The 113,797-nt window shown below is 65.1% G+C and carries 115 protein-coding genes and 4 pseudogenes (2 of these 119 cut by a window edge); 60 read left to right on the top strand and 59 right to left on the bottom strand.

Going from position 1 to position 113,797, the window contains the following annotated elements:
• Positions 1–353, bottom strand: partial view of a zinc-dependent metalloprotease family protein gene (locus LWC34_RS21835; protein WP_233727032.1) — the 5' portion only. 994 nt of this gene lie to the left of the window's left edge; the window shows 353 of its 1,347 coding nt (coding positions 1–353); the start codon lies at positions 351–353; the stop codon falls past the left edge of the window.
• Positions 354–468: 115 nt separating this feature from the next.
• Here LWC34_RS21835 and LWC34_RS21830 point away from each other — a divergent pair.
• From LWC34_RS21830 to LWC34_RS21820, 3 genes and pseudogenes are all read left to right on the top strand, one after another.
• Positions 469–1,706, top strand: a pseudogene (locus LWC34_RS21830) (endonuclease/exonuclease/phosphatase family protein).
• On the top strand, positions 1,703–2,173 hold the full coding sequence (locus LWC34_RS21825) for a SixA phosphatase family protein (protein ID WP_233727031.1): 471 nt from the start codon (positions 1,703–1,705) through the stop codon (positions 2,171–2,173). Before LWC34_RS21830 ends, LWC34_RS21825 begins: the two are co-directional and overlap by 4 nt.
• 99 nt (positions 2,174–2,272) lie before the next feature.
• The gene (locus tag LWC34_RS21820) at positions 2,273–4,561 is read left to right on the top strand and encodes an ATP-binding protein (protein WP_233727030.1); all 2,289 of its coding nucleotides are present in this window, start codon (positions 2,273–2,275) and stop codon (positions 4,559–4,561) included.
• Between the two features lie 65 nt (positions 4,562–4,626).
• Here LWC34_RS21820 and LWC34_RS21815 read toward each other — a convergent pair whose 3' ends face one another.
• The 3 genes from LWC34_RS21815 to LWC34_RS21805 form a co-directional block, all read right to left on the bottom strand.
• On the bottom strand, positions 4,627–5,580 hold the full coding sequence (locus LWC34_RS21815) for a nucleoside hydrolase (protein WP_233727029.1): 954 nt from the start codon (positions 5,578–5,580) through the stop codon (positions 4,627–4,629).
• Positions 5,581–5,590: 10 nt separating this feature from the next.
• Entirely contained in the window at positions 5,591–7,018 is a 1,428-nt protein-coding gene (locus LWC34_RS21810) for a purine-cytosine permease family protein (protein WP_233727028.1), read from the bottom strand.
• A 215-nt stretch (positions 7,019–7,233) separates the two neighbouring features.
• On the bottom strand, positions 7,234–7,458 hold the full coding sequence (locus tag LWC34_RS21805; protein WP_233727027.1) for a hypothetical protein: 225 nt from the start codon (positions 7,456–7,458) through the stop codon (positions 7,234–7,236).
• Between the two features lie 216 nt (positions 7,459–7,674).
• Between LWC34_RS21805 and LWC34_RS21800 the strand changes: the two genes are divergently transcribed.
• The gene (locus LWC34_RS21800) at positions 7,675–8,214 is read left to right on the top strand and encodes a TenA family protein (protein ID WP_308200123.1); all 540 of its coding nucleotides are present in this window, start codon (positions 7,675–7,677) and stop codon (positions 8,212–8,214) included.
• 3 nt (positions 8,215–8,217) lie between these two features.
• Here LWC34_RS21800 and LWC34_RS21795 read toward each other — a convergent pair whose 3' ends face one another.
• The 3 genes and pseudogenes from LWC34_RS21795 to LWC34_RS21790 form a co-directional block, all read right to left on the bottom strand.
• On the bottom strand, positions 8,218–8,778 hold the full coding sequence (locus tag LWC34_RS21795; RefSeq protein WP_233727025.1) for a TetR/AcrR family transcriptional regulator: 561 nt from the start codon (positions 8,776–8,778) through the stop codon (positions 8,218–8,220).
• Between the two features lie 1,112 nt (positions 8,779–9,890).
• A pseudogene (locus LWC34_RS59310) lies at positions 9,891–10,161 on the bottom strand (transposase); the annotation flags it as partial.
• 20 nt (positions 10,162–10,181) lie between these two features.
• Positions 10,182–11,945, bottom strand: coding sequence for a prolyl oligopeptidase family serine peptidase (locus LWC34_RS21790; protein ID WP_233727024.1), 1,764 nt, complete (start codon positions 11,943–11,945; stop codon positions 10,182–10,184).
• Between the two features lie 136 nt (positions 11,946–12,081).
• Here LWC34_RS21790 and LWC34_RS21785 point away from each other — a divergent pair, with 136 nt between their 5' ends.
• On the top strand, positions 12,082–13,179 hold the full coding sequence (locus tag LWC34_RS21785) for a sensor histidine kinase (protein ID WP_233727023.1): 1,098 nt from the start codon (positions 12,082–12,084) through the stop codon (positions 13,177–13,179).
• Positions 13,176–13,814 (top strand): response regulator, encoded by a 639-nt coding sequence (locus LWC34_RS21780; RefSeq protein WP_233727022.1) that lies wholly within the window; start codon positions 13,176–13,178, stop codon positions 13,812–13,814. The genes LWC34_RS21785 and LWC34_RS21780 overlap by 4 nt, the downstream gene beginning before the upstream one ends.
• Here LWC34_RS21780 and LWC34_RS21775 read toward each other — a convergent pair.
• Complete coding sequence (locus LWC34_RS21775; RefSeq protein ID WP_233727021.1) at positions 13,781–14,362, bottom strand: TetR/AcrR family transcriptional regulator; 582 nt, start codon at positions 14,360–14,362, stop codon at positions 13,781–13,783. The two genes, LWC34_RS21780 and LWC34_RS21775, sit on opposite strands and share 34 nt — an antisense overlap.
• 31 nt (positions 14,363–14,393) lie before the next feature.
• Between LWC34_RS21775 and LWC34_RS21770 the strand changes: the two genes are divergently transcribed.
• Together LWC34_RS21770 and lysA are read left to right on the top strand one after the other, a co-directional pair.
• A complete protein-coding gene (locus tag LWC34_RS21770) occupies positions 14,394–14,828 on the top strand; it encodes an SRPBCC family protein (protein WP_233727020.1) in 435 nt (144 codons plus the stop codon).
• A 113-nt stretch (positions 14,829–14,941) separates the two neighbouring features.
• Positions 14,942–16,258 (top strand): diaminopimelate decarboxylase, encoded by a 1,317-nt coding sequence (gene lysA / locus LWC34_RS21765; protein WP_233727019.1) that lies wholly within the window; start codon positions 14,942–14,944, stop codon positions 16,256–16,258.
• Here the strand turns inward: lysA and LWC34_RS21760 are convergent.
• On the bottom strand, positions 16,255–17,220 hold the full coding sequence (locus LWC34_RS21760; RefSeq protein ID WP_233727018.1) for a helix-turn-helix transcriptional regulator: 966 nt from the start codon (positions 17,218–17,220) through the stop codon (positions 16,255–16,257). The genes lysA and LWC34_RS21760 overlap by 4 nt on opposite strands.
• 31 nt (positions 17,221–17,251) lie before the next feature.
• Between LWC34_RS21760 and ligD the strand changes: the two genes are divergently transcribed.
• Both ligD and LWC34_RS21750 read left to right on the top strand, forming a co-directional pair.
• Positions 17,252–18,241, top strand: a complete 990-nt coding sequence (ligD, locus tag LWC34_RS21755; protein WP_233727017.1) for a non-homologous end-joining DNA ligase — start codon at positions 17,252–17,254, stop codon at positions 18,239–18,241.
• Positions 18,242–18,293: 52 nt separating this feature from the next.
• Positions 18,294–18,836, top strand: coding sequence for a macro domain-containing protein (locus tag LWC34_RS21750; RefSeq protein ID WP_233727016.1), 543 nt, complete (start codon positions 18,294–18,296; stop codon positions 18,834–18,836).
• On the opposite strand, the gene LWC34_RS21745 is transcribed toward LWC34_RS21750, so the two are convergent.
• Both LWC34_RS21745 and LWC34_RS21740 read right to left on the bottom strand, forming a co-directional pair.
• A complete protein-coding gene (locus LWC34_RS21745) occupies positions 18,773–19,162 on the bottom strand; it encodes a ferredoxin (RefSeq protein WP_233727015.1) in 390 nt (129 codons plus the stop codon). The two genes, LWC34_RS21750 and LWC34_RS21745, sit on opposite strands and share 64 nt — an antisense overlap.
• Positions 19,163–19,334: 172 nt before the next feature.
• Positions 19,335–19,760, bottom strand: coding sequence for a TIGR03618 family F420-dependent PPOX class oxidoreductase (locus LWC34_RS21740; protein ID WP_233727014.1), 426 nt, complete (start codon positions 19,758–19,760; stop codon positions 19,335–19,337).
• Positions 19,761–19,809: 49 nt separating this feature from the next.
• On the opposite strand from LWC34_RS21740, the gene LWC34_RS21735 reads away from it, so the two are divergent.
• The 3 genes from LWC34_RS21735 to LWC34_RS21730 all read left to right on the top strand — a co-directional run bounded on the left by LWC34_RS21735 (position 19,810) and on the right by LWC34_RS21730 (position 20,890).
• Positions 19,810–20,175, top strand: a complete 366-nt coding sequence (locus LWC34_RS21735; protein ID WP_233727013.1) for a winged helix-turn-helix transcriptional regulator — start codon at positions 19,810–19,812, stop codon at positions 20,173–20,175.
• Between the two features lie 131 nt (positions 20,176–20,306).
• Positions 20,307–20,519 (top strand): type II toxin-antitoxin system HicA family toxin, encoded by a 213-nt coding sequence (locus tag LWC34_RS58855; protein WP_372496564.1) that lies wholly within the window; start codon positions 20,307–20,309, stop codon positions 20,517–20,519.
• Positions 20,516–20,890, top strand: coding sequence for a hypothetical protein (locus tag LWC34_RS21730; RefSeq protein ID WP_233727012.1), 375 nt, complete (start codon positions 20,516–20,518; stop codon positions 20,888–20,890). The genes LWC34_RS58855 and LWC34_RS21730 overlap by 4 nt, the downstream gene beginning before the upstream one ends.
• A gap of 74 nt (positions 20,891–20,964) precedes the next feature.
• Here the strand turns inward: LWC34_RS21730 and LWC34_RS58850 are convergent, their stop codons facing one another.
• Complete coding sequence (locus tag LWC34_RS58850; protein WP_372496658.1) at positions 20,965–21,336, bottom strand: hypothetical protein; 372 nt, start codon at positions 21,334–21,336, stop codon at positions 20,965–20,967.
• A gap of 17 nt (positions 21,337–21,353) precedes the next feature.
• Positions 21,354–21,674 carry a hypothetical protein gene (locus LWC34_RS21725; protein ID WP_233727011.1) on the bottom strand — a complete coding sequence of 107 codons (321 nt, stop codon included), beginning with the start codon at positions 21,672–21,674 and terminating at the stop codon, positions 21,354–21,356.
• Between the two features lie 136 nt (positions 21,675–21,810).
• On the opposite strand from LWC34_RS21725, the pseudogene LWC34_RS21720 reads away from it, so the two are divergent.
• Positions 21,811–22,074, top strand: a pseudogene (locus LWC34_RS21720) (tRNA-dihydrouridine synthase); the annotation flags it as partial.
• Positions 22,075–22,093: 19 nt separating this feature from the next.
• On the opposite strand, the gene LWC34_RS21715 reads toward LWC34_RS21720, so the two are convergent.
• Positions 22,094–23,341 carry an ATP-binding protein gene (locus LWC34_RS21715; RefSeq protein WP_233727010.1) on the bottom strand — a complete coding sequence of 416 codons (1,248 nt, stop codon included), beginning with the start codon at positions 23,339–23,341 and terminating at the stop codon, positions 22,094–22,096.
• Between the two features lie 157 nt (positions 23,342–23,498).
• Between LWC34_RS21715 and dusB the strand changes: the two genes are divergently transcribed.
• The 6 genes from dusB (at position 23,499) to phoU (ending at position 30,730) form a co-directional block, all read left to right on the top strand.
• Complete coding sequence (gene dusB, locus LWC34_RS21710; protein ID WP_308200122.1) at positions 23,499–24,632, top strand: tRNA dihydrouridine synthase DusB; 1,134 nt, start codon at positions 23,499–23,501, stop codon at positions 24,630–24,632.
• A 48-nt stretch (positions 24,633–24,680) separates the two neighbouring features.
• Complete coding sequence (locus LWC34_RS21705) at positions 24,681–25,400, top strand: alpha/beta fold hydrolase (RefSeq protein WP_233727009.1); 720 nt, start codon at positions 24,681–24,683, stop codon at positions 25,398–25,400.
• A gap of 2 nt (positions 25,401–25,402) precedes the next feature.
• Entirely contained in the window at positions 25,403–25,837 is a 435-nt protein-coding gene (locus tag LWC34_RS21700) for a hypothetical protein (protein WP_233727008.1), read from the top strand.
• A gap of 147 nt (positions 25,838–25,984) precedes the next feature.
• On the top strand, positions 25,985–26,851 hold the full coding sequence (locus LWC34_RS21695; RefSeq protein ID WP_233727007.1) for a GGDEF domain-containing protein: 867 nt from the start codon (positions 25,985–25,987) through the stop codon (positions 26,849–26,851).
• 212 nt (positions 26,852–27,063) lie between these two features.
• Positions 27,064–29,994: an LCP family glycopolymer transferase gene (locus tag LWC34_RS58115; protein WP_233727006.1), complete on the top strand. Its 2,931-nt coding sequence runs from the start codon at positions 27,064–27,066 to the stop codon at positions 29,992–29,994.
• A 73-nt stretch (positions 29,995–30,067) separates the two neighbouring features.
• Positions 30,068–30,730, top strand: coding sequence for a phosphate signaling complex protein PhoU (gene phoU, locus LWC34_RS21685; RefSeq protein WP_233727005.1), 663 nt, complete (start codon positions 30,068–30,070; stop codon positions 30,728–30,730).
• Here the strand turns inward: phoU and LWC34_RS21680 are convergent.
• From LWC34_RS21680 to LWC34_RS21640, 9 genes are all read right to left on the bottom strand, one after another.
• On the bottom strand, positions 30,727–31,479 hold the full coding sequence (locus LWC34_RS21680) for an ESX secretion-associated protein EspG (protein WP_233727004.1): 753 nt from the start codon (positions 31,477–31,479) through the stop codon (positions 30,727–30,729). The two genes, phoU and LWC34_RS21680, sit on opposite strands and share 4 nt — an antisense overlap.
• A complete protein-coding gene (locus LWC34_RS21675; RefSeq protein ID WP_233727003.1) occupies positions 31,476–32,477 on the bottom strand; it encodes a WXG100 family type VII secretion target in 1,002 nt (333 codons plus the stop codon). Before LWC34_RS21675 ends, LWC34_RS21680 begins: the two co-directional genes overlap by 4 nt.
• 15 nt (positions 32,478–32,492) lie before the next feature.
• The gene (locus LWC34_RS21670; protein ID WP_233727002.1) at positions 32,493–32,903 is read right to left on the bottom strand and encodes a hypothetical protein; all 411 of its coding nucleotides are present in this window, start codon (positions 32,901–32,903) and stop codon (positions 32,493–32,495) included.
• A gap of 491 nt (positions 32,904–33,394) precedes the next feature.
• Positions 33,395–34,171: a phosphate ABC transporter ATP-binding protein PstB gene (gene pstB / locus LWC34_RS21665; protein WP_233727001.1), complete on the bottom strand. Its 777-nt coding sequence runs from the start codon at positions 34,169–34,171 to the stop codon at positions 33,395–33,397.
• Positions 34,172–34,178: 7 nt separating this feature from the next.
• Positions 34,179–35,087 carry a phosphate ABC transporter permease PstA gene (gene pstA, locus LWC34_RS21660; protein WP_233727000.1) on the bottom strand — a complete coding sequence of 303 codons (909 nt, stop codon included), beginning with the start codon at positions 35,085–35,087 and terminating at the stop codon, positions 34,179–34,181.
• The gene (pstC, locus tag LWC34_RS21655; RefSeq protein WP_233726999.1) at positions 35,084–36,172 is read right to left on the bottom strand and encodes a phosphate ABC transporter permease subunit PstC; all 1,089 of its coding nucleotides are present in this window, start codon (positions 36,170–36,172) and stop codon (positions 35,084–35,086) included. The genes pstA and pstC overlap by 4 nt, the downstream gene beginning before the upstream one ends.
• Positions 36,173–36,197: 25 nt before the next feature.
• Entirely contained in the window at positions 36,198–37,322 is a 1,125-nt protein-coding gene (pstS, locus tag LWC34_RS21650) for a phosphate ABC transporter substrate-binding protein PstS (RefSeq protein WP_233728808.1), read from the bottom strand.
• 206 nt (positions 37,323–37,528) lie between these two features.
• Positions 37,529–38,368 carry a mycothiol synthase gene (mshD, locus tag LWC34_RS21645; RefSeq protein ID WP_372496563.1) on the bottom strand — a complete coding sequence of 280 codons (840 nt, stop codon included), beginning with the start codon at positions 38,366–38,368 and terminating at the stop codon, positions 37,529–37,531.
• Between the two features lie 5 nt (positions 38,369–38,373).
• Complete coding sequence (locus tag LWC34_RS21640) at positions 38,374–39,093, bottom strand: winged helix-turn-helix transcriptional regulator (protein WP_233726998.1); 720 nt, start codon at positions 39,091–39,093, stop codon at positions 38,374–38,376.
• 433 nt (positions 39,094–39,526) lie between these two features.
• Here LWC34_RS21640 and LWC34_RS21635 point away from each other — a divergent pair, with 433 nt between their 5' ends.
• Both LWC34_RS21635 and LWC34_RS21630 read left to right on the top strand, forming a co-directional pair.
• Entirely contained in the window at positions 39,527–40,498 is a 972-nt protein-coding gene (locus LWC34_RS21635) for an LmeA family phospholipid-binding protein (protein ID WP_233726997.1), read from the top strand.
• Positions 40,495–40,914: a TlpA family protein disulfide reductase gene (locus LWC34_RS21630; protein ID WP_233726996.1), complete on the top strand. Its 420-nt coding sequence runs from the start codon at positions 40,495–40,497 to the stop codon at positions 40,912–40,914. Before LWC34_RS21635 ends, LWC34_RS21630 begins: the two co-directional genes overlap by 4 nt.
• Positions 40,915–41,135: 221 nt before the next feature.
• Here LWC34_RS21630 and LWC34_RS21625 read toward each other — a convergent pair whose 3' ends face one another.
• Positions 41,136–41,315, bottom strand: a complete 180-nt coding sequence (locus LWC34_RS21625) for a hypothetical protein (RefSeq protein ID WP_233726995.1) — start codon at positions 41,313–41,315, stop codon at positions 41,136–41,138.
• A gap of 464 nt (positions 41,316–41,779) precedes the next feature.
• On the opposite strand from LWC34_RS21625, the gene LWC34_RS21620 reads away from it, so the two are divergent.
• On the top strand, positions 41,780–46,987 hold the full coding sequence (locus LWC34_RS21620; RefSeq protein ID WP_233726994.1) for an SdrD B-like domain-containing protein: 5,208 nt from the start codon (positions 41,780–41,782) through the stop codon (positions 46,985–46,987).
• Between the two features lie 52 nt (positions 46,988–47,039).
• On the opposite strand, the gene LWC34_RS21615 is transcribed toward LWC34_RS21620, so the two are convergent.
• Entirely contained in the window at positions 47,040–47,597 is a 558-nt protein-coding gene (locus tag LWC34_RS21615; protein WP_233726993.1) for a hypothetical protein, read from the bottom strand.
• A gap of 266 nt (positions 47,598–47,863) precedes the next feature.
• Here LWC34_RS21615 and LWC34_RS21610 point away from each other — a divergent pair, with 266 nt between their 5' ends.
• The 3 genes from LWC34_RS21610 to LWC34_RS21600 are packed head-to-tail and all read left to right on the top strand — an operon-like array spanning position 47,864 to position 49,491.
• Complete coding sequence (locus LWC34_RS21610) at positions 47,864–48,307, top strand: DUF4395 domain-containing protein (protein ID WP_233726992.1); 444 nt, start codon at positions 47,864–47,866, stop codon at positions 48,305–48,307.
• A gap of 39 nt (positions 48,308–48,346) precedes the next feature.
• The gene (locus LWC34_RS21605) at positions 48,347–49,189 is read left to right on the top strand and encodes a sulfurtransferase (protein WP_233726991.1); all 843 of its coding nucleotides are present in this window, start codon (positions 48,347–48,349) and stop codon (positions 49,187–49,189) included.
• Complete coding sequence (locus tag LWC34_RS21600; protein WP_233726990.1) at positions 49,186–49,491, top strand: DUF1416 domain-containing protein; 306 nt, start codon at positions 49,186–49,188, stop codon at positions 49,489–49,491. The genes LWC34_RS21605 and LWC34_RS21600 overlap by 4 nt, the downstream gene beginning before the upstream one ends.
• A gap of 271 nt (positions 49,492–49,762) precedes the next feature.
• On the opposite strand, the gene LWC34_RS21595 is transcribed toward LWC34_RS21600, so the two are convergent.
• Complete coding sequence (locus LWC34_RS21595; RefSeq protein WP_233722717.1) at positions 49,763–50,947, bottom strand: ISAs1 family transposase; 1,185 nt, start codon at positions 50,945–50,947, stop codon at positions 49,763–49,765.
• A gap of 179 nt (positions 50,948–51,126) precedes the next feature.
• Between LWC34_RS21595 and LWC34_RS21590 the strand changes: the two genes are divergently transcribed.
• The 6 genes from LWC34_RS21590 to LWC34_RS21565 all read left to right on the top strand — a co-directional run bounded on the left by LWC34_RS21590 (position 51,127) and on the right by LWC34_RS21565 (position 56,269).
• Complete coding sequence (locus LWC34_RS21590; protein WP_233726989.1) at positions 51,127–51,699, top strand: peptidoglycan-binding domain-containing protein; 573 nt, start codon at positions 51,127–51,129, stop codon at positions 51,697–51,699.
• Between the two features lie 38 nt (positions 51,700–51,737).
• A complete protein-coding gene (locus LWC34_RS21585; RefSeq protein ID WP_233726988.1) occupies positions 51,738–51,890 on the top strand; it encodes a hypothetical protein in 153 nt (50 codons plus the stop codon).
• Positions 51,891–51,895: 5 nt separating this feature from the next.
• Entirely contained in the window at positions 51,896–52,531 is a 636-nt protein-coding gene (locus LWC34_RS21580; RefSeq protein WP_233728805.1) for a heme-binding beta-barrel domain-containing protein, read from the top strand.
• 2 nt (positions 52,532–52,533) lie between these two features.
• On the top strand, positions 52,534–53,145 hold the full coding sequence (locus LWC34_RS21575; RefSeq protein WP_233726987.1) for a 5-oxoprolinase subunit B family protein: 612 nt from the start codon (positions 52,534–52,536) through the stop codon (positions 53,143–53,145).
• Positions 53,142–54,002: a 5-oxoprolinase subunit C family protein gene (locus tag LWC34_RS21570; RefSeq protein WP_233726986.1), complete on the top strand. Its 861-nt coding sequence runs from the start codon at positions 53,142–53,144 to the stop codon at positions 54,000–54,002. Before LWC34_RS21575 ends, LWC34_RS21570 begins: the two co-directional genes overlap by 4 nt.
• Positions 54,003–54,235: 233 nt before the next feature.
• On the top strand, positions 54,236–56,269 hold the full coding sequence (locus LWC34_RS21565; protein ID WP_233726985.1) for a glycosyl hydrolase family 18 protein: 2,034 nt from the start codon (positions 54,236–54,238) through the stop codon (positions 56,267–56,269).
• A gap of 45 nt (positions 56,270–56,314) precedes the next feature.
• Here LWC34_RS21565 and LWC34_RS21560 read toward each other — a convergent pair whose 3' ends face one another.
• Positions 56,315–57,160, bottom strand: a complete 846-nt coding sequence (locus LWC34_RS21560; protein ID WP_233726984.1) for an aminodeoxychorismate lyase — start codon at positions 57,158–57,160, stop codon at positions 56,315–56,317.
• A 90-nt stretch (positions 57,161–57,250) separates the two neighbouring features.
• On the opposite strand from LWC34_RS21560, the gene LWC34_RS21555 reads away from it, so the two are divergent.
• Together LWC34_RS21555 and ygfZ are read left to right on the top strand one after the other, a co-directional pair.
• Positions 57,251–57,634 (top strand): Fur family transcriptional regulator, encoded by a 384-nt coding sequence (locus LWC34_RS21555; RefSeq protein WP_233728804.1) that lies wholly within the window; start codon positions 57,251–57,253, stop codon positions 57,632–57,634.
• Positions 57,610–58,698: a CAF17-like 4Fe-4S cluster assembly/insertion protein YgfZ gene (gene ygfZ, locus LWC34_RS21550; RefSeq protein WP_372496657.1), complete on the top strand. Its 1,089-nt coding sequence runs from the start codon at positions 57,610–57,612 to the stop codon at positions 58,696–58,698. The genes LWC34_RS21555 and ygfZ overlap by 25 nt, the downstream gene beginning before the upstream one ends.
• On the opposite strand, the gene LWC34_RS21545 is transcribed toward ygfZ, so the two are convergent.
• Positions 58,679–59,266 (bottom strand): class I SAM-dependent methyltransferase, encoded by a 588-nt coding sequence (locus LWC34_RS21545; RefSeq protein WP_308200121.1) that lies wholly within the window; start codon positions 59,264–59,266, stop codon positions 58,679–58,681. The two genes, ygfZ and LWC34_RS21545, sit on opposite strands and share 20 nt — an antisense overlap.
• A gap of 109 nt (positions 59,267–59,375) precedes the next feature.
• Here LWC34_RS21545 and LWC34_RS21540 point away from each other — a divergent pair, with 109 nt between their 5' ends.
• Both LWC34_RS21540 and LWC34_RS21535 read left to right on the top strand, forming a co-directional pair.
• On the top strand, positions 59,376–60,236 hold the full coding sequence (locus LWC34_RS21540; RefSeq protein WP_233726982.1) for a sensor histidine kinase: 861 nt from the start codon (positions 59,376–59,378) through the stop codon (positions 60,234–60,236).
• On the top strand, positions 60,233–60,631 hold the full coding sequence (locus LWC34_RS21535; protein WP_233726981.1) for a response regulator: 399 nt from the start codon (positions 60,233–60,235) through the stop codon (positions 60,629–60,631). Before LWC34_RS21540 ends, LWC34_RS21535 begins: the two co-directional genes overlap by 4 nt.
• On the opposite strand, the gene LWC34_RS59400 is transcribed toward LWC34_RS21535, so the two are convergent.
• Positions 60,606–60,743 (bottom strand): DUF8729 domain-containing protein, encoded by a 138-nt coding sequence (locus LWC34_RS59400; RefSeq protein WP_504925360.1) that lies wholly within the window; start codon positions 60,741–60,743, stop codon positions 60,606–60,608. The two genes, LWC34_RS21535 and LWC34_RS59400, sit on opposite strands and share 26 nt — an antisense overlap.
• A 512-nt stretch (positions 60,744–61,255) precedes the next feature.
• On the opposite strand from LWC34_RS59400, the gene LWC34_RS21530 reads away from it, so the two are divergent.
• Both LWC34_RS21530 and LWC34_RS21525 read left to right on the top strand, forming a co-directional pair.
• Positions 61,256–62,113 carry a beta-keto acid cleavage family enzyme gene (locus LWC34_RS21530; protein ID WP_233726980.1) on the top strand — a complete coding sequence of 286 codons (858 nt, stop codon included), beginning with the start codon at positions 61,256–61,258 and terminating at the stop codon, positions 62,111–62,113.
• Positions 62,114–62,137: 24 nt separating this feature from the next.
• Complete coding sequence (locus LWC34_RS21525; RefSeq protein WP_233726979.1) at positions 62,138–62,716, top strand: RsiG family protein; 579 nt, start codon at positions 62,138–62,140, stop codon at positions 62,714–62,716.
• Here the strand turns inward: LWC34_RS21525 and LWC34_RS21520 are convergent.
• Entirely contained in the window at positions 62,713–63,597 is an 885-nt protein-coding gene (locus tag LWC34_RS21520) for a DUF8083 family protein (RefSeq protein ID WP_233726978.1), read from the bottom strand. The genes LWC34_RS21525 and LWC34_RS21520 overlap by 4 nt on opposite strands.
• A 194-nt stretch (positions 63,598–63,791) precedes the next feature.
• On the opposite strand from LWC34_RS21520, the gene LWC34_RS21515 reads away from it, so the two are divergent.
• On the top strand, positions 63,792–63,968 hold the full coding sequence (locus LWC34_RS21515; RefSeq protein WP_233726977.1) for a DUF3073 domain-containing protein: 177 nt from the start codon (positions 63,792–63,794) through the stop codon (positions 63,966–63,968).
• Between the two features lie 68 nt (positions 63,969–64,036).
• On the opposite strand, the gene LWC34_RS21510 is transcribed toward LWC34_RS21515, so the two are convergent.
• On the bottom strand, positions 64,037–64,597 hold the full coding sequence (locus tag LWC34_RS21510; protein WP_233726976.1) for a flavodoxin family protein: 561 nt from the start codon (positions 64,595–64,597) through the stop codon (positions 64,037–64,039).
• A gap of 85 nt (positions 64,598–64,682) precedes the next feature.
• Between LWC34_RS21510 and LWC34_RS21505 the strand changes: the two genes are divergently transcribed.
• The gene (locus tag LWC34_RS21505) at positions 64,683–65,105 is read left to right on the top strand and encodes a MarR family winged helix-turn-helix transcriptional regulator (protein ID WP_233726975.1); all 423 of its coding nucleotides are present in this window, start codon (positions 64,683–64,685) and stop codon (positions 65,103–65,105) included.
• Here the strand turns inward: LWC34_RS21505 and iolD are convergent, their stop codons facing one another.
• The 9 genes from iolD to LWC34_RS21460 form a co-directional block, all read right to left on the bottom strand.
• On the bottom strand, positions 65,106–66,950 hold the full coding sequence (gene iolD, locus LWC34_RS21500; protein WP_233726974.1) for a 3D-(3,5/4)-trihydroxycyclohexane-1,2-dione acylhydrolase (decyclizing): 1,845 nt from the start codon (positions 66,948–66,950) through the stop codon (positions 65,106–65,108).
• Positions 66,947–67,837: a 5-deoxy-glucuronate isomerase gene (gene iolB, locus LWC34_RS21495; protein ID WP_233726973.1), complete on the bottom strand. Its 891-nt coding sequence runs from the start codon at positions 67,835–67,837 to the stop codon at positions 66,947–66,949. The genes iolD and iolB overlap by 4 nt, the downstream gene beginning before the upstream one ends.
• Positions 67,834–68,781: a Cgl0159 family (beta/alpha)8-fold protein gene (locus LWC34_RS21490; protein WP_372496562.1), complete on the bottom strand. Its 948-nt coding sequence runs from the start codon at positions 68,779–68,781 to the stop codon at positions 67,834–67,836. The genes iolB and LWC34_RS21490 overlap by 4 nt, the downstream gene beginning before the upstream one ends.
• Positions 68,733–69,662, bottom strand: coding sequence for a 5-dehydro-2-deoxygluconokinase (gene iolC, locus LWC34_RS21485; RefSeq protein WP_233726971.1), 930 nt, complete (start codon positions 69,660–69,662; stop codon positions 68,733–68,735). The genes LWC34_RS21490 and iolC overlap by 49 nt, the downstream gene beginning before the upstream one ends.
• The gene (locus tag LWC34_RS21480; RefSeq protein WP_233726970.1) at positions 69,659–70,438 is read right to left on the bottom strand and encodes an ATP-binding cassette domain-containing protein; all 780 of its coding nucleotides are present in this window, start codon (positions 70,436–70,438) and stop codon (positions 69,659–69,661) included. The genes iolC and LWC34_RS21480 overlap by 4 nt, the downstream gene beginning before the upstream one ends.
• Complete coding sequence (locus LWC34_RS21475) at positions 70,435–71,478, bottom strand: ABC transporter permease (protein ID WP_233726969.1); 1,044 nt, start codon at positions 71,476–71,478, stop codon at positions 70,435–70,437. Before LWC34_RS21475 ends, LWC34_RS21480 begins: the two co-directional genes overlap by 4 nt.
• A 202-nt stretch (positions 71,479–71,680) precedes the next feature.
• Complete coding sequence (locus LWC34_RS21470; protein ID WP_233726968.1) at positions 71,681–72,685, bottom strand: sugar ABC transporter substrate-binding protein; 1,005 nt, start codon at positions 72,683–72,685, stop codon at positions 71,681–71,683.
• A 26-nt stretch (positions 72,686–72,711) separates the two neighbouring features.
• Entirely contained in the window at positions 72,712–73,575 is an 864-nt protein-coding gene (locus LWC34_RS21465) for a TIM barrel protein (RefSeq protein ID WP_233726967.1), read from the bottom strand.
• Complete coding sequence (locus LWC34_RS21460) at positions 73,572–74,558, bottom strand: Gfo/Idh/MocA family protein (protein ID WP_233726966.1); 987 nt, start codon at positions 74,556–74,558, stop codon at positions 73,572–73,574. Before LWC34_RS21460 ends, LWC34_RS21465 begins: the two co-directional genes overlap by 4 nt.
• A 135-nt stretch (positions 74,559–74,693) precedes the next feature.
• Here LWC34_RS21460 and LWC34_RS21455 point away from each other — a divergent pair, with 135 nt between their 5' ends.
• The 5 genes from LWC34_RS21455 (at position 74,694) to LWC34_RS21435 (ending at position 80,958) form a co-directional block, all read left to right on the top strand.
• A complete protein-coding gene (locus LWC34_RS21455; RefSeq protein ID WP_233728802.1) occupies positions 74,694–75,686 on the top strand; it encodes a LacI family DNA-binding transcriptional regulator in 993 nt (330 codons plus the stop codon).
• A gap of 1 nt (position 75,687) precedes the next feature.
• Positions 75,688–77,178 (top strand): CoA-acylating methylmalonate-semialdehyde dehydrogenase, encoded by a 1,491-nt coding sequence (locus LWC34_RS21450; protein ID WP_233726965.1) that lies wholly within the window; start codon positions 75,688–75,690, stop codon positions 77,176–77,178.
• Between the two features lie 91 nt (positions 77,179–77,269).
• Positions 77,270–78,709: an alpha/beta fold hydrolase gene (locus tag LWC34_RS21445; protein WP_233726964.1), complete on the top strand. Its 1,440-nt coding sequence runs from the start codon at positions 77,270–77,272 to the stop codon at positions 78,707–78,709.
• Positions 78,706–80,094 (top strand): alpha/beta fold hydrolase, encoded by a 1,389-nt coding sequence (locus LWC34_RS21440; protein WP_233726963.1) that lies wholly within the window; start codon positions 78,706–78,708, stop codon positions 80,092–80,094. The genes LWC34_RS21445 and LWC34_RS21440 overlap by 4 nt, the downstream gene beginning before the upstream one ends.
• 99 nt (positions 80,095–80,193) lie before the next feature.
• Complete coding sequence (locus LWC34_RS21435; protein ID WP_233723023.1) at positions 80,194–80,958, top strand: transposase family protein; 765 nt, start codon at positions 80,194–80,196, stop codon at positions 80,956–80,958.
• A gap of 18 nt (positions 80,959–80,976) precedes the next feature.
• Here the strand turns inward: LWC34_RS21435 and LWC34_RS21430 are convergent, their stop codons facing one another.
• Genes LWC34_RS21430 through LWC34_RS21415 form a run of 4 tightly spaced genes read right to left on the bottom strand, consistent with a single transcriptional unit; the run spans position 80,977 to position 84,860 of the window.
• A complete protein-coding gene (locus LWC34_RS21430; RefSeq protein WP_233726962.1) occupies positions 80,977–81,846 on the bottom strand; it encodes a Vgb family protein in 870 nt (289 codons plus the stop codon).
• Positions 81,847–81,862: 16 nt separating this feature from the next.
• Entirely contained in the window at positions 81,863–83,380 is a 1,518-nt protein-coding gene (locus tag LWC34_RS21425) for a tripartite tricarboxylate transporter permease (RefSeq protein ID WP_233726961.1), read from the bottom strand.
• Positions 83,380–83,877, bottom strand: a complete 498-nt coding sequence (locus LWC34_RS21420) for a tripartite tricarboxylate transporter TctB family protein (RefSeq protein WP_233726960.1) — start codon at positions 83,875–83,877, stop codon at positions 83,380–83,382. Before LWC34_RS21420 ends, LWC34_RS21425 begins: the two co-directional genes overlap by 1 nt.
• On the bottom strand, positions 83,874–84,860 hold the full coding sequence (locus LWC34_RS21415) for a Bug family tripartite tricarboxylate transporter substrate binding protein (protein WP_233726959.1): 987 nt from the start codon (positions 84,858–84,860) through the stop codon (positions 83,874–83,876). The genes LWC34_RS21420 and LWC34_RS21415 overlap by 4 nt, the downstream gene beginning before the upstream one ends.
• Before the next feature lie 126 nt (positions 84,861–84,986).
• On the opposite strand from LWC34_RS21415, the gene LWC34_RS21410 reads away from it, so the two are divergent.
• The 3 genes from LWC34_RS21410 (at position 84,987) to LWC34_RS21400 (ending at position 88,144) form a co-directional block, all read left to right on the top strand.
• Positions 84,987–86,576, top strand: a complete 1,590-nt coding sequence (locus LWC34_RS21410) for a sensor histidine kinase (RefSeq protein WP_233726958.1) — start codon at positions 84,987–84,989, stop codon at positions 86,574–86,576.
• Entirely contained in the window at positions 86,573–87,244 is a 672-nt protein-coding gene (locus LWC34_RS21405) for a response regulator (protein ID WP_233726957.1), read from the top strand. The genes LWC34_RS21410 and LWC34_RS21405 overlap by 4 nt, the downstream gene beginning before the upstream one ends.
• A gap of 66 nt (positions 87,245–87,310) precedes the next feature.
• Positions 87,311–88,144 (top strand): sigma-70 family RNA polymerase sigma factor, encoded by an 834-nt coding sequence (locus tag LWC34_RS21400; protein WP_233726956.1) that lies wholly within the window; start codon positions 87,311–87,313, stop codon positions 88,142–88,144.
• On the opposite strand, the gene LWC34_RS21395 is transcribed toward LWC34_RS21400, so the two are convergent.
• From LWC34_RS21395 to LWC34_RS21385, 3 genes are all read right to left on the bottom strand, one after another.
• A complete protein-coding gene (locus LWC34_RS21395; RefSeq protein WP_233726955.1) occupies positions 88,119–88,472 on the bottom strand; it encodes a YciI family protein in 354 nt (117 codons plus the stop codon). The two genes, LWC34_RS21400 and LWC34_RS21395, sit on opposite strands and share 26 nt — an antisense overlap.
• 66 nt (positions 88,473–88,538) lie before the next feature.
• Positions 88,539–89,171, bottom strand: a complete 633-nt coding sequence (locus LWC34_RS21390; RefSeq protein WP_233726954.1) for a GntR family transcriptional regulator — start codon at positions 89,169–89,171, stop codon at positions 88,539–88,541.
• Positions 89,172–89,261: 90 nt separating this feature from the next.
• A complete protein-coding gene (locus LWC34_RS21385; RefSeq protein WP_233724674.1) occupies positions 89,262–90,026 on the bottom strand; it encodes a transposase family protein in 765 nt (254 codons plus the stop codon).
• 139 nt (positions 90,027–90,165) lie between these two features.
• Here LWC34_RS21385 and LWC34_RS21380 point away from each other — a divergent pair, with 139 nt between their 5' ends.
• Complete coding sequence (locus tag LWC34_RS21380; protein ID WP_233726953.1) at positions 90,166–91,413, top strand: pyridoxal-phosphate dependent enzyme; 1,248 nt, start codon at positions 90,166–90,168, stop codon at positions 91,411–91,413.
• Here LWC34_RS21380 and arfB read toward each other — a convergent pair.
• Complete coding sequence (arfB, locus tag LWC34_RS21375) at positions 91,403–91,831, bottom strand: alternative ribosome rescue aminoacyl-tRNA hydrolase ArfB (RefSeq protein ID WP_233726952.1); 429 nt, start codon at positions 91,829–91,831, stop codon at positions 91,403–91,405. The genes LWC34_RS21380 and arfB overlap by 11 nt on opposite strands.
• A gap of 294 nt (positions 91,832–92,125) precedes the next feature.
• On the opposite strand from arfB, the pseudogene LWC34_RS21370 reads away from it, so the two are divergent.
• The 4 genes and pseudogenes from LWC34_RS21370 to LWC34_RS21355 form a co-directional block, all read left to right on the top strand.
• Positions 92,126–92,518 (top strand): annotated as a pseudogene (locus tag LWC34_RS21370) (winged helix-turn-helix domain-containing protein); the annotation flags it as partial.
• Positions 92,431–93,108, top strand: a complete 678-nt coding sequence (locus tag LWC34_RS21365) for an IS630 family transposase (RefSeq protein ID WP_308200086.1) — start codon at positions 92,431–92,433, stop codon at positions 93,106–93,108. The pseudogene LWC34_RS21370 and the gene LWC34_RS21365, both read left to right, overlap by 88 nt.
• 43 nt (positions 93,109–93,151) lie before the next feature.
• Positions 93,152–93,694 carry a S1 family peptidase gene (locus LWC34_RS21360; protein ID WP_233726951.1) on the top strand — a complete coding sequence of 181 codons (543 nt, stop codon included), beginning with the start codon at positions 93,152–93,154 and terminating at the stop codon, positions 93,692–93,694.
• 20 nt (positions 93,695–93,714) lie between these two features.
• A complete protein-coding gene (locus LWC34_RS21355; RefSeq protein WP_233726950.1) occupies positions 93,715–94,617 on the top strand; it encodes a S1 family peptidase in 903 nt (300 codons plus the stop codon).
• 9 nt (positions 94,618–94,626) lie between these two features.
• Here LWC34_RS21355 and purM read toward each other — a convergent pair whose 3' ends face one another.
• The 6 genes from purM to LWC34_RS21325 form a co-directional block, all read right to left on the bottom strand.
• Positions 94,627–95,673: a phosphoribosylformylglycinamidine cyclo-ligase gene (gene purM, locus LWC34_RS21350; protein WP_233726949.1), complete on the bottom strand. Its 1,047-nt coding sequence runs from the start codon at positions 95,671–95,673 to the stop codon at positions 94,627–94,629.
• A 38-nt stretch (positions 95,674–95,711) separates the two neighbouring features.
• Entirely contained in the window at positions 95,712–97,235 is a 1,524-nt protein-coding gene (gene purF / locus LWC34_RS21345) for an amidophosphoribosyltransferase (RefSeq protein WP_233726948.1), read from the bottom strand.
• A gap of 121 nt (positions 97,236–97,356) precedes the next feature.
• On the bottom strand, positions 97,357–97,689 hold the full coding sequence (locus LWC34_RS21340; RefSeq protein ID WP_235729794.1) for a sterol carrier family protein: 333 nt from the start codon (positions 97,687–97,689) through the stop codon (positions 97,357–97,359).
• 54 nt (positions 97,690–97,743) lie between these two features.
• Positions 97,744–98,529 carry an ESX secretion-associated protein EspG gene (locus LWC34_RS21335; protein WP_233726946.1) on the bottom strand — a complete coding sequence of 262 codons (786 nt, stop codon included), beginning with the start codon at positions 98,527–98,529 and terminating at the stop codon, positions 97,744–97,746.
• A 17-nt stretch (positions 98,530–98,546) separates the two neighbouring features.
• Positions 98,547–99,836, bottom strand: coding sequence for a hypothetical protein (locus LWC34_RS21330; protein WP_233726945.1), 1,290 nt, complete (start codon positions 99,834–99,836; stop codon positions 98,547–98,549).
• 14 nt (positions 99,837–99,850) lie between these two features.
• Positions 99,851–100,231 (bottom strand): WXG100 family type VII secretion target, encoded by a 381-nt coding sequence (locus LWC34_RS21325; protein WP_233726944.1) that lies wholly within the window; start codon positions 100,229–100,231, stop codon positions 99,851–99,853.
• Positions 100,232–100,483: 252 nt separating this feature from the next.
• On the opposite strand from LWC34_RS21325, the gene LWC34_RS21320 reads away from it, so the two are divergent.
• A complete protein-coding gene (locus tag LWC34_RS21320; protein ID WP_233726943.1) occupies positions 100,484–101,023 on the top strand; it encodes a type VII secretion system-associated protein in 540 nt (179 codons plus the stop codon).
• On the opposite strand, the gene LWC34_RS21315 is transcribed toward LWC34_RS21320, so the two are convergent.
• The gene (locus LWC34_RS21315; RefSeq protein WP_372496561.1) at positions 101,020–103,173 is read right to left on the bottom strand and encodes a putative bifunctional diguanylate cyclase/phosphodiesterase; all 2,154 of its coding nucleotides are present in this window, start codon (positions 103,171–103,173) and stop codon (positions 101,020–101,022) included. The genes LWC34_RS21320 and LWC34_RS21315 overlap by 4 nt on opposite strands.
• 216 nt (positions 103,174–103,389) lie before the next feature.
• Here LWC34_RS21315 and LWC34_RS21310 point away from each other — a divergent pair, with 216 nt between their 5' ends.
• Positions 103,390–104,220, top strand: coding sequence for a lysozyme (locus LWC34_RS21310; RefSeq protein ID WP_233726941.1), 831 nt, complete (start codon positions 103,390–103,392; stop codon positions 104,218–104,220).
• Here LWC34_RS21310 and LWC34_RS57030 read toward each other — a convergent pair.
• A complete protein-coding gene (locus tag LWC34_RS57030) occupies positions 104,217–105,086 on the bottom strand; it encodes a LysR family transcriptional regulator (RefSeq protein ID WP_284051634.1) in 870 nt (289 codons plus the stop codon). The genes LWC34_RS21310 and LWC34_RS57030 overlap by 4 nt on opposite strands.
• Before the next feature lie 101 nt (positions 105,087–105,187).
• On the opposite strand from LWC34_RS57030, the gene LWC34_RS21295 reads away from it, so the two are divergent.
• Entirely contained in the window at positions 105,188–106,048 is an 861-nt protein-coding gene (locus LWC34_RS21295; RefSeq protein WP_233726940.1) for an aldo/keto reductase, read from the top strand.
• Between the two features lie 55 nt (positions 106,049–106,103).
• Positions 106,104–107,258 (top strand): hypothetical protein, encoded by a 1,155-nt coding sequence (locus LWC34_RS21290; RefSeq protein ID WP_233726939.1) that lies wholly within the window; start codon positions 106,104–106,106, stop codon positions 107,256–107,258.
• 56 nt (positions 107,259–107,314) lie between these two features.
• Here the strand turns inward: LWC34_RS21290 and LWC34_RS21285 are convergent, their stop codons facing one another.
• Positions 107,315–108,883 (bottom strand): GMC family oxidoreductase, encoded by a 1,569-nt coding sequence (locus LWC34_RS21285; protein WP_233726938.1) that lies wholly within the window; start codon positions 108,881–108,883, stop codon positions 107,315–107,317.
• Positions 108,884–108,900: 17 nt separating this feature from the next.
• Positions 108,901–109,866, bottom strand: coding sequence for an NAD-dependent epimerase/dehydratase family protein (locus tag LWC34_RS21280; RefSeq protein ID WP_233726937.1), 966 nt, complete (start codon positions 109,864–109,866; stop codon positions 108,901–108,903).
• 128 nt (positions 109,867–109,994) lie between these two features.
• Between LWC34_RS21280 and purS the strand changes: the two genes are divergently transcribed.
• The 3 genes from purS to purL are packed head-to-tail and all read left to right on the top strand — an operon-like array spanning position 109,995 to position 113,166.
• Positions 109,995–110,234: a phosphoribosylformylglycinamidine synthase subunit PurS gene (gene purS / locus LWC34_RS21275; RefSeq protein WP_233726936.1), complete on the top strand. Its 240-nt coding sequence runs from the start codon at positions 109,995–109,997 to the stop codon at positions 110,232–110,234.
• Complete coding sequence (gene purQ, locus LWC34_RS21270) at positions 110,231–110,902, top strand: phosphoribosylformylglycinamidine synthase subunit PurQ (RefSeq protein ID WP_233726935.1); 672 nt, start codon at positions 110,231–110,233, stop codon at positions 110,900–110,902. Before purS ends, purQ begins: the two co-directional genes overlap by 4 nt.
• Positions 110,899–113,166 (top strand): phosphoribosylformylglycinamidine synthase subunit PurL, encoded by a 2,268-nt coding sequence (purL, locus tag LWC34_RS21265; RefSeq protein ID WP_233726934.1) that lies wholly within the window; start codon positions 110,899–110,901, stop codon positions 113,164–113,166. Before purQ ends, purL begins: the two co-directional genes overlap by 4 nt.
• Before the next feature lie 110 nt (positions 113,167–113,276).
• Here the strand turns inward: purL and LWC34_RS21260 are convergent, their stop codons facing one another.
• A protein-coding gene (locus LWC34_RS21260; protein ID WP_372496514.1) for a transposase crosses the window boundary here: on the bottom strand, positions 113,277–113,797 show its 3' portion. It continues 817 nt past the right edge of the window; 521 of the gene's 1,338 nt are visible here — the last part of the coding sequence; its start codon lies off the right edge, out of view; the stop codon is at positions 113,277–113,279.

Raw genomic sequence — 113,797 nt, 5'->3', positions numbered from 1 at the left:
CCAGTGAAGTCGAGGTAGATCGTGCGGTTCGAGCCCTGACGGCTGTGCAGCTTGAACACGTCCACGCCGGGTGGCACGGCCAGCTTGGCCGCCGCGGCCGCCGGAGCCATCTTCTTCTCGACCGATCTGAACCGGCCGTCTTGGTCGGCCTGGAAGTGATCACTGCGAATAATCTTCTTCACCTGGGCGACCGGGATGTCGTTCACCACCGACAGGGCGATGGCGTTGACCGTCTCGAGCGGCTGCCCGGACGGCGCTTGCGGCGCAGACTGCGCCTGAGCGGGGATGAGCATGACCAATGCGACAGCCGCGGCGGCAGCAGTCACACCGGTCGCTCGTGCAGGGAGAGACAACCGGGACAACTCCTTTGGGTTAACCCAAATGGGTTCATCGGCGGCCGAGAATACAAACAATCGGTCGATCTGAACACCATCCAACGAACTAATTCCCCCTGTTCGGGCGAATTGAATGTTCACCCAACAGTGGGTGCGAGGTCGCTCGCGCGTGGCAGAGTCATCCGCTGTGCGAATTCGGGTGCTGCTCGCGTGTGTCCTGTTAGGTGCCGTCGTCGCCCAGCCGGCGCAGGCTGAGGGCCGCGGTTTCGGGCCGGAAAAGGTCCGGTTCTCGACGTTCAACGCCTCGCTGAACCGGTCAGCCGCGGGGCAGCTGGTCAACGACCTGTCCACACCGGACAACGCGCAGGCTCGCAAGGTCGCCGAGGTCACCCAGCGCGACCGGCCGGACGTGTTGTTGATCAACGAGTTCGACTACGCGCCCAAGGCCGCCGACCTGTTCCGCGCCAATTACCTGCGACGCGGCCAGAACGGCGCCAAGCCGATCGACTATCCGTACGCCTTCACCGCGCCCGTGAACACCGGCGTGCCGAGCGGCTTGGACTTCAACCGCGACGGCCGCACTGACGGACCGGACGACGCGTACGGCTTCGGCCTTTTCCCAGGTCAGTACGGCATGCTCGTGCTGTCCAAGTTTCCGATCAGGGACGTTCGCACGTTCCAGAACTTCCGCTGGAAGGACATGCCCGGCGCGCTGCTGCCGGACGACCCGGCCACCCCGGCGAAGGCGGACTGGTACTCGCCGCAGGTGCTCGACGTGTTCCGGCTTTCCTCGAAATCGCACTGGGACGTTCCGCTGCGGATAAACGGGCAAACCGTGCATTTCCTGGTTTCACATCCGACGCCGCCGGCATTCGACGGAGCCGAGGACCGGAATGGCACCCGTAACCACGACGAGATCCGGCTTTGGCCGACTACATCACTGGTAAGGCCGGTTACCTCTACGACGACACGGGGAAGCGCGGCGGGCTGCCGCGTGGCGCCAAGTTCGTGATCGCCGGGGACAACAACTCCGACCCGATCGACGGCGACAGTGTTCCCGACGCGATCCAGCAACTCCTGGACTCGCGGCGCCTGATCGACACCAAGCCCAGCAGCCGCGGCGCCGTCGAAGCCGCGCGGACGCAGGGCGGCGCGAACCTCAACCACGGCACGAACCCGCGCTACGACACCGGCGATTTCAACGACAACGCGCCCGGCAACCTGCGCGTGGACTACGTGCTGCCGTCGCACGGCTTGATTCCGCTGCACTCCGAGGTGTTCTGGCCGGTCGCGAGCTCGCCGCTGGCCCGGTTGAACGACACGTCGGACCATCACCTTGTCGGCCTCACCCTGCTAGTTTCGGGCTGGTGACCAGGACTCTCACGCTGCTGCGGCACGCCAAATCGGCCTGGCCGGACGGCGTGCCCGACTTGGAACGCCCGCTCGGCGAGCGAGGCCGCCGTGACGCCCCGATGGTCGGCCGTTGGCTCAACGAGAACGTGCCCGACCTGCAGCTCGTGGTGTGCTCAACAGCGCTGCGGGCGCGCCAGACGTGGGAACTGGTGTCGGCCGAGCTGGTCACGCAGCCAGAAACCCGGCACCACGCCAAGATCTACTACGGCCCGTTGCTCGAAGTGGTCCGTGACCTGCCGCCGGAGATCAACTCGGCGGTGCTGGTCGGCCACAACCCGGACATGGAAGACCTGGTCGAGCACCTGACCGGCACCCACACGACCTTCAAGACGTCGACGGTCGCCGTAGTGCGCTCCGAAATGGACTGGTCGGATGCGGGACCGAACTGGGCGCAGCTGCGGGAAACCGCGACTCCTCGTGGCTAACCACTACTCCGATCGAGGGACGCTGATCACCTAGGTTGTTCTGGTAGCGGGAACCCTGAAATCCTCGGGTCGGGGCGTCGACACGATTGGTTCGGACACATGCCGCAGGTGAAGCTGGGGGAAGACAGCTCGCCATTCGGACGTGAGCTCCGCAGGCTGCGCACAAGGCGCGGCCTGTCCCTGCAGAAGCTGGCCGAGCAGGTCAACTACACCCGCGGGTACATCGGCAAAGTCGAGACCGGTGACAAGCCACCGACCACGGAACTGGCCAGGCGCTGCGACCAAGTGCTTGAGGCAGGCGGCCAGCTGATCGCGCTGGCGACCTCGGAAGGCCTGCCCCGCTTGGCCCAACTGCCCGCGGCGGCGGCAACGTTCGTCGGCCGAGAGCACCAACTGAGCCAATTGGACCTAGCGCTGTCCGGCGACATGCCCGGTGCACCATGGACAGTCGCGATCGACGGACCACCGGGTGTCGGCAAAACGGCGTTGGCGTTGCGCCTCGCGCACCAAGTCAAAGACCGCTTCCCGGACGGCCAGTTGTACGTGGACCTGCACGGCTACTCGCCCGACGGCCAGCCATCGCGCCCAGACGTCGTCCTCGAGGAATTCCTGGTCGCCCTCGGCACGAACGCCGCCGCGATCCCAGCATCCACCAGCCAGCGCGCGGCTCTGTACCGATCGTTGCTGGACGGCTGCCGGATTTTGCTCGTTCTGGACAATGCGCGCGATTCACGTCAGATCGAACACCTGTTGCCAGGATCCGCGGGCTGCGGCGTGATTGTCACGAGCCGAATGCGCCTCGGCGGCCTGCCGATCAGGCAAGACCAGCGGATCACACTCGGGCCACTGAGTGAGAACGAATCGATCCTGTTGCTGCGGACGGTGATCGGCAATTCCCGCGCGGACGAGGAACCAGAAGCAACCGCAGGACTCGCCCGCCGATGCGGCCATTTGCCGCTCGCACTGCGAATCGCGGCCGAACGCGTGGCGACGCACCCACACCATTCAGTGGACGAACTAGCCGACGAGCTTGGCGCGGAAGAAGAACGCCTCGACGTACTGTCCGCAGAGGACGATTCCATCGCGGTCCGTACGGTGTTCTCGTGGTCCTACCGTGACCTCTCCGGCGAAGCCGCCCGCATGTTCCGCCTGATCGGCCTCCACAAAGGCCCGCACCTGAGCGTGCACGCCGCCGCTGCCATGGCTGATGTTCCAGTCGCCCACGCACGCCGCTTGCTCGACCGTCTCGTCGGCGTACACCTGGTTCAGGGATTGGGTGGCGGCCGCTATCGATGCCACGACTTGTTGCGTGTCTACGCAGCCGAGCGTGCCAACGAAGAAGAACCTTTGGAGGCTCGAAACCTCGCGGTACAACGAGTGCTGCACTGGTATCTGCAAACGTCCTTCGAAGCGAACCACGTGCTCTCGCCGCAACGATTCGACCCACCACTCGAACCGTGCCCATTCTCGTTGCCAACATTGACATTCTCTTCGTACGACGAAGCATTGGCCTGGTGCGAAGCGGAAATGCCGAACCTCATCGCGGTGCCAAGGCTGGCGCTCGAATACGGCGAAGACGCGATCGCCTGGAAACTCCCGGTGGGCAGCTTCAACTTCGTATTCCTCAGAAAACGCTGGAGCCCATGGATCAGCGCACACGAACTCGGCATAGCGGGCGCCCGGCGGCTCGGCGACCGCTTCGGCGAAGCCTGGACGCTGAACAACGTCGCACACGGCTTCCGTGAACTCCGCAGGTTCAAGGACGCGAAAGAGCATCTGGCCCAGGCGCTGGAGATCCGCAAGCAAATCAACGACCAAGTCGGCCTCGCCTGGACACTGACCGCGATCGGATTCGTGGACTGCGACCAGAACGAATTCTCGGCCGCGGCGGACTCCCTGTTCGAAGCACTGAGAATCCGTGCGGAAGTCGAACACGAACACGCCGACAACGCACCTCTGATGACCGCGAACAAGCAAGGACAAGGAATCGCCCGAGCCTCCCTCGGCAACGCCCTGAGAGAACTCGGCCGCCTCGACGAAGCACTAGACGAGCTGAACCAAGCCCTGGACATCTTCCGCGACATCGCGGACAAACACGGCGAGGGCTACACCCTGGTCAAACTGGGCGACTTGTATGCCCGGCTGCGCAAACCCGATGAAGCCCTCGCCAACTTCGAACTAGCCCTGGCGACACGCCGCGAAATCGGCGACCGCTGGGGCGAAGCGGAAACCCTGCACAGCAGAGGCCGCTTGCTGCTCGACACCGGCGAGGCGGAGGCTGCCCGCGAATCCTGGCACGACGCGCTCGCCATTTTCACGGACCTGGACGACCCTCGGGCCGAGGATGTGCGTGAACTGCTCGCATCGACGCCCCGCACCGCGGGCTGAACCCGCAGGTCACCCCTCGTGAGTGGTTACGCGGGTTAGAACACGTCTAACCACTCACGAGCTTTTTAATGCAGGGCTTCGAAGAGGCGGGCTAGGAATGCCTCTGTGTTCACCGATGTCGCCGCGCGCACCGGGGTTCTTCCTTGGCCTGCTTTGCTTTCGATGTCCGAGTCGTCGACGATGTTGCGCCAGTCCGTGATCAGCTGGCCGCGGGTGTGCGTGCCGCGCAACTCCACGGTCACCACGACTTCCTGGTATTCCGCCAAACTCGGGTCCTGCAGCAGCACCGCTGCCAGTGGGTCGTGGATTGTGCAGGTGCGGAAGCCGAACATTCGCGAGTAGAAGTCCGAGTAGTGCTTCAGCAACGCGCTCGCGAACTGGGCGCGTGGCGTTGGGAGTTCCGCCAGCGCCGCCATCCAGGCTTCGTCGGCGCGGGCTTTCTCCGTCACGTCGAGGCTGACCAGGGTCAGGTTTGGGAAGCCTGCGTCGAACACCAGGTCCGCGGCTTCTGGGTCGTGCCACATGTTTGCTTCGGCATGCGTGGTTACGTTGCCGGGCACGCCAAGTGCTCCGCCGAGGACCATCACCGACCGCAGTAACTCTGGTAGCCGGGGTTCGAGCAGCGTCGCGATGGCGACGTTCGTCAACGGGCCCAAGGCAAGCAGGGCCAGCTCGCCGGGGTTTGCCCTGGCGAGCTGCACGATCTGTTCCGCTGCCGATATGTCCACGGGGCGGCGGTGTGGGGCGGGGCCTGCTTGGCCGCCGAGGCCGTCGGCGCCGTGGACGAATTCCGTCGTACGTAGTTCCTGGGCCAATGGGCGGTGTGCGCCGATGGCGACTGGGACGTCGTTGAGGCCTGCGATGTCCAGCACTCGCAAGGCGTTGTCGGCGGCTGTCGGGGCGGGCACGTTGCCGTGCACGCTTCCGACCGCGACGAGCTCGATATCCGGTTGTGCCGCGAGGAAAAGGATCGCGAGCGAGTCGTCGATGCCCGGGTCAGTGTCCAGGATGATGCGCACGACGGTTCACTCAACCAGAACGGTCAGCAGGTCGCAGCAAAGTCGTGCTCAGCAACCCATACAGCGCAGCGCCGATCACGAACGCGACAGCGACACCGATGTTGCTCGCGCCCACGCTTCCTGCTTCGGCCGCAGGTGTCAGCCAGTAGCCCAATATCGTGCGGATATTCGCGTCAGCCGAGGTGACCAGGCCTAGGCCGACGACTATCGCGACCACGATCGACACCACTCCGGCCGGGTTGAAGGCGCCATATTTGCCTGCCGGGTCGTACAAGGCGTCCTTGTCGTAGCCGTTCTTGCGGTGCAGGAACATGTCAGTTACGAAGATCGCCGACCATGCCGCCGTGACGACACCGATGACGATCAGGAACGACTGCACCGGTGCGAAGAAGCTCGGCGCGATGAAGACCAGGTAGATCCCACCGATGACCATCAGGACACCGTCTATCGCCACCGCCACCCAACGCGGGATCTTCAGGCCGAGGGCGAGCAGGTTCAGTCCTGAGCTGTAGAGGTTGAACACCGCGCCCGCGATCACGCTGAGGATCGTGGCCAGCAGGAACGGGATCAGGAACCACGTCGGCAACGCGACCGCGAACGCGCCGATCGGGTCGGCTGCCGCAGCCGCGGCCAACTGTGGATTGCCCGCGGTCAGCAGGACGCCGAACAACATCAGGATCGCGGGCGCGGTCGCGCCGCCGATCGCCGTCCACCAGATCACCGACTTGGCCGAGCCCGCGGTGTATCGGCTGTAGTCGGCTCCGCCTGGTGTCCAGCCGATTCCGTTGGCTATCACCAGGGTGACGCCGCCGATCAGGAGCGCGACGCCGCCCGTTCCGGTGCTGGTGGAGAAGTCGAGTTCAGGGATGATGATCAGCAGATAGCCGACGACCGCGATGGCGACGGCCAGCGTGATCCACTTCTGGACGCGGAGGATCACGTCGTAGCCGTAGATCGCGATCAGCATGACCAGCCCGGCCGTGATCACGAAGCCGAGAATGACCATGGGCGTGTTGTTCAGCTCGGGATCGATCCGTTCGAGGATCGTGCGGGTAGCCAGAACACCCAGCGTGACGCTGACGGTCTCCCAACCAACTAACGACAAATAGACGAAGAATGTTGGCAATTTGTTCCCGTGATGCCCGAAGGCCGCCCGGCTGAGTGTCATGGTCGGCGCGCCGCCCAAGGTTCCCGCCCGCGCGACGAGGCCGACGACGGGATAGGACACGGCCAGTCCGATGACGACCGCCAAGGCGCCCTGCCACGGATTCAGGCCGAGACCCACCACGAAGACGCCGTAAGCCACGGTGAAGAAGCTGAAATTCGCCGCTGTCCACGGCCAGAAGAGGCTGGGTGGGCTGCTGTGCCGCTCGGCTTCGCCGACCCAGTCGATGCCTTTTTGCTCGATCTGCCAGCTGTCCCGCGCGACCCCAACCACAGGCGCCCCTCCCTGCTCCAGTGGGGTGACGCAGTGGTGTCTCCCAAAAGAGTCGACAAGTCACCCCTGCAAACCAATGCCGCGGCAGTCAATCGTTGACGATAAGCGGAACGTAACAGGCGTGGCCGTGCATGAACAGCAGCATGTCTAGGGGTCTTGCTGGTGTGGAGCGGACGCGCCGACTGCGTGGGGGAGTCGCGTGGCGCGCCCGGCGATCATGGCCGGGCGCGAGTGTGGGATGCCCTGATCCACTCGGCGGCAAGGGCGTATGGGTCGACCGTGGTCGCGGTGCCTTCCGCGATGCGCTGCACCGCGAACCGCAACAGATGGCTGGCGTGCTCGGCACCGATGCCCGCTTGATCGGCGAGACGCTCGTAAGCCATCTCGGACTTCCACGCGCGCTCACACTGAGCGGCGACCAAGTCCGGTAGGTACTCCATGGCCCCGTGTACCCCTCCTGCTCTCATGCGGTTGAGACGTGCGGTGAACCTAATAGTGATTCGACTGTGAAGGTGACGTTCGCCATGCGTCGGTCCCGTAACGTTTGGGCAATGACAACCTCAGCCCGTGCGGTGTTGAGTCAGACACAAGCAGAACTCACCCCTTTGCCGGGAGCAAACCGTCTACTACCAATGGTTGCGGACGGACGAGCCCCAGTGTCAGCCATCGCGGCGCTGGCCGGTGAAGAACGGCACATAATCGCCAGTGACTGGCGGGCGTTCCTGACTTTGGCCGCTCGCGCGCAGGAACAATCCGCCAGGCAGTTCTTCAGCTTCCTTGCCGGTGGCGAGAGCCTAGCGCTGGACCTGCTTGTCCCACTGGCCGAGGCATCCGGAGCGGATCTCGACGGCTACGTGCCGCTGGCGGGCTGCCAGGCATATCCGGCGTATGTGGCGTCTTTGGCACTCAACGCGGAGCCGGTCGACGCACTGCTGGCGTTGTTCGCGAACTTCGCGGCATGGGGCGAATACTGCGCGGCGATCGCTTCTTCGTTGCGCGCGCAGTACGGATTCGACGATCAGGCATGCGCGTTCTTCGACTTCTTCGCCAAGCCCGTCCCCGAGCCGGAGCAGTATGCACTGAATGCAATTCAGGCGGCTTTGGACCAAGGCTGGCAGCCGAATGAGGCCCGGCGGCATGGACATATGTTGCTGAACTACGAGCTGATGTTCTGGAACACGCTCGCCGATCTGTAGAACTCAGGCCCGCAGGGACTCGATCATGATCGAGCCAAGCCTGCCCGGCTCGCCATCGTCCGTGTGCCGTTCGGCAGCGATGATCCCCACGATGATCGCTTTGACATCGGCGCCGGTGACGTCCTTGCGAACCGCACCAGCCTCCTGAGCCCGCGCGAGCAAGTGATCCTGCGCGGCGCGCAGGACAGCGTGCGTTGGTCCCAGGACCTCGACGGGATCAAAGCCCGACGACACCAGCGCCTCACCGAGGGCTTTGTTGCCGACTACCTGCCGGACCATCCGGACAACGAAACCGAAGAAGGCCGCACCGGGGTCACTCGCGCCCGCAAGCGCTTGCGCGTCCGCGATGAGCGCTTCGACCCGGCTGATCAGGATGGCTTCAAGCAGTGCTTCCTTGGTGGGGAAATGCCGGTAGACGGTGCCGATGCCAACTCCGGCCCGCTTCGCGACCTCGTCGACCGGAACGGCCAGCCCTTCGGTCTCGAAGACCTGCTGGGCAACCTCAAGCACCCGCGCACGGTTGCGCCGCGCGTCGGCCCTCAGCGGCCTTTCGGTCTCAGTCATGCTCCTCACCCGGATCGGCAGTCGACGGTTCCTCCGAGTCGGAAGATTCGGAGTCGCCATTCCGATTTTAACTCCGGTAAGGAGCGCGGAATGTGACCAAATACCACTTAGTAGGTGGGTTCATCGGAAAGTTCCCGCAGGTAGCTGGCACGCCTCCGGTGCGGTGGCTTCCGCACGTGGCAGCTGGTGATGATCAAGCCCCGCTCTGCCGACCGGGCTGCTGACAATGAATCCCGGCGTGGGTCGCTACGGGTGCGGCCAGGACCGCGGAGTAACTCATGCACCCGATTTGGAGGACTCACTGCGGATCGCCAGGACAACCTTCGTCCATGTCGTCGCCTCGCAGCCGGACGAAGCACCGCGTAGGTGCAAGCATTGCTTGGTGTTGGCGGGCGTGCGGGCTGAGTTTGGCGCGCTGAACGCCGATGCCAGGAACCCGAGGCTCGGGGTTGGGCCGGGAACCGGACGTTGACTGTGAATACCGTGCGCCTGGCGGGTTGTCTGTGTTGGGACCGGTCGTTCGGGTGAGGATTGCGGGCATTGCTTGGTGTTCGAGGGTGTGAGGGCCGAGTTAGGTGCGTTGAACGCCGCGAGGGTGGCCTTCACCGCATTGGGTCCTGTCATAGGTAGGGCGGGCTGGCGCGGCTGGCTGTGGTCAACCCTCTGCGAGTCGCCGTGCCGATCGCCCGTTGGTTGTACTGACTTGAGAGGCTAGGCACGCGGGTGACGGGTGGATGCGGCCGCGGTGGTGATTCCAGGTATGCGGCCGTTACGGCAGCGCCACTCAGCGTTTGGCCGCGGACTGCTAGGGCGTGTTTCGAATGTCCCGGTCGATGAGAGGCAGGATCGGGGTGGTTCCTGGCGACGCCGCGGTGACGCCGCGAATACTGGTTGTCTTTGGGCGTTGCCGCGGTGGCGTCAGGGGCCGCATCCGGCCTGGCTATCGCGATCGGGCATTTGAAACACGCCCTAGGGCGGGCGTGGGCCTATTCGTCGAGCGTGGTGTAGTTGGACCACTCGAGTTCCCGTTGGTCGCGAACAACAGCTGGGATCAAGTCGCGAGACCATCCAACTGTCGCGGCCACCACACAACCTCTTGGTGCCTGCCAGTTCTCCGGGGTGAACGCCAGGAACGGCACGAACTCTCGGCCCACGCGTTGTCCCACAATCGGATGATCGCCGGATGGCGGGCGCCTCAGGCCTCAGCGAACTCGGCGAAGCGTTCCTTCGCAGCGGCCGCGGTAGGTGCGCTGTAGATCGGCTTCAACGCCTTGGGCGATCACGTCCCGATGCTGCCGCCCGGCATAGCGGAAGCACATGCACGATGCACGTCTGTGTGATCGTTCGTGGTCACACGGCCGTGATCGCGTCCGGCAGTCCGGTCGCTCGGCACGCGGGTGTGCTTATGCCGAGGCGAGCCAGCGGTCGAACCAGGTTAAGTTCTGGGTCATTGCTGCTGCGCGGTGCGCTGGTTGGTGGAAGATGTGGGTTTCGCCGGGGAACACGATCAGTTCCACGGGCACTCCCTGGGCTTTGAGGTAGGCGCGGAGTTCCAGGTTTGCTACTGCGTTGAATGACGCTGCCTGGAGCAACATCGGTGTACGGATCTGGGCGGCGCGTAAGTCGGCGGCGTACTGCTGCCAGTGTTCCGCTGCTTGTGGGTCCACGGGTGAGCCGCCGAAGACTTGCTTTGCCCGTTCGGCCACGTTTGGGTTCTGGGCGCCGAGGAGCCAGTATCCGACTGTGCCGTTGCCGCCTTCGCCTGCGGAGACTGCCTTGAACATGGAGGAATGGGCTGCAGCGAGTTGGCTGACCTCAGCGCCGCGGCTGTAGCCTGCGATGCCGACGCGGCCTGGATCCACGAATCCGGCGTCGATGCCTTGGCGCACCGCGGCTTCCATCATGGTTACGGGCTCTAGCATGTTGCGCAGGGTTTCGGGCCAGTCCTTGCCGGGGCCACCTGGTGCGGTGGGTGATTCATCGACCCCCAGTACGACGAATCCCTTGGCAGCGAAGAGCTGTGACGGGTACTGCCATTCGTGGGCTTCCGACATGAACCCGTTTCGGGCCGCGTCCCCGCCATGCGTGATGACGACGGTCGGACATCTCGTTGACCGGCATTGTGGCGGGACGATTTGGTACCCGCCAGCTTTGTGGCCATGCGGGTCTGTCCACTGTGCTGCGACGGGAGGCTGGAACTGGATGCTGGCGAATTGCGCGTTGGGATTGTGCCCTTCGCGGATTGTCTGCCCCTCCATCACCACCAACCGTGGTGGCGAGCTCCAGGACTGACGGACAGCGGCGGCTCGGTTTGCCGCGTAGGAGAACGCGCTGAGGTTGTCCGAAGCCAGTGACTGTCGCGCGGGTGGCGTCGAAAGGGGCGTGTTGACCTGCCCGCCGGTTCGGACGTCGACTACCCAGGACTTGCCTCGGAAAGCCAGTTCCAACCGATCGCTATCCGCTGACCACGCCACCAACGGACCGAGACCGCCCTGCGGGCCAAGGTCCACGTCGGTCAGGTGCCGAGGACGACCAGCCTCCCATACCCATACGCCGACCCGCGCCGAGCCGTATTGGCCTTCCACAATGGACTGGATGCCGTACTTCGCTTCGTCGTACACCACGCCACCACTGGTGTCCGGCTTCACCAGGTGCGGTGTGATGAACGCGAGGCTGCGTCCGTCGGGAGACCATTGGTGCCGAAGGATTTTCGCGTCGTGGGCCGGGGTGTTCGAGTTGTAGAACGCGAACCGCTGCCCGCCGATCGGGACCGCTGGCACGGGTGCGTCGAACAGCTTGCGGGGTCTGCCACCGGCAGCCGGTACCGACCAGACCTCGTCGGCGCCGTCCATGGCGGTAAGGAACGTGATCGAGTTGCCGTGCCAGCCGAGGTCGGTCACCCGGTCGCCCGCGTAGACCGATCTGGCCCGGTCCGGTCGGTCGAAGTCCGCGACCATGATCCGGCTGGTCACTGTGTGCGTGGCGACCGACGGTTCGGTCACCAGAAAGGCGACTTGTCGACCGTCGGGCGAGATCCGGGTTTCCGGGATCTGCCTGACCTCTACGACGTCTCTTACTTCCATCGCACGTGCGGACGCCGATGCGGGCACGCTGGGCAGCAGGGCTGCGGCAAGGATCAGTAGGGCTAGCGTGATGGGTTTTCTCATGGTTTTTCCCCCGAGTTCGTTGATTCCACGTTAGGAAGTTCGGGTGGGGCTTCGCATCTGTCTGTGGTCTGAAGTTGGTATTGACTGGGGTTGATGGTTCGGGTTTACCGGGGTTGATGGGCTTATGGTTGAGCCCATGTGGACCGAACGCCGCCAGGACATCGCGCTTGCCGTGTTCCTCGCTGCCGTCCTGGCCACCCTCTACTGGGACCGCTGGCTGGCCATGGCCGTCACGATCGTCGGCAGCCTGCTGTTGGTCTGGCGCCGCCGGTTTCCCGTGGCGATCTTCATGGTGACCGCCGTGGCGTTCATCGCGTCTTTGTTGTGGCACTGGGATTCCGGTGGCCCGCTCGTGGTGATCACGTGGATACCGCTGTACGGACTGGCCGCGTACTCGATCAAGGTCGAGCCGACGAAGACGGTCCTCGGCCTGATCGGGGTGACCGTCGCGGTGATCGTCCTGATGAGTTTCCTGGTGACCGCCGAGACGAAACAGCCGTACGCGATCACTGCCCTGCTTGCCTTCGGCTGGGTCGGCACCGCGTGGCTTCTTGGCCGCTACCACCGAACCAAGCGCGCGTACCTCACCGAACTGGAGGAACGCACAGCGCAGCTGGAACGTGAGCGAGAAGCCGTTGCCGCGCAAGCCGCAGCGGAGGAGCGGGCCCGGATCGCCAGGGAGCTGCACGATATGTTGGCGCACACGATGAGCGGCATGGTCGTCCTCGCTGGCGGCGGCCGCAAGATCGCCGAGACCAACCCCGAGGCCGCGGCCACCGCGCTCGCCAAGATCGAGGATGTCAGCCGGAAAGGCATGGCGGAGAACAGAATGCTGCTCGACTCGATCCAAGAAGGCAGCGTCCGCACCATCGACCATCTGTCTACTTTGGTCGACGAAGCCCGGCAGACCGGCCTGGATGTGCAGGTCGACATCGACGGCCAGCCCATCCGCATGCCGTTGACGGCGGGCGCCGCCGCCTTCCGGATCGTGCAGGAGTCCTTGACCAACGTCATGCGGCACTCCGGCGTGAAAGCCGCCAGGATCAGCGTGAAGTACTGGCCGGACGCGTTCGAACTGCAGATCACGGACGACGGCGAAGGCGGCGTGGTCAACCCTGGCCATGGCGTGACCGGGATGCGGGAGAGGGCCGAGCTCGCCGGTGGCGCGCTACGCGCCGGTCCACGGCCGGAAGGCGGCTGGTCAGTCCGCGCGATCTTCCCGGTGCCGTCATGATCACCGTCCTGATCTGCGACGACGCGCCCATTGTGCGGATGGGCCTGCGGATGGCCGTCGAGTCCGAACCGGACCTGTCCGTGGTCGGCGAGGCCGCCGACGGTGCCGAAGCCATTGCCGCGACAGAGGAATTGCGGCCTGACGTGGTTCTGCTCGACATCCGGATGCCGCGCCTCGACGGAATCGAAGCCGCGAAACAGATCTTGGCCAAGGACACCACGACCAGGGTCCTGATGCTCACGACCTACGACCACGACGACAACGTCCACGCCGCGTTGCGGGCTGGTGCCAGCGGTTTCCTGGTCAAGGATGCCCCACCCGAGCACGTCATCGAGGCCATCAGATCGATCAACGCAGGCGACGCCGTGCTTTCGCCGTCAGTCACCCGGCGTCTACTGGACAGCGTCGCGCTGCCCGGCGGCGTGAAACTGCCCGAGCTGTCCGAACAGGACACCAGGTTGCTCAGGCTGGTCGCGAAAGGGCGGACGAACACCGAGATCGCGACGGAACTGGACCTCACTCCGGCGACCGTGAAGACCTACGTCTCCCGGCTGTTCACCAAGATCAACGCCCGCGACCGGACGCACGCCGTGGTGCTGGCCTACGAAAGCGGGCTGGCCCGACCAGGCAGCTGAGCCTCGTAGCTGACGATGTAGCGCTCCATCGCCGCGTCCACCGCCTCGCGATCGCCCGTGGCCAGCAGGTCAAGCAGCAGCCCACGGGTCACCGCGAGCCCGAGGCGGGCCGTCACCCGAGCGTCCTCTTCGGACAAGCCTTGGGCCACGCCGACCGCGATGACCGGGTCGAGCCATGCGTGGACCACGTCGTCCAGCAGGTGTGTCGTGCCTGGTCTGCCTTGCAGCGCCTGGCCGTAGACCTCGAAAAACAGCCGGATGTTCGGCCACAGTGCCGGGTCGGAGATCCGCTTCCAGAACCGTCGTCCCATGTCACCGGCCGACTCACCCGGCTCGTGCGCCAAGTCGGCCAGTACTTCGCGTTGACGCGCTTCGACCGCCTTGATGATCTCCACGAGCAGGCCCTCTTTCGAACCGAAGTGATAGATCAGCATCCGATGACTGGTCCCGAGCGCGGCGGCGATCTGGCGCAGGCTCTGCTCACCGACTCCATGTTCGGCCACGTGGTCCACTGCCGCGGACAACAGCCGTTGCTTCGCGTCTACCATTGAACCGCATGGTACATGTACCATCTGGTACATGGCGAAGCAGGAATTCGAGGTCGTCGCCCATTCGACGGCCACACCGAGCCGGATCTACGCCCTCTTACGCAACGGCTCAACCTGGCCGGTCTGGTCGAAGCTCGAGCGGTTCGAACTGGAAAAGCCCAGCTCACCGGAGCCGGAGAGCGTCGGCGCGATCCGCAACTTCTTCACTGGCCGCTACAAGATGCGCGAGCAGGTCGCCGAACTGGTGCAGGACAAACGGTTCAGCTACGTCCTGCTGTCCGGGCTGCCATTGAGGGGCTACCGCGCCGACATCGACCTGACGCCGAGCGGCGACGGCACGGACATCCGCTGGCACACGTCGTTCCGGCCGAAAGTGCCCGGCATGGGCTGGATTTACCGGCGCGCGCTGCACAAGCTGACCGACGAGTTCGCACACGCGCTGGCTGACTATGCGAGCAAGCCCTGATCACAGTGGCCGGCGTCACCTCACTGTCAAGATCGCGCTAACAAGGGCCGTCGAGTCGTCATGACCGCGTCGCACTTGACGCCACCGCGCCCGAATCGCGCTGTTGTGGTGGAGTGACTCTTACCGATGTGCTCCCGAGTCTGGGCCGCTCGCTGCATACAAAACTCGAGCCGGATGTCTGGCCGCGCAGTACCGTCGCCACGGCCGACGGACTGTCCATCGCAGGCATTTCGGCCTCTGAGCTTGCCGCACGGTTCGGCACCCCTGCATACATTCTTGACGAGGACGAAGTTCGGCGCCGGTGTGCGGCGTATCAGGCCGCGCTGCCTGGCTTCGAGATCGCCTACGCGGGCAAGTCGCTGACTTGCCGGGCCGTGCTGCGCTGGATGGCCGAAGCAGGACTTTCACTGGACGTCTGCTCTGCGGGTGAGCTGGCGATCGCTCGTGCGGTCGGGTTCCCTGCCGAGCGGATCCTGCTGCATGGCAACGTGAAAACCACTGAGGACTGGAAGGCGGCGCTGGAGTACGAGGTTGGGCGGATCGTGGTCGACTCACTCGACGAGATCGAGCAGCTTGGCTCGTTGGCACGACATCCGCAGCGTGTGCTCGTCCGGGTGACGCCGGGCGTCGACGGGCACACGCACAAGGCGATCGCGACAGGAGTGGAGAACCAGAAGTTCGGTTTTCCGTTGCGAGACGCCATGACCGCGGTCTCGGCCGTACTGGCGCAGCCAGGTCTGCGGCTGGATGGACTGCACTGCCATATCGGGTCGCAGATCAGGTCTGTGGCCAGTTTCGAGCTCGCCGCCCGGCGGATGGTCGAGTTCATGGGTGAGATCCGCGACCGGCACGGGATCGTGCTGCGTTCGCTGGACCTCGGCGGCGGCCACGCCGTGCCCTATCTGCCGGGCGAGCAGGAGTTCGACCTGGTCGGGTATGCGCAACGAGTACAGGTCGCGATCAGCTACACAGCTTCTTCGCTCGGGCTACCGACGCCTCGGCTGACGATCGAGCCCGGTCGCGCCCTCGTCGCCAACGCGGGTGTGACGCTTTACCGTGTCATCACGGTGAAAGGCTCGTACGTCGCAGTGGACGGCGGGATGAGCGACAACATGCGTGCGTCGCTGTACGGCGCCCGTTACCTGGTACGGCTCGCTGGCCGGAACTCCCGTGCTCCACTTCGGACGGTCTCGGTCGTCGGAAGGCATTGCGAGGCAGGGGATATCATCGCCGCTGACGTCCCACTCCCCGCTGATGTGCACGCGGGCGATGTGCTCGCGGTGCCGGTGACCGGCGCGTACCACCACTCCCTTGCTTCGAATTACAACCAGGTCTGCCGTCCACCGATCATTGGGGTGTGCGACGGCTACGCGCGGCCTCTGGTGCGCCGGGAAACCGAAGAGGACCTGATGGCACGCGACGTCGGCTAGGAGTAGAGGCGCGCCAGATCCGTGGCCGCTTTCGCGAACATGTCCCGGAGTTCTTGTGGTTCAAGGACTTCCGCGTCCGCACCGAGCTGCAGGATGGCGTGCAGGGCGTGCAGGTTCGTCTCGATCGGCACGGTGACGGTGATCCAGCCGTCCTCGTCGGGCTCGGGTTCGCGGTCGCGCAGCGCGCGGCCAACGACCGGGCCAAGCAGGAAAGCCAGCTTGCGGCCCTGCGGGGAAAGCCGGACGGTGGCTTCGCCCTGCCACAGGGTGTTCTGTACGCGCTCGGCCGAGACCTCCCAGTATTTGCCGAGGTCGAAGTCCTCGGGCCGGTCGAACTTCTGGTCGGTCGGCTCCAACGCGAGAATCCTCGACACCCGATAGGTGCGCGGCTCGCCCTTGCTCGTCGCGATGAGGTACCAGGCGCCGTTCTTGAGCACGAGTCCGAGCGGCTGGAGCAGCCTGGTCACCTCAGCGTTGCCCCACCGCCGGTAGCGCACGGAGATGCACCGCTGGTCCCATACGGCCGCGGCAACTGCGGAGAGGTAGGGCGCGGATTCGCCCTCACGGAACCACCCGGGCGCGTCAAGCAGGAAACGTTCCCGGATGGACTGCGCCCTGTCCCGCAGCTCGGGCGGAAGCGCGGCCATCAGCTTGAGCTGCGCGGCCGCGAGGACCTCGCCAAGCCCGAGCTGTTTGGCCTGGTCAGGCAGGCCCGCGAGGAACAACGTCTCGGCCTCAGCCGTGGTCATGCCGGTCAGCTGCGTGCGGTATCCGTCCAACAGTTGGTAGCCACCGGCCGGGCCGCGGTCGGCGTACACGGGCACGCCCGCGGTACTGAGCGACTCCACGTCCCGGTAGATCGTGCGGACCGAGACCTCCAGCTCATCGGCCAGTTCCTGCGCGGTCATCCGCCCCCTGGCCTGCAGCAGCAGGAGGACCGAAAGCAACCGACTCGCTCGCACACCCCGATTCTGCCGGGTAGCGTCGGAGAACATGCAGGTCGCGGGACGCGAAGTGGCACTGTCGAGCCCGGACAGGGTGTTCTTCCCTGACCGCGGCGAAACCAAGCTCGACCTGGTCAACTACTACCTGGCGGTGGCCGAGCCGCTGATGCGCACGATGGGCGGACGGCCCGTCCTGATGCAGCGGTTCCCGCGTGGAGCGGGCGGGCCGTCCTTCTTCCAGAAGCGCGTGCCCTACAAGGTCCCGCCATGGTTGCAGACGACCGTGGTGCAGACGGTAAACGGGACCCCGTCGAACGCCCTCGTCATCGCGGACCTCGCTCATGTGGCTTGGGCCGTGAACCTAGGATGTCTCGGGTTTCACGTGTGGCCGTTCACGGCGACCAATGCCTCCTTTGCCGACGAGCTACGGCTGGACCTCGACCCGCAGCCCGGGACCAAGTTCGCACAGGCCGTCGAGGCTGCTCACGAGTTGCGGGCTTTGCTGTCGTCGCTGGGGCTTGAGGGGTATCTGAAGACCACGGGCAAGCGTGGACTGCACGTGTACATGCGTCTTGAGCCTCGGTGGGATTCGTACGCGGTTCGGTCGGCCGCGGTGGCCGTGGCCCGTGAGTTGGAGCGCCGGAGACCCGACCTGATCACCGCAGCCTGGTGGAAGGAAGAACGCGGTAAGCGGATTTTCGTTGACTACAACCAGAATGCCCCGCACAAGACGGTTTTCGGCGCGTGGTCGGTGCGGGACAAGGTGACCGGGCCGGTTTCCACGCCGCTGTTCTGGTCCGAAGTGGACTCGGTGTCGCCGGAGACGCTGACGCTGGCTTCGGTGCCCGCGCGACTGGCCGCACTGGGCGATCCTTGGGAGTCGATGCGTCCACAGTCGTTGGAACCGTTGCTGGAAATGCATTCCCGGGACATGGCTGCTGGATTGATGGACGCGCCATGGCCGCCGGTGTACCCCAAGCAGCCCAACGAACCGGACCGTGTGGCGCCAAGCCGCGCACGCCATCCGGAGGCCCGCTGAGCTGTCAGCGAACTAGACGGACACGTGGACCGATCGCTGCGATGATCGGGGCATGGCCTCGATCGAAGTGGTGCTTGGCGATATCACGCAAGAACGCGTGGATGCCATTGTCACGGCGGCGAACGAGTCGCTGATGGGCGGCGGCGGTGTCGATGGCGCGATCCACCACGCTGCCGGGCCGCGGCTCGCCGAGGCAGGCGCGGCACTTGCGCCGTGCCTGCCTGGCGAGGCCATCGCGACACCGGCATTCGACCTCGCGCCAGTGAAGTACGTGATCCATACGGTCGGACCGGTGTGGGAAGGCGGTGGTTATGGGGAAGCCGACGTGCTCGCTTCGTGCTATCGGAAATCCCTGCTGCTAGCCGAGGAACTCGGTGTCCGCAGTATCGCTTTCCCGGCGATCGCCACCGGCGTCTACGGTTATCCACTCCCAGAAGCCGCGTCGATCGCGGTGTCGACGCTCACATCGACCAAGGTTGAAGTGATCCGGCTTGTGGCGTTCGACGAGCAGATGTACTCGTTGCTCCTGGATCACAGCTCCGGCAAAGTGTCGTCCGCAACGGGTTCGCGTCCCTCGGACAGCCAGAACACGTAACCCCTGAGGTACGCCGCCATGCCGTTATCAAGGTATGCCAAGAGATCCCTTGCTCCGGTCGCTGCTTCACGCTCATCCTCGTTCGCACTGATGGACCAATTGCTGAGGAGCCCGGTCGCCCATTCGCTCAGCCGTCTTCGGTCAGCCCACCACTCGCGGACCGTCGCCGGTGTCCAGTGGTTGTCGCCGTCGGCGGCGTAGCCAGTCCAGGGGTCGTCCCAGGCAGCGTCGAGCACCTGCTTGACCTCTTCGACGTTCTGGGGCTGGCGATAGATGAACTCCTGGCCGTAGTCATCGTCGTACATCACGTGCCTGGGTGCACTCATCCGGCCAGTCCAACAGGTGTCAGTTTCAGCGCCGTAGAACGGCCCAGGGGTGTTGCGCCAGTTGCGCTTCGGCCAATCGCTTTTGAGGCAGTCGCCGGTCGCGAGTTCGTGAATGGCCGGCAAGGGATTCCAGTACATAGGCCGGATCGTGCAACCTCACGCGGGCTTGAAGTCAAGCCCACGGGCCGACGCCGGAGATGCGGTCGGGCTTGATCCGGCCGATCACGCCGGTTGGCGTGAACCTGTTGGGGAACGGGAAATCCGTGCCGAGGTAGCGATGGGACTGCTTGTCCATGAACGCCGCCCACTCCTCGACGATGTCCGGGCCGTGGAAGGTGACTGTGCCGCGGACGATGAGGTGCTGACGTAGGCCATCCGGGTTGTTCCGGTCGTCCTCGATCATCACGGTGATCCGGGGGTCGCGCTTGAGGTTACGGGTTTTCACGCGGAAGTTCTCCGCGCCGAAGAGGAGGTCGTCGCCGTCGCGGGACACCCACATCAGGCTGGTTTGCGGCGAGCCGTCGGCATTGATGGTGATGAAGGTGGCGTAGCGGTCGGTCTCGAACAGCCGGTGGGTGCTTGGCGGAAGCGTTGTCATGATCAGCAGCCTACGAAGCCGATGGGCACCCGTCGGTACCCTGGGAACCGTGGGTGACTTTACTGGTGGGGACGTATTTCTGGCCGATTGTCCGGCTCGGTTGGCCGTCGAGATCATCACCGACAAGTGGGCCGTGGTCACGCTGTACGGGCTCAGCCGTGGCCCGCGTCGGCATGGCGAACTGCTCGACCTGATCGGCGGTATCTCGAAGAAGATGCTCAGCCAGACACTCCGGCGGCTCGCCGAGCATGGGCTTGTCACGCGGGCCGCTTTCGCGGAGGTTCCGCCGCGGGTCGAGTACACGTTGACTGAACTTGGTGTGACTCTGATGAAACCCATCGAAATGCTCACCGAGTGGGCGGAACAGAACGGCGCGGCCGTTGTGGCCGCTCAGGAGGCTCGGACCGGCCCGTAGCGATGAGCGGCGCAACAAGCTGGACGAGCGCTTTCCGGACAACCCGTTGGCTCGCGGGTGAAATACACATCCCAGGTGAAACCCTCTAGAGGGGATTTAGATTGACCATCTATCCCCCCTAGATTATCCTCATGGTTTCAAAAACCATGAAACGGGCGGACGTGGTCACGTTGCTGACAAACCACGGATGCGTGTCGCTCCGCAACTCCGGAGGACACGAGGTCTTCGGTTGCCCATGCAGCCAACACCGCACGTCAGTCCCGAACCACCGAACGATTACCGCAGGAGTGGTACGCAGCATCGGCAAGCAGATGACATGCCTTCCCGAAGGGTGGTTGCAGTGAAGAGCTTTTCCGCGACAGCTCGCCGCGAGGGCAAGTGGTGGGTCGTAGAGGTGCCCGGTGTCGGAGCCACCCAGGGGCGTACCACAACCGAAGCCGAGCGAATGGCCAAGGATCTCGTTGCCATCATGGAAGAGATCCCCATTGACACGGTCGAGGTCGACATCGAATTCACGCTTCCTGGCGAACTGGGCGACGAGGTCAGGAAGGCTCGCGAGCAAACCCGGGCAGCCGAACAAGCCCAGCGCTGCGCCGCCGAAAGGATCCGCCAAGCAGTCGCTCACATCATCGGCAACGGAATGTCCAAACAGGATGCTGCGCGGATCCTCGGCGTCTCGCCGCAGAGAATCAGCCAGCTCGTCAAGCCGACGTGACACGCAAGATCATTGTCGGCGAGGCCAGGCCGGTCACGTCGATGAACTTCGGGTGCCCACAGCCGGCACACTGGTCAGACGACTACCAGCGGTATCTGTACACCAGCGGCGTTCGCTAGTTTCCCTAGATCGCTGGGATCCGACGTGAGCACGGCACACCCGTGGCTAATCGCAGCGATGACGACGGCCGCGTCCACAACGTCAGCGGTACCAGCCAAAGCGAGCATGCGTCCGACTGCTTCCGCGACGTCCTCTGTAAATGGGACCGATCGGCACATCCTGCGGAGCATCGCGACCGGGGCCTGCCTCGTACTCGCCCGCCACACTTGTGCGAGTACGACTGTTGGCAGCAGCGCAGGTGTTCCCGCGTCAAGAGCATCACGGCATGCCCCATAGACGCGTCCCCTGGGATTGGCCTCGACGTGGATCAGCGCACCAGCATCCAAGATCAGACCACGAGCACTCAACCGGCTCGCCTTTCGTTCGGGAATCCCAGAAGCCGGGCCAAAGCGTCCGCACGCGCCAAAGCTTCCTCCGGCGATTCAGGCGAACCAACACCCGCTTCTGCGAGCTGGACGCGAATCTCCGCCAGCTCGTCGGGGTCCGGCTCACCGAACCTGGCCGCGTACTCCTGCGCGGCGGCCTGAGCCTCAGCAAGATCCGCAGCTGCTTCGGCGGCTTGCGCCAGCCACGCTGACAACGGCATGCCCGCCCGGTCAGCCGCTCGCCTAGCTCGCGCCGCGACAGTGTCCGGAAGGGACACACTCAATTTTTCCACCGCCATGGCCCGATGATAGCTCGCCCGGTAATACCAAGGTAGCACCGCGAGTGGAACCGTTAGCCTTGGGGACGTGAATGCTGGAACTCCGTCGTTGAAAATCGGCCCCTACCAGGTCGATCCTGCCGTCGTGCTCGCTCCGATGGCGGGGATCACCAATGTGGCGTTCCGGCAGCTCTGCCGTGAATTCGGCAGCCCCACCTCGCTCTACGTCTGCGAAATGATCACCGCACGGGCCATCGTCGAACGCGACGAGAAGACCACGCACATGATCACCTTCGGCCAGGACGAGAGCCCACGCTCACTCCAGCTCTACGGCGTCGACCCCGCCACCATCGCCGAGGCAACCAAGATCATTGTCAGCGAGGATCGAGCCGACCACATCGATATGAACTTCCGGTGCCCGAAGTCAACGCACTCACAACTCACTCTGGTGATGTCGTCCACAATGCGCTGATCGGAACGCAAGCGAGGTTCTCACCAAAAGGCAGTTGCTGGTCTCCGCAGTAGAGGACAAAGCCTGCGCGGAAACGGTCGCCGAGGCGTCGTTGAAGCAGACGCAGGGAGCGAAAGTCGTCCGTACGAACAGTTTCAGCAGCCTTCACTTCGATGCCGACCACTCGCCCAGCGTTGTCCTCCAGCACCGCGTCGACCTCGTAGCCATCGCGGTCTCGGTAGTGGTGCAGGCGCGGAGTCGTCTGGCTCCACGTGATCTGGCGCGCGAGTTCACCGATGACGAACGTTTCGACGAGTCCGCCTATCGCCGCGTCGTTGGTGACTCCGGAGACCAAGTACGCAGCAAGACCGGCGTCGTTGAAGACCAGTTTCGGTGTAGCGACGGCCCGAGTTGTCGCGTTCGCTGACCACGCCGGAATCAGCCGGATCAGGTAAACCAGTTCGAGGAGTCCGACGTAGTCGCGGACAGTCGACGCCGGAAGCGCCAGGTCTGACGACAGTCGCGCGTAGTTGAGCAAGCCGCCGGACTGCGCTGCGAGTGTCCCGACAAGTCGCCGCATATCGGAACCGCGTTGGATGTCCGCGACCTGATGGACGTCCCTTGTCATGATGTCGTCCAGATACGACCGGAAGAACTGGGCCAGGCGCCGGGGACTTGTCCGGCGAATGGCTTCTGGGTACCCACCGCAGGAAGCGAGAGCCAGGTAATCACGGCGACGCAGTTGCGAGGGTTTCACCGCAAGCTGGCTGCCATGGGTGAACGCGGCGTCGACAAAGCCGTCGGGCTGGCCGTTGATCTCACCCTGGGACAGCGGAAACAGTTCGATGGTCTCCGAACGCCCAGGCAGGGCGTCAGGCAGCTGACTCAGGCCAAGCAATCGGGCCGACCCAGTCAGCAGGAACCGCCCTGGGCGGGGATCGCGGTCGACCACATGCTTGATCGTCAGCCACAACTCCGGAACCCGTTGGACCTCATCGATGAGCATCGTGCCGGGGGCGTCAAGAAACGCGACCGGGTCAGCGACGGCCGATGCCCTGGTCCGAGGATCGTCCAAATATCGCCGCATACTGTCAGCGCGGTCGCGCAGGCACAACTCAGCGAGCGTGCTCTTACCCGTCTGACGGGCACCGTTGACGATGACCACGCGGGTGTCCTCGAGCGCGTCCGCAATCAGCTCAGTAGCTCGACGTGGTAGGTATTCCGCAGCTGTGCGCACGACTTGATAGTACAGGTGATTCGTGGATCTGCCGAAGATTACGTCGCTGGTTTGCCGAAGACACTCTCGCTCATCTGCCGAAATCTCCGTCGTGGATCTGCCGAACGAATGGCCAGTCAGGACTAGGTGGCGCGTGTCGCCAGTTAGCCTTGGGGACGTGAATGCTGGAACTCCGTCGTTGAAGATCGGCCCCTACCAGGTCGATCCTGCCGTCGTGCTCGCTCCGATGGCGGGGATCACCAATGTGGCGTTCCGGCAGCTGTGCCGCGAGTTCGGCAGCCCCACCTCGCTCTACGTCTGCGAAATGATCACCGCACGGGCCATCGTCGAACGCGACGAGAAGACCATGCACATGATCACCTTCGGCCAGGACGAGAGCCCACGCTCACTCCAGCTCTACGGCGTCGACCCCGCCACCATCGCCGAGGCCACCAAGATCATTGTCAGCGAGGATCGAGCCGACCACATCGACATGAACTTCGGGTGTCCGGTTCCCAAGGTGACCAAGAAGGGTGGCGGGGCCGCTCTTCCTTACAAACGGCGGCTTTTCGGGGACATCGTCAAGGCTGCCGTCGATGCCGCTGGCGATGTGCCTGTCACCGTCAAGTTCCGGGTTGGCATCGATGACGAGCACCTGACCTTCCTCGACGCCGGACGGATCGCGGAAGCCGAAGGGGCACAAGCGGTTGCTCTGCATGCCAGGACCGCCGCCCAGCGGTACTCGGGCACCGCGGACTGGTCGAAGATCGCGATGCTCAAAGAAGCCGTCACCACTATCCCTGTCCTCGGTAACGGGGACATCTTCTGTGCTGACGACGCAATCAAGATGATGGCGCAGACCGGGTGCGATGGTGTTGTCGTCGGCCGTGGATGCCTTGGCAGGCCTTGGCTTTTCGCTGAACTGCAGGCCGCCCTCAGGAATGAGCCGATTCCGGACGGTCCGGATCTCGGGACTGTCGCACGGATCTTGCACCGGCACGCACTTCTCCTCGTCGATCACCTTGGCGCGGACAAGGGGATCCGGGATCTGCGCAAGCACATGGCTTGGTATCTCAAGGGTTTCCCCATCGGGTCCGAGCTTCGCCAGAAGTTCGCCATGGTTGACACCGTCGGCCAGATCGAGGATCTGATCACGCAACTCGACCACGACGCACCGTTCCCCAAGGACGCCGAAGGCCCGCGCGGGCGCCAGGGTTCGCCTGGCAAGGTCACATTGCCGGAGGGTTGGCTCGACGACCCGGACGACCGTTCGGTCCCGATCGGCGCCGACGTCATGCACTCCGGCGGGTAGTGACGCGCGTCACGGCATGGTTTCAATGTCGATTGGGTTCCCTCTGACATGGCCATGGTTGTGGTGCACGGGGTCCTCGCCGACGCGGCGCAGTGGAACGACGTCCGTACCGGCCTTGTCGCCAGGGGCCACGACGTAATCGCGCGGGACCGTCGCGGCCGCAATGGTGTCGCCCTCAACACGGACTACAGCCTCAAGACCGAGATCGACGATCTTCATCGAGTTCTCGACAAGGCTGGGCGTAACCCGATTCTCTTCGGCCATAGCTATGGCGCCGTGATCGCATTGCTCACCGCGCAACAGCGCGACGACTTGCACAGCGTGATCCTCTACGAGCCCATCGCCACCGGCCATCAGCTCAAGGCCTTTGTTGGCAGCGCTGTTGACCGGGCAAAACGGGCAGTCGATGCGGGCGATCTCCACGCTGCCATGGAGATCATTGTCACCGATGTGTCGCCGACTCCGCCCGATGTCTTGGAGCGCTATCGCGGTAACCGGATGTGGAAGTCCCAATTGCCGTTCGTCGCATCGGCCGTCCGTGAGCTCGACGCGATGCTCGCTTATGACCTCGACTACGACCAGGTGGCCGTACCGAAGGCCCCGACCAAGATTGTTCTTGGGGCCAAAAATGTTGGAACTATGCCGTTCGGCAGGCCAACCGAGACGCTCGCGTACACGCTCGGCGCCGAACTGCTTCTGCTCGATAATCTCGGCCATGTTGCCCACATGGAGGCACCCGACAAGCTTGTCGAGGCGATAAGTTCCTGACCATGCGAGCGGCATTTGCAGTGGTCACGCTGATAGCGGGCTGCTCTGCCGCGGTCACGGGCACTCCGGTCGCCGGTCCGGACAGGGCGAACGACCTCATCGTCAAGTACTTCGCCGACTTCGAAGCGGCCGCGCGGCAGGGATCCGCCGCGCAACAGGACTTCCTCCGCCGCACCCAGCACCCCGACTTCACCGGCCGGATCTGCCAGCTTCCCGGGGTCACGATCACCGTTGACCCGACCATGTCCACTTTGCGCCCGGACGCGAAGTGGGCGCCCGAAGGGGCTGACCGGCCGCGTGGGGATGTCTACGTCGTCGCCGTGTCGTTGCGGGTCGTCAAGGACGGCCAGGTGCTCGGTGATCAGATCGGATCCGAGCGGGTCGTGGTGCTCGACGGGGCCGTTTACGGCTTTATGCCTTGCCTTCGGGAAAGTTGAATACGACTGCGAGGCGTGTCACACCTCATCACTGGGTTGGAGCAGCCGTTCATCCACCAGATGAGGGATTTCTGTATACACCCGCCCTCAGTGTCTCAAGCCGAGCCGCCAACCGGTCGACAGAGATACTTGAGGGAGGTGAAGGCGGTGACCGGACTCGGACGCGGTATCGCCGAGCCTGAGCCCGTGTCAGACCCGCCGGAGTGGGCCGTGCACGAGGACACAGGCGGCGCGAACACGCCTGACGGGACTTCTCTTGTGCAGCTGCACGAGTCGATCGCCACCCTGCTGGCTTCGCGCGGTCAGTGGCGCCAGGCCTACCAGCACCTTCGCTCCGCACTCGAGCTCATCCACGCTGACAAGACCGAAGCGCCGCGCATCCCCGAGCAGCTGCGCCGGGAGGTCGACCGGTTGCGCCGCGAGCACGCCGAGGCTCGCGAGCAGAGCATCCGCGACAGCCTGACTGCCAGCTACAACCGCCGTTATCTCGACCAGCGACTGGTCACGTTGCTCGCCGACAGGCACACCATGGTCGGCGGTCTCGCCGTCGCGTTGGTCGACCTTGACTGGTTCAAGCAGGTGAACGACACCTTCGGCCACCTGATCGGCGACCGGGTACTGCAGCGGGTTGTCGATCTGTTGCAGGACGGTCTGCCCGAAGAGGCATTCTGCGCGCGCTACGGCGGCGAGGAGTTCGCGTTGGTCCTGCCGGGCGTCGACGGCCCGACGGCGGTCGCGATGGCCGAGGCGGCCCGGATCAAGATCGAGAGCTATCCCTGGTCGAAGATCGTGCTCGGGCTCCGGGTCACGGTCAGCATCGGGATCGCGCACGAGCCGACCCTCAGTCTCGGTTCCGGACCTGAACGGCAGCTGCGTCAGGCGGACGGGCTGCTTTATACCGCGAAGCAATCCGGACGAAACGCCGTCGCCTACCGCGTTGGCGGAAGAACGTTCTTGGCGGGGCCCGCAGCCGGGCGCCGGGCCGTGACCGAGTCGAAGGCCCTGGTCTACTGACGCTCGACATCCCCCGTTCGGCCTAGACGCCTGCGCGATTCCGCGTACTGAACGTAAACAAAGTTGGTCGGCCTGTCGTCAAGAGTGGACACCGCCCGTACTATCGCTGGGCAACGACCACTGTCGGTCTGCAACACTCAGGCTCCCCGGCGCGTCTGGACAAGCGGGGCCGTGTTGATATCGTGACGTGACTGAGATTGAAGGGAGACCTGGTGCCCGACGAAGATCGCCCGTACGGCACCGGTGCTCGCCGCAGTCGTCACTCGACCGAGGAAGCGTCACCCGAACAGCAGCCACGCCGTCGCAGACGGTCAATGGAGGATTCGGGCGGCGTCAGCGTCTCGGACCTGGTCAAGCGCCACACGTCGCGGACAGACCTGCCGATTCCGCAGCTCAATGACGTGGCACCACCGGCGAGTCAACCGGCACCCCAGGCTCCACAACGGCCTGAGCCAGCCAAGCCGCCGCAGGCGCCACCGCCCCCGCCGCCGGAGGCACAGCGCCGCGCCGCGCCGCCACGTCGTCAGGCCCAGCCGCGCCCGGAGCAGATGTCGCAGCAGATGCCGCGACCGGAGCCCCGTGGCCGCGCCCCTCAGCCTCCCGCCGCCACCCCGCCTCCGCCGAATGGACAGCAGGCAACTGGGCAGCGCCCGGCACCGGCCCGCGACGCGACTGGACAGCGTCCAGCACCGCAGCGGAAGGTCGGACAAGCATCCAGTACATATCAGGTACCTGCTGCCGCGGTAGCCGCCGCGCAGGTCCCGCCGACTCCGCGTGGGCACACGTCCGGGCCGCGGCCGATGCCGGAGAGCCCGCCGGCGCCCCCGGCGAAACCAGCCAACGGCTACACGAACGGCCATAACGGGCACACCGGCCAGCAGCAGCGACCTCAGCGCGCCCCCCAGCCGATGCCGGAACCGTCGCAGCAGATGCCCGCATCGCAGCAGATGCCGATGCCACAGCCATCGCAGCAAATGCCCGCGCCACAGGTAGCCAAGCGGCAGCCATCGCAGCAGATGCCGATGCCACAGCCGTCCCAGCAAATGCCCGCGCCACCCAAGAAGCTGCCAACGCCGCAGGCGTCTCAGCAAATGCCCGCGCCGCAGCCGTCGCAACAAATGCCTTCGCCGAACGGTCAGAACGGCCGTCCCGGCAAGCCTGTCGGCCAGATGTCGACCCAGCTGCCGGTCCCACCCGCGCCGCCTGCTGAGCCGGAAGAGCACAACGGCCAGGTCCCGCCCGCGTTGAAGCGCCCGGAGCGTAAGCCGATGCCGCCGCGCGGCGGCGTCGACGCGATCAGCATGACCACGGAGATGGAGGCCATCTCCGAGCCGGTGAAGGAAATCCGCCGGGTGGACGCCACCCTGGCGCGGTTCTCCGCGGTGCATGACGAGCTCGCCGAAGAGGAACGACTAAAGAAGGAAAAGCGCGAGCGCTTGATGCCGTGGCTAAAAGGGGAAAGCGGGGACGACGAAGAGCCTGACGTCCTCGCGGAGAACCAGGCAGCAGGCACCAGAGACACTGAACTGGCCGATCTACCCACGGTGCACGATCGGCCGGTCGAACACATCGTCGACGCCGACCCGCCGAAGCCGCAGTCCGCTGGTGGTGGCGGCACGCGCAAGCCACCGCGTAACAAGCTGATCCGGACCGGCCGGATAGTCGCCGCGTCCGTCGCCGGAGCCTTACTCATCGGCACCGGCGCGGTGTGGGGCGGCACGGAATGGCTCGACGGCCAGTTCAACGAGGTCGCAGCGCTCGACGAGAACTCGTCCGACATCCAGAACGGCGCCGCTCAGCTCGGCGACGAGAACTTCCTGATGGTCGGTTCGGACACCCGTGATGGCGCGTCGGAAGAAGACGGCGTTGGTACCGAAGCGGACGTCGGCGGCGGCGCCCGCGCCGACACGATCATGATCGCGCACATCCCCAGGGAGCGGAATCGCGTCGTGATGGTGTCCTTCCCGCGTGACCTGGAAGTCCAGATTCCGGCCTGCGAGAAGTACGACGACAAGACCAGCCAGTACAGCGCGCCGGACAAGCCGTACAAAAACGCCAAAATCAACACGGCGTTCAAGGTCGGCGGCCCGAAGTGCGTGACCAAGGTGATCCAGAACCTGACCGGCCTGAAGATCAACCACTTCGTCGGCATCAACTTCCACGGCTTCAAGGACATGGTCGACGCCGTCCAGGGCGTCGAGATGTGCGTGGCGAAACCGATGTACGACATCAAGCTCAAGACGTGGATCGTCGAACAGCCCGGCCAGAACGTGACACTGCGGGGGGACGCGGCGCTGAACTTCGTGCGGGCACGGCAAGTCAAGGAAAGCCCGACGTCGGCAAAAGGCGACCCGACCTCCGACTACGGCCGGATCAAGCGCCAGCAGAAGTTCCTTTCCTCCTTGCTGCGTAAGGCGATGTCCGGTCAGGTGCTGCTGGATCCCGGCAAGCTCAGCGCGTTCGTCAGCGCGTTCACCAAGGCCACGTTCGGCGAGGGCATCGAAACCAACGATCTGATCACCCTCGGCCGGTCGCTGCAGAGCGTCGGCGCGGGCAAGGTCACCTTCATCACTGTGCCCACGGTTGGCGACCCCAACGACCGCGGCAACGAAGTGTTGAAGGACAAAGACAACAAGGCACTGTTCAACGCGATCATCAACGCGGCCCCGTTGCCTGGCGAGCAGGCCGACGCACCGCAGGCGCAAGCAGGCCAGACGCCGCCGGAATCGGTGCAGAACCAGCAAGGCCAGATCGTCGACCCGAAGTCGGTGAAGGTGCAGGTGCTCAACGCTGGTGCCAAGGACGGCGAGGGCAGGCGCGTGCAGAACGCGTTGCGCAACCAGGGTTTCCAGGTGTTGCAGGCGGTCGACTCGGGCGCCAAGCTGCCGAACACGGTCGTCAAGTACGGCACGGACCTCAACGCGGCGACCACGGTGTCCGCGGCGGTGCCTGGTTCGAAGCTGGAAAAGGACGATTCGCTCGGCGGCGCGGTGATGTTGCTGCTCGGCCAGGACTATGGCGGCAAGGTCCAGAACCCCGCGGGTGGCACACCAGGCGGCCAGAACACCACGGCGCCGCCGCCTACCCCTGAGGTGCCAAAAGGCCTCTCCACGATCAACGCGGCCGATCCTGCGTGCGCGTAAATGTTGGTGCTGGTTCACCTACGGTTCACGTGAGGATTCGGTAAGAACAGACACCTGCACGTAGGCTGTCGCCATGCGTGAGGCCTACCGTGACCAGCTCGGACAACTTGCCGATCAGCTGGCGGACATGTGTTCCATGGTTGGCGACGCCATGTCGCTGGCCACCCGTGCCTTGCTTGAAGCCGATCTGGCACTGGCCGAACAGGTGATCGGCGACGACCAGAAGGTCGACGACGCCCGCGCCAAAGCCGAAGAAGAAGCGTACGCGCTGCTGGCGTTGCAGGCGCCGGTCGCGACCGACCTGCGGACCGTGCTCGCGGTCATCCACGCGGCGGAAAGCCTTGAGCGGATGGGCGATCTGGCGCTGCATGTGGCGAAGGCCGCACGCCGCCGCCACCCCAACCCGGTGCTGCCGGACCCGGTGAAGCCCTACTTCGCCGAGATGGGCAAGGTCGCGTGCAAGATGGCGTCGCAGGCTGAGCAGGTCATCCGGACACAGGATGTCGAGCTGGCCCGCGCGCTCGACGACACCGACGACGAGATGGACGACCTGCACCGGCACCTGTTCACGGTCGTGATGGACCGCGAATGGGACCATGGCGTCGCCGCGGCCGTCGATGTGACGCTGCTCGGCCGCTTCTACGAGCGGTTCGCCGACCACGCGGTGTCGGTCGCCAACCGGGTCGTGTTCGTGGTGACCGGCAAGATGCCCGGTTACGAGACCGACGAGCTCTAAGCCAGCGAAGCCATCAGGTCTTCCAGCTGTTGCACAAGACGGATGGTGTCGGCGGGCGCGAACGTCCCGCCGCCATCGTCCGGGTGCGCCTGCGCCATGTACCGGCCGTCCTCGGTGTCCAGCCAGCTCAGGCCCGGCGCCTTGGACTCACGGCCATCTCTGTCCATAACGGACACCACAAAGTAGCCGGCGCCGGTCCGAGGTTTACGCAACATCTCTTGCGCCGCAAGCAGTTGCGACTGTGACGAGGTGCGCGCTGGTCGGACTTCACGGCTGAAGCCTTCGCGCTTCTCTTCCGTGGCAGCGGGTTTCGCTGTGATCGTGACGGATTGCCCGCGCCCTGGCCGAAGCCTCGGCAATAGGCTGACCGCGGTACGTGCCATGGACTCCGGCCGGATGAACTCGAACCGGAACATCTGACCGTCCTGGATGACGAGCAAACCGCGGTCACCATCGGCGGAAACCCTGGCGTACAACGGACTTTCATCGTCCAATGTGCCGAGAACCGCGATCGACACGCGGTAGCGGGACATCAGCCGCAGCCCCTCAGCGACAGCGGGATTGAGCTGCTCGTTGCGGACCAGGCCACGACGGGTCAGATCCGTGAACACCGCCCGTGCGATCCGCACGCGATCGTCGACGAAGTCACCGATCCCTGGCAGCTGGAACGGATAGCGACGGCAGTCCACCCCCAGCGCCTCAGCCAGGATGTCCACGGCCGCGACCGACAGCGTGAATGAGTCGGTCATCCGCCGATCACCGGCGGCGTCGTCGGGTTGGTACCGAACGTCCGGTCACCTTCAAGCAGGTAGTTCTCACCCAAATAATTCTGGGCGGCCAGCGCGCCAGGGACGGCGTGCTCCATCGACCTTGGGCTGGGTGCGCCCAGCGGCGCGAAACCGCCGCCGAAGGGCGCGATCGCCGCGGCCTGTGGCGGTGTTTCGTCGGGAATCGCGCTCTCCGGCGATTTGATCGGTGTGGGCATACCGGGAGACGCGGACATCGGTGACGTGCCGTCCTGGGGCGTCCTAGGCATCGGTGCGCCTGCGCCTGACATCGCGGGCGGAGGCGCGAACGCGGGCATCGTGCCCGATTCGGCCAGTGCCGCGTCGTATGTCGTGACCACTTCGGCGGCGCGCTGCTGCGCGGCCTGCTGAGCGGCGTAGGCCTTCATGTGGTCGGCGTAGCGCGAGATCCACGTGACCGGGTCGGTGATCTGACGCAATTCCGCATTGGCCGCGTCCACATCGAACTTGACCGGGTCCGGCATCGCGTTCTTGGCCGCTGCCAAGGCTTCGGACTGTTTAGCCGCTTGGGTTCCGGCGAGTTCGGCGCCACGGCCAGCGTCGCCGATCCACCGTCCCACGTTGATCATGAACTCACGGGCGGCCTCGCCGGCGGCGCCTTGCCAGTCGTCCCGGCTGCTGTTGATCGCGCCCGCCACGTCGTCCTGGAACTGGGTGAGCTTGGCGCCAGCCTCCTGCCAGCCGCTTGCCAGCACGCCGACCTGGTCGGGGTCGACGTTCTCCGTGACCATCGCCTTGAGCGTTGGGTGATCGACGTTCTCGTACAACACGCCTTGGGGCATCGGCGCCTGCCTCGTGTCGGCACCGCCTCGGGGCGTGACGGTCACAGTCGCGTGCCCGGCGATCCTGGCGATCAAGCTGGCCACCGTGAGACCGGCCCGACCGGTGGTGCCCACGTTGCCAAGGTCGTCGAGATAGACGCCATCGGACTCGTTCGGCATGGCCACCTCTTTTCGTTATTTACGGAAAGTGCCCGCGACCGCGTGCTCGTTCTGTTTGTAGTTGGCCATTGCCTGCCGGACGCCGTTTTCCGCGTCGGTCAGTACGTCACGCAGACGGCCGAGCTGCGTGAGAAATCCTTGGTGGTCGGATGCGACCTGCTGGACAAAAGGAGCCATCGCGCGGGCGCCGTAACTGCCGCCGAGCATCGGTTTCTGGTCGAGCGTGTTCGCTTGGCCGCCGCCGAGCCAGTCCTGCAGCATCCTGATCACCCGCAGCAGATCCTCGCCGCTTGCCTGGGTGACCGCGAACTGGCCGGATGCCGCGCTGGCCTTGAAGTTCTTCATGTTCTCGAGCATCTGATCCATCGCGGTGCGCGCGGGATCGTTCCACGCCGCCGGAACGCCTGATTTCTCATCCTCGTACATGAGAACCCCTTGGGTAGCGCCGGATCTGACGGCACGGTATCAACCGACCACCGAGCGTGTCCCTACCGCCCGACCAGTTCCACCCACTTGGTCCTTACCTGAAAGCGGTCCGTAACCTCCGCACGCGGCAAATCCAGCCATTCACACCGGCGGTAGTGACCCAGGCCACATAATGCCTCGGATGAGTGAGGGCCGGTGACAAGCAGACATTCGGCGTAATTGACGATCAGCCAAATGGCCGGATTCCCGATCTCTGTTCATCGCGCACGCTTTGCCGGATCAAGTCCGAAATCAGCAATAAGACTCGCAATTTCGCGAATAACCAACGAGGGCCGCGTTTGTGGCATTGGAAGCCGTGAAGGTCACCTTCACGGCGTTCAACGCGCGAGGGCCTCCCTTGACGCGTCAGACTCCGCGAAGGTGACCTTCACGGCAAAAAGAACGGGCCGCCAGGGTGTCCTGGCGGCCCGCATTCCCCCCCACGCTGGAACTCAGCCGAAGCGGCCGGAGATGTAGTCCTCCGTGGCTTTCTCGCTGGGGTTGGAGAAGATCTTCTCGGTGTCGTCGATCTCGATCAGCCTGCCTGGCTGGCCGACCCCGAGCAGGTTGAAGAACGCCGTCTGGTCACTCACGCGCGCGGCCTGCTGCATGTTGTGAGTGACGATGACGATCGTGTAGTCCTTCTTCAACTCCGTGATCAGGTCCTCGATCGCCAGGGTGGAGATCGGGTCAAGCGCCGAACACGGCTCGTCCATCAGCAACACGTCCGGCTGCACCGCGATCGCGCGGGCGATGCAGAGACGCTGCTGCTGACCACCGGACAGGCCGCCGCCCGGCTTGTTGAGCCGGTCTTTGACCTCCGCCCAGAGGTTCGCGCCGCGCAGGGCTCGCTCGGCCACTTCGTCGAGCTTCTTCTTGTCCCGCACGCCCGCCAGCTTCAGACCCGCGACCACGTTGTCCCTGATGGACATGGTCGGGAACGGGTTCGGCCGCTGGAACACCATTCCGATCGTCCGGCGGACCGACACCGGGTCCACCGCGGACGCGTAGATGTCTTCGCCGTCCAACAGGACTTCGCCTTCGGCGCGGGCGCCTGGGATGACTTCGTGCATGCGGTTGAGCGAGCGCAGCACGGTCGACTTGCCGCAACCGGACGGTCCGATGAACGCGGTCACGTTGCGGGGCGGCACGGACAGGGTCACCCCCTCGACGGCGTGGAACTTGCCGTAGAACAGGTTCAGGTCTTTGACGTCTATGCGCTTGGCCATGGCCGCCTCACTTCGTCTTCACTGCGGTCAGCCGCGAGATCAGGGTCGCCAACAGGTTGATCACGGTGATGATCAAGATCAGGGTCACCGCGGCACCCCACACCCTGGCCTCGCCGATGTCGTTCAGGCTCTGCCGTTCAGTGTTCATGAACAACGGCAATGACGCCATGTTCCCCGCGAACGGGTCGTAGTTGATGAACTGCGCGTAGCCCACCAGGATCAGCACCGGCGCGGTCTCACCCATCACACGGGCGATCGCGAGCATGATGCCGGTGATGATGCCGGACAACGCCGTCGGTACGACGATCTTCACGATCGTCTTCCACTTGGGAATGCCAAGTGCGTACGAGGCTTCCCGCAGTTCGTCCGGGACGATCTTGAGCAGTTCCTCGGTCGTCCGCACGACCACCGGGATCATCAGCATCACCAGTGCCAGTGACACCGCGAAAGCACTGCGGGGCAAGCCGAGCGTGGTGACCCACAGCGCGTAGATGAACAGTGCGGCCACAATGGACGGAACACCGGACAGAATGTCCACTGTGAACGTGATCCACTTGGCCAGCCGCGAGTTGCGGCCGTACTCCACCAGGTAGATCGCGACCATGATGGCGATCGGCACCGCGATCACCGCACAGACGAGTCCCTGGATCAGGGTTCCGTAGATCGCGTGGTAGACACCGCCACCCGCCTGCCGTGAGGTCAGGCCGGCCATCGAGTTCTGCCACCACTGCGCGTTCAGTACGTGCGTGAAACCCTTTTCCAGCACTGTCCACAGCAGCCAGACCAGTGGAATGACGGCGATCACGAAGGCAGCGCCGACGAGGATCGTCGCCATCATGTTCTTTGTCTTACGACCGGAACTGACCTGTTGGAACGCTGGCGCGGTCGCCGGGCGTTGGAGATCGGTGGTTGTCACTCGTACTCCTTCTTCCCGACGATGAACGACCGTGCGATGGCGTTGACGATGAACGTCAACAGGAACAGCACCAGACCGGCGGCGATGTACGCACCGGCACTGCGCGGGTCGTTGAACTCGGGGGCGGCGCGGGCGATCTTCGACGCGATCGTGTCGCCACCGTCGAACAGGCTCCAGCCGAAGACGCCGCTCGTCGCGGGCGCCAGGATGATCATCACCGCGATGGTCTCACCGAGCGCACGGCCGAGACCGAGCATCGACGCGCTGATGTAACCGGCCTTGCCGAACGGCAGCACCGTCGTCCTGATGACTTCCCAGCGGGTCGCACCGAGCGCGAGCGCGCCTTCGATGTGCATCGTCGGCGTCCGCTCGAAAACCTCACGGGTGATCGCCGTGATGATCGGCAGCAGCATCACCGCGAGCACGATGCTCGCCGTGAAGATCGTCTGACCGATCGAACGGTTGACGTTCCCCGTGTCGAAAAGGAACGTCCAGCCGAGGATGCTGTTGAGCCAGCCGGTGAACGGCTCGATGAACGGCGCCAGCACGATCGCGCCCCACAGGCCGTAGATGATCGACGGCACCGCGGCGAGCAGATCGATGATGTAGGCGAACGGCCGCGCCAACCGGCGCGGCGCGTAGTGGGTCAGGAAGAGCGCGATACCAAGGGAAATCGGCATCGCGATCAGCAGCGCGAAGATCGAGCTGAAGATCGTCACCAGCAACAGGTCAAGCACACCGAACGAGAGATTGTCCGGATCGCCCGCCACCCATTGTCTGCTGAACAGGAAGCTCGCCTCGTTCGCCGCGAGCGACGGAATCGCTTGGGCGAGCAGGAAAGCTCCGATCGCCACGATCAGGACGACGATCAGGATGCCGGAACCCTTGGCGAAGCCGCTGAAAATGCGGTCGCCCGGTCGGGTCACCGTCTTGGGCGGCTCGGTGTCCGCCGCCGGCGGTGGAGGGTCTTGAGGGCTCACCGAAATCGGTGCCTCCGCGGGTGTCTCGGTCGCCGAGGCGCCCCGCCGCGCGCCGGGTTCACCGGCGGCGACGGGGCGTCGAGACCTGTCTCGGATCTCACTCATGGCGAGTGTGCCAGCCCTTACCTCGTCAGGCGATAGCCTTGATGGCGGTCAGCAGCTTGTCCTGGAACTCCTGGGGAAGCGGCACGTAGCCGGCATCGCCCAACTTGGACTGTGCGTTGGTCGCGGCGACGCTCAGGAACGCCTTGACGGCCTTCGCGGTGTCCGCATCGTAGCCCTTCGAGCAGACGATCTCGTAGGTGGCGAGCATCAGCGGGTAGGAACCGGCTGCCTTGCTGGCGTACAGCGCCTTCAGGTCGAGCACGAGGTCGTTGCCCGATCCCTTGGTCTTGGCCGACTTGATGGCCGCGCCAGCGCTCTCGGCGGTCAACTCGACCGCACCGGCACCACTGTCGATCTTGGCCATGCTCAGCTTCTTGTCCTGTGCGAAGGACCACTCGACGTAGCCGATGGTGCCGTCAGCGGCGGAAAGCGTGTCGGCCACACCGGACGAACCCTGTGCACCCTGGCCGACGCCCCCGTTGAACTTCTTACCGGCGCCCTTGGTCCACACGCTCGGCGCGGCGGCGGCGAGGTACTGCTGGAAGTTGTCCGTGGTGCCGGACTCGTCGGCGCGCACGATCACGGTGATCGGCTTGGCAGACAGTGCCTTGCCGCCGTTGGCCGCGGTGATCTTGGCGTCGTCCCACGTCTTGATCTGGCCGCTGAAGATCCCCGCGATCGCGTCCGGGGTTAGCGTGACGCTGTCCGCGCCATCCAGCTTGTACGCCACCGCGACCGGGCCGAAGACCAGCGGCAGGTTCCACGCCGGGTTGCCGCCACAGCGAGTGGCCGCGTCGTCGGTCTCCTTGCCCTCTTTCAGCGGGGAGTCGGAGCCACCGATGTCGCTGACCTTGGCGGTGAACTGCTTGACGCCCGCACCGGAGCCAGACGGGGTGTACGCCAGCTGCTGGCCGGCGCACGCGGCCTGGTATTCCTGGCTGAACACGTCCATCGCGCCCTTCTGGGCGCTCGAGCCTTCGGCGACGAGGTTCTTCTTGCCGCCACAGTCGACCTGCGAGGTGCCGGTCGGAGCGGCTGCGCCGTTGGTTGCGCCGCCCTGCGGGGTGTTCACGTCCGATCCGCACGCGGTGAGCGCGAGCGCGCCGGCTGCCATGAGGCTGATCAGGGCGCCTTGCCGCTTGATCTTCACCAGTTCCTCCAGTCGAGGATTTTCGTCCGATTCGCGACGAGGTCGCCGCACGAGACCGGACGCTAAGCAGCCAGGCCGAACGGACGGCCCTAAAGAGGTGAACAAGAGGTGAACAAGGCACCCATTGTGAGCAGGGCTACCCCAATGAAACTGCGCCGTGACCTTGCCGCGACCTGGCGGTTTGCACAGAGTGATTGAACGTGTGACTACCGTGCGTACTGCACGCCGACATCGAGCAGGCCGAATCCGAGCTTCGCATAAACCGCGATCGCCGGTGCGTTGTCACTTTCGACATACAGGATTACCCGGGGCAAACCCTGTGCGTGCAGATAACGCAGCCCGGCGAGAGTCAGCGCCTTGCCGAGACCGCCGCCCTGCGCGTCGGGGTCGACGCCGACGACGTACACCTCGCCGGTGGAATCCGGGTGCACCTTCGTCCAATGGAAACCGAGGACCTTGTCGTCCGCGTCGACGGCAAGAAAGAACCCGGCCGGGTCGAACCAGCCCTCTTGCTCGGTGTCGCGGACGTCCTCAACCGTGAGGCCGCCCTGTTCCGGATGCCACGAAAACGCACGAGCGTTCACCGCGACCATGGCTTCTTCGTCCTGACCTGGCACGAACGTGCGCAGCCGAACGCCATCAGGCAGCTTCGGCTCAGCGAATTCGTCCGAGCCGAAGTCCATCCCCATCCGGTGCAGCGCACGAACGCGCTCGAAGCCGTGCTTCTCGGCCAGCCGAGCGGCGCCTGGGTGATCAAGATGCGACCAGATCCGCAGCGGCCGTGCCTTACCGGCAACCGCGGTCAGCAGCTGCTCACCAATGCCTTGCCTGCGAAAACCTGGGTGCACGACGAGCTCGGCGACCTGGTTACCCAGCTGATCACCGGCCGTGTCGAGGTGCGCGTACCCAACCACGCCATCCCGAACGGCAAGCAGGTGCTCACCGCCGGACGGCAGGTCCATATGCGACTCGTCGGACGCCAGCAGCTCACGGACTTGCGCTGCTTCCAGCTCGGACAGGGACGGGCGCCAGACAAGTTCGGTCACATTTATTACTGAACCACGTCGAGGCTCATTGATTCCTTGACCGGGGCGGCACCTTTGGGCGGCTGGACGAACTTGTAGCCGACGTTACGCACAGTGCCGATCATCTGCTCGTGCTCGATGCCGAGCTTCGCGCGCAGGCGCCGGACGTGCACGTCGACCGTGCGGGTGCCACCGAAGAAGTCGTAGCCCCAGACCTCCTGCAGCAACTGGGCACGGGTGAAGACCCGGCCTGCATGCTGCGCGAGGTACTTGAGCAGCTCGAACTCCTTGTAGGTGAGGTCGAGCGGGCGGCCGCGCAGCCGCGCCATGTACGTGGCCTCGTCGATGACCAGCTCACCGAGCCGGATCGCGCCGTCGCCGTTACCAGGACCAGCTGGGCCACGCGAGGTCAGCAGCCGCAGCCGGGCGTCCACCTCGGCCGGGCCAGCGGTCGGCAGCAGGATCTCGTCGACCCGCCAGTCGGAGGTGACGGCGACCAGGCCGCCCTCGCTGACGATGGCGATGACCGGGCCGGAGTCGCCGCCGCTGGTCAGCAGGCGGCAGAGGCTCTTGGCCCCGGCGAGATCGGTACGGGCGTCGACGAGCACTGCGTCCCGGGAACCGGCATCGAGCAGCGCGGTCACCTCGGGCTGCTGGGTCCGTACGGCGTGCGGGAGCAGCATCAAGGAAGGGAGGACCGAACCCGGCTCTGGGTCAGCGGTAAGGAGCAGTAGGTCAAGGCTCATGGTGAGGCCCACCGCCTTCTCAGGGGTTTCACGTGGTCATGAAGCAGAATAGCGACCGTGGCCGGAAAATCCCCTGTTCGTAACACGCGGTTCACACACGTGGGGCAAGTCACCGCCGATGGAGTAACGCCACGCGGCCTGGTCGCACGCCGTGAAACACCTTCTGACCTGGAGATTGTCCGTGCTCGCCGCGCTGCGAGCCGCGTCGGAAGGCCGATTTCCCCGCACCTGTCCGACCGCTTGAACAGGCACTATGCCACGGTTACGGACGATTTACGTGACGGGAAAAGGTTTTCCGGAAAAACAGCAGTTGGACCGGAAGACGTCCGCGACTTGGACGCGGTGCGCTCAACCGAGGCGCCACAGGCCAAACTGCTGGCGCCTATCCTTGGTGGGCGATTAGGCGCGTCGGGCGCGAGCCCCGGTTCGCGACATGGCTGAACGAGACGTGCACGAGGACGTCGGCAGAGGAAACATCGACACAGGTGGTGGCATGACAACGGTGCCGAACGCAACGGCCAACCCGCCGAGGCCAAAAAAGCCGAAGCGATCGAAAACCCGTCCGCTGGTCATCACCCTTGTGATCCTGCTCGCCCTGCTGGTCGGCGTGGACTTCGGCGCGGCAGCGGTGGCCGAGTACCAGGTCTCCAAGCGGGCGAAGGCAGCCTTCGGCCTGTCCGACGACCCAGCGGTGACCGTGCGTGGCTTCCCGTTCCTCACCCAAGCCATCGGCGGCGAATACGACCACATCACGGTCGACGCCCGCGGCGTGCCGGTAATGGACGTGCTCAAAGACGTCGAAGTGCACGCGGAGATGCGCGGCGTGCAAGCACCACTGTCAGACCTGCTGGCAGGGCGAACGGACTCGATCGCGGTCAGAGAAATCGAAGGCCAGCTGCGCGTGAAGGAAGCCGACTTCAACCGAGCACTGCAGTCCAACTCGCTGAGCAGGCTGCGTACCAGCGACATCACCAACGTGACGATCGCCCCAGTCAGCGAACTGCGCGTGAACGCGTCCCCAGGCACCGAGGACGAAATCGACGACAAAGCCGACCAGGAAGCACTGGCCAAAGAAGAAGAGAACGAAGACGGCACGGCCGGTGTGCGGGTAGGAGCGACTGTCGACTTCGCGGGCCAGAAGACCGACCTGGTCATCTACGGGATCGTCAGCCTGGACAACCAGAAGATCCAGATCAGCCCGAAGCGAGTCACCCTAGCCAACGCGATCGGCGACAACCTGATAGCGCCAAGCATCCAGCAGCAATTCCTCTCCCTCTTCGCGGTCACCCTCGACCCCGGCAAACTGCCAGTGGCAATCACACCAACGGCGGTCCGGGTAGACCCAGGCTCGCTATCGTTGAAAGGGAAAGCAACGAACGTGAAGCTGCGAGGCTTTGTGGGATGACAACCGGCACCTGGGTGTTGATCGGCACGCTCGCCCTGGCAAGCGTGGCCGGTCTCGCCTGGCGCCGTTCGCAAGGCCGGGTGCGAGCCGGGAAGATGTCTTCACTGCCTGCTGAGCTGCGTAAGTTGGTCGATCCGGGTAGCCGGGTGACCTTGCTTCAGATCTCGACAACGTTCTGCGCGCCCTGTCGGCACACGAGGCTCCTGCTGTCCGATTTGGCCGATAAGACCGAAGGCCTGCGGCACATTGATTTTGATGTGACGGATCACCCAGAGGTCGCAACCTCGCTCGGGGTGCTGACCACGCCGACCACCCTGGCCGTGGACTCCCAGGGCGTCGAGTTGATGCGAGTGGGTGGCGTGCCCAAGCGGGAGACGTTGCTGGACGCACTGCGGCCACACCTGGCACCCGAATAAGACAAGCGGCCGCACAATCCCGAGGTTCAGCCCACCTGGTGTGAAGGGTTGGGCGGCATACCCACCATGGTCGAGGGGTCGGGCGGCTTACCCACCTTGGTCGAGGGTTGGGTGGTGTGCCGACCTTGGTTGAGGGGATGAAGGGTTGGGCCTGGAATGTGCGGCGTGCACCCGGTAGCACAATGACGTATCGCCGTGAGCGGTAGCGAACAGGCGGGAAGTCAGCGACGGGTGCCCGCGCGTGTCTGCCGCTCCGGCATGGCGTGTTGAACCCGCGAGCGGCGCACGGTGGCGAGCAACCAGGCCGAAAGCGAGTCGAGCAGTTTGACTCGCCGTGCCGGTGGGGCGGACACGCGGTAGTTCATCCAACCCAACCCGGCAGTGAACGTCAGGCGAGCCATAGGCCGGGTCTGTCGGTATCGCCGGGCCGTAAAAGTCGGGGCTTCCACTGCACGGTGTCTCGCATTGCTCCGCCCTGGCGCGTGTCCACCGTTCCGTCACGGTGTGTCAAACTGCTCGACTCGCTTCCAGCGCGGTTGCTTCTCCCCGTGCGCCGCTCGCGCGTTCAACACACCATGACGGAGCCGGTGGACACGCGAACACGCGCGTGCACACGCAAGGACCCGCGACACGCACAAGCGTCCTACGAACCCTGAATGAGGGGTTTATCCACTTCCGGTATCGCTTTTCCACTCCGCACCGGCTCAGCTGGTTACCGTCAGACAGGTTCACCGTAGACGGTCCACTTTGGAGCGACCGTAGTTTCAGGGATTCGCCACAGTGCGTGAACGCCATCGAACGACCTGCCATTTCGAGCATGATCAACAGTTAACTTTTTCTTGGTGTCGCAGGAAAAGGAGCTGTTGTGAGCAGAGTCGCCGGACTGGTGGCAGCCGGTTCGCTCGTCCTGGCAGGCCTGGTGGTTCCGCTGACCGCCGCGGCTGGTCCTTCGGACGGAACGTTGACGGTCCGCATGGTGCGAGACGTCAATGGGAACGGCTCGTACGAGCCTGCACTCGAAGTCGGCGTCCCGGGCATTCCGGTGACCGTGACAGATCCGGCTGGTGGCACGGCGACCGGCACAACCGGCCCCGATGGCGTGGTGAAGATCGATCTTGGGCCGGTGACCGGTGGCGGCTATCGGGTCGAGGCGTCGATCCCCTCGACCATGCCGCACCTGCGCGCCGCACCGACCGGCAACGGCCTGTCAGGGCTCACGGAGTTCGTCAGCGGACCGAACCCGTCGGTCACGATGGGTGTCTGGAATCCCGGCGGGTACTGCCAGGCCAATCCCACTTTGGCGACCGCCTGCCAGCGGAACATTTCCAAGGCCGGGAACGACCCCGCGGCACGTTCGCTGATGACGTTTCCGTTCACCGCACGCGGCAACGCGCCCGCGCCGACTGTGCTCGCCAAACAAGGTGACACGGGTTCGGTCTTCGGGCTCGCGTACCGCAAGCAAGACAAGCGCTTGTTCAGCGGCGCCTTCGCCAAGCGCCTAGCTGCCTACGGACCCGGCGGACCTGGGGCGATCTACGTAACCACACCCGCTGGAGCGACATCACAGTTCGCCACAGTCCCCAACGCGGGCAGCACGCAGCACTCCGACGGCCACGACGGATCGTTCTTTTCCGTACCAGGTAAGGAAAGCCTGGGCGATCTGGAGATGTCGGAGGACGGCACCGCCCTGTACGCCGTGAACCTGGCCGACAAGAAGCTGTACGTCTTCGACGCCACGGTCCCGGCCGCTTCTTCTCCCGTTGACTCGTATGACATTCCGGCCACGGGCTGCACGAACGCAGCCGACTGGCGGCCGAGCGCACTGGCCGCGCAGGACGGCGTTGTGTACGTCGGCGGAGTCTGCGCCGGGCAGGACCTCAAAGCGGTCGTTCTGCCGTTCCAGAAAGGCGCCTTCGGCGCCGCCTCGCTGACCAAGGCATTGGGCGCGGGCTGGCACGCGTGGCTAGATCGTTGGGACCTCAAGCAAATCACCGCCACCGGCTCCGATGTTGCTTACGCACAACCATTCCTGACCAATATGGCCGTGGAAAGCAACGGCGACATGGTGTTGGCGCTCCGGGACCGGTTCGGTGACCAACTCGGGCACCAAACCCCCGCTCCCAACGGCAACAACGCGTACAACGCGGTGATCGCCGGAACGCTTGACCGCGGCTGCAAGGAAAACTGCGCGAACACGTTCAAGGACACCAAGAACGCCATGGGCGCCGTGGCTTTCGTGCCTGGGTCGGCCAAGATGCCTGCGACCGCGCTTGGCGGGGCCGCGTGGGTCGACCGGGCGGCGGGCGCGTTGGGCGGCACGTTCCAGATCGCCGACCAGGAAGGTTGGGGCAAGGCCAACAGCCTCGCTGACCTGGAAGCTCTCTGCGACCTCGCGCCACTCCAGCTCGGCAGCCGGGTCTGGTTCGACGCTGACAAGGACGGCATCCAGGACGGCAACGAACCACCGCTGCAGGGCATCAAGGTCACCGCGACCCCGTGCGCCGGTGGGGCCGCTTTGCCTGCTCAGACCACCAATGCCAAGGGTGAGTACGCATTCAGCGCGGGCGTTCTCCCAGACACCTGCTACAACCTGAAGTTCGACTTCTCGGGCGCCGTGACCACCGCACTACCCGGCGCGCCACCAGGTTCGTCCTTGAAGTGGACCGTGAAACAAGCAGGCTCAAACAAGGCCGCTGACTCCAATGTGGACACAAGGACCGGCCTGGCGTCGGTCACCACGGCAGGCGCGGGGTCGGTGGACACCACGATCGACGCCGGAGTGATCGCGCCGACCAGCACCTTGGGCGACACGGTCTGGATGGACAACAACCGTAACGGCGTCTTCGACTCCGGCGAGCCGGGCGTCCCCGGAGTCACCGTCACCGCGGGCTCGTTCAAGGCTGTGACCGGCCAAGATGGCAAGTACACCCTCGGCGAACTGCCCGATGGCACCTACCAGGTCTGCTTCACCGGCTGGCCTGCTGGATACCTGCCCACCCCCGCCAACAAGGGTTCGGACGACACCGACTCGGACGCCGACCCCGGAACCGGGTGTGCGCCGCCAGTCACGGTCGGCCCGGCCAAGCGCGAGGATCTCACGATCGACTTCGGCGTCCGTCCGCCGAACAAAGTTGGCGACCTGGTGTGGGCGGACACGAACCGCAACGGCCAGTTCGACGCCGACGAACCACCGGTTCCCGGCGTGACCGTGACGGTCGGGTCGCTGACCACAGTCACCGGGCTGGACGGCAAGTACGTCTTCGACAAGCTGCCGGACGGCAAGCACACAGTGTGCTTCGACCTGAAGAACCTGCCCGCCGCGTTCCTGGACTTCCAGCCAACCAAGGCAAACCAGGGCGATGACGCGATGGACTCGGATGTCGACATGGCGACAGGATGCGCGCCGCCAGTCATTCTGGACGCGGCCAATGCGGAGAATTTCTCGGTCGATGCGGGCCTGGTGCCGCCGGTGAACCGGATCGGCGACTTCGTCTGGTCGGACCTCAACCGGGACGGCCGCCAGGATCCGGGTGAGCCCGGCATCGCCGGTGTCGAGGTCAAGCTGGGTTCGCAGAAGGTCTTCACCGGCGCCGACGGCCGGTACATGTTCGAAGGGATGGCGGACGGGAAGTACACGGTCTGCTTCAGTAGGCACGCGGACTTCGACTTCGTCACGCCGAACACCGGCGACGACAACAAGAACTCCGACGCCGACCCGAAGACCGGTTGTGCGCCAGAGGTTTCCGTCGGACCGGGTACGAGGTCGGTGTTGTCGGTGGACGCCGGGTTCGCGGCGCCGCCGCAGTCCATCGGCGACTTCGTCTGGTCGGACGTGAACCGCAACGGCCTGTTCGACACCGGCGAACCCGGCGTCGCGGGCGTGACCGTAACCCTCGGCTCGCAGCAGACCACGACCGACACCAACGGGAAGTACCTGTTCACGGGCTTGCCTGAAGGTGACCACACGGTGTGCTTCACCGCGCCGGGCGACCTGCAGATGACCAAGCCCAACGTCGGCGACGACGGGCTGGACTCGGACGCCGACCCGGCCTCCGGCTGCGCGCCGCCCGTCCGGCTCGGCCCGGGCAGCCGAAACGTCCTCACGGTCGACGCAGGCCTGTCGTCCCCGGTCAACCGGATCGGCGACTTCGTCTGGTCGGACCTGAACCGCAACGGCCGCTTCGATTCCGGCGAGCCCGGGGTCCCGGGCGTGACCATCACCTCGGGCACGCTGCAGACCGTCACGGATGGCTCCGGCAAGTACCTGCTGTCGGACATGCCCGACGGAAAGTACCGGGTTTGCTTCGCTGTCAACGGTTTCAAGCTCGGTTCCGGCGTCGACGCGAGTGGTTGCGCACCCGAGGTCACGGTCGGCGCGGGCAACCGGTCCGTGCTCACTGTGGACGTTGGCCTGCTGTCAGCGCCCAACAAGGTCGGTGACCTGGTGTGGCGGGACGTCAACCGCAACGGCCTGTACGACTCCGACGAACCCGGGATGCCCGGAATCACCGTCACCACAGGCAGTCTGACGACCGTGACCGGCCCCAAGGGCGAATACCAGTTCCCGGAACTCGGGGACGGCAAGCATGTCGTGTGTTTCGCCCTGAAGGACGACCTGCAGTTGACCAAGCCTTTCGCGGGTTCGGCCGACAAGGACTCGAACGCGGATCCGTCGACGAAGTGCGCCCCTGCGGTGAATCTCGGGCCGAGCAACCGCGAGGACCTGACGGTCGACGCGGGCCTGATGTCACCGGTCAACCGGATCGGCGGATCGTTGTGGCTGGACCGTAACCGCAATGGCGCGTTGGACTCCGGCGAGCTGCCCGCACCAGGTGTGACGGTCAAGGTCGGGTCGTTGACCGCGGTGACCGACGCAGGCGGAAAGTACCTGTTCAGCGACCTGCCGGACGGAACACACCAGGTGTGCTTCGGAATGCACCAGGACTTCACGGCACCGTGCGCGGCTGACGTGGTTCTCGGTGTCGGCAAACGAGAGTTCCTGGCCGTGGACGCGGGGTTGGTCGCCCCGCCGAACCAGATCGGCGACCTCGTGTGGCTGGACTCGAACCGGAACGGCTCGCTCGACGCCGATGAGTCAGGTCTGCCGGGAATCACCGTGCACGCGGGCGCTTTGCAGGCTGTCACGGACGCCTCGGGCAAGTACTTGTTCAACGACGTGCCGGACGGCTCGTACCGGGTCTGCTTCACGTTGCCGGAGAAGTACCTGTACGCGAATGCCGATGGCTGCGCCGAAACGGTCACGGTCGGGCCGGGCAACCGGTGGGTGATGTCGATCGACGCTGGGCTGCGTCCGCCCAACCAGCTTGGCGGTCTCGTCTGGTACGACACGAACGGCAACGGCGTGGTCGACGCAGGTGAGCGCGGTGCGGCGGATGTCGAGGTGACCGTGGGCTCGCGCAAGGTCCGCACCGGTCCCGATGGGCGCTACCTGGTTCCGGATCTGCCGGATGGTCGCTATGTCGCCTGTTTCGCGCGGGTCGGCGAGTACCAGGCGGTCGCGATCGACCCTTCCACCTGGTGCACCGCGCCGACCCGGCTGTACGCCGACAAGTGGGAGGACCTGTCGCTGAACGCCGGACTGGTGTCGCCACGCAACCGGATCGGCGACTTCGTGTGGATCGACAAATCGCGCGATGGTCTCCAGGACTCCGGCGAGGCCGGTGCCGCGAACGTGACAGTCGTGCTTTCGCAGGACGGCAAGGAGATCGCCAAGACCGTGACCGACAAGAACGGCCGGTACCTGTTCGACGGGCTTTCGGACGGGAACTACGTCGTGTGCCTGCCGCGCTCGGAGCTGAAGGGATACAGCATCGCCACCCGGGACGCAGGTGAGGACACCCGTGACTCCGATGTGGACGCTGGCAGCGGGTGCAGCCAGCCGGTGTACGTCGGCGCTACCAAGCGCGAGGTGCTCACGGCGGACATCGGGCTGCTGCCACCCAAGGCACTGGCGAACACGGGCGCGTCGATCGGGTGGATGGTGACGGGCGGCGTCGGTGTCGTAGCGATCGGCCTGCTGTTGCTCCTCTACCGACGCCGTCGCACCACATAACCCCAGGTCAGACCTCGTGAGTGTTTTCGCCGGTTCTAACCGGCGAAAACACTCACGAGGGGGTTTTGAAGGTGATGGTCGCGGTTTGGTCGCTGATTTTGGCGTCCAGGCGCATCAGCCGCCCGGCGCTGTCCACCCAGTAGGTCAATGAGCCTGTGTCGAACACATCCACGGCCACCCCAGCCACGGAATCCGATCGGAGCCACCGGGCAGAGGAAGGTACCTGGTCTGGCTGAGTGGCGGTGATGCTGGTCAGCAGGATCAACACCGTGTCCAGCTCGGCGCCTTGCTGCAACGGCCGGTACTGCCAGTCCCCTCCTTGCCGCACGGCCAGCGACGAAGGATTCCACTGCAACGACCCACCAGCCGCCTCATCCGTGCGGCCCTCGGTGGACAAGGTCGCCTCCCCTGTCCGCGCCGCGAAGTCGAGCCGCCCGACCAGCCGCAACGCCCCGCCAGCCGTCGGCACCCGCGCATCCATCCCGACAACACGTGCACTGTGGTTGACGACCCGGACCCCGGCGAGCCGGGTCGCTTCCTCCGATGACAGGGCCCGTGGGCCGCCGCAGGCCGTCAGGAGCAGGCACGACAGGATGACCAGGCGCTTCACGATCCGGCAGGGTAATCACGCGCTGACCTGCGTACGGGGATCCTCACTCGATCGTGTTTCCCACTGGATGGACGGTCGTGCTCTGATATGTGAGATCCAGGTAGTCTCCGGACTGTGTATACGTTGCTGACCAGGCGCCGCGCGGTTGATTACTGCCGCGTGGACTCGAGCCTCTGTCAAGCAACTCTCTGACCAGGCGATTCCGCGCGTCCGAAGCCAGCTAGAGCGACGCATCCGCATGCTTGCCCGCAGGTCAGGAGGACACGATGTCCGCAGGCCCACCCGTCGATCCCCGAGGTCCGAGGCTCTCCGCCTGGATCACCACCGTTGTTCTCGCCGTCGTTCTCGTCACGCAGTGGTGGCCACTTCTGGCCATTCAGGCTGTCATCTTCGCCATTGGCGCGTTCGCCGGACTGAAGTACGCACCTTATTCACTGCTTTACCGCTACCTCGTCGCGCCGCGCCTCGCGCCGAGCGACGAGCGTGAAGACGCAGCTCCGTTGCGGTTCGCGCAGGGCGTCGGGTTCGCGTTCGCCGCTGTCGGCACGGTCGCGTTCGCGCTCGGCGGTGCCACGGTCGGCATCATCGCGACGGCGTTCGCGCTGGCCGCGGCGTTCTTGAACGCGGCTTTCGGCTTCTGCCTCGGCTGCGAGACCTACCTGCTCCTGCGCAGGCTCACCCCGTCCGTCGGCCGGCAGACACCGGCCTGAGATTCCCACCACCCCTAGAAAGAAAGCGAGAGGCGCTCGATGAGCCGCGAAAACGTGCTGGTGTCAGCCCAGTGGGCAGAGGACAACCTTGAGACGCCGGGGGTGGTTTTCGTCGAGGTCGACGAGGACACCAGCGCATACGAGACCGGGCACATCCCGGGTGCCGTCAAGGTCGACTGGAAGAACGAGCTGCAGGACCCGGTGCGCCGCGACTTCGTCGACCGCGCGGGCTTCGAGAAGCTGTTGTCCGAAAAGGGAATCGCCAACGACGACCTGGTGATCCTGTACGGCGGCAACAACAACTGGTTCGCCGCGTACGCGTACTGGTACTTCAAGCTGTACGGCCACGACACGGTCAAGCTGCTCGACGGCGGCCGTAAGAAGTGGGAGCTCGACGGCCGTCCGCTGTCGCAGGACGTCGTCAAGCGCGACGAGACCACGTACACCGCGCAGGAGCAGAACCTGAAGCTGCGGGCGTTCCGTGACGAGGTCGTCGAGGCGATCAACACCAAGAACCTGGTCGACGTGCGGTCGCCGGACGAGTTCAGCGGCAAGCTGCTCGCCCCCGCGCACCTGCCGCAGGAGTCCGCGCAGCGTCCCGGCCACGTGCCGAGCGCGATCAACGTGCCGTGGGCCAAGGCCGCGAACGAGGACGGCACATTCCGTTCCGACGACGAGCTTCGCGAGATCTACAAGGAAGCCGGGATCGACGAGTCCAAGGCGACCATCGCGTACTGCCGGATCGGTGAGCGCTCGTCGCACACGTGGTTCGCGCTGCACGAGCTCCTCGGCTACGAGGACGTCAAGAACTACGACGGTTCATGGACCGAGTACGGGTCGCTGGTCGGCGTCCCGGTTGAAACCGGCACTGGCAAGGAGTGAATGTGAGCAGCAGCTGCGGAGCACCCGACCAGGCGGCACCGATCGCCGACGCGGGCGGGCAGACTGTCCTTTCCGGGCGAGTCCTGTCCGGTGAGGCCCCGGTGGGCGGCGCGTTCGTGCGCCTGCTCGACGGCAACGGGGACTTCACCGGCGAGGTCGTCTCCTCGCCGAACGGCGAGTTCCGGTTCTACGCCGCGCCTGGCTCGTGGACGGTGCGTGCGCTGCACCGCACCGGCAACGGCGAGGCGTCGGTCCAGGCGGACGGCCCTGGCATCCACGAGGTGGCCGTAGCCGTCGCCTGATCTACCAAAGCACTACAACCGGGTAGCCCGAACGGGCTACCCGGTTTTTTTCTGCTGACTTGTGCAACCTCTCCAGGACCCGGCCGTCTTTATGTGTACAAGGGCGACAAACAATCACCGCCAAGTGGGGGCGAAATCCGCAGCCGAAGTCAGGGGCTTCGTGCTGCCGTTTTCAGCGGTGGTTTCGGTCAGCCATACAAATCTGGAGGGGAAAAACAATGCGTAAGTTCCTGATCCGTGCCCAGGGCAATAGCAAAGTCGTTGTTGCTGTTCAGGGGGTAGATGCGGCCAGGAGCGGGAGGATTCTCATGCGGTCGGCGGCGATCCATTCCAGGGTGCGTTTGATCTCGGTGAGTCCAGCCAGGCGGATCAGGCCGATGGCCAGATTGCGGAGCATGGCCATGGCGTGAGCACCGTTGCCGGTGTAGGCGTGCTGGTGGTCCTCAGCGAACACGACGTCGCGGACCCAGTGGATTTTGTTCTCGATGCCCCACTGACCCCGTACCAGGCCACCAATGTCCCGAGCGGACGCTCGCTCGGTGTTCAGGCTGGTCACGCCGTATGCGATCTCTTTGTGGACGCGTTGCCCGGCGAGGTTGAACACGTCCCGGCGGATGCGGAAGACCTGGGCGGCATGAGGGAAATCGACGCCCTCGGCGACGGTCGCCCAGATGGCCCGGCGGGTGATCCGCCCGTGGCTGCGCTCGTCGTCCACATGGTCCTCCGACCCTGGGGCAGCAGGCGGCAGCAGGGCTTGGACCTGGGCCAACAGGGTCGGCTGGTTGCCTTTGACAGCAAGCACGTAGTCCGCCTGCTTGTCGGACACCAGGTGCCGCGCGGTGTCGCGCTGGGTGTGCGCGGCATCGGCCGTGACCACCGCACCCGCCAGATCCATACCCGTGAGCAACGACTTGACCTGCGTGGTCTCGGTCGTCTCGTCGGGGACCCGGATCTGCGAGATGACCACCGCCTGGCCGTGACGCATCGCCGAGAACAGGCGCACACCACCGGAATTACGCACGGCCTTGCCGTCGATGGCCACCCCGTCGAAGCCAGCACAGCCGTCGTCGCCGGCCAGGGCCATCGCTCGATCAGCCAGCCAGTGGCACACCAGCCTGTCGGCGGCCTCGGCGTCCACCGACTCGACCACCCGGCGGATCGTGTCCGCGCTCGGCGCCACACGCCGTCCCGATAGGACGCTCCGCCGCGCCCCGACCAGCTCCAGCAACTCCTGCGGCAAGTCCTCGGCCCGGTCACCGGCCTCCCGGTAGTTCTTCGCCCCCGCCAATACCGCCAGCACCGTCACGGCCAGCACCGTGGCGATGTGATGCCGAATCCCCCGGCGTTTACGGGGATCGGCGACCTTGCCCAGCAACGCGACCAAGTCGGCTAGCTCAGCCGAGCCCATCATGACCGACGCATCGACGGGTACGCAGACGGCATGCGACACTGACACCAGCGGCCTTTCGACAGACGATCAAGAGCGTGAGAACTCACATCGTCCCATCGAAGGGCCGCATCTCCTTACCCACCAGGGAAAACCTCACCCCGCCCCACCACTCCCAAGATCAACCGACTTTGCTTTAGCCCTGGATCCGTGCCCTGGTCGCCGCGGTTCTGACCGGCGGAATGGCCGTGACCAGCGGAGTCCTTTCGGCCAGCCCGGCGATGGCCTGCGGCGAGGAAAAAGAAAGGTCTGACAAGCTCGCCGCGATGATGCCGCAAGTCAACCCCGGCGACACCGGACAGCACGTGCTGGCATTGCAGCTGTCGCTGCGAAACGACGGCTACACCTATTTGAATGGCACCGGCAATTACTCGGGTAACACGCTGACCGCGGTGCAGGATTTCCAGCGCAAGAACGGAATCAACCCGAGTGGAATTGTCGGCTCCAAGACGTGGCACGCGTTGGTCGGGAAACTGCCGCCGTCGCTGACCGGCAACGGCGAGATGACCCCGCCGAGCTTCGGCATCAACCCGGGTGAGCGCAACGACGAAAAGATGGGCTGGCTCAACAACGCCGTACAGCGGATCTATCCGTACTACCTGGACCTGCCTGAGTGGAGCGACACCTACCAGGGCCGGATGGTCAGCATCGTGCAGGACTTCCAGCGCCGCGCCGGGATCAACCCGAGCGGGATCGTCGGCCCGAAGACGTGGAACGCGATGTACGAGGTGATCGCGGCCAGCGGCGGGTGGGGCTGCTGACCACCCTGAAGAGGGGGAGAAAGAGGACCCAGGACGCCATGACGGCGTCCTGGGTCCTCGGGCTGTCGGTGGCGGCGGTTATCCTCAGTGCCGTGGAGCTGATTTTCACCTCGCTGCTGGTCATCATGGCCTTGGCGACCTTGTGGTTCGCCGGCTACGTCGTCTACCGGCTGTACAGCGACAACCGCTGATGAGCATGGACAACGGCGGCGCGGTGCCGGGCAGTGGTGACGCGGCGGTGCAGGCCGCGGAGGAGCGGGCGAAGCTGACCCGCCACCTGAACCTGCCCCAGTTCACCGACTTGCCGATCCCGGCGGATACCGCGAACCTGCGGGAAGGCCCAAACCTCAACGACGCTCTGCTGGCGTTGCTGCCGTTGGTCGGCGTCTGGCGCGGCGAGGGCGAAGTCGTCTATCCCACATTGGACAAAACTCACAAGTTCGGCCAGCAGATCACGTTCGCCCACGACGGCAGGCCGTTCCTGTCCTACGAGGCCCGTGCCTGGCTGCTGGACGACGACGGCAACGTGATCCGCCCGGCGGCAAGGGAAGTCGGCTGGTGGCGCGTGCAGGCCGACGACACGATCGAGCTGCTTCTCGCGCACAACACCGGGATCGTCGAGATCTTCTACGGCAAGCCGCGCACCCAGACCTCGTGGGAGCTGACCACGGACGCGGTCGTGCGGACGGCGTCAGCCAAGGAAGTCAACGGTGCCAAGCGACTGTATGGCCTGGTCAACAACGGTGACCTCGCGTATGTCGAGGAGCGCGCGATGGTCGGCCAAGACCTCCAGCCGCACACGTCGGCGTATCTGACGCGCGTCGTCGGCTGAGTATGCGCCTACGGCGGTGCGGTGCGGACGCGATGCTCGTTGAAGTGGAAACACTGGACGAGGTCGACGCCGTACGGGCCGCGTTAGCCGATGCGGAGCTTCCTGGGCTCGTCGAACTGGTTCCGGCCGCACGGACCGTCCTGGTGGCGTTCGAGCCTGGCTCCGGTGGTTTGGCGGGGCTACGGCCGTTGCTGGACACCGTTGATCTGACGAAGCGCGCTGTGACCGAGCCGCGCGAGGTCGTGATTCCGGTGCGCTACGACGGTCCAGACCTTGAGCTCGTCGCCTCGACCGCAGGCACGGACGTCGCCGGGGTTGTCGAGCTGCACACCAGCGCCGAGTACAAGGTCGCGTTTTCCGGGTTCGCGCCTGGATTCGGCTATCTGGTGGGGCTTCCCGAGGCGTTGCGGCAGCCAAGGTTGGACAACCCGCGCAAGCGCGTCGAGCCTGGTTCGGTGGCGATCGCGGGCGAATATTCAGCTATTTACCCAACCGCGTCACCTGGCGGCTGGCGGTTGATTGGCCGCACGGACGTGACGTTGTTCGATTCCCGCCGTGAACCCGCTGCTTTGCTCGCGCCTGGCGATCTTGTGCGGTTCGAGGCCGTCCATTGAGGGCGCTCACCGTGCTCGGCACCGGGCCGCTGGCGTTGGTCCAAGACCTTGGCAGGCCGGGAAACGCGCATCTGGGCGTGCCGCCATCCGGCGCCTTGGACCAGCCTTCGCTGCGATTGGCGAATCGGCTCGTGGGAAATCCCGAGTCGGCCGCGGGCATCGAGTGCCTGCTCGGTGGATTGTCGGTGCGCGCCGAGGCGTCGTGCACGATCGCGGTGACCGGTCCATCGGTCGCTGTTTCAGCGTCCGGCCGTGCGGTCGGTTCACACAATCCGGTGCATCTGTCGGCCGGTGACGAGCTGACGATCGGCGTCCCGGACACCGGTTTGCGCTGCTATATCGGCGTTTCCGGCGGTATCGAGGTTCCCGTCGAACTGGGGTCACGGGCCACCGACATGCTGTCCGGAATCGGCCCCAAGGCGTTGAAAAAAGGCGATGTGCTGCCGCTCGGCAAGCCTGGCCTGCCGGTCGGCGTTGACGAGATCGCGCCAAGCCAGCCCGCGGCGGAGCTGACGATCCCGGTCCTGCTCGGACCGCGCGACGACTGGTTCACGTCGCCAGCCGCACAGCTCATCGCTGGCCAGTGGAAGGTTTCGCCGGAGAGCAACCGCGTCGGGCTGCGGCTCGTCGGAACGGCCTTGCGCCGGAGAGAGTCTTTCCAGGACATAGAGCTCGCCAGCGAGGGCCTGGTGACGGGCGCGATCCAGGTGCCGCCAAACGGTTTGCCCGTGATCTTCCTTGCCGACCACCCGACGACCGGCGGTTACCCGGTGATCGGTGTCGTCGCGGCACACAGCCTGCCTTTGCTCGGCCAGGCGCGGCCAGGTGTCCGAATCAGCTTCCGCCCAACGGCGTAATACCCGTTTCAGTATGCAGAACAACTGAGATGGAGCGTTGTGTGCCGGGTCACACGCGCCGCACCCTGGTCTAGACCACTGTGTGGAGAGGAACCCTGCCATGTCTAGAAAACCTCGCTCCACAAGATCCCGATTGATCACCGCCCTCGCCGCTGCCGTCCTGGCTCTCGCCTCGCTCACCGTGCCAGCACACGCGGCTGGCAGCCTGCTTCGAAGTGCCTACAGGCGTCACTGTGAGCACGGGTGAGCACGCAACCGTGTCGCAAAGCGGCACTTCCGTGACCGTCACCCCGGCGTACTACATCAATTCGCTGACACCAGGGCGTTCCACGTATCCCTACAGCCCAACCGTCCGGTTCAGCACCGCGACAACCCCGACAAGCTGCCGTATCGACGACGGCAACTGTGACGGCTCAGCCGAAACACCACCCGGCGCGCCGACCAACGTACGCGCGACAGTGAAGACAACCCGGACCATCACGTTGGCATGGAACGCTTCCACTGCGGGATCGCTCCCAGTCGTCGGTTACGAGGTGTATCGCGGCACCACTCTCGTTGCTTCCCCGACGACCACAACGGCGTCGATCACCGGACTGACCCCGAACACCGACTACAGCTTCACGGTCGTAGCGTTGGACCGTAAGGGAACCAAATCTCCCGCCAGCGCGCCGCTGACCGTCCGTACGAACAACCCGAGCGACGACACCCAGGCGCCGACCGTCCCGGGCAACTTCCGTTCAACCAGTACCGACTCTGGCAGTGTTTTCCTGGCTTGGAACGCATCCACCGACAACACCGGGGTTGTGGCGTACGACGTCTACAACGGCACGACGCTCGCGCTGACCGTGACCGGTCTCACCGCCAGGGTGACCGGCCTTGCACCGTCCACAAGGTACACATTCACCGTTCGCGCGCGAGACGGCTACGACAACGCTTCAGCCGCAAGCATTGCCGTCGCTGTGTCCACATCGGACATCGTGGCCGGGTACGCGAAGGTTGCCTACTTCGTACAGTGGGGTATCTACGGCAGGCAGTACTTCGTACGGAACCTGCACACCTCAGGCGCGGCAGGCAAACTGACGCACCTGCTGTACGCGTTCCAGAACATCGACCCGGTCAACCTGACGTGCCAGTCGGGCGTCACCAAGGCCACGTCCGCCAACCCGCAAGATCCCAACCAGGGTGACGGCGCAGGCGACGCCGAAGCCGACTACAGCCGCCCATTCGCCGCCGCTCAGTCTGTCGATGGCGTCGCGGACACCGGCTGGGAAACCTTGCGCGGCAACTTCAACCAGCTCAAGAAACTCAAGGCGCTCTATCCGAACCTGAAGATCCTGGTGTCGCTCGGCGGCTGGACGTATTCGAAGTACTTCTCCGATGTCGCGGCAACGGACGCCTCGCGCAAGAAGTTCGTGGCCTCGTGCGTCGACACGTGGTTGAAGGGCAACATCCGGCCGTACGGCGGCGCGGGCGGACCGGGCACGGCAGCCGGGATCTTCGACGGCATCGACATCGACTGGGAATGGCCAGGAAGTCCGGACGGTCACCCCGGAAACCACTGGAGCGCAGGCGACAAGAACAACCTGACCGCGTTGCTGGCCGAATTCCGCACGCAGATGGACGCCTATGGCACGACCACAGGAAAGCGCTACGAACTGCAGGCCTTCACCCCGGCCGACCCGGCGAAGGTGACGGCGGGCTGGGACGTCAGCAAGATCTTCCAGTACCTGGACGTGGCCAACGTGCAGGGCTACGACTTCCACGGATCCGGCAGCGACAACTCGTGGGAGCCCAACCGCACCGGGCACCAAGGAAACCTCTACCCGGACGCGGATGACCCTTATCCGTTCAAGTTCAGCGCTGAGGCCGCGATCAACGCGTACACCAACGCTGGCGTGAATCCGCGCAAGCTAACGCTTGGTCTGGCGTTCTACGGCCGTGGTTGGCAAGGCGTGGCGAACGGCGGCAAGAACGGCGAGTGGCAAAGCGCAACCGGCGGCGCGCCAGGCCAATTCCCTGAGGAGACAGGCACTCGGGGCTACGGCAACTTGGTCGCGAGCGTCCCGGGTTGCACGGTGTACCACGACGAAGCCGCGGTGGCGACGTCCTGCTACACCGGCAACCAGTGGTGGACCTTCGATGACGTCTGGTCCATCCAACGCAAGACAGCGTGGATCAAGCAAAGAGGCCTGCTCGGCGCGATGGCCTGGGAGATGTCCGGCGACCCAGGCCTGCTGATGAACGCGGTCGACACAGGTTTGCGCTGATCAAAGCTCGTGAGTGGTTATCCGCGTTAGAACACGGATAACCACTCACGAGTATTCGGAGTTGTAGAGGCGGTCCAGCTCGGTGTGGATTGCGGTGCTGTCGGGCAGCTGCGTGCCGTTGAGGGTGTGCAGGCGGGTGATCTTGCGAACGCTGGAGGTGAAGAACAGGCCGTCCGCCTCCGCCAGTTCGGAAACTCGCAGGGGCTCGGTCTTGACCGACCAGCCCTCACGCTCGGCAGCCCGGAACAGGGCGGCCTGGGTTGTGCCGGGCAGGATGCCGATGGTCGCGGGCGGGGTACGCAGGGTCTTGCCGGACACGGCGACCAAGGTCGAGGTCGGACCTTCGAGCACGAAGTCGTCCGAGGTCGTGAAGATGACCTCCTCTGCCCCGCGCCGGGCGGCCTCGCGAAGCGCAGCCATGTTCACCGCGTAAGACAGCGTCTTGGCCCCCAGGAGCAGCCAAGGCGCACGCACGGCGGCCTCGTTGTCGAACCCGCGGTCGAGGGTCACCGCCGCGATGCCCGAGGCGCGCTGGCGCTTCACCGTCTCGCTGATTTCCAGGCCGAGGGCGAAGCCGGTTGGCGTCCCGTCGCCGCCTTCTATACCTCGTGTGTACACCCATTTGAGTGCGATCTCCGCGCCGCCCGTCCAGTTGTCCAGGACGGCCTTGGTCGCGCGGTCGAAGTCCGCACGGGACGGCTCGGGCATGTCGAGCATGGCCGCCGAACGGACCAGGCGATCGAAGTGCGGGCCCAGCTCACGGGGTTTTCCGTCCACCACAAGCACGGTCTCGAAGATCCCGTCGCCGCGCATCAGGCCAAGATCGTCGACGCGGATCAGCGGATGTGTCGAATCGGCGATGGTTCCGTCGAGAAGCGCTAGTACTGGCATGAGGGTCAACGTACTCCCGCATATATTGGGTACGTGGAGACGACTCGTAAAGAACGGGCGGCGCTCAAGTCCACCCTGCACGAACGCGGCATGCGGATGACGCCCCAGCGTCAGCTCGTGCTGGACGCGGTCATGGCGTTGGAACACTCCACACCGGAACAGGTGTGCAAACGCGTCCAGGAGACGACCCCGACGGTCAACATCACCACCATTTACCGGACGCTTGACCTGCTGGAACACCTCGGGCTGGTGCGGCACGCACACATCGGGCACGGCGCGCCGACGTACTCGGCTCGCGACCACGAGCACGTGCACCTCGTCTGCCATCAGTGCAGCGAGGTGCAGGAGATTCCGAACGAGCTGCTCGACAACCTCGCGGGAACACTGCGTGACCGGTACGGGTTCAGTCTTGATGCAAGTCATGTCGCGCTGTCCGGCACGTGCCGGAACTGCATCAACGGGGAGAGCAAGTGACGCTGCCGGGAGCCGTGCCGCCGCAGGAGGACAACCCGGACCAGGGTGTGGCCTGGCATTACGGCGACCCGTTCGGTGAGCAACGGGCAGCCGCGCGCACGGTGGCTGTGGTCGACCGTTCCAACCGTGAGGTCATCGCGGTTCCTGGCGACGACCGGCTGAGCTGGCTGCACCTGATGATCTCGCAGCACGTGAGCGACCTGCCGGACAACACCGGCACCGAGGCGCTCGTGCTGGACAGCCAGGGCCGGGTGAACGCGCACATGGTGCTCGCGCACCGCGACGGCACGGTCTGGATGGACACCGAGCCGGGCGCGAAGGCGACCGGTGCCCGTGGTGACGAGCAGACGCTGCTGGATTACCTCGAGGCGATGAAGTTCTGGTCCAAGGTCGAGCCGCGGGACGCGACCGCCGAGATCGCCATGCTGTCGTTGATCGGCCCGGACGCTGGTCAGACGCTCGAAAGCGTCGGCTTGAACGTTCCGACCGACACCTATGGCGTCGACGGCCTGGTCCGCCGGATGCCCGGCAACACCTTCGACTTGCTCGTGCCCCGCGAGGAGCTGACGGCCTGGTGGTCGAAGCTCACGGAAGCGGGCGCACGGCCGATGGGCAGCTGGGGTTACGAAGCTCTGAGGGTCGAAGCACTAAGGCCCAGGCTCGGTGTGGACACCGACGAGAAGACCATTCCGCACGAGGTGAACTGGGTTCCGTCAGCCGCGCACGTGGCCAAGGGCTGCTACCGCGGCCAGGAGACAGTGTCCAAAGTGCACAACATCGGCCGCCCACCGCGGCGGATGTTGCTCCTGCACCTTGATGGCTCCGCGGATTCGCTGCCGGAGACCGGTGATCCGGTCAACGCGGGCGAGCGGACCGTCGGGCGGGTTGGCACTGTCGCGCAGCACCACGAGCTCGGTCCGATCGCCTTGGCGCTGATCAAGCGGTCCATCGGGCCGGAGACCGAGCTGGCCGCTGGCGGCGTGGCCGCGTCGATCGACCCGGACTCGATCCCGGCCGACACGCCCGGCCTAGGCCGCGAAGCCGTCAAGCGACTGCACAGCTAACGGCCTTCTGCACGCGTAGATCCGGGCTGGCGGGCATGTTGCGCCAGACGGTGTGGCTGACGATCACTTCGTCGAACACCGCGTGCAGGAGCCGGTGGAAGCTGCGCGCGCCGGACATGGCGCCCGCGTGCCGGTAGGCGAACGTGGTGAAGGCGCCATCCGGCCTGAGAACGGCCGCGATCTGGTCGAGGATCCGGCGCTGGCGTGCGGGTTGGAACAGCGCCCACGGCAGGCCGCTGACCACCGCGTCGGCCTTCACGCCGAGGTCGGTGAGCGACGCGGCATCGCCGTGGACCACCTCGACCCCGGGGTGTGCCGATTTCAGGAAACGAACCATTGCTTGGTCGATCTCGACGGCGACGTGGCTGCCGGTCGCGGGCAGCCTGCGCTGGATCGCGGCCGTGACCGCTCCCGTGCCCGGTCCGAGTTCGACGACGGTCGGCGAGCCGGTGCTTGGCGTGATGGCCGCGAGCAGGTCGGCGAGGCCCGGTGAGCTGGGTGCGACCGCGCCGATCACGCCTGGCCTGCGCATCGCCGCGGTGAGGAAGGTCTGGAACTGCGAGGTCATGCCAGCCACGGTCGGCTCGATCACCGGCGGAAATCTCGGCAACCAGGCCGGACTCGTCTCCTACCCAGGGAGGAGGCGACTCTCAGCTTTCCCGGCATACCGTCGGGACGTGCGCAGACGTGAACTGCTCGGCCGGTGGATCCTGCCGATCCGGCTGCTTCCCCTCGCGCTGGCGTTCGGCTACCTGATGATCTTGCACGGATCGCTGCAGCCGACCGGCGCGGACTGGGTCGTGACGGTCGCGTCGACCCTGCTGATCGCGGGCCAAGGCCGGTGGCCGCTGCCGGTCACGCTCCTCCAAGCCGGTCTGGTAGCCATTTCGGCGGAAGCGCAGCTCGGCCAGGGCGTGGCGACGATGGCGAGCCTGTTCGCGCTCGGCGAGCTGGCGTGGCGCCGTGGCGGATGGCAAATGTGGATAGGCGCCGTGGCCGTGGCTGTCGCAGGCATGTGCCGACCGGCGATCCAAGGCATGCTGCCCGAGGTGTTCGCCGCGTTCATCACCACGTGCCTGCCGGTGTTGCTTGGCATGCATTTGCGGTCGGTTCAGGAAGTCGCTTGGCAGGCAAAGGAACTCTCGGCTTCTGAGGCCCAGGCCGCGCGGGCCGAGGAGCGTACGGCGATCGCGCGTGAACGGGTCGAGGCCGCCGGTCCCGATGTCCGTGCCGAGATCGATCCGAAAGTCGCCGACGTTGACGCCGTCGTGCGTCTCGCCGTGCTCAGAGTCGTCCAAGAAGGACTTACGAACGTGCTGAAACACGCTGGCCCACAAGCGAAAGTCTCATTGAGCGTGATCAGGTATGACGACGCGGTTGACGTGTCGCTCAGGAATGTCGGACCGGCAACACCCGAAGCCGCTGAGCCTGGGCACGGTCTGATCGGCATGCGGGAGCGGGTCGAGTTGGTCGGCGGGAAACTGGTGACCGGCCCTGTCGGGATGGGCTGGCGAGTGCATGCGTGGTTGCCCGCATGATCCGGGTGCTGTTGGCTGACGACCAAGCGCTTGTTCGCGCAGGGTTGCGGATGCTTTGCGAATCCACTGAGGACGTGATGGTGGTCGGCGAGGCTGGTACCGGCCGGGAAGCCGTCACGTCGGCCGAACGGCTCGTGCCGGACGTGGTGCTGATGGACCTTCGAATGCCAGGAATGGACGGGATCACTGCTACCAAAAGGATTCTGGACATCCGTCCGGCAACCAAGGTGCTCGTGCTCACCACATTCGACGACGACGATCACGTCTATCCAGCACTGACTGCGGGCGCGTGTGGATTCCTTGCCAAGGACATCGAGCCGCCGGAGCTGCTCGACGGGATCCGCAAGGCCGCGACCGGGGAGAGCCCGTTCAGCCCGGCGGTGTTGCGACGGTGAAAACCCATGTGGCGAACATGGCGAAGTCGGGCAGGTATTCCACTATCTGGGCGCCGGTCGCCTGAAGTGACCCAACCCACTGGGCCTGTACGGGCCCGGTGAACTGGACCAGCTAGCTCGTGGCGTCGTTGTCGCCGACTGCCTTGGCGGCCAAGCCAGGCACGGCTGGCTCTGCTGTGGATAGAAGTCTCCGGTGATCAACCGGATGGGCGGTCCCGCTGGTGCAGCCTGCGTAACGGGAACGCTCATCGCTTGCCCAAATAAAACGACACTGCATAAGGCTGCGGTGGCCACGATCGCGCGGCCGGTTTTTCCTACGCCCATGAAGGCCTGCCTTCGACCAGAAGTTCAACAGGGCGTGGCCGGGAACTATGCGGCTCTGACCAGCGACGATGATGAAAGTATTCACGGATGCGAACGGAGATCGGCCGAACGGCTCACCCCTTCGGTAGGACGATGGATCCAATGGACCCCGCCGTTCGTCCGGAGAATTTCTCGCAGCCGCAGCAGCGTGTATTTCGATGCTCAACCATGTCGGTCGGTTACTGGCGAACGATTGCAACAATCGGGTTCTGGGACCGGTCCCCGACGACACACGGCACGGCCCTGTGTCACTATCACGCCATGTCCCTGTCGACAGGCACGATCATCACGGTGGCGCCGACCGGGGCCGAGCACGCCAAGAGCGATGTGCCGAACCTGCCGGTCACCCTCGCGGAGCTGGTCAGCACCGCGCAGGACTGTGAGCGCGTCGGGGCGGCCATGATCCACGTGCACATCCGGGACGAAAACGCTAAACCGACGCTGGACCTCGGTCGTCTCAAGGACACTGTGGCAGCGTTGCGCGAACAGACGAACCTGATCGTCCAGCTTTCCACCGGCGGCGCGGTGACCGATCCGGAATCGGACCGGCTCCGGGTTTTGGACGCGCTGCCGGATTCGGCGTCGTGCACCATGGGCACGGTCAACTTCGGCGATGACGTTTTCCTCAACCGGTGGGAGTTCATCGTCGAACTGCACAAGGGAATGCAGGAACGCGGGATCGTCCCGGAGTACGAGATCTTCGACATCGGCCAGCTCGCCTCGTTGCACAGATTGCTGGACAAATACGGGCCGCCAGCCGGTGGTCATGTCCATGTGGATCTGGTGATGGGTGTGCCAGGCGGAATGCCAGGAGATGCCGAGACGCTTGTCGCCGCGATGCGGCTCATTCCCAAGGACGCGACGTTTTCGGCGACGGGCATCGGCCGCAGCGCACTGCCGGTGATGCTGGCTTCGTTGTCCGCCGGTGGTCATCTGCGGGTCGGGATGGAGGACACCATCTCGTACGCGCGGGGCGAGCGAGTCAAGGACAACGCGCAACTAGTGGCGAGGGCGGCCGGTCTGGCCCGAATCGCGCAGCGGCCGCCGTTGGCGTCCGTTCAGGTCCGTGAATTGCTGGGGGTCAAGGGTGAAAAGGGGCTGGCCGATGTGGCGGTCTAGGCGTGGTTGCCGGAGGATGATCCCGTGATCGAAGTCCGACCTGGTGGGCGCCGACGCATCGACCGTGTGCTCGACCCGGACTACATCGAGGGCCTTGACCGGCTCGGCTTGGCCGAGGTCCGGGCACGGCGGGACGATGCCGCGCAGGAAGAGACGGACCTGTCCTATCTGCGCAGGCTGTTGCACGGTCGGATCGACATCGTGCGGGCCGAACAGAAGCGGCGGACCGAGGGCGGGTCAGCCTCGGTCGTCGAACAACTGGCGACGATCCTGGCCGACAACGCTGTCGGACCGGCGATGGGTATGGGGCGCTACCAGACCCTTGAGCCGTCACGGGCCGAGGCGCACCGCAGGCACGTGGAGGCGCTGGTCTCCGACGCGGACCTGTCCGACGTGAGCTCACTGCCCGACGAGCGGCTCGAACTGGCGCTGCAGACGTATGCCAAGGAAGAGGCATCGGTCTCGCAGCGACGCCGTCAGGTCCAGGTGGTGATGGACCTGCTCAACGCCGAGATCGCCAAGCGCTACCGGGAGGGCAAGGCGTCGGTCGACGAACTGCTCGCCGCCGAGCGTGAGCGCGACGAGCAGCAGGGCCTCGACTAGCTGAACCGCTCCCGGATGGCGAGTTCACCCCAGAACTCGCGGAGCTGTTCGAACCGTTCGGCGACGGTTTCCGCATCGCCAGATTCAAGCGCGTCCACGATCGCGTTGACGTCCTCACACGACGAGTCACTCTGCAGTTGCTTGTCGTCAAGTAGCTGTACCAGACCGCCGTAGTCGAGCTCGACGGCAGAATTACCGTCAAAGTGCTCGAGCCAGCCGGCCGTGTCCTCAAGAACCTTCGCCGGACCACGCTCACCAAAGGTGCTCGCCGCCAACTCGTACGCGCGGGCGACCCTCGCTTGCGCGTCGGCCATCGTCGCGCGCCACGAGCTCTCCCGGTCGGGTGACATCCGGGTTTCCAGCCGCAACCGCCGCCGCTCGGGCTCGAACATGACAAACCACGGCAGCGGGACGGTCCACGTCGTCGACACGGCGTGCACGGCGCCTGAGGGCTGCTCGGACAGCACCGAGGCCGCCCGGGCCCGCACGGTGTCCAGTGAGGCCGTGATCGCCGCGTCCCGCAATGCGGGATGCGCGGTGGCGAGAAACCCGACAAGAGCAGCGGCCGAACGGGGCATCACGTCCAATGGGCACACCAGTGGGCCGATCTCCGGATCAGCGCCGGGAACATCCCGAGGGTCGAGAACGAGGACGTCCTTGAGGGTGCGCGGGGACGGACTGCCATCGGCCGACTCGCCCGGGAGCAATCGGACCGGGACAGAAAGTTGTGACCTGAACCACATTTCCCGCTCGCGCTCACCCACGACCGAACGCGACAATGGACCGGTTTCTACTACGTTCCGTAGTCGATTTGACAACTCAGTGTCAAAAGCCGACAACGGTTCGTACACCCGAAGGTAGGCGACGAACGGACGAGGCACTACTTCATGCTGTCATGGGTCACCCGGAACCGGGCGATCGGCCGATCGAGGCAGATCTGTCATCACCGGCACACGGTGCCGCGTCGCGTCGGACCCCATCGGCACGGTACGGTAGTTGTCAGGAATCAGTTGTCGAGACGAGTGGGGCCGCCGTTTCCCCCGGCCGCCCCATCCCTGTGCGAGGGGGTCGAGCCATGGGGCGCGGCCGGGCGAAGGCCAAGCAGACGAAGGTGGCCCGAGAGCTCAAGTACAGCACTCGGAACACGGACTTCGACGCTCTCCAGCGAGAGCTGTCGGGCCAGTCCGATGACCACCAAGAAGAGGACCGTAGCGACGACTACGACGACGGTTACGACGACTACCGTCGCTGAATCTCGGCATACAGACACCAGGGCTAGCTGTTGTGGCCTGCCCTGGTGTCTGTATGCCGGAGATCCTCTTACGCGGTGACGTAAGCACTCTGGAAGAAGCTCTTCGCGGCTTTCATGGCGAGAGCGTCATTCAGCACCTCACCTGGATGGTGACCGTGGCCAAGCAACACGCCACCCCACCCCATACCCAGGTACTCGGCCGTCTTGAACAGCGAGCCGACCAGTGAGTCGGACTTGTCGTACTCCTCGGCGGTCGAGATACCCCACAGCGTCTTCTCGCGCATGCGCGCCTTGAACGCGACATCCGGCAGGTGCAGCCAGCCGCTCCAGTAGTCGAGGTAGCGCTTGGTCGTCGCCGACACGCTGTACCAGTACAGCGGAGACGCGATGACGACATCGGTCGCCTCGAGCGTGAAGTCGAGCAGGCGCTGCTCGTTGCCGGTCGGCGTGGGATGGGTCTTGTCCACGCCGCGGGTGTCGCGGAACGGCTCGAGCGGGATGTCCTCAAGCCACAGCCAGCGCTGTTCGGTGCCCTCAGGCAGGTACTCGGCGGCCTTGCGGGCGAGGGACTCGGTATTGCCCTCAGGTCGAGAGCTGCCAAGAACGAACAGGTACTTGCGCACTGTCATGCCCCCTGATCACGGTTGGGATTTAGATGCATGTACATGCAGATACTGTCACTGCATGTAAGCTGACGTCAAGGAGGGAGGCCGCATGAGCCGTGAAGAGGCCTGGGGCCGACTTGTCGCCCTGCATGCCCGGATCGAGGGTGAGTTGGGCAAAGCCCTGCAGCGCCGACACGGCCTCGGGCTGTCCGAATACCGGGCGCTCGATCATCTCTCGAGGGCCACTGGAAAGAACAACTCGCTGCGCATCCAGGAACTCGCCGAGGCCCTCGAGCTCAACCAGAGCTCGGTCAGCCGCCTGGTCGCACGGCTGGAATCCGCGGGCCTCAGCGAACGGGATATCTGCGAGGACGACCGCAGGGGCATTTACACAATGCTCACCGAGACCGGCCGAAAATCCTTCGAGGATGCCGAACCCACGTATCAGCAAACGCTTGAGCAAGCACTGGAAAAGGCGGAAGCCGACCCACAGCTCAAGGCCGCGGTGTCGGCTTTCCGCACACTCAGCTAACTATTTCAGGTACCTCAGCTGGTGGGTTTTCGCCGAATCCAGCTCTTCCCTTGCTGCCGCGATTTCCGGGCGATGGGAGACCTGCGGAACGCCCACTTCCCACCAGGCTCCGGCTTCGGTCCAGGAACTCGGATGGGTCTTGATCACAACAACCGCGGGCACGCCGGACTGCGCGTGTTCGCGAGCCTTCGTATAGGCCGCGCGAAGATCTGCGACGGAATCCGCCACGAGGACCGCACATCCGAGTCCGGCCGCGTGGGTCGCGAAGTCCACGCGTGGTGGTTCAGGCAGACGGCTGCGGACGTCGGAGTACATGTTGTTGAATCCGGCACCACCTTGGCCGCGCTGGAGGCGGTCAATGACGGCATATCCGTCGTTGTCGCACACCACCGCGACGAAGCCGTGGCCTGCGAAGGCCGCCGAGAACAGCTCCGAGTTGAGCATCAGGTACGAGCCGTCGCCAAGCAGTGTCGTGACGATGCCCTGCGTGTGGGCCGTTGCCGCGCCCCACGCTCCGGCGATCTCGTAACCCATGCACGAGAAGCCATATTCGACGTCCATTGTCGACTCACCGGTCGCCCGCCAGCCGCCGATCAGCTCGCCGGGCAGGCCGCCGGACGCGGTCATCACGTAGTCGTCTGGGCCGGAAATGTCGTTCACGACCCCGACGACCTCGGCATACGTCGGCAACGGGCCACCGGCTGACCGCAGTTCGGTGATGTGCGCGTCCCACTTCGCCAGCTCGGACGAGGCGCGCGCGGACCACGATTGGGGCGCGTTCCAGTCGACCAGCGGGAGTTCTTCGAGGCCTTCCCTGGCATCGGCGACCACTGCGACGGCCCCGTGTTTGACCGCGTCGAAGCGGGCGGCGTTAATCGTTACAAGCTTGACATCAGGCGAAAAAACGGACCACGAGGCCGTCGTGAAGTCCTGCAGGCGGGTTCCGACGGCGATCACCACGTCCGCTTCGGCCGCCAGTGCGTTGGCTGACGCCGATCCAGTGATGCCCAGCGGCCCCGCGTGCAGCGGGTGCGTATGCGGCACGAGCGTGCGGCCCGCGGTGGTCTCGGCGATGGGCACGTTGTGCCGCTCGGCGAACTCGATCGCGGTCTGCGCGGCGCCCGAATATCGGACGCCACCACCCAGCACGAGCAACGGCTTCTGCGACGCCCGGATCACCTCGGCGGCCCGGCCAAGCGAGCGCCGGTCCGGACGCGGGCGCAGCACGTGATGCACGACCGGCTCGAACAGCGACGAAGGGAAATCGAACGCCTCAGCCTGAACATCCTGCGGCAGCGCCAAAGTCACCGGCCCGCACTCACCGGGATCGGTCAGCACCCTGGCAACCTGCGGCAAAGTCGCGATCAGCTGCTCGGGCCTTGTGATCCGGTCGAAGTAGCGGCTGACCGGCCGGAAAGCGTCGTTCACGCTCACGGTCGCGTCACTGAACGGCTCGATCTGTTGCAGCACAGGGTCAGGCGCGCGGTTGACGAACGTATCGCCTGGGAGCAAAAGCAATGGCAGCCGGTTGGCGTTCGCGACACCCGCAGCCGTCACCATGTTCAGCGCGCCAGGGCCGATCGACGACGTGGCAACGCCAACCTGGCGGCGGTGCGTGGCTTTCGTGTACCCGACGGCCGCGAGCGCCATGCCTTGCTCAGTGTGCCCGCGCCACACCGGGATCTGGTCCCGGAACTCTTCAAGAGCGGCACCGAGGCTCAAGACGTTGCCGTGCCCGAAGATCGCGTAGACCGCAGGGAACAGCGGGGCTTCGGTGCCGTCGAGCAACTCGGTCCGTTGTGCCACAAGCCAACGGACCAGGGCCTGCGCGGTGGTCAACCTCATGACTGGACCCTCCCTTCGGCTGAGGTCACCGGGCAGCGCGGGTCGTCGACCTGCTTCTCCCATGACTGCCGCACCCAGGTGTGGGCGGGGTCGTCGCAGAAAGCCATCGAGCGATCGTCGGCAGGCCCGGCGAGGACGTTGAGGTAGTACATCGGGTAGCCCGGCGCGGCCACGCAGGGACCGTGATATCCGCGGGGGATAAGGAAAACGTCGCCGTCGCGGACGGTCACGTCCTCATCGATGGCGCCGTCGGCGGTGTACGTCTTGTGGAAGCCGAAGCCTTCGCGGGACGGGGTGATCCCGTCTTGGGCGGCGATCCGGAAGTAGTAGATCTCCTCGTTGACGACCTCGCACTCGCTGGCTTCGTCGTGCTTGTGCGGCGGGTACGAGGACCAGTTGCCGTCTGGGGTGATCAGCTCGCAGGCGTTGAGTTTCTCCGCGTGGTCCCAGACTCCTGGCACGCCGAAGTTCGTGACCTGCCTGGTCGCGTTGCCCGAACCGCGCACCTCGACCGGGACGTCCTCGGCCGGGCCGTACTTGGGCGCAAGGCGCTTTGTGCAGCGGGCCATGGGCAACGCGACCTCGGCACCATCCTTTGTCGACAAAGTGATATAGGCATCTCGTGGTACGTAGGCGAAGTCCGTGACCCTGGTGAAGACCGAGTCACGGCCTTGCAGCTCGAACTTCGATTCGTCCACTTCGACCGTCAGGCTGCCTGCCAGCGGCAGGATGAAGGCTTCGAACTCGCCCGTGGACACGGTCCTGGTGGCACCACGCGGAATCGTGAGCACGCGCAGGCCGGTGTACGTCCAGCCCGCGTCCTGCGGGGCCAGCCGGATCGGATCACGCTCGTCCGAGAGAGTCCCGTGTGGACGGTGCAAGCTCATGCCTTCACTCCTTCATGCAGGACTTTGGCGGCGGCTTCGACGGCACCGGCGACGTCACCGTCCGGTGGGTAGAGCAGCGCGCGGCCCACGACCAGGCCACGAACGACCGGGTGGCGCAGCGAGCGGCCCCACGACGCGATGTCCTCCTCGACGCTCGGGCCTGGAATCCCGCCAAGCACGACGGTCGGCAGAGTCGTGGCGTCCAGCACGAAATCGGGGTCTTCGGGGGCGGGGAGCTTCAGCCAGGTGTAGGCCGAGGTCTCGCCAAGCGAGGACGCCACAGTCGTCGCACGAGCCAGCGATGGGCCGTCCTTGAGCAGCTGAAGTTTGCCGTGGATCCGGCGGTACGGCAGCGGCTCGACCATCGCCATGAGGTTTCGGGAGGCCAGCTCGGTGACCGCGTCGGCGCAGGCCTGCAGCGTCGGAACCGTCCCGGCGTCGTTGTCGACGATCCTCAGCAGCATCTTGCCGCCGTCAAGGCCCAGCTCAGCGATGGCGGACGCGGTGTACGCGGTGAACCGGTCGTCGATCTCCCAGTCGGCCCCGGCCAGGCCGCCGCGGTTCATCGAGCCGATGACGATCTTGTGCTGCAGGGCGCCGAGAAGCAGGAGCTCCTCGACGATGTCCGGGGTGCCGAGCACTCCGTCGACAGCAGGGTTCTCCAGGGCGATGAGCAGGCGTTCCAGCAGCGAGCGGCGGTTGACCATGGCATTCGGGTCGCCAGGCACACCCATCGCGCCACGGGCCGTGTGGTCGGCCGCGACCAAGAACATCGTGCCTTGGTCTGTCAACAGAGATGCACGTCGTGCACGAGTTGTATACAGCTTATGCACAGCCTGTGGATTATTCGCACGCGTGTGCAGTAGGTCTGCCCACTGCTTGTCAGTGATCACCTTTACAGGCGCTCCTCGATCTCGTTCTGGGCAGGCATCGCGTCGGCACATGCCAGCCGACCTGCGACGATGGCTCCCGCGACGTTGGCGTACTCGGCGATTTCCACGGGCTCCCAGCCTTCGAGCAGACCGTGGATCACAGCGCCGCCGAACGCGTCACCGGCGCCGAGCCCGCAGACGACCTTGATCGGATGCGGCGGCACGGTCCACGACCCCTCCGAGGTCGCGACCAGCACACCCTCGGCACCTTTCTTGATCATCACGAGCGACACACCGCGATCGAGGATCCGGCGCGCGGCCTCGTCCGGGTCGGACGTGCCGACCGCGACCTCGGCCTCAGTACGGTTGCCGACCGCGACCGTTACGTGGTCGAGCATCCACGAGATCTGCTCCCGCGCAGCGTCCACATCGGACCAGAACATCGGCCGGTAGTCCATGTCCAGCACGGTGTGATCCCGACGGCCCCTCGTCTCCAGGATCTTGCGCTGGGTGCCGCGCGCCGGTTCGGTGCTCACGCCCGTCCCGGTCACCCACAGCACAGGAACTTCCGACACGACATCCCACGGCACGTCCTCGGCGGTCAGCGTGAGGTCGGGCGCGGTCGGCAAGCGGTAGAACAAAAGCGGCGGGTCCTCGGGCGGGTCCAGCGCGCAGAACACCACGGGCGTCAGCAAGTCCGGCGACGTACCAACGTACGCCGGCGAAACTCCGAACTCTGTCAACGCATCGCGGACGTAGTCGCCGAACCCGTCCGGACCCACCTTGGTCAGAACGGCGGTCTCGCGGCCGAGCCGCGCGGCGGCGACCGCGACGTTGGTCGCGGTGCCGCCGAGCGACTTGGCGAAGGTCTGCACCTTGGCCAGCGGAACACCGCTCTGCTCGGGGTAGAGGTCCACCCCGACCCGGCCAATCGTCAGAGCCTCAAGTGTCACTTCTCTACCGCCCTGAGTTCGTGTTCCAAGGCCTCAAGCTCGGCCCCACCGGCCATCTGCCGGGTGAGCTCCTCAATGGTGATGTCGCCCTTGTCGAACGACCCAAGGCTCCGGCCGCGCTTGAGCAGCAGGAACCGGTCACCGACTGGGTAGGCGTGGTGCGGGTTGTGCGTGATCAGCACGACTCCGAGCCCGCGATCACGGGCTTGGGCGACGTACCGCAGCACGACACCGGCCTGCTTCACGCCAAGAGCAGCCGTCGGCTCGTCGAGAATGAGTACCTTCGCTCCAAAGTGGACAGCACGCGCGATCGCCACGCATTGCCGTTCACCGCCGGACAACGTGCCCACCGGCTGTTCCACGTCACGCAGGTCGATACCCATCTCGGCCAACGCGGTCTTGGTGGTGTCACGGCCCTTCTTGCGGTCAAGCCGCCGGAACGGGCCCCACCCGACCGTGGGTTCGGAACCGAGGTAGAAGTTCCGCCACACACTCATCAGCGGAACCACTGCCAGGTCCTGGTACACCGTCGCGATCCCGCGATCGAGCGCCTCACGCGGCGAGGAGAACCGAACTTCCTCGCCCTCGACCAACAACTGGCCTTTGTCGTACTGGTGCACTCCGGCCAGAATCTTGATCAGCGTTGACTTCCCGGCGCCGTTGTCACCGAGGACGCACGTGACCTCACCGGCATTGACCACAGTGGACACATCGGCCAATGCGATGACGCTGCCGTAGGTCTTGCCGATGTCGTTGACCTCGATCAGGGATGTCATCGCCGCACCCTTTCCGCGCGCCGCCGGAAGGTGTTGTTCACCAGCACCGCGGCCAGCAGCATGATGCCGAGGAACAGCATGAACCAGTCACTGTTCCACTGTGCGTAGACGATTCCCTGCCGCGCCATGCCGAAGATCAGCGCACCGATCGCCGCGCCGACCGCGGACCCGAAGCCACCGGTCAGCAGGCAGCCGCCGATCACCGCGGCGATGATGTACTGGAATTCCAGCCCGATGCCCTGGTTTGCCTGCACACTGGCGTTGCGCAGGATGTTGATCGAGCCAACGATCCACGCGGCGAACGCGGTCGTCATGAACAGCATGATCTTCGTGCGCACCACCGGAACACCGACCGCCCGCGAGCTGAGCGACGAGCCACCGACCGCGAACGTCCAGTTGCCGAACCGGGTGCGAACCAGAACCCACGCGGCGATCACGGCGAACAGGATCCACCAGAGGATCGAAACCTGGAAGTCCGTGCCACCGATGTTGATGGTCGAGGCGAACAGCATTCCCGCGGACTCGTAACCATCGGTCGACCGCATTCCGGAAACCTGCACGGTTCCGGTGATGAGCCGCGTGACACCAAGGTTCAATCCTTGCAGGGCAAGGAAAGTACCGAGGGTCACAATGAAGCTCGGCAGTCCGGTCCGCATCACCAGCCAGCCGTTGATCGCCCCAACAGCCAGGGCGAAGATCAGCGACAGGATGAGCGCGAACCACACGTTCAGCCCGAGCTGCGTCGCGAAGATCGCGGTGACCAGCGCGGTCGACGCCGTCATCACGCCAGCGGAGAGGTCGAACTCGCCGCCGATCATCAGCATCGCGACCGCGACCGCCATGATTCCCAGCGTTGACGCGTCGTCCAGCCAGTTCGCCACCCCGAGCGGGCTGAGGAACTGACCGGCGACGACCGAGAAGAAGATGAAGACGAGCAACGCCCCGAGCAGCGCACCGATCTCCGGCCGAACCACAAGGCGGTCCCAGAGATTCGGCTTGACCAAACGCTCATCGGGAGTTGCCTGCACCGCGACACTCATCCTGTCACCGAACCAACGGTCCACTCGCAAAACCAGTTGTCCACAACCCGCGAGTAACCCCTCTGACCAGCCCCAACCCCCGATAGAATGGAGCAGGGCAGTCCCCCCGGGGAGTGGTGGGGGATGTCCTGGTGGGGGATGGTGCCAGCACCCTGCGGGATGTGCTGGCCACGGGGAATGTTCTGGCGTGGATGTGATGCTGTCACCTGGTTCCCTTCTCCGCGAAGGGCGCGATCGTGTCCACGTTGGACTTGTCGACGAAGCCGGGGCCGGTCAGCACCGGGCGGCCGCCGCCGACAGTGTTCGCGTTTTCCTTGTACAGCTTGAGGAACACGATCGGCAGGTAGCCCTGCTCGTACTGCTGCTGGTCGACCGCGAACAGGATGTCGCCAAACTTGATCGCGTTGACCACGTCGGTGTTCAGGTCGAACGTCGCTACCTGCGCCTTCGAGCCCGCGCCCTTGATCGCGGTCACGGCACCGGCCGCGACCTGCGAGTTCAGCGCCAGTACGGCGTCGACCGACGGGTCGGCCTGCACCGCGCCTTTGATCCTGGACTGGGCATCGGTCGGGTTGTTGATGTCCACCTGCAGCGTGGTCACGTTGCCGAAGGTGCTCTTGGCGCCGTCACAACGCTGGTTCTGGCCGATGTTTCCGGCTTCGTGGATCACGCACAGCATCTTGGTCTTGCCCGCCGCCTTCAGACGCGTGCCCGCGCCCTCACCGGCGATGGTTTCGCTCTGGCCGACGTGCGTGAGCGCGCCGAAGGACGCGCTCTGCGTTTCGCCTGAGTTGATCGTGATGACCGGGATTCCGGCCTTCACCGCGTTCTCGATCGAGGTACGCAACGCGTCCGGGTTGGCCATCGAGACCACCAGGCCGTCGACCTTCTGCGCGATCGCGTTGTCGATCAGCTTGGCTTGCGCGCCCGGGTCTCCGTCGGACTTGTAGTCCACCTGCGCGCCGAGTTGCCTGCCTGCGGCTTCGGCGCCGTTTTTCACCACGTTCCAGAAGGCGTCACCGGCGCTGCCGTGCGTGACGACGGCGACCCGCAGGCTTCCGCCGCTGCCGCCACCTGGAGTCGGGGCGGTGCCACCACCGGCGTTGCTGGGTTGGTCACCTTGCGGACCGCTGCACGCGGCCAATACCAACGCTCCGGCGGCCGCGATAGCCGCGAACTTGAACTTCACGAAGCGATCGGACGTCATCGTCTCTCCTCGCTGGGCGGAACCTTCTACTCAAGGCCGCCGATTATCTGGTTGAGGTATCGCAGGCTGCTAGCCGTGTCCATCTTGGGTGTGTCGACAGGACTCTGCTCGCTGAGAGCGGTGTCCTGTTCAAGGACGTACCAGCCGTCGTAACCCGCCTGGTGGACAAAGCGAACGACCGCTTCGATGTCCACATCCCCCTGACCGAGCGGCACGTACATGCCTTGCCCGACCGCTTCGGCGTAGCCGAGCTCGCCCGCGCGGACCTTGTCCGCGAGTTGCGCCCGGACGTCTTTGAGATGCATGTGCCCGATCCGGGACGGGTAGCGCTCGGCGAGCGCGACTGGGTCGGTACCGCCGATCATCAGGTGCCCGGTGTCAAAACACAGTTGCAGGTCGGAGTCCTTGATGAACCGTTCGACCTCGGCCTCGGTCTCCACGTGCGTGCCAACGTGCGGGTGCAGCACGGTCCGCAGGCCATGTGAGGCTGCGATGTCACGGATCTTCGCCGCAGTGCTGATCAGCGTGTTCCACTGCTCGTCGGTCAGCGCCGGGCGTTCGTCGTAACCGTCAATGCCCGTCGCGGCGGCGAGGACGACCACGTCCGCGCTGGCAGCGGCCAGTACCTTCACGGTGCGCTCGGCTTCGGCGATGCTTGACTCGTCATGCAGTGGCACCGCGAGGAAGCCGCCGACCACGGTCAGGTTGTAGGTGCCGAGCAGCGCGCAGAGTTTGGTCGGCTCGGTCGGCAGGTAGTCCGGCGGGCCGAGTTCGGTCGCGGTCAGGCCGAGTTCGGCCATCTCGCCAAGCACCGTGTCGGGGTCGAGCACAGTGCCCCAGCCAGGGACTTCGCAGACGCCCCAAGAGATCGGCGCTCCAGCGAGCTTCACGCGACCACCTCCACGGTTCCGGACCGACGCGACTTGTCACAGGCCAGCGCGAGGCGCAGGCTCGTCAGGCTGTCCCTTGCGGGCGACGGGTTCTGGGTCTTGCCCGCGACGACGTCCACGAATACCGCCATTTCGTTGAGGTACGCGCGGTGAAAGCGTTCTGCGAAGCCGGGATACGCGTCCGGGCCGACCTTCGGCCCATCGGGCTCGAGCGAGGTCAGCGGGGTCCGCGAGTCCACCCCGACCGCCAGGGAGTCCTTGCTGCCCAACACTTCGATGCGGTGGTCGTAGCCAAGCGGGTCATGCCTGCCGCCGACGAGCACGGCGTGCGCGCCACCGGCGAACTTCAGCGTGACCACGGCGTTGTCCACGTCGTCGGCCTCCGCGAAGGCTTGGTCCACCAGCACGGATCCGGAGGCGTAGACCTCGACGACCGGCTCGCCGACCAGCCACGGCACCGCGTCGAGGTCGTGGATCAGCAGGTCACGGAAGATCCCGCCGGACGCGGGCAGGTAGCCGAAGTCGGGCGGCTCCGCGTCGTTGCCGGTGGCCCTGACCAGGTAGAGCTTGCCGACCTCGCCCGCACGGATCCGCCGGTGGAGCTCGGCGATGGCCGGGTCGAAGCGGCGCTGGAACCCGACGAGCACCTCGACGCCCGAAGCTTCGATGTCCTCGACCAGCGCGACCATCTCGTCGTAGTCGCTCGCGATCGGCTTCTCGCACAGCGCGGGCACGTTGGCGGCCAGCGCGCGGCGGATGGTCTCGGGGTGGGTCGTCGTCGGAGTCGCGATCAGCACGCCGTCGCTGGTTTTCAGCAGCGCGTCCAGGTCATCGACGGCTTTCGCGCCGATTTGGGCGGCCACCTCGGCCGCGCGGCCGGGGATCGGGTCGAACAGCACGACCTCGTCGACCGCGTCGAGCGAGGCCAGGTTGCCGGCGTGCATCGTGCCGATCCGGCCGACACCGGCTACTCCGATACGCATGCTTCTCCAATGGATCCGCAGGTCAAGGCCAGTCTTCGTTAGAGCGCTCTATTTGTTGGAGCGCTCTAATGCTGTAACGTGTGTCAGGTCATGTCAAGGGCGCGTTGCCCGCTCGTTACGCCCGGAGGGTTGGAGTTGACCCGGCCGACCATGGAGGACGTGGCCCGTGTCGCCGGCGTGTCCCGCGCGCTGGTTTCGCTGGTCATGAACGGCTCGCCCAAAGTCAGCGAGCAGCGCCGCAAAGCCGTGCTCGACGCAGCCGAGCAACTCGGTTACTCACCGCACGCGATGGCCCGCTCGTTGGCCAGCCGCACGTCGACCGTGCTCGGTGTGATGGTGTCCGACCTGCACAACGCCTTCTTCGCCGAGGTCGTCGACGGTATCGACGAGGTGGCGCAGGCCGAGGGCTTCGAGCTGATCATCAACACCGGCGGCCGCAGCCCGTCGCGTGAGAAGCGTGCCGTGAACGGCCTCCTGGCCTTCCGTCCCGCGGGACTCGCCCTGCTCGGCCCGGTCGTTCCCCCGAACACGCTGGCCGAAGCAGCCGCGCAGGCGCCCACTGTATTGGTCGCACGGTCATCTCGACTGTCGACTTTAGACACAGTGAATGACGACGGCGAGGTTGGTTCGGGCCTGGCCGTGGACCATCTGGTTTCGTTGGGCCACACCGAGATCGCCCACCTCGACGGCGGCGTCGGATCGCAGGCGCCGCAGCGTCGCCGCGGCTACATCGCCGCCATGCAGCGCCACGGCCTGACACCACGCGTGATCCCCAGCGAGTACACGGACATCGCCGGCGCGAAGGCGGTCCGTCAACTGATTGAACAAGGCGGGTTGCCGACGGCGTTGGTCGCCGCGAACGACTTCAACGCGGTCGGCGCGATCTCCGCACTGGAAGAAGCCGGACTGCGTGTCCCACAGGACATGTCGGTCGTCGGATACGACAACACGTCGCTGGCCGGCCTTCGGCACGTCTCACTGACCACGATCGACCAGCCACGCCACGAGATCGGCAGGCTCGCGGGCGAGGCGCTGGTGCAACGGGTCCGCGGCGAGCGGACCGAGCCGGTGAAGAAGCTGTTGCACCCCTCACTCGTAGTTCGCTCGACCACCCAAGCCAGGAGCTGAAATGACTTCGGTTGTCCCGCATTACATCGACGGCGCCAGGACCACGGGAACATCCGGTTCTTCGGGCGACGTGTTCGAGCCGTCGACCGGCGCGCTGGCGCGCAAGGTGGCCATGGCATCACAGTCCGATGTAGACCTCGCGGTGGCGTCTTCGGTGAAGGCCGCCCGTGACTGGGCGGATTCGTCGTTGTCGACGCGCAGCCGGATCATGTTCGCCTTCCGCGAGCTGGTCCATTCCCACCGGGACGAACTCGCGGCGCTGATCACCGCCGAACACGGCAAGGTCCTGTCGGACGCGGCGGGCGAGGTGCAGCGTGGGCTTGAGGTCGTCGAGTTCGCTTGTGGCATCCCGCATCTGTTGAAGGGCGAGCACTCCGAGCAGGTTTCCCGTGGGGTTGACGCTTACTCGGTTCGTGAGCCGTTGGGCGTGGTCGCCGGGATCACGCCGTTCAACTTCCCCGCGATGGTTCCAATGTGGATGTTCCCGTTGGCGATCGCGGCCGGGAATGCCTTTGTGCTGAAGCCCTCCGAGCGTGATCCGTCGACCGCGGTCCGGTTGGCCGAGTTGTTCACCGAGGCCGGGCTGCCCGATGGTGTGTTGAACGTGCTGCAGGGTGACGCGTCCGCGGTGAACGCCCTGCTGGATCACCCTGATGTTGCTGGGGTTTCGTTCGTGGGTTCGACTCCGATTGCCAAGCACGTGTATTCCCGCGGAACCGCGCAGGGAAAGCGTGTCCAGGCTTTGGGTGGGGCCAAAAACCACATGGTCGTACTGCCTGACGCCGATGTGGACGTTGCCGCCGATGCTGCGGTTTCCGCTGGATACGGCAGCGCGGGCGAGCGTTGTATGGCCATCTCGGTCGTCGTGGCCGTCGGGGACATCGCCGATTCCTTGGTTTCCGCGATCGCTTCGCGTACCGGTTCCTTGGTGACTGGGCCAGGTACGGACCCTGCTTCCCAGATGGGTCCTTTGGTGACCGGCGTACATCGGGACCGGGTTGCTTCCTATGTGGACGCTGGTGTTGCCGAGGGTGCTTCCCTTGTCGTGGACGGCCGTGGCCACGCTCCCGCTGGCTTCGAGGATGGCTTCTGGCTGGCGCCAACGCTGTTCGACAACGTCACGCCGGAGATGTCCATCTACCGGGATGAGATCTTCGGTCCGGTTTTGTGCGTCGTGCGCGTGCCTACCTTCGATGCCGCCGTGGAACTGGTCAACGCCAACCCTTACGGCAACGGCACCGCCATTTACACCGGCGACGGCTTGGCCGCCCGGGAGTACCAGCGCCGGGTGCACGTCGGGATGATCGGGATCAACGTGCCCATCCCGGTGCCGATGGCTTACTACTCCTTCGGCGGCTGGAAGGACTCCTTGTTCGGCGACACGCACGTGCATGGCGCCGAAGGCGTGAAGTTCTACACGCGCGCCAAGGCCGTGACGTCCCGCTGGCCACGCCAATCCGGCATCGACCTCGGTTTCCCAACGCACGGCTGAGTTACAACGCGCCCGTGACAAGTTCATGACATCGACCGGCCAAGGTCGCACCGGAGGAGAGATCCACTTCCGGTGAAAGGAATCAACCTTGGTGCCGATTGGTCGAGTCGGGGTTGCGGCGGCCATCGCGTTGCTGGCAAGTCCCATGGTGGCGTCCGCGCTGACCACACCAGCGCAGCAGCTGGAGTGGAAACCCTGCGCGGACATCGCCAAGAACTGGGACGTCAAAGACCGGGTCAGCGAATGCACGATGGTCAAGGTGCCGCTGGACTACAACAAACCGTACGGGCGGCAGACGGAGATCGCGGTCAGCCGGGTCAAGGCCAGCGATCCAGGGAAACGCAAGGGCTCACTGGTGATCAACCCAGGTGGGCCGGGCGTCGAAGGCGCCAAACTGCCTGGTGAGCAACGCGACGGCATCTTCAAGAACGTCAGTCCGTACTACGACCTGATCGGGTTCGACACCCGGGGCGTCGGCTACAGCGAACTCGTCCACTGCCCCGAGTTGGAGGACGACAAGTTCCCGCCGACGCCGCCTGGCGTGACCGGCAAGGAGCGTGCGAAGTTCCGCACGGCCGCCTACACCGAGCGCCTGCTGACGTGCGCGAACCGGGATCCTGAGCTGGTCAGGTCGATCTCGACGGCGAATGTCGCGCGCGATGTCGATCGGATCCGCGAGGCTTTGGGTGAACGGAAGATCAGCTACTTCGGGTGGTCGTGGGGTACCGCCCTTGGTTCGGCCTACCGGAGCATGTTCGACCGCAACGTCGACCGGATGTACCTCGAATCCGTGATGGCTCCTGGACAGTTCGACCGGGACCAGGAGGACAACCAGGTCGCGACGGAACGCCTGTTCCGCGAGTACACCGCGTGGATCGCGCAGCACAACGACGCCTACGGATTCGGGGCCACCGCTGCTGAGGTGGAAAAGGCACTGTTGGCGTTGCAGGCCGCGCATGGCAGCGCAGTCAACTTCCGGCTCAGGTCACCGCAGGCTCGTTGGGCGGAGAATGCCAAGGCACTCGCCGATATCCGGGACGGCAAGCCCGCGGCGGAAGCGCCCAAGCAGGCGGTCACGAGCAATGGGTGGGACAACGAAGAACGCAGCGGTGGCGACATGCGGTTCCTTCGTGACACGTACTCATGCAACGACACCGGCGCCGCCGACGAGGATGTCGACGCCGCGTGGGCACGCTGGGAGAAGTGGAAGACCAAGTACCCAGTCGCTGGCTTCCAAAGCCCCAGCATCGTCGGGTGCGTGAACTGGCCGTTCCCGGCTCAGCCGGTCAAGCTCACCAAGGGCCGCAGCGCGCTGCAGCTCGTTGGGCATGAGTTCGAGACCAACACCGTGATCAAGTGGTCGTACCAGATGCAGAACACGATCGGCGGCTCGCTGCTGCGCGTCCAGGATGACATCCACAGTGGACTTGTCGACTTGCCGTGCTGGTCGAAGGCCAACGACTTCCTCGTCAACGGTCGAGCCAGCAACGGCACGTGCCCTGGCGCACCGATCCCGGGGCCCGGCCAGTGAAGGCGATCGCGCTCGCGGCCTTGCTGCTCGTCAGTCCCGCGCAGGCCGAAGCGGACACAGTGGACTGGAAACTCTGTGCCGATATCGCGGCTGGCTGGGATACGGCCGATCGTGCCAGCGAATGCATGATGATCAAGGTGCCGGTGGACTACGGCAAACCCAACGGGCGCCAGATCGACATCGCGGTCAGCCGCATCAAAGCCACCGAACCCGCGAAACGCAAGGGCGTACTGCTGCTCAATCCCGGTGGGCCGGGCATTCCCGGCATCACCGAGCCCGTGTTGCACGCCGGCACGTACCTCAAGGAGATCAACCGTTACTACGACCTGATCGGGTTCGACACCCGTGGCGTCGGGTACAGCGGCAAGACCTTCTGCCCGGAAATGGATGCCAGCAAGTTCCCGCCGACACCACCGGGCGTGACCGGCAAGGCGGCCGTCCAGTTCCGCTCCGACGCCTACGCCAAGAACGTTTCCGCTTGCGCGGCAAAGGATCCGGAATTGTCACGCTCGCTCACCGCCGCGAACGCGGCAAGGGACATGGATCGCATCCGGGTGGCTTTGGGTGAGCAGAAGATCAGCTACCAGGCCATTTCATGGGGATCCGCGCTGGGCTCGGCGTACCGCAGCATGTTCGACAACCGCGTCGACCGCATGCTGCTGGAGTCGCTGATGGCACCTGGTCAGAACAACGAGGACGACGATGACCAGGTCGCCGCGAAGGAGCGGCTCTTCAACCTGTTCACCAAGTGGATCGCCGGGCGTGACCAGGTGTATCACTTCGGGAAGACCGCGGAAGAGGTCCGGAGTGCGCTACTGGCCTTGCCGAACGTCAACTCGCTGCTGCGCGCCAACCGGGCACGCTGGGCTGAGTCGGCGAAGGCCCTTGCCGACATCCGGGACGGCGTACCCGTCCCACAAGCCGCGCCAAAGCCGGAGTTCCCGGGCAACGGATGGTCCAATGTTGAGCAGTACGGAGACGCCGAGTTCGTGATCGTCTCCTTTGCCTGCAACGACTCGTCCGCGAACCGTGACTTCGAGACCGAGTGGCAGCGGGCCGAGCAGTTGAAGGTGCGCTACCCGGTCGCGGGATTCTACGGAGCTGGTGTCGTGCGGTGCCAGGGTTGGCCGTTCCCGGCTAACCCGACCAAGCTGACCAAAGGCCGGAGCGCTTTGCAGCTGGTCGGGCACGAGTTCGAGACCAACACCGTGATCAAGTGGGCGCACCAGATGCAGGACACAATCGGCGGCCCGCTGCTGCGCGTCCAGGACGACGTGCATTCTTCGCTGAGCGAGTTGCCATGCTGGGAGAAGGCGAACGACTTCCTGATCAACGGCCGGACCAGCACCGGCACCTGCCCTGGTGCGCCAATTCCCAATAATTAGAGCGTTATTCTGGCGACTTGATCACCTCAAAATAGGACAACGACCCCAGGCAAGTAAGATCGTTTTCCTCTCACAGAAGACAACTTACAGGCGGGGTCGTTGCGTTATCAGACTACTACAGGGCTTGCTGCTGACCAGATCCAGGAGCTTGTCGCGCGCATCTGGCAGATCATCCAATGCCATGAGAACCAAGCGTGGCCTCCGACCGTGGGACTGTATCGCGCTGTCGTGATCACTTTGGTGTACGTCCGACAGAATCTGAACCAGGCGGCCGTGGGCGATCTGTTCGGCGTCAGTCAGTCGACCGTATCGCGGATCTATCGAGGCATTCTCCCATTGATTGGGCAGGCCCTGTGCCTGCACATTCCAAACCTCAAGGAGGCCATCCGCGGCCGGCTCGTCCTGGTCGACGGAACCGATGTCCCGACCGGCAACCGTGCTGGTCACGAAGACAACTTCTCCGGCAAGCGGCGCCGCGCGGGGCTGAACATCCAGGTCGCCGCCGATACGGAGGGAGGCCTGCTGGGAATATCCGCCCCTCTGCCTGGCTCGATGCATGACCGGAAAGCGTTCGCCGAGTGTGACTGGGAAGATCTTCTGGCCGAGACCTCAGTCATCGGTGACCCTGCCTATCAGGGCACTCACACGATTACGCCTCGCAAAAAGCCAAAGGGCGGCGAGCTCTCGGCTGGCGACAAGGTGAACAATAAATTCATCTCCTCACTTCGATCCGCCGTCGAGCGATGTATCGCGCATATCAAGAACTGGAAGATGATTGCGACCGGCTATCGAGGACGCCTTTCCGAGCTCCCCAACATCATCCGGATCATCACATCGCTCGAGTTCTATCGACTCGGCTGGTAACCCTCATGAATAACGCTCTTAGAAACTGATTCGGGCCAACTTGCCGTTCTCCAGAGCCGTCCACACGGCCCCGTCCGGGCCGATTGTGATTCCGTGCGGCTCGGAGTTCGGCGTTGGCAGTTCGTACTCCTCGATCTTGCCTGCCAGGGTTATCCGGCCGATCTTGTTCGCGCCCCACTCGGTGAACCACAGGCTGCCGTCTTCGCCCGCGACGATCGCGTGCGGGCGGCATTCGTTGTCCGGCAACGGGAATTCGTCCACGTGCCCGTCCACCGCGATCCGGCCGACCTGGCCTGCCATGATCTCGACGAACCAAATGCCGCCGTCGCCGCCGTCGGCGATCCCGACCGGCGCGGCGGCCTCGGTTGGCAGCGGGTGAATGGTCACGTCACCGCCGATGTCGATACGGCCGATCGCGTTGGCTTGGTTGAGCGCGAACCACAGGCCGTTGTCCGGGCCTGCAGTGATGTGGCCGGGGAACGCGCCAGCCACGGGCAATGGGAATTCCGTGATCGCGCCGTCTGGCGTGATCCGGCCGATCCGGTCGAGGTTGATCTCGGTGAACCACAGTGCGCCGTCCGCGCCTGCCGCGATTCCGTACGGCTCGGCTTCGGGCGTGGGGAGTTCGAATTCGGTCAAGACGCCGTCGACTGTGATTCGACCGATCTTGTGGCCCTTGTACTCGGTGAACCACAACGCGCCGTCGGGGCCTTGGACGATCACCGTCGGATCAGTGTCCGGCGCGAGGTCGTACGTACGGACCTCGCCAGCCGCGAACCTGCCGATTTTGGCCGCGTGGACCAGGGTGAACCACAACGCGCCGTCCGGGCCGGACGTGATCCCGTAAGGACCAGCGTCCGGCCCGGACACCTCGAACTCCTCGATCATGTATCGACCATAGGCCCTATGCGTCGATCTTCTCGCGGTCCACACTCGGCGCGGCTGGGCGACGGGTCAGCCGGCGGATCACCGGCCAGACCAGAATCGCCACGATCAGGACGTAGATGATCACCGACATCGGGGTGTTCACCAGTCCGCTGATCGAGCCGTCGCTGATCTGCAGCGCCCGGCGTAGCTGCTGCTCAGCCGCCGGGCCGAGGATCACGCCAATCACCGCCGGGAGCACCGGCAGGCCGTACCGGCGCATTGCCAGACCCAGCAACCCGATGATGAACAGCACGATCAGGTCCACCACGTCACCACTGACCGCGTACGCGCCCACGCTGGCGAAGAATAGAATGCCCGCGTACAGGTACGGCCGCGGGATCCGCAGCAGCTTCGCCCACACCGGCGCCAACGGCAGGTTGAGCACGAGCAGCAGCACCAGCGCGATGAACAGGCTCGCGATCAGGGCCCAGACCAGGCTGGACTCATGCTCGAACAGCAGCGGGCCCGGCTGGATGCCGTACTGCTGGAACGCCGCCAGCATCACGGCCGCGGTTGCCGTGGTCGGCAGGCCCAAGGTCAGCATCGAGGTCAACGTTCCCGACGCGGACGCCGAAGCCGTCGCCTCGGGCCCAGCGACGCCTTCGATGGCGCCCTTGCCGAACTCGTCCTTGCGCTTGGACAGCCTGCGCTCGGTCACGTACGACAGGAACGTCGGAATTTCCGCGCCACCAGCGGGAATCGCACCGAACGGGAACCCGATGAACGGTCCACGCACCCACGGCTTCCACGAGCGCCGCACGTCGTCACGGCCCAGCCACGGACGGCCGACCGGGATCGGTTCTGCCTGGATTCGCCGCAAATGCGCGGCGACCCACAGCGACTCACCGACCGCGAACAGCGCGACCGCGACCACCACAACGTCGATTCCGTCGGACAGGTGCAGCGATCCGAATGTCAGACGCTGCTGGCCGGTCATCTCGTCAAGGCCGATCAACCCGATCGCCAAGCCGATCAGCAGAGACGCGAACCCACGGATCCGCGACTTGCCGAGCACGGACGTCACCGAGATGAACGCCAGCAACATGATCGCAAAAAAGTCCGGCGCGCCGATGCCGACGGCCAGCTTGGCAACCGCAGGAGCCAGCAGTACCAACAGAAGCGTGCCGATCAGGCCGCCGACGAAGTGCCCGATCGCCGCCGCGGCAAGGGCTTGCGAGCCACGGCCGCGTTTGGCCATCGGATTGCCTTCGATCGCCGTGACCACCGACGCGGTCTCGCCCGGCGTGTTCAACAGGATCGACGTGGTCGAACCGCCGAACATGCTGCCGTAGTAGATCCCGGCGAACATGATGAACGCACCGGTCGGATCAAGGCCGTACGTGATGGGCAGCAACAGGGCGACCGCCATCGCGGCGCCGATGCCAGGCAGGACGCCAATCGTCGTACCGAGCAGCACGCCGATCACGGCGTACATCAGGTTAACCGGTGTTAACGCGGTACCGAAACCATCCATCAGAGAGGCGAAGGAACCCATCACAGCACTCCCATCAGCGGCCCGCCCGGCAAGGAAACCCCGAGCAGGTCGTTGAACACAAAGTAGGTGACGAGCGAGAGCCCGGCCGCGACGAGCGGGTCACGCACGAAGTTACGGCTGCCCAACGCATACGCCGCACCCCAGAACAGAACCGTTCCGGAGATCGGGAAACCGACGAGCCCGATCAGCACGACGTTCGCGAGGAAAGCCGCGGCCAGCAACAACACTGTCCGCCAGTCACCGGGCGCGCTCAGATCGATGTCCTCGCCGCCCTCTGCTTCCCCCTTGCCGCCCCGCAGGACATCCCTTGCCAGCAACGCGGCCACCAGGATCAGCCCACTGCCGACCACGATCGGCACCACGTCAGGCCCGATCCCCCGCTCAGTCGGGACGTGCGGCAGGCTGATCGCGTCGATCAGCACAAGCACGCCCAGCGCCGCAAGCAAAACGCTGATTCCGAGCTCGGACCGCTCCTTCAGACGCTCCACTGTGGTCATACCAGCCCCAGCTCCCTCAGCGTCGAGGCGACGCGGTCGTTCTCCGCGGCTAGGAACCTGCCGAAGTCCTCGCCCGGCTGGAACGCCGAGGTCCAGCCGTTGCGAATGAGCACGTCCTGCCACTGCGGCGACGCGACGAGCCGGGTGAACAGGTTCACCAACCTCGTCCGCTCGCCGCCGGTGATCCCTGGCGGCGCCACGATGCCGCGCCAGTTGGTGAACTCAACGTCCACACCAGACTCCATCAGCGTCGGAGCATCCACCCCTGGCAGCCTGTTCTTGCTGGTCACCGCCAACACCCTGAGCTCACCGGCCTGGATCTGATCGCGGTACTCACTGATGCCGGACACACCGAACGCGATCTTGCCGCCGAGCACCGACGCCAACAGCTCGCCGCCACCGTCAAACGGCACGTAATTGACCTTGCGCGGGTCCAGTCCGGCCGCTTTGGCCATCAACATCGGCGCAAGATGGTCAGGACCACCGGCCCGTGAGCCGCCACCGACCGGGACGTTGCCGGGATTGGCCTTCCACGCCGCCAGCAACTGCCCGATGTTCTGGTACGGGGAGTCCTTGCTGACCACGACGATGTCGGGTTCCTCGATCAACTTCGCGATCGGTGTGGTGTCCGCCAGCGATGACGGCGATTTGTTCGTGTACACCGCGCCGACCACGCCAAGGCCCATGGACATCACGAGCTTGCCGTTGCCGCGTTCGTTCACCATCCGGCCGAGACCGACCGTGCCACCCGCGCCAGGCAGGTTGAACACCTCGATCCGCCTGGACAGGTCGGCTTCCTCGATCGCCTTGGCGGCGTTTCGCGCCGTGATGTCGTAACCACCGCCTGGCGCGTTGGGGACCAGGACACGCAGACCGCGGACCTGGTCGCCTACATCCTCGTCGCTGCCGGAGCTCAGCAGCGGGGGAATGAGCAGTACGGCGGCGATCACACCAAGGATGGCCAGCCATGACTTCGCTCGCACGTCGTGATACCTCACCTCTCTGTGCCTTCGACGACAGCGTTGACTTATGTTGCATGCGGTTTACCGTGATGTCGCGCTTAGCCGCGTATCGAAGGTTGCGGTACTTGTGTTCACGAGGAGGTGTTCATGGGCGTCAAAGGCTCGCTGGCCCGTCAACTGCTTGCCTGGCAGGTGGTGATCGTGGTCGCCCTGCTCACCTCGGTCGCGGCCTTCTCCGCGATCCAGTCGAACAAGACGTTCGTCGACGTCGAAGGCCGCCGGATGCTGCTGGCCGCCGAGAACCTCGCGGCCACGCCGGTCGTGCGCGGCACTGACGACCGGCACGGAGTGCCCATCCCCGGCGCCTTGACCGACCCGTCGCGTTACCAGCAACTGGCCGGGGTGGCCGAGAGCACGCGCGGCCTTTCCGGCGCCGACGACATCACCTTCACGCTGCCAGACCTCACCGTGGTGACCTCGACAATCCCTGGCCGCGACGGCTCGAAGCTGGACGTCGGCGACTCCACGATCCCGACCGGGCGATCATGGGTCGGCATCGTCGACGACATGCTTGTCGCCCACGTGCCTGTGCTCGGCAACGACGTCAAGGTGATCGGTATCGCGGCTGTCGGCGTGGAGGCGCAAGGTTTCTTCGCCGGTGTCGTCGAGTCGCCTGGAAACGCGCTCGCGCTGCTCGGACTGGCCACTGTGCTCGGTGTGACCGGCTCGCTACTACTGGCGCGCCGGGTGAAGAAGCAGACGCTTGGGCTCGAACCGGCCGAGATCACCTCGCTGGTCGAGCAGCGTGAGGCAATGTTGCACGGGATCAAGGAAGGTGTGGTCGGTCTCGACAGCAACGACCGGATTATCCTTGTCAACGACCACGCGCGGGCGCTTTTGTCCATTCCGGACGACAGTGTTGGCAAATCCGTGTCAGATTTGGACTTCAATGAGCGGATGCGGGACGTGCTGACCGGGCGCGCGGCTGGCGCGGACGAGATCGTGCTGCGCAAAGGCCGCGTGCTGACGATGAACCGGCGCCCGATCACCCTGCACGATCAGTCGATCGGGTCAGTGGTGACGATGCGCGACCGTACCGAGATGGTCGCTCTGCAGAACGAACTGGCCGAGACCCAGAACGCGACCGACACACTGCGGGCACAGGCGCACGAGTTCTCCAACCGGCTGCACACCATCTCCGGCCTGATCGAACTCGGCGAATACGACGAAGTCCGGCAGTTCATCACCACGGTGTCCCATACCCAGCAGGAATGGCACGCCCAGGTGAGTTCGCGGATCGATGACGCGGCGGTTGCCGCGTTGCTGATCGCGAAAGCGAGCGTTGCGGCAGAGCACAGTGTCGGCCTGCGGCTGTCAGCAGGAAGCAGGCTGTCCGAAGTAGACTCAGCACTGTCCGCCGACCTGGTGACAGTGCTGGGAAATCTGGTGGACAACGCCGTCGACGCCCTCGGCAGCGCGCGAGACGGGTGGATCGAAGTGGACATCAGCGAACTCGACGACGCTGTCCGTGTGGTGGTCCGCGACTCCGGCCCAGGCGTGGCGCCGGAGATCGCCCGCGAGGTGTTCCGCAACGGATTCACCACGAAAGCCGCTGAGGAAGGCGGCACACGCGGACTGGGACTGGCGTTGGCGCGGCAAACCTGCATCCGCAGACAAGGATGGATCGACGTGCACAACGAAGGAGGCGCGGTGTTCACCGCGTTGGTGCCCCGATGAAAACGGTCTTGGTGGTGGACGACGATTTCATGGTCGCGAAAGTCCACAGTGGATACGTTGCCCGCACGCCCGGGTTCACGGTCGTCGGCGTCGCGCACACCGGTGCCGACGCGTTGCAGGCGGCGCAGCAACTCAAGCCGGACTTGGTGTTGCTCGACATCTATCTGCCGGACATGGACGGTCTTGCCGTTTTGCAAGAACTTCGTTCCTCGCAAGGAGATACGGACGTCATCGTGATCAGCGCGGCGAACGATGTGGACACTGTGCGCCGGGCAATGCGCGGTGGCGTGCTGCATTATCTGATCAAGCCGTTCAACTATTCGGCTTTGTTCGACCAGTTGCGGCATTTCGCTACCTTGGACGAGAAGCTCGATCGGCTCGCGGTGGCTGGACAGGCCGACGTCGACCAGGTTTTCGGGGCACGTCCGCGTGGTGCGACGAGTTTGCCGAAGGGGTTGACCGAGCAGACTGCGGAGTTGGTGGAGCGGGTGATGCGTGAGCATCCCGAAGGGTTGTCCGCGACGGAGTGCGCCCAGCTGACCGAGCTTTCCCGGGTTTCGGCTCGGCGGTACCTCGAGCATTTCACCGAGACCGGGAAGTCCGAGGTGACGTTGAAGTACGGCGGCACCGGTCGGCCCGAGCGTCGCTACAAATGGCTGACCACCTGACTGTCACATTTGGGTTCGCTGCGGGCTCACGTCCATGAGCCTTGGCGATGGGATGGTGTGACTTTGATGGACGAACTGGCCGCGCGGTTTGAGAAGGAACGGCCGCGGCTGCGGGCCGTGGCGTACCGGATGCTCGGTTCGGCGGTTGAGGCGGACGATGCCGTGCAGGATGCTTGGCTTCGGCTGAGCCGTTCTGATGCTTCGACGATCGACAACCTTGGTGGTTGGCTTACTACCGTCGTGGCACGAGAGTGCCTGCATGTGTTGCGGTCACGCCGGAATCGCCGTGAGGACCCGGTTGATCTGGTTGTCGTTCCGGATGGTTCGCTCGATCCCGAGCAGGAGGCTTTACTGGCCGACTCGGTCGGTTTGGCCATGCTGATCGTGCTCGATCAGCTCGGTCCCGCCGAACGCCTGGCTTTCGTGCTGCACGACATGTTTCAGCTTTCATTCGACGAGATCGCCGCCATTGTCGGGCGCACTCCCGCTGCCGCTCGGCAACTTGCGAGCCGGGCTCGTCGGCGGATTGGCGGTGTTGGGCTGCCTGCGCCGGATCTTGCGCGCCAACGCGCTGTGGTTCACGCTTTCTATGCGGCTGCGCGGGATGGCGACTTCTCTGCTCTCGTTCAGGTGCTCGACCCTGACGTCGTTCTGCAGACTTCGTTTGCTGATCAGCCGCCGGTTGTCGTTCGGGGCGCTTCGGCTGTGGCTGCTCAAGCCCGTGCACCTCGGGGCGGTCAACTGCGGCCGGTTCTGGTCAACGGTTCGGTCGGGGCTTTGATCACCCGCGACGGGCGGCCGTACTCCGTCATGGCTTTCACCGTCGCGGGCTCCCGGATCGTCAGGATCGACGTTTTCGTCGACCCTCAACGTTTCACCAGTATTTTTCCGACGGCCTGACTTCTACCGCACCGCCCAACCGGGCTTGGGGGACACTCGACGCGATGGCGATCGCCGCGTCGAGGTCCTCCGCCTCGACCAAGAGGAAACCGCCGACCGTGGTGCCTTGGTATGTCCCCTCGGCCGTGATCGTCTCGCCGTTCTGAACGCGAACCGTCATTGCGTTCTGCGGCAGGCTGAGCGGTGGACCGCCTTGGACGTTGTCCATTTTGTTGATGGCTGCCCAGCCTGCGTAGACGTCTTTCCGCTCTTCTTCAGTGATCGTTTCGGCTTTCGGCGTTCCCGGCAGAGGGAAGGTGCCGTGGTGGATGACCAGTACGAATTGCATCGCTTGTCCTTGTCTCGTCGGTGACTTCGCACCTATGAGCCCGGACTGCGTGCTTGTGTGACAGGGCTACTGGGTTGTTTCCCGCAAGACTCCTGGGTCGACCGTCCAGTTCGCGCGGAGTTCGCCTGCTGCCCGGTCCATGTCGCGTTCCAGGATCGCTTTGGCGATCATCCGGTGCTGGGTTTCGGCTCGCATGATCCGCTTACGGTTGGTGAAGTAGGCGTACTCGTAGCGGTGCACGACCGTTTTCTGGGCCTTGATCAGCTGCATCAAGCGCTTGTTTTGGCAGGATTTGAGGAGTTCGTCGTGCCACTGGTCGTCGATTTCGCCTGCTTGGGCTGGGGGTACGTCGAGCATGCGCTGGGCCAGCTCGTTGAGCTTGGGCACGCTGGCGGTGAGAACTTTGATGTCGCAGGATCGCAGTGCGACTACTTCGAGGGCTCCGATGATCGGGTAGGTCTCCGCGACTTCGTCGACGGTTAGGGGCGAGAGCCAGAAGCCTCGGTTGGGGCGGAGTTCGAGGACTCCTTCCTGGGCGAGGCCGGCCAGGGCTTCGCGGAGTGGGGTTCGGCTAACTCCCAGGTTTTCGGCGAGGTCGCCTTCGTTGATCCGCTCACCGACCGGATAGTCGCCGCGGACCAGCCTGGCCAGCACTTCGTCGCGGATCTGCTCACGCAAGGGTCGTTTGGTGATGGCCATGAACACAAAGTACTACACGCTGAACACAGAGTACTGAACACAAAACACAGAATGTTGAACACTGAACTCTGTGAGCGTTATTCATGAGGGTTACCAGCCGAGTCGATAGAACTCGAGCGATGTGATGATCCGGATGATGTTGGGGAGCTCGGAAAGGCGTCCTCGATAGCCGGTCGCAATCATCTTCCAGTTCTTGATATGCGCGATACATCGCTCGACGGCGGATCGAAGTGAGGAGATGAATTTATTGTTCACCTTGTCGCCAGCCGAGAGCTCGCCGCCCTTTGGCTTTTTGCGAGGCGTAATCGTGTGAGTGCCCTGATAGGCAGGGTCACCGATGACTGAGGTCTCGGCCAGAAGATCTTCCCAGTCACACTCGGCGAACGCTTTCCGGTCATGCATCGAGCCAGGCAGAGGGGCGGATATTCCCAGCAGGCCTCCCTCCGTATCGGCGGCGACCTGGATGTTCAGCCCCGCGCGGCGCCGCTTGCCGGAGAAGTTGTCTTCGTGACCAGCACGGTTGCCGGTCGGGACATCGGTTCCGTCGACCAGGACGAGCCGGCCGCGGATGGCCTCCTTGAGGTTTGGAATGTGCAGGCACAGGGCCTGCCCAATCAATGGGAGAATGCCTCGATAGATCCGCGATACGGTCGACTGACTGACGCCGAACAGATCGCCCACGGCCGCCTGGTTCAGATTCTGTCGGACGTACACCAAAGTGATCACGACAGCGCGATACAGTCCCACGGTCGGAGGCCACGCTTGGTTCTCATGGCATTGGATGATCTGCCAGATGCGCGCGACAAGCTCCTGGATCTGGTCAGCAGCAAGCCCTGTAGTAGACTGATAACGCAACGACCCCGCCTGTAAGTTGTCTTCTGTGAGAGGAAAACGATCTTACTTGCCTGGGGTCGTTGTCCTATTTTGAGGTGATCAAGTCGCCAGAATAACGCTCTGTGCTTTAAATTCTGAATTCAGAATGTAGAGTTCAGCCATGGACAAGGGCTTGGGCATGTACCGCAACCCCTCGGCAAGGTCGTGGACGGCGTCGACGAACCCGCAGGTCAAAGGCCCTGGCCAGCCCGTCAGCAACCAGGACAGCAGCAAGCTCGAACGCCCTGGCCAGCTCAGCCGCAACCAGCTCGGCAACCAGACCGACGACCCCAGCCAGCTCGACGGCGACCAAGTCGGCAGCCAGGTCGAAGGCCTCAGCGAGGGTAGAGGCACCCACGCCATCGTTGCGGCCGGAGGGCCGGGCGCATTGAGCGGCGACCCTAGGGCTCTGCATCGGGAGCTACCTGGGTTCGAGCCGATGCCCTTGATCGAGGTCCCCGAGTTGGCGCGGGAGCTGCGCGTACGCCGTGTCCTGGTGAAGGACGAGCACCTCAGGGCCGGTCTGCCCTCCTTCAAGATCCTGGGCGCGGCCTGGGCCATCTTCAAAGGCCTCGGCGGCACCACGACCCTCGAAGACCTCGAGGTCGACCCGGAAACCACCCTCGTCAGTGCCACTGCGGGCAACCACGGCCGAGCGGTGGCCTACATGGCCAAACTCCTCAACCTCAAAGCCCGCATCTTCATCCCCGCGGGCACGGCCACGGCGAGGATCGAGGCCATTCGGAGCGAAGGCGCACAGGTCGAAGTCATCGAGGGCGACTACCAAGAAGCCGTCAGGCAAGCGGAAGCCACGGCGAACAAGAACCCGAAAGCCTTCCTGGCCGCAGACGTAGGCGACTCCATGACGCCGATCTGGGCCACCCAGGGTTATCGGACAATCCTGCGTGAAATCGACGAGCAACTCGCGGAAGCACCGGACCTTGTAGTAGTCCCGGTAGGTGCGGGCGCGTTCGCTTCAGCGGTCGTACAGCACTACCGAGGTGACGGACACCGCCCCAAGATCCTGACCGTCGAACCCGACACCGCAGCCTGCCTGCAGAAGTCCTTGCACGCAGGCAAACCGGTGAATGTGCCTGGGCCTCATCCCTCCAGCATGGCGGGCCTGAACGCAGGCGATGTCGACGCCCACGCCTGGCCCTACCTGAAGAACGGCGTCGACGCCGCGGTCACTGTCACCGACGAAGAAGCCAACAAGGCCATGCATGACCTCGCCAGCCACAACATCATCGCGGGCGAATGCGGTGCCGCGAGTCTCGCGGGAGCGAGGGCCTTCAAGCACGAACTGACCCGAGACTCAGTGGTTGTCTTGATCAGCACGGAAGGCGTGCACGACAGCGTCAGTCGCTGAACGTTCCCCGACGAGACCGCTTCGTCTCACCACGCCGCCGCTTCGCGGTGAGCCTGCGTTCCTTCGCTGCCCGGCTCGGTCGAGTTGGGCGGCGCTTGGGCGGAGGCGGCTCGGAGGCGCTACGCAGCAACGACGCCAACCGGTCTCGCGCCGCCTGCCGGTTTGCAAGCTGCGCACGGAATTCGCTCGCCGCAACCGTCACCACTCCGTCGACCAACCGGGTTGCGAGGCGGTCGAGGATCCTGGGGCGCAGTGTGTCTGGAATGGACGGTGAGCCGGCCACGTCGAAGGACAGCTCCACTCGGCTGTCCGTGGTGTTCACGCCTTGCCCACCTGGTCCGGACGACCGAGAGAAGCGTTCGCGCAACTCGGCGGCTGGAATCACCAGCGCACCCGTTACGAACAAGTTCTCAGCCATGACTCAAGTGTGACGCGTGATCACCACGATTGCGAATGGTTAACTCCTGTTGCACGACGGTGACGTGATCATCTCTTTCCGTGAACATGCCCAGACCACGGTGGACCCATGCGAATCAGGTCCCCACTAAAGATCTTTCGGTAATAGGGTGAGTCGTTGCGGGTGATTCGCCTTGCCTGGTAGGACAATCGTGGTGTGCCAGAACCGTCACGATCGGCCGGCCAGCGTCGGAAAGGCCGTAGCAGCAAGAAAGTAGCTGCCCGCCGTGATTTTGAGGCGTTGCGAGAACGTCGGATGCGGGCAGCGGAGATGTTCGACCGCGGCAAGCGGCAGGTCGATGTGGTGGTGGAGTTGGGAGTCTCGGCGCAGACCGCCTCACGGTGGCACCGGGCGTGGTCGGCCGGCGGACGGCAGGCATTGGCCGGGGCTGGCCGTGCCGGGCGGCTGCCCAAGCTGACCGACGAGCAGGTGGCCGAGGTGGCCGGCGCGCTGGCGCAGGGACCGAAGGCGAACGGATTCCCGACCGACATGTGGACACTGGCACGGGTGGCCAAGGTCATCGAGAAACTCACCGGGGTGCGGTACTCGCAAACCCAGACCTGGACGATCCTGCGCGAGCGGCTGGGCTGGAGCAGGCAGCGTCCCGCCCGCCGCGCCACCGAACGCGACCAGGAGGCCATCGACAGGTGGGTGAAAAAGGAGTGGCCACGCATAAAAAAAGCGCCCGGCGCCGAAGGGCCTGGATCTGCTTCCAGGACGAGTCCGGATTCTCCCTGCTGCCCGTAGTCCGGGCCACCTGGGCGCCACGCGGCCAGACCCCGGTGCTGACCCACCGGTTCTCCTGGAAACGCCTGTCGATGTCCGGCGCGCTGGCCTACCGGCCCGACCGCAGCGAGGCCGTGTTCGTGTTCGGCATCAAAGAAGGCGCCTACAACACCGCCTCGCTGATCGAGTTCCTCACCGCTCTGCTCGATCACCTTGACCGCCAGAAAGTCACCCTGATCTGGGACGGCCTGCCCGCCCACCGTTCCGCGGCCATGAAGGAATGGCTGGCCACCCAACGACACTGGCTGCGCGTGGAACCGTTGCCCGGCTACGCCCCCGACCTCAACCCGATGGAAATGGTGTGGGGCAACGTCAAAGCCACCGAGCTGGCCAACTTGTGCCCGGACACCATCGACGAGGCCCACACCGCCACCCAGGCCGGCCTGGAACGTGTCGGCAGCAGCTACCAACTGTGCTTCAACTTCCTCGACCATACCGGCCTTTCCCTATGACACAATTCACTCAAATACCGAAAGATCTTTAATACTCACGACAGTGGCACTCGCGGTAATCGCCACTCCCGCGAACGCCATCATCAACGGCACGGAGTCAGCCGAGCCATACGCGTTCTTTGGTTCGCTGCAAGCTCCGGGCGCCCCGGGATCGAACGGTCACGGCTGTGGGGTAACGCTTATCGCGCCGCAATGGGTGTTGACCGGCAGTCATTGCGCTCGGGTCCCTACCTTGGCCCACAACGGCGTTCCGCGAGGGTGGAAGGTCCGGCTCGGTTCACTGGATACGAAGTCCGGCGGTGAACTGGTCGACGTCGACAAGTTCTACCGGCTGGCCAACGAACGGGAGGGGTATTTCGGCCGGGATCACTCTCTTTTGCACCTGGCGACACCGGTCAAGGCCAAGCCCATCCGGGTCGCGTCACGCACGCCGGCGGACGGCACCGCCGTGCGCTTCGTCGGCTGGGGCAACATGTGTGCGGAGGGTGAACCTCCGTGTTATCCCGATCGGTTGCAAGAGGCCGACTTCGTGGTTCAGCCGATCTCGTCGGTCCTCCTGGCGAGCCGGGCGCTGAGATCTGCCTGACCAGCCCCAGCAAGGCTGACGTGGCCAACACCGACTCCGGTGGCCCCGCGTTGGTCCGTGACGGCGGCGAATGGACGATCGCCGGTACGTTGTCCGGTCCTCGCGGCGAAGCCGGCCAGGCGTTGTTCACCGATGCCACCAAGCACCTCGACTGGATCAACGGCATCGTCAACGGCACCAACGTCCCGCCAGCCGATGTACGGCTTTCCCTTGAAGGATCCGTAAACCTCGGCAACTGCATGGGATCAGTCGTTCGCACGCCGGACGCGAAGCTGGACGACTCCGCGCTGATGCTGACCAACGGCCACTGCGTCCATGGTGACCGGCCCGCGGTTGGGCAGGCGCTCGTGGACCAGCCCGCCAACCGCGAAGTACCCATCGCCGACCGCGACGGTTACGAAACGGCCACCGCCAACGCCAACCGGCTCGTCTACGCGACCATGACCGGCACCGACATCGCGTTGTACCGGTTGGACAAGACGTACGCCCAGCTCACTGCCGAAGGGGCGAAAGTCTTCGACCTCACCACAGTGCCGGTCGAGGCTGGCGACAAAATCAGCGTGCTCAAGAGCGTTCAACCGGAGAACTGCACGGCCGAAGCGGTGGTACCGCGATTGAAGGAAGAGGGGTATCACCACGACAACGCGATCCGCTACGCCTCATCGGAGGAATGCGTTCCAGGGCATGGCGCCTCCGGCTCTCCGTTGATCGCCGCGGACGGCAACACCGTCGTCGGCGTGCACAACACGCACAATGCTAGCGGCGAACAATGCACGGCGAACAACCCGTGTGAAATCGACGCCGACGGCAAGGAGACCAGCACAGCTGGACGTCGCTACGGGCAGCAGGTGACCATGATTCCGGCCTGCTTCACCGGTTCCACGCTGGTGCTGACCAAGCCGGGCTGCACGCTCAAGTCCTAAAAGGACATACTAGAAGCGTGGGTGGTCGCCGCGGAGAATCGTTCGAGGCCCGCCGGCTTCGGCGACTTCGACCTCGCCGATCACCCACGCGTCCATGTGCCGGGCGGTCAGGATCGCCAGCGCTCGGTCGATGTCTTCCGCACTGAGCACCGCGACCATGCCGATGCCCATGTTGAAGGTCCGTTCGAGTTCTTCACGTTCGATCCGGCCGCGTCTGCCGATCAGGCCGAATACCGGCGCGGGTGTCCACGCGCCACGATCGAGCGTCGCGCAGAGGCCTTGGGGGATCACGCGAGCGAGGTTGGCGACCAGGCCACCGCCGGTTATGTGCGCGAAGGTCCGTACGTCGGTTTCCGCCGCCAATGCGAGACAGTCTTTGGCGTAGATCCGGGTTGGCTCAAGCATTTCCTCGCCGAGCGTCCGGCCGAACTCTTCGACGTGGCCTTCCAGCGGCATTCTGGCTATTTCCAGGAGCACCTTGCGGGCCAATGAATAGCCGTTGGAATGCAGGCCGGACGACGCCAGTCCGATCACCACGTCGCCTGGACGAACCCGGTCCGCGCCAAGGATGTTGTCCGCTTCGACCACTCCGACGCCGGTCGCCGAGATGTCGTAGTCCTCTTCCGGCATCAAGCCTGGCCGCTCGGCCGTCTCTCCGCCGAGCAGTGCGCAGCCTGCTTTCGCGCAGCCGTCGGAGATTCCTTTGACCAGCGCCGCTATCCGGTCCGCGTTGATCTTCCCGGTGGCGATGTAGTTCTCGAGGAACAACGGTTCCGCGCCGCACACCACGAGGTCGTCGACGACCATCGCGACCAGGTCGATACCGATCGTGTCGTGCACGTCCATCGCTTGCGCGACCGCGATCTTCGTACCGACGCCCTCTGTCGCCGAAGCGAGCACCGGCTCGGTCCAGCGGTCGAGCTTCAGCTTGAACAGCCCGGCGAACCCGCCGAGCACGGACAGCACCTCCGGCCGGGACGCCTTGTCCGCCCACGGCTTGAGTTTCTGGATGTGCTCCGCAGCGGTCTTGGTCGAGCCATGGTCGTGCGGTGTCATCACCGAGCGGTCACCCTTGTCGTGTGGTTACGAGCAGCCTATGGACGCTGCAACGCGTCCTCGGCACCGTACCCGTTGACCAAGACCGGTGTTGCCGGTCCGGCCACACCTTTTTCCACGCTTTCCAGCAGATGTTTGCCGATCAAGGCCTCGGCGGGCAGGGTGATCGGGTAGTGGCCGTCAAAGCACGCCATGCATAGCCTGCTGCGTGGCTGCTCGGTCGCGGCCACCATGCTCTCGCGCGAGACGTAGCCGAGCGAGTCCGCGCCGATCGACCGGCGTACGCCGTCGAAGTCGAGGCCGTTGGCGATCAGCTCGGCCCGCGAGGCGAAGTCGATTCCGTAGAAACACGGCCATTTCACCGGCGGGGACGCGATCCGGACGTGCACTTCGAGCGCACCGGCCTCACGCAGCATCCGCACAAGCGCGCGCTGGGTGTTGCCGCGCACGATCGAGTCGTCGACCACGACGAGCCGCTTGCCACGGATGACATCGCGCAACGGGTTGAGCTTCAACCGGATGCCCAGCTGCCGGATCGTCTGCGACGGCTGGATGAAGGTCCGCCCGACGTAAGCGTTCTTGACCAGGCCTTGGCCGTACGGAATGCCGGACGCCTGCGCGTAGCCGATCGCCGCGGGCGTGCCCGATTCCGGCACCGGGATCACCAGGTCGGCTTCGGCCGGGTGCTCGGTGGCCAGCCTGCGGCCGATCTCCACGCGGGTGGCGTGCACGCTGCGGCCGGAGATCGTGGTGTCCGGCCTGGCCAGGTAGACGTATTCGAAGACGCAGCCCTTGGGCTCCGGGACGGCGAACCGGGAGGAACGCAGACCGTCCTCGTCGATCGCCAGCAGCTCACCGGGCTCGACCTCACGCACGAACGACGCGCCCACGATGTCCAGCGCGGCGGTCTCGCTCGCGACAACCCAGCCGCGCTCAAGACGGCCGAGCACGAGCGGGTGTACGCCGTGCGGGTCACGCGCCGCGTACAGGGTGGATTCGTCCGACCAGACCAGGCAGAACGCGCCACGCAGCGTGGGCAGCAGTTCCATCGCGGCCTGTTCGAGGCTGATGTCAGAGGCGTGTGCCGCGAGCAGACCGCAGATCAGGTCCGAGTCGGTGGTGGCGCCGTTCTTGGTGGTGATGCCCGCCTGCTCGGAGCGTTCGAGCAGCTCAGCGGTGTTCACCAGGTTGCCGTTGTGGCCGAGGGACAGGCCCTTGCCGGTGGCGGTGGTCCGGAAGGTCGGCTGGGCGTTCTCCCATGTGCTCGACCCGGTGGTGGAGTAGCGGCAGTGGCCGACCGCGAGGTGTCCCTTGAGCGAGTGCAGCACCTGCTCGTCGAACACCTGACTGACCAGGCCGAGGTCCTTGAACACGACGACCTGCTGGCCGTCGGCCACCGAGATACCGGCTGCCTCCTGCCCACGGTGCTGCAACGCGTACAGCCCGTAGTACGTGAGCTTGGCAACTTCCTCACCGGGCGCCCAGACTCCGAAGACCCCGCATTCCTCGCGGGGTTCCGAGTCGATGGTGCCGGCTTGGGGGGCTGACTGGTCGGTGACCACGCGAAGCGCTCCCTGGGGACGGAATGCAGGCTGATCCCCAGTGTAGATGGCAGCGTCGCCCGTTCGGACCATCCGGTTGTGGTGCGCCCCACTTTCGAGACCCCGTTACCGCCCTTCTGGCCTACGCGCCCACCCGGACGATGGGCAGCAGGGCCGCGAGATCGGCCCTTGTTCCGGAAGCCGAAACACGCGCGGACTCGACGGCATCAGCCCACGAAAGCAAGCCGGTCGCGAGTTCGAGCCAGGTCCGTGAATCGGTTTCGATCACGTTCGGCGGCGTGCCGCGGGTGTGCCTTGGACCGGCGACGCACTGGATCGCCGCGAACGGCGGCACCCTGACTTCGACCGTATGCCCGGGGGCTATTTGCTCAAGCGTCCGCAAACTGGCCCGCACGGCCGCCGCGAGGACGGGCCGTGCGGGCGTTTCGTCTGTTTCCCCGGCGAGCCACGGCATCACCGCGGCCACAGCGGAGCGCAGTTCGTGCGGGTCAACGGGCTTGCGGGGCACTCATCTGCTCTCAGCTTCGCGGACCACCTCGCCGAGCAGCAGCTCGACCTGGTGGGTGAGGCGGCGGGCGTCGGTCGGCGAGATCGTGGTCCAGGCGCCGTCCGTCGACGGTTTGCGGACCTGGACATACCGGCCATCGTCGGTGTCGAAGAAGGCGACGACGCGCTCGGCGCGGTGCCGCTTGCCCCATTTGTCCCGCGCGGCGGCGCCGAAGTTCCCGGTCGCCACCACGTCCTTGATCATGGTCGACAGCGCCTGTACGTCGTCTTCCCTGATCCCACGGTTGCGCAGGGCCTGCTCGAAGCCCTTCTGGGTCCCGCCAGCGTTGTTCGCGGCGGTCTCGAAGTCGTCCGTGCGGACGTTCACCGACTGGCCGGGACCGGCGGGCACCGGGGACAACACCCCGGTGGCCACGCTCGGCAACGACTGCGCGGGCACGCTGTGCAGCGTCAGGAAGTTGTCCGCCAGGATCGCGAGCACCGCTTCCCCTTCGCGCGAGGCGGCGAGGAAACGAACACTCCGGCCGAGCCACGTCCGGCCGTCGACCTCACGGTCGGGCCGGGCCAGGATGCCGAGCGCACGCTCGATTCCCTGGTCGATGTCGACCGACCGGCCGAGACCGCGGCTTTCCAGCGCGGTCCAGGCCTGGTCGACCAGCTGCTTGCGCTCGGTCCACGTCGCGCCCGGTGAGGGCACCTTGACGGCAAGTGGCATGTCCTCGAAACCAAGGTGTTCCCACAGCACGTCGAACTCGAGTGCCGAAATGGTGATCGGCCTGGGTTGCACCGGTGCGCCCAGATCTATCACTGTTCCGGCTTCTCGCCGATCACGGATGGCGCGATCATGCGCTCGTCACCGAAGATGTCGTCGGCTTCCATCAGGTAGTCCGGCGTCTCGTGCTCGGTGTCCCCTTCGCCATCCGCGCGGCCGCCAGGAGCCGCACCGCCCGCGCCACCACGACCGCCCTGTGCCGCCGTGCCACCGGGGCCCGAGCGTGCAGCAGCTTCCTGGATGAACGGGTTACCGCCACGCTTGGCGCCGTCGTCGGCCATCGACGCGTTCTGCCCGAAACCGGCGTTCGGGTTGCCGATGCCACCACGGCCGCCACCCGCACCGCTCTGACCCGCACCACCGGGGATACCGGGACGCGGACCGCTGGTGCTGTTCGGACCACCCTGGCCAGGACCACCGGCAGGCAGGAACGGGCCTCCACCGAACTGGCCTTGGCTCGTGGGCTGGTACGGCGGCTGAATCGGCGCCTTCGGCGGCAATCCAGGCTGGTGGTTCTGCGGCGAGGTGTAGGCCGCGGGCGGCGTGAAGCTGTTCGGGTTCGTGTTCGTCGGCGGCGTGTACGACTGTGGCGTCACGTTCGGCGGCGGCGTGCTCGTCTGCCCACCGATCGGTGTGTGATGCGCCGAACTGGTCGAGGTCGCCTGGTTGTTGTGCACGCCAGTGGTGCTGTACATCCCGCTGGAGTTGACCCTGTCCTGGTTCATGCCAGGCGCGGGCGGCGGCGTCTCGACGACGAGCTTCGGCGGGTCTTCGAAACGGCCGAGGGTGTCGGCGTTCCAGTCGCTGCTCTTCTCGTACTTCTGCATCGCCTGCACGGCTTTGCGCGCGGCCTCGTCCTGAGCGCGCTCCTGCGACTCGTGGTCGGCGGCCTGCGCGGCCACGGCGGCGGCTGGACCGGCGTTGCCGGTCATCGCGGCACCGATCGCGCCCGCGATCGCCCAGCCGGACGGCGCCGGCGTGGTGACCTGCTTTGGCGGTGGGACCTCGTTGCGGGCGTCACCGACATAGGTGCCCTGCAGCTCGAAGGACTGGTACATCACGTTCGAGCCGGTCTGGGATTTGTTCGCCCATTCCTTGAGCGGGTTCATCCCGGCAATAGCCTGCTCGGCCGAGATGCCCTGCCAGTGCACATCCAGCGTGCCCAGTTTGGAGTGCAGCGTCTCGCTGATCTTGTTCAGACCGTCTTCGAGCATTTTCCAGAACTGGGACGGAGCGTCCGAGGCGTTCGGGCCCTGGCCCGCGTTGATCATGGCGTAAATCTGTGGATGGTCCAGGCCATTCCACCTGATGTCACTGGTCATTGCGTAATCCCCCCTCAGACGTCCTGGAAGCCCTGGCCACGCCACCGTTCGGAGTTGACCCCCTCGACCTCCATATAGCGGTCGTGAGCCTCCTTCAGCGCGTCACCGGAGTTCTGCAACTCGTTGGCGTACTTGGTAAGCGTGTTGATCGCGGCCATCCGGCCAGTCGTGCCGTCACCCGTGTCGAACCGCTGCGCGGTGGTCTTGCTCACCGGGTCACCGGCCCAGTTCGGCTGCGACAGCCGCTGCAGGTTGGCGACAAGGTCCCTGACTTCCCGTGCCGCTTCGTGGAATGCGAGGTAAGCACCTGGAATCGCGGTCGGGTTGATTCGTAGTCCGAATGTCGATCCCGATCCTGTCGGGCTGGGTGCCGACGACCCCCCACCATCAAACACGGCGCGTCTCCCTGATCTGCCAGTGCGTTCTCGATGACTTTAGCTCTGATGTATCTGGTCCGGGAGTGGTTCCCGCAACCTCGCAACTTCGTGCGGTTAATTTGTGACCGATGATCATGCGGTCACCTCGTGCGCGCTTTTCTGATCTCTCAGAATCCCCACCTGGTAGCGCCCCATGAAGGAGACGTTACCGGCAGGACGTTACCGAACCCCGCTCCGCTGTGTGATCGGAACCGAGCCTACGATCCACCAATGCCGCCGGACATCACGCCCGAGATGCGGGCGAGTGCGAAGAGTAACCCGAACACGTGGCTTTACGTGATCGATCCACTGTTCGAATCCCATGCGGACGTACCGCCGTGGGGCGTGGTCGGCGCCTATCCGGTCGACGCGGCAGGCGAGATCGAAGAGGACTTCCAGCCCAACGAGCGCTACCGCCCGTCACCACAGGCGTTGCGGATGCCCGCACCGTCCGGTCCGGTCGACGAGCTGCTGCAACTGGTCCGCACGGGTCACCGGGAAGCTGCCGAGTTGGCGCCGGTCCTGCGTGACGCGACTTTGCTGCTTTATGCGCGGTCCGCGCAGGAGTACGACGTGCTCGGCTTCCCTGACGCGGAAGGCCGGGTGTTCGTGCCGGTCTGCACCTCCGAGGAGCACGTTCCAGACACTTGGCCGGGCTGGCGACTGGTCACCGGACGGGACATCGCGCCATTGCTCGACGGTTTTCCTTTGCTGGTTAACCCGATTGGCCCAGTGAGCGCGATCGTTCCCGCCGAGCACCTTGTGGACTAGCTGTTGGCGCGGGCCGCGGTGAGCCAGCGTTCGATCTCCGATGGCGGGCCGGACTTGGCGTAGAGCCAGCCCTGTGCGCAATCCGCACCGATCCTTCGCAGCCGATCGGCCTGCTCGGTCGTTTCGACGCCTTCGGCCGTCACGGTCAGGCCGAGCAGGTGCGCCAGCGAGACCAGGGTCCGGACGATCTGGGTGTCGACAAGGCTGGCGTTGCCGGGGTCACGCAGGCCTTCGAGGAACGACCCGGCGATCTTGAGCGTGCGGACCGGAAGGACCCTGAGGTACGCCAGGTTCGAATAACCCGTGCCGAAGTCGTCGATCGCGATGGTCAAGCCAAGATCGACAAGGGTGCGCAGCATTTCGAGCGGTTCGCCGGTCGCGCCCATGATCGCGCTCTCAGTGAGCTCGAGTTGCACCCGGTGCGCCGGAAGTCCGGTGTCCGCGAGGATCTTGCGGATGTCGTCGACCAAACCGGGGTCACGGCATTGCCGGACGGCCAGGTTGACGCTGACATAAGGCGCCTCATCGCCGAACCGGTCCCACCATTCCTTGGCTTGGACGCACGCGGTCCGCAGCACCCAACGGCCAAGCGGAACGATCAGTCCGGTCTCCTCGGCAAGGCCGATGAAACGGTCGGGGCCGAGCTTGCCGAACTCCGGGTGACGCCAGCGCACCAGCGCCTCGACGCCGTGCAGCTCGCCGTCGGGCAGCCGGACGATCGGCTGGTAGTCCACATAGAACTCTTCGCGCTCCAGCGCGGCGGGCATCCGCGCCGACAACGTGAAGCGGGCGACCTCGTGTGCGTTGCGCTCGGGGTCGAAGCACGCGTATTGATCTTTGCCGTCGGATTTCGCCCAGTACAACGTGACATCCGCGTCCCGCATGGTGTCCGCTGGCGTTGTGCCTTCGCATGGGCGCTCGACGATGCCGATACTCGCCGACACGGTCAGGTCGTGGCCGCCGATCCGGACCGGTTCCCGCAATGCGGCCAGGATCTTCTCGGCCAGCAGGGTGAGCTCCTTGATGGACGCGCAATCCTGAACCAGGACAACGAATTCGTCGCCGCCCATCCGCGCGACCATCCGGTCGGGACCGTCCACGAGCACGCCGAGCCTGGTGCCGACCGCGACAAGCAACTGGTCGCCGACGTCGTGGCCGAGGCTGTCGTTGATCACCTTGAAGCCGTCGACATCCAGGTAGCACAGGCCGACGCGGGTTTCCTCACCCGCGGCGAAGACTTCGTTGAGGCGTTCCTGGAACAGCGCGCGGTTGGGCAGGCCGGTCAACGGATCGTGCGTGGCTTCGTGGCGAAGCCTGCGCTGCAAGGTATGCCGCTCGGTGATGTCCTCGATCATGCCGACGAGGTACTGCGGCCGGGCGGCTTCGTCGCGGACCACGGAGACTTTCACGTTGGTGCGCAACGTGACCCCGTCACGCCTGCGGAACCTGCGCTCGATCTGGTAGCCGTCGCGCTGACCGGCCATCGCCTCGTCGTACTCCTTGCGGAGTTCGACCGGCATGTCCTTTTCGAAGAACTCTTCGATGTTCATCGCGCGCAGCTCGGCCAGCGGCAGGCCGAGCAGTTCGGACATCGCCCGGTTGGCGTCGATGATATTGCCGCGCATGTCGCAAATGCCGATACCGACCGCCGCTTCGTGGAAGACCGCCTGGAATCGGGCCTCGCTCGCTCGCAACGCTGCGTGTGCGCCGCGGCGGGCGTCCATCACCGCGGAGCGGACCACATCCGATTCTTGATCTTCAAGAATGCGTTCACTTGTGGCCTCGTTGAATCCGGTCACGAGTGAAGCAAGGATTTTCGGCAGCCGTTCCATCGCCCGTTCGGCCGAACCGGCGAGCGCGGGCAGTCCATCGCCAATCACCCGAATGGACGCCGCAAGCGACTCGGTTTCGATGAAACGCATCCGGACGAGCTCGACGCCGATCCACTCGACGGTCTCCTGGACATAGGTGTCCGAGCAGGCCGCGTCGAGCAGAACTTTGCCGAACTCGGTCAGCCGCTCGACGATCTCTTCGGTCTCCAGAGCGACATAACTGGTGTTCCGGACGGCCGCAGCCCATCGTCGGGCGAATTGTTCACACCCGCCTGACCCCTCGGCCGCGGGCCAGCTCGGGCTCTCCACCGTCCACATCCTTCGCCCACTCGCAGGATCGATCCAACTGGCCGGCCGAGGGCAACCTTACCGGCTTTGAACAGGAACGTACTCAGCCCCGCAACTGTCAAGTTGGTGAAGCCTAGTGATTCTTTCACACCAAAGCGTGACAAATGGGTAGTTAGAGGCTCACAATCCTGACTCAGACGGCTACTTTCAGTTAGCCGTCTGCGAGGGCAAGGAAAGGGCATCCCCATGAAGATCCCTGCACTAACAAGGGGCCGCCGCCTGCTGACCGCAGTGGTGTCCGCCTTTGTTCTGCTGGCAAGCGCCTTACCTGCGGGCGCACGGCCAGAACCGATTGACCCGACCGATCGCTACATCGCCGAGAACGACCATCCGATGGGCTCGCAGATCGCCAAGCACGAAGGCAGCGAGCCGATGGTGCTCGTGCCACAGGACGTCGATGTCCAGGCCGTCGTGCACGGCATCGACGTCAGCGGCTGGCAGGGCAATGTGGACTGGGCGCACTGGTGGAACCAGGGCAAGCGGTTCGCGTACGTCAAGGCGACCGAGCGCAACAACTACCAGAACCCTTATTTCGCACAGCAGTACAACGGTTCCTACAACATCGGCATGATCCGCGGCTCGTATCACTTCGCGATCCCGAACGCGACGAGCGGCGCGGTTCAGGCGGACTACTTCGTCAACAACGGCGGAGGCTGGTCACGCGACGGCAAAACACTGCCAGGCGCGTTGGACATGGAGTACAACCCTTACGGCGCAACGTGTTACGACCTTTCCAAACCGGCGATGACCGCGTGGATCAAGAGCTTCAGCGACCGGTACCAGGCGCGTACCGGACGCTGGCCGGTGATCTACACGAGCACCAGCTGGTGGTCGCAGTGCGTTGACGGTGACTTCTCGTCCACGAACCCGTTGTGGGTGGCCAGGTACGCGTCAACGGTCGGCGCTCTGCCGTACAACTGGCGCGTCTGGACGTTCTGGCAGTACACGTCAACCCCGATCGACCAGAACTACTTCAACGGCGCCTACGACCGTTTGCAGGCTCTGGCAAACGGCTAATAAGACCCGCTCCGAGCTGCGGCGACCGCGTCGAGCAACGCGGTCGCCGCGGCGCTTGGCGTCTCGGCGGTGACCGCGACGGTCTCCCACGCGGGCACTTCCTCGGCAAGGCCGACGAACTGGGCCTTGTCGGTCTTGACCGAAAAGGACTGTGGCACCAGTGCGACGCCGAGCCCGAAGGTCACCAGGTCGAGCAGCGAATGCACGTCGTTGACCTCGAACGCGATCCGCCGGTCGCCGACCACCGAGTCGACCAGATCGCGCGAACCCCAGTCTGGTTGGAAATCCACAAACGGCTCGTCAATCAGGTCGGATAGTGACACTTCGGGCCGATTGGCCAGTGGATGCGCCAAACCACACGCAAGGACAAGGGGTTCGCTCGCCAAAGGGCGGATCAGCACATCCTCTGCCGGGCGCAATGGCTTTGCTACCAAGGCAATGTCCAACCGGCCCGTTTTCACCTGCTCAATCAGGTGCCGCGAACCTCCTTGCCGCAACTGGATCTCCACGCCAGGGTGCGCGGCGTGAAAACGGGCCAGCACGTGGGGAACGTTGACCACGTGCACACATTGCAGCGAACCTACGGCCAGATTGCCGCGGATCAATCCCTGCACGGCCGCGACCGCGTCGCGCGCGGCGTCCGTCGCGCTCAATGCCCGGCGCGCTTCGACCAGCAGGGCACGGCCCGCGGGCGTAAGTTCGACCTGCCGAGTACTTCTGATGAACAGTGACGCCCCCAGCTCGCGCTCCAGCGACCGGATTGCCGAGGACAACCCGGACTGCGCCACGTGCATCCGCTTTGCCGCGCGGGTGAAATGGCATTCCTCGGCGACCGCGACGAAGTACTCGAGCTGCCGAAGTTCCATGATTAATCACCCGCACTGCTGAATGGCATCAGTTTTTACTGTTGGACAGATTAATAATGCCACGCGAAGCTGGAAACACACAGCGAGCGAAAGGATCTTCCATGCGGACCCGTCGGATCGGCGAAACGCAGGTCAGCGCCATCGGTCTCGGGACAATGCCGATGTCGATCGCGGGCCGGCCGGACGAGCAGCGCTCGATCGCCACGATTCACGCGGCGCTGGACGCGGGCGTCACCTTCATCGACGGCGCGGACGCGTACAGCCTCAGCAATACGGACTTCGGGCACAACGAGACGCTGATCGCCAAGGCACTGGCGTCCTACGGCGGCGACACATCAGACGTGCTGGTCGCGACCAAGGGCGGCCACACCCGTAACCCCGACGGCACCTGGGGCCTCAACGGGACCGCGGCGTACATCAAGCAGGCATGTGAGGCGTCGCTGAAGCGGCTCGGCGTCGAGACGATCGCGCTCTACCAGTTCCACCGCCCGGACCCGCGGACACCGATCGCCGAGTCGTTCGGCGCCCTGCGTGACCTGCTGGACGAAGGCAAGATCCGGTACGCGGGCATCTCGAACTTCAACCCGGCCGAGATCAAGCAGGCGAACGAGATCCTCGGCGGCAGGCTGACCGTCGTGCAGAACCAGTTCTCCCCGGCATACCGGTCGAGCGAGCCTGAGCTGGATTTGTGCGACGAGCTGGGGATCGCCTTCCTGCCGTGGAGCCCGTTCGGCGGGATCAGCAAGGCTGGCGACCTTGGTTCGCGGTTCGCCGCGTTCGCCGAGATAGGTGCCGCGCGTGAGGTCAGCCCGCAGCGCGTGTGCCTGGCGTGGATGCTCGCCAAATCGCCGGTGGTGATCCCGATCCCGGGTGCGTCCCGTCCGGCCAGCATCCAGGATTCCGCTGCGGCCGTTGATCTTGTGCTGACTACTGAGGAAATCTCGGTGCTTGATAACTCTTGACCCACTGCTGCATCCGGCCCTATCCGTGGGGCCGGATGCACACCACACTGTGCGGATGAATTTGGCCCTGGTCATCGTTGGTGTGCTGCTCATGATCGGCAGTGGGGTGGTTTTCGCGCAGCAGGCCCGTGCCCTCACCGGCACGATCATCGGTGCCGTGGGCCTGCTGTTCACCATCTCGGGCTGGCTGATGCTCGACGGTGGCGTCTCCCTGAGCGACGCCCTGCGAACCGGCGGTCTCGCCGCGCTGGGTGTCGTGGGCCTGTACGCGCTGTGGTTGGCGGACCGCCGTCACAAGATCGACGAAGACCGCCAGGACATCGAGCGCCGAAGGCACGACCTGGAAACCCAGCGTCACACGATCGAGCAGACCCGCCAGCAGATGGAAACCCAGCGGATGCAGCACGACCGTGAGCGCTCGACGGACGAGCGGTTCGCCAGATCGATCGAGCTGCTCGGAAACGACGCCGACCAGGTCAGAGTCGGCGCGATGCATGCACTGGCCGGTCTGGCCAACAGCCGCCCGGAGTACACGCAGACCGTGCTTGACGTGCTGTGCGCGTACCTGCGGCGGCCTTTCGACCACGCGCACTACGCCCGGCTGCGCGGTGCCACCGAGGTCGAAGAGTCGGTGGAGGCCGACCGTGAACGCCAGGTTCGGTTGACCGCGCAGCGGCTGATCGGGGAGCTGCTCCCGGAGAGCGGCGACGGGCGCGCGCCCACGTACGACCTGGACCTGACCGGCGCGACCTTGGAGTACTTCGACATTTCGGAGCGTGTCGTCGGCCAGCTCACCGCCCGGTCCGTGAACCTGTACGAAGCCAACGCTTTCGGCAACATGGATGTCTACGGCGACGCGTGGTTCACCGCAGCGCACAGTTGGGGCAAGTTCATCGCTTCCGGCACGACCTTCCACAAGCGTGCCTGGTTCTCCAACTTCGAGGCTGACCAGTTGGTCGACCTGAAGCAGTCCAAGTTCGACGGTGTGGCCAAGCTGGCGCACGCGACATTCGACGGCAAGGTTGTGTTGCGCGGCAGCAAGTTCGCGCAGCCGATCGACCTCAACCACAGCGCCTTCAACGGCGGCCTCGACATGTCAGCCGCGGCGACCGCTTCTGCTGACACGAACGGCATGACGGTCTCGTTGGAGATGAAGAACGAACTGCCCCAAGGCTGGATCGTTGACGACACCGGCTCCGTGCACGCCTAAGTTCCTCGTGAGTGGTTATGCGTGTTCTAACGCTGATAACCACTCACGAGGGGTGATCAGTGGTTGTTCTTGATCAGGTCCGCGGCTTTCTCGCCGACCATGATCGTGGGGGCGTTGGTGTTTCCGCGTGGCACCATCGGCATCACGGACGCGTCCGCGACCCGCAATCCCTCGACACCGTTGACCTTCAGCGACGGGTCCACGACTGTGCCGATCGAGCACGTGCCGACCGGGTGATACAGCGTCTGGGACCACTCGCGGATGTGGTCGACCAATACCTCTTCAGTGAGGTCCGCGGTGTCCGGCAGGAACGGGCGGTCCAGGAAACGGGCGATCGCCGACCGCTCGCAGATTTCCTGCTGCATCCGGAGTCCGGCGACCATTACCTCGATGTCCGACGGGTCCGTGTAGTACGCCGGGTCGATCTCCGGGCGCCACTGTGGGTTGCTTGAGCGCAACCGCAAGCGGCCGCGGCTCTTCGGCGCCACGTTGACCGCTGCCGCGGTGAATCCGGGGGCGGTTGGTTCGCGCAATCCGTTGTCGTAGAACAAGGTTGGCGCCACGATGAACTGCACGTCCGGCGCTGGCAGGTCTTCGCTCGTCGGGATGAAGCCGCCTGCTTCCCCGATGTTCGACGCCATCGGACCGCGCCCGGTCAGCTGCCACTGGACCAGGCGGCGGGGGTTGGCGTAGTCGACGAGGTCCGTTGTTTTCTTTGTCGTGTAGATGATCGCGGCCGCTGGGTGGTCGTGCAGGTTCTCGCCCACTTCATTCAGGCCTACGACCACCTCGATTCCCATGTCCCGCAGGTGTTCGGCTGGTCCGATGCCGGACAGCATCAGCAGTTGCGGCGAGTTGATCGCGCCGCCGGACAACACGACTTCGCCGTCGACGTACGTGGTCTTCGTCGAGCCTTCGTGCAGGTATTCCATTCCGACGGCACGGCCGGATTCGATGATGACCCTCGTGGCGAGCGCGTTGGTCCGGACCGTCAGGTTGTCACGGACCATCGCTGGGCGCAGGTACGCGTCGGCTGTCGACCAGCGGCGGCCGTTGTGGCACGTCACCTGGTACAGGCCGGCGCCTTCCTGGTGAGCTCCGTTGAAGTCGTCGGTTGGCTTCAGGCCCCAGGCGACGGCCGCTTGCACCCAGGAGCTGGAAAGCTCGTGTGTGTAGCGACGGTCTTCGACGTACAACGGCCCGTCCGTGCCGTGCATTGGGCCGCTGAGGCGTGTGTTGCGCTCGGCGCGGACGAAGTACGGCAGTACGTCGTCGTAACCCCAGCCGGTGGCGCCGTGGGAGTCACGCCAGAAGTCATAGTCTGCGCGATTGCCTCGCATGTACATCATCGCGTTCATCGATGAACAGCCGCCGAGGGCTTTCATCCGTGGCCAGTAGGCGGTGCGGCCGCCCATGTGTTTTTGCTCGACGGTTTCGTAGTTCCAGTCCCATTTGGTCTTGAACAGGTTCGCGAACGCAGCCGGGATGTGGATTTCGTCGGCGTTGTCCTCGCCGCCCGCTTCGAGCAGCAGCACTCGGACGCCCGGATCTTCGGTCAGCCGGTCGGCGAGCACGCATCCCGCGCTACCGGCGCCTACCACGATGTAGTCGAAAGTCTCGCGCATTCTTGAGATCCTGCCATTCAGCGACGATTCAGAATCTCAGCTTCCTCCGTCGGGGTGAGTCCGGCACGACGAGAACGCGCCAATCCGAGTGCGCGTTCGTGCTCCAGCGCGTTCAGCGCGGCTTGTTCGAGCGTCTGGAACGTCAGACCGGCGTCGATCGCGGGCCGCACGTCCCAGTTCGCGCCGATGATGTCGCCCCCAGGCAACCACAACGGCAACGAACGCGGTCCAAACCACGGGTTGACCTCAAGGTCGAGCAGCCGCTGCTCGGCGACCGGGACGAGCTCGGCGTCGCCGCCGACGACCGCTTTCACCCGGGACAGCAGTTCGCCGAACGGGATCGGCAGTCCAGCCGCGTTGAACGTGCCGCCGATACGCTGCTCGGCGCCGTCGATGATCCACTCCGCCAGGTCTGCCACGTCGATGTGGAACGTCGGCTGGTCGAAAGCGTCCGGCACGACGGCCTGCCCGGTGCCGGACAGTCGCGCGGGCCAGTAGCCAAAGCGATCGGACAGGTCACCACGTCCGGTGATCAATCCCGCTCGGACGATGAACGCGCTCTCACCGAACACGTCCCTGGCCGCGTTCTCGCTGGCCACCTTGATGGCGCCGTAGTTCTCCATGTCCCCGGCGGTGCCTTGACCGAGCACCGGCTCGAAGACCGGGTCACTGACTGCGCCGGTCCGGAACTCCGAGTAGACGCTGATCGACGAGACGAACGTCCAGTGGTCGGTCTTGACCTGCTCGACGGCCCTGCGGACATGCGGGTAGGAGATCTTCGCCACGTCCACAACGGCGTCGAACCGCTCGCCGCGCACTGGCGCGAGGCCGTCCGGGTCGTCCCGGTCGAGCTTGATCAACTGAGCGGGCGCGTCGTTCGTGCTACCCCTTGCCGCGCAGGTCACGTCATGCCCTCGGCGCACCGCCTCGGCCGCGATCGCGTGGCCGAGAAACACCGTCCCACCCAGTACGAGAAGTCGCATGTCACGATCCTCGCTGTGACCGAGCTCGCTTGGCGAGCGTGCTCGCGCAGAGCGAACGCCCAGGTCAGGTACTCTTCTCCCGTCCACCGTGACCCGCTGTGATGGCTTTGATAATGGGAGCAACGACCGTGGCTCGTGTCGTCGTCGACGTAATGCCCAAGCCGGAGATTCTCGACCCACAGGGACAGGCGGTGGCCAAAGCACTGCCGCGTCTCGGATTCGAAGGCGTCATCGAGGTGCGCCAAGGCAAGCGGTTCGAGCTGGAGGTGGACGACTCGGTCGACGACGAGACGCTCACCAAGATCGCCGCTGACCTCCTTGCCAACACCGTGATCGAGGACTTCACGGTACGGAGGCTCGACGCATGAAGATCGGCGTCATCACGTTCCCTGGCACCCTTGATGACCAGGACGCGGCCCGCGCGGCGAAGTACGCGGGCGGCGAGGCCGTTTCGCTGTGGCACGCCGACGCGGATCTGCGTGGCGTCGACGCGGTGATCGTGCCCGGCGGCTTCTCGTACGGCGATTACCTGCGGTGTGGCGCGATTGCCCGGTTCGCCCCGGTGATGGGCCCGGTGATCGAAGCCGCCGCGAAGGGCATGCCGATTCTGGGAATCTGCAACGGTTTCCAGATCCTGTGCGAGGCCGGACTGCTGCCCGGCGCGCTGGTGCGTAACCACGAACTGCACTTCGTCTGCCGGGACCAGTGGCTGAAGGTGGAGAACAACTCCACCGCGTGGACCACGCGCTACGACAAGGGCGCGGAGATCCTGATCCCGTTGAAGTCCGGCGAAGGCGGGTACGTCGCCGAGCAGAACACGTTGGCGGAACTCGAAGGCGAGGGCCGCGTGGTGTTCCGGTACGTCGGCGACAACCCGAACGGGTCGCTGAACAACATCGCCGGCATCACCGACGCGCGTGGCCGGGTGGTCGGCCTGATGCCGCACCCTGAGCACGCCATCGACGCACTGACCGGACCGTCCGACGACGGCCTGGGCATGTTCTTTTCCGCCATCGACGCACTGGTGAAGGCATGACTACCGACTCTGTCAAGCACGCGGAAGCCACCCCCGACACCGCCCAGCCCTACAAGGAACTGGGCCTGAAGGACGACGAGTACCAGCGGATCCGCGAGATCCTCGGCCGCCGGCCGACGGACGCCGAACTGGCGATGTACTCGGTGATGTGGAGCGAACACTGCTCCTACAAGTCGTCCAAAGTGCACCTTGCCTACTTCGGCAAGACGACCACCGAGCAGATGCGCTCGAAGATGCTCGCCGGGATCGGCGAGAACGCCGGCGTCGTCGACATCGGCGACGGCTGGGCGGTCACCTTCAAGGTGGAAAGCCACAACCACCCGTCCTATGTGGAGCCTTACCAGGGCGCGGCGACCGGTGTCGGCGGCATCGTCCGCGACATCATGGCGATGGGTGCGCGCCCGCTTGCCGTGATGGACTCGCTGCGGTTCGGCCCGGCCGACGCTCCGGACACACGCCGGGTACTGCCGGGCGTGGTGGCCGGTGTCGGTGGTTACGGCAACTGCCTCGGCCTGCCGAACATCGGCGGCGAGGTGGTCTTCGACTCGACCTACCTGGGCAACCCGCTGGTCAACGCCCTGTGCGTGGGCGCGATGCGGGTCGAGGACCTGCACCTGGCGCACGCGTCGGGAACGGGCAACAAGATCATCCTGTTCGGCGCGCGGACGGGTCTCGACGGCATCGGCGGCGTGTCGGTGCTGGCGTCGGACACGTTCTCCGGCGACGAAACCACGGCAGGCCGCAAGAAGCTGCCGTCGGTGCAGGTCGGCGACCCGTTCACGGAGAAGGTGCTGATCGAGTGCTGCCTCGAGCTGTTCCGCGAGGGAATCGTGGTCGGCATCCAGGACCTCGGCGGCGCGGGACTGTCGTGCGCGACCTCTGAGCTGGCCAGCGCCGGCGACGGCGGCATGCACGTGAACCTGGACAGGGTTCCGTTGCGCGCCAAGGGAATGACCCCGGCGGAGATTCTCTCCAGCGAATCGCAGGAGCGGATGTGCGCGGTCGTGAAACCGTCCGATGTGGACGCGTTCATGAAGGTCTGCGCGAAGTGGGACGTGACCGCGACGGAAATCGGCGAGGTCACGGACACCGGCCGCTTGGTGATCACCTGGCACGACGAGGTCGTGGTGGACGTCCCGCCGCGTACGGTCGCTCACGAAGGCCCGGTGTACAACCGGCCCGTCCAGCGTCCGGTCGAGCAGGACTCACTGCAGCAGCCGATTGAGTTGCCGCGTCCGTCCACTTCGGACCTGCGGGACTTGGTCCTGCGGATGGTCGGCTCGCACAACCTGTCGTCCCGTGGTTGGGTGACGGACCAGTACGACCGCTATGTCCGCGGCGGCACAGTGCTTGCGCAGCCGTCGGACTCCGGAATGATCCGGATCGACGAGGAATCCGGCCGCGGTGTCTCGCTGTCCGTTGACTGCAACGGCCGTTACTGCAAGCTGGACCCGTATGCGGGCGCCCAGTTGGCTTTGGCCGAGGCGTACCGGAACGTCGCGGTGAGTGGCGCGACCCCGGTCGCGGTGACGAACTGCCTGAACTTCGGCTCGCCCGAAGACCCTGGCGTGATGTGGCAGTTCGAACAGGCCGTTCGGGGCTTGGCGGACGGCTGCGTCACGTTGGGTATCCCCGTCACCGGCGGAAACGTCAGCTTCTACAACCAGACCGGGACGACCGCGATCCTGCCGACCCCGGTTGTCGGTGTGCTCGGCGTGATCGACGATGTCCGCCGACGTATCCCGACAGGCATCGGCGCCGAGGCTGGCGAAACGTTGCTGCTGCTGGGGAACACGGCCGATGAGTTGGGCGGTTCCGAGTGGGCTCACGTCGTGCACGGGTCGTTGAGCGGTTTGCCGCCGCGCGTTGACCTCCAGCACGAGATGCTGCTCGCGGACATCCTCCGGGCCGGATCGCGCGATGGCATGATCTCCGCGGCGCACGACCTGTCCGAGGGCGGTCTTGCTCAGGCGATCGTCGAGGCGTGCTTGATCGGGCAGACCGGCGCCCGGATTTTCCTCGACCCCGAGCAGGATCCGTTCGTTCAGCTGTTCTCGGAGTCGACCGGTCGCGTGATCGTCGCCGTACCCCGGACAGAGGAGCTGCGGTTCACCGACATGCTTTCGGCGCGGTCCATGCCGTGGCGCAAGCTTGGCGTCGTCGACCCGGAGTCCCAGGGCCTGGAGATCCAGGATGTCGCCACGTTCTCGCTTGACGAGTTGAGCAACGCCTGGCAGGGCACCCTGCCCGCGCTGTTCCACTAGGACCTTTCGTGAGTGTTTTGGCCGGTTCTAACCGGCCTGGTGTTTTAACGTTGTGAGGGCATGGTGGGCAGGGCCGTCGCGGAGCGGCGGCCCTGCTTTCGTTGCTGGGTTTAGGTTTTTGTCACTGGACGGACGATGCGATGCCGCGTCGCGGGGATGGATGTACGCCCTGTCGGGCGGCCCGGACCGGGCCGTGAAGGTTTTCGCGGTTTCGCCGGAGATCCCAGGCGCGGATGAAGCCCACGAAACCCGCGTTTGACCCGTAGCGGGCTGAGCGGTCCCCGGCGTCGTTCCCAGGACAGTCGCTGATCGGCGATGAGCCCACGCGCCAGGACCAGGTGAACATAAGCCACAGCCACCAGCCAACTCCACCGCTCGGCTTGCTCGGGGCCACGCACTCGAGGGCGGGTCCAAGCCAGGTATTGCTTGAGGAACCGGAAGAGGTGCTCGATGCCGTAACGGCGCAGATACGCCCGCCACACCCGGTCAAGATCGAACGAGCCCTCAGGCCCGGTCCAGAACAACCACATCGGCGGGTACGCCGGGTCGGCCGAACACACCCAGACCACACTGCCCCGGGTCACCGGGCGGGAGTACCCGGGCCGGTAGCCAGGTTCCCGCAGTGCCGCCG

Origin of the sequence: Kibdelosporangium philippinense, assembly GCF_021390435.2 — a bacterium.
Classification (GTDB): Bacteria; Actinomycetota; Actinomycetes; order Mycobacteriales; family Pseudonocardiaceae; genus Kibdelosporangium; species Kibdelosporangium philippinense.
Note: the sequence above shows the minus strand (reverse complement) of the source record. Positions and strands in the feature narration are given on the sequence as shown.

Bases quoted from the DNA above. Each gene is read 5' to 3' on its own strand.
- LWC34_RS21820 (WP_233727030.1), top strand. From the start codon at position 2,273: ATGCCGCAGGTGAAGCTGGGGGAAGACAGCTCGCCATTCGGACGTGAG.
- LWC34_RS21805 (WP_233727027.1), bottom strand. From the start codon at position 7,458: ATGGAGTACCTACCGGACTTGGTCGCCGCTCAGTGTGAGCGCGCGTGG.
- LWC34_RS21795 (WP_233727025.1), bottom strand. From the start codon at position 8,778: ATGACTGAGACCGAAAGGCCGCTGAGGGCCGACGCGCGGCGCAACCGT.
- LWC34_RS21790 (WP_233727024.1), bottom strand. From the start codon at position 11,945: ATGAGAAAACCCATCACGCTAGCCCTACTGATCCTTGCCGCAGCCCTG.
- LWC34_RS21785 (WP_233727023.1), top strand. From the start codon at position 12,082: ATGTGGACCGAACGCCGCCAGGACATCGCGCTTGCCGTGTTCCTCGCT.
- LWC34_RS21780 (WP_233727022.1), top strand. From the start codon at position 13,176: ATGATCACCGTCCTGATCTGCGACGACGCGCCCATTGTGCGGATGGGC.
- LWC34_RS21775 (WP_233727021.1), bottom strand. From the start codon at position 14,362: ATGGTAGACGCGAAGCAACGGCTGTTGTCCGCGGCAGTGGACCACGTG.
- LWC34_RS21770 (WP_233727020.1), top strand. From the start codon at position 14,394: ATGGCGAAGCAGGAATTCGAGGTCGTCGCCCATTCGACGGCCACACCG.
- ligD (WP_233727017.1), top strand. From the start codon at position 17,252: ATGCAGGTCGCGGGACGCGAAGTGGCACTGTCGAGCCCGGACAGGGTG.
- LWC34_RS21750 (WP_233727016.1), top strand. From the start codon at position 18,294: ATGGCCTCGATCGAAGTGGTGCTTGGCGATATCACGCAAGAACGCGTG.
- LWC34_RS21745 (WP_233727015.1), bottom strand. From the start codon at position 19,162: ATGAGTGCACCCAGGCACGTGATGTACGACGATGACTACGGCCAGGAG.
- LWC34_RS21740 (WP_233727014.1), bottom strand. From the start codon at position 19,760: ATGACAACGCTTCCGCCAAGCACCCACCGGCTGTTCGAGACCGACCGC.
- LWC34_RS58855 (WP_372496564.1), top strand. From the start codon at position 20,307: ATGGTTTCAAAAACCATGAAACGGGCGGACGTGGTCACGTTGCTGACA.
- LWC34_RS21725 (WP_233727011.1), bottom strand. From the start codon at position 21,674: ATGGCGGTGGAAAAATTGAGTGTGTCCCTTCCGGACACTGTCGCGGCG.
- LWC34_RS21705 (WP_233727009.1), top strand. From the start codon at position 24,681: ATGGCCATGGTTGTGGTGCACGGGGTCCTCGCCGACGCGGCGCAGTGG.
- LWC34_RS21700 (WP_233727008.1), top strand. From the start codon at position 25,403: ATGCGAGCGGCATTTGCAGTGGTCACGCTGATAGCGGGCTGCTCTGCC.
- phoU (WP_233727005.1), top strand. From the start codon at position 30,068: ATGCGTGAGGCCTACCGTGACCAGCTCGGACAACTTGCCGATCAGCTG.
- LWC34_RS21680 (WP_233727004.1), bottom strand. From the start codon at position 31,479: ATGACCGACTCATTCACGCTGTCGGTCGCGGCCGTGGACATCCTGGCT.
- LWC34_RS21675 (WP_233727003.1), bottom strand. From the start codon at position 32,477: ATGCCGAACGAGTCCGATGGCGTCTATCTCGACGACCTTGGCAACGTG.
- LWC34_RS21670 (WP_233727002.1), bottom strand. From the start codon at position 32,903: ATGTACGAGGATGAGAAATCAGGCGTTCCGGCGGCGTGGAACGATCCC.
- pstB (WP_233727001.1), bottom strand. From the start codon at position 34,171: ATGGCCAAGCGCATAGACGTCAAAGACCTGAACCTGTTCTACGGCAAG.
- pstC (WP_233726999.1), bottom strand. From the start codon at position 36,172: ATGAGTGAGATCCGAGACAGGTCTCGACGCCCCGTCGCCGCCGGTGAA.
- LWC34_RS21640 (WP_233726998.1), bottom strand. From the start codon at position 39,093: ATGAGCCTTGACCTACTGCTCCTTACCGCTGACCCAGAGCCGGGTTCG.
- LWC34_RS21635 (WP_233726997.1), top strand. From the start codon at position 39,527: ATGGCTGAACGAGACGTGCACGAGGACGTCGGCAGAGGAAACATCGAC.
- LWC34_RS21630 (WP_233726996.1), top strand. From the start codon at position 40,495: ATGACAACCGGCACCTGGGTGTTGATCGGCACGCTCGCCCTGGCAAGC.
- LWC34_RS21625 (WP_233726995.1), bottom strand. From the start codon at position 41,315: ATGGCTCGCCTGACGTTCACTGCCGGGTTGGGTTGGATGAACTACCGC.
- LWC34_RS21610 (WP_233726992.1), top strand. From the start codon at position 47,864: ATGTCCGCAGGCCCACCCGTCGATCCCCGAGGTCCGAGGCTCTCCGCC.
- LWC34_RS21605 (WP_233726991.1), top strand. From the start codon at position 48,347: ATGAGCCGCGAAAACGTGCTGGTGTCAGCCCAGTGGGCAGAGGACAAC.
- LWC34_RS21585 (WP_233726988.1), top strand. From the start codon at position 51,738: ATGACGGCGTCCTGGGTCCTCGGGCTGTCGGTGGCGGCGGTTATCCTC.
- LWC34_RS21580 (WP_233728805.1), top strand. From the start codon at position 51,896: ATGGACAACGGCGGCGCGGTGCCGGGCAGTGGTGACGCGGCGGTGCAG.
- LWC34_RS21575 (WP_233726987.1), top strand. From the start codon at position 52,534: ATGCGCCTACGGCGGTGCGGTGCGGACGCGATGCTCGTTGAAGTGGAA.
- LWC34_RS21560 (WP_233726984.1), bottom strand. From the start codon at position 57,160: ATGCCAGTACTAGCGCTTCTCGACGGAACCATCGCCGATTCGACACAT.
- LWC34_RS21555 (WP_233728804.1), top strand. From the start codon at position 57,251: ATGCGGATGACGCCCCAGCGTCAGCTCGTGCTGGACGCGGTCATGGCG.
- LWC34_RS21545 (WP_308200121.1), bottom strand. From the start codon at position 59,266: ATGACCTCGCAGTTCCAGACCTTCCTCACCGCGGCGATGCGCAGGCCA.
- LWC34_RS21535 (WP_233726981.1), top strand. From the start codon at position 60,233: ATGATCCGGGTGCTGTTGGCTGACGACCAAGCGCTTGTTCGCGCAGGG.
- LWC34_RS21530 (WP_233726980.1), top strand. From the start codon at position 61,256: ATGTCCCTGTCGACAGGCACGATCATCACGGTGGCGCCGACCGGGGCC.
- LWC34_RS21515 (WP_233726977.1), top strand. From the start codon at position 63,792: ATGGGGCGCGGCCGGGCGAAGGCCAAGCAGACGAAGGTGGCCCGAGAG.
- LWC34_RS21510 (WP_233726976.1), bottom strand. From the start codon at position 64,597: ATGACAGTGCGCAAGTACCTGTTCGTTCTTGGCAGCTCTCGACCTGAG.
- LWC34_RS21505 (WP_233726975.1), top strand. From the start codon at position 64,683: ATGAGCCGTGAAGAGGCCTGGGGCCGACTTGTCGCCCTGCATGCCCGG.
- iolD (WP_233726974.1), bottom strand. From the start codon at position 66,950: ATGAGGTTGACCACCGCGCAGGCCCTGGTCCGTTGGCTTGTGGCACAA.
- iolB (WP_233726973.1), bottom strand. From the start codon at position 67,837: ATGAGCTTGCACCGTCCACACGGGACTCTCTCGGACGAGCGTGATCCG.
- LWC34_RS21490 (WP_372496562.1), bottom strand. From the start codon at position 68,781: ATGTGCCGACGCGATGCCTGCCCAGAACGAGATCGAGGAGCGCCTGTA.
- LWC34_RS21480 (WP_233726970.1), bottom strand. From the start codon at position 70,438: ATGACATCCCTGATCGAGGTCAACGACATCGGCAAGACCTACGGCAGC.
- LWC34_RS21475 (WP_233726969.1), bottom strand. From the start codon at position 71,478: ATGAGTGTCGCGGTGCAGGCAACTCCCGATGAGCGTTTGGTCAAGCCG.
- LWC34_RS21470 (WP_233726968.1), bottom strand. From the start codon at position 72,685: ATGACGTCCGATCGCTTCGTGAAGTTCAAGTTCGCGGCTATCGCGGCC.
- LWC34_RS21460 (WP_233726966.1), bottom strand. From the start codon at position 74,558: ATGCGTATCGGAGTAGCCGGTGTCGGCCGGATCGGCACGATGCACGCC.
- LWC34_RS21450 (WP_233726965.1), top strand. From the start codon at position 75,688: ATGACTTCGGTTGTCCCGCATTACATCGACGGCGCCAGGACCACGGGA.
- LWC34_RS21430 (WP_233726962.1), bottom strand. From the start codon at position 81,846: ATGATCGAGGAGTTCGAGGTGTCCGGGCCGGACGCTGGTCCTTACGGG.
- LWC34_RS21425 (WP_233726961.1), bottom strand. From the start codon at position 83,380: ATGGGTTCCTTCGCCTCTCTGATGGATGGTTTCGGTACCGCGTTAACA.
- LWC34_RS21420 (WP_233726960.1), bottom strand. From the start codon at position 83,877: ATGACCACAGTGGAGCGTCTGAAGGAGCGGTCCGAGCTCGGAATCAGC.
- LWC34_RS21410 (WP_233726958.1), top strand. From the start codon at position 84,987: ATGGGCGTCAAAGGCTCGCTGGCCCGTCAACTGCTTGCCTGGCAGGTG.
- LWC34_RS21405 (WP_233726957.1), top strand. From the start codon at position 86,573: ATGAAAACGGTCTTGGTGGTGGACGACGATTTCATGGTCGCGAAAGTC.
- LWC34_RS21400 (WP_233726956.1), top strand. From the start codon at position 87,311: ATGGACGAACTGGCCGCGCGGTTTGAGAAGGAACGGCCGCGGCTGCGG.
- LWC34_RS21395 (WP_233726955.1), bottom strand. From the start codon at position 88,472: ATGCAATTCGTACTGGTCATCCACCACGGCACCTTCCCTCTGCCGGGA.
- LWC34_RS21390 (WP_233726954.1), bottom strand. From the start codon at position 89,171: ATGGCCATCACCAAACGACCCTTGCGTGAGCAGATCCGCGACGAAGTG.
- LWC34_RS21380 (WP_233726953.1), top strand. From the start codon at position 90,166: ATGGACAAGGGCTTGGGCATGTACCGCAACCCCTCGGCAAGGTCGTGG.
- arfB (WP_233726952.1), bottom strand. From the start codon at position 91,831: ATGGCTGAGAACTTGTTCGTAACGGGTGCGCTGGTGATTCCAGCCGCC.
- purM (WP_233726949.1), bottom strand. From the start codon at position 95,673: ATGACACCGCACGACCATGGCTCGACCAAGACCGCTGCGGAGCACATC.
- LWC34_RS21340 (WP_235729794.1), bottom strand. From the start codon at position 97,689: ATGCCGTGGCTCGCCGGGGAAACAGACGAAACGCCCGCACGGCCCGTC.
- LWC34_RS21330 (WP_233726945.1), bottom strand. From the start codon at position 99,836: ATGACCAGTGACATCAGGTGGAATGGCCTGGACCATCCACAGATTTAC.
- LWC34_RS21320 (WP_233726943.1), top strand. From the start codon at position 100,484: ATGCCGCCGGACATCACGCCCGAGATGCGGGCGAGTGCGAAGAGTAAC.
- LWC34_RS21315 (WP_372496561.1), bottom strand. From the start codon at position 103,173: ATGTGGACGGTGGAGAGCCCGAGCTGGCCCGCGGCCGAGGGGTCAGGC.
- LWC34_RS21310 (WP_233726941.1), top strand. From the start codon at position 103,390: ATGAAGATCCCTGCACTAACAAGGGGCCGCCGCCTGCTGACCGCAGTG.
- LWC34_RS57030 (WP_284051634.1), bottom strand. From the start codon at position 105,086: ATGGAACTTCGGCAGCTCGAGTACTTCGTCGCGGTCGCCGAGGAATGC.
- LWC34_RS21295 (WP_233726940.1), top strand. From the start codon at position 105,188: ATGCGGACCCGTCGGATCGGCGAAACGCAGGTCAGCGCCATCGGTCTC.
- LWC34_RS21290 (WP_233726939.1), top strand. From the start codon at position 106,104: ATGAATTTGGCCCTGGTCATCGTTGGTGTGCTGCTCATGATCGGCAGT.
- LWC34_RS21285 (WP_233726938.1), bottom strand. From the start codon at position 108,883: ATGCGCGAGACTTTCGACTACATCGTGGTAGGCGCCGGTAGCGCGGGA.
- LWC34_RS21280 (WP_233726937.1), bottom strand. From the start codon at position 109,866: ATGCGACTTCTCGTACTGGGTGGGACGGTGTTTCTCGGCCACGCGATC.
- purQ (WP_233726935.1), top strand. From the start codon at position 110,231: ATGAAGATCGGCGTCATCACGTTCCCTGGCACCCTTGATGACCAGGAC.
- purL (WP_233726934.1), top strand. From the start codon at position 110,899: ATGACTACCGACTCTGTCAAGCACGCGGAAGCCACCCCCGACACCGCC.